The 115,343-nt window shown below is 34.8% G+C and carries 104 protein-coding genes, 1 tRNA gene and 1 pseudogene (2 of these 106 running past the window's edge); 62 read left to right on the top strand and 44 right to left on the bottom strand.

The annotated features are described in order from the left end of the window. Window positions 1–479: the 3' portion of a DUF2490 domain-containing protein gene (locus ACFFVB_RS10350; protein ID WP_382382662.1), read on the top strand. It extends 340 nt beyond the left edge of the window; 479 of the gene's 819 nt are visible here — the last part of the coding sequence; the start codon falls outside the window, past its left edge; its stop codon occupies window positions 477–479. A 6-nt stretch (window positions 480–485) separates the two neighbouring features. Here the strand turns inward: ACFFVB_RS10350 and ACFFVB_RS10355 are convergent, their stop codons facing one another. Next, the gene (locus ACFFVB_RS10355; protein ID WP_382382663.1) at window positions 486–1,391 is read right to left on the bottom strand and encodes a MerR family transcriptional regulator; all 906 of its coding nucleotides are present in this window, start codon (window positions 1,389–1,391) and stop codon (window positions 486–488) included. 149 nt (window positions 1,392–1,540) lie between these two features. On the opposite strand from ACFFVB_RS10355, the gene ACFFVB_RS10360 reads away from it, so the two are divergent. From ACFFVB_RS10360 to ACFFVB_RS10380, 5 genes are all read left to right on the top strand, one after another. Then, window positions 1,541–2,557 (top strand): fasciclin domain-containing protein, encoded by a 1,017-nt coding sequence (locus ACFFVB_RS10360; protein ID WP_382382664.1) that lies wholly within the window; start codon window positions 1,541–1,543, stop codon window positions 2,555–2,557. Between the two features lie 112 nt (window positions 2,558–2,669). Then, window positions 2,670–4,139 carry a bifunctional phytoene desaturase/3,4-desaturase gene (crtID, locus tag ACFFVB_RS10365; RefSeq protein WP_382382665.1) on the top strand — a complete coding sequence of 490 codons (1,470 nt, stop codon included), beginning with the start codon at window positions 2,670–2,672 and terminating at the stop codon, window positions 4,137–4,139. After that, window positions 4,136–4,972, top strand: a complete 837-nt coding sequence (locus tag ACFFVB_RS10370; RefSeq protein ID WP_382382667.1) for a phytoene/squalene synthase family protein — start codon at window positions 4,136–4,138, stop codon at window positions 4,970–4,972. Before crtID ends, ACFFVB_RS10370 begins: the two co-directional genes overlap by 4 nt. Window positions 4,973–5,027: 55 nt before the next feature. Further along, window positions 5,028–5,423, top strand: coding sequence for a hypothetical protein (locus ACFFVB_RS10375; RefSeq protein WP_382382668.1), 396 nt, complete (start codon window positions 5,028–5,030; stop codon window positions 5,421–5,423). Window positions 5,424–5,425: 2 nt separating this feature from the next. Continuing rightward, window positions 5,426–5,884: a sterol desaturase family protein gene (locus tag ACFFVB_RS10380; protein ID WP_382382788.1), complete on the top strand. Its 459-nt coding sequence runs from the start codon at window positions 5,426–5,428 to the stop codon at window positions 5,882–5,884. A gap of 120 nt (window positions 5,885–6,004) precedes the next feature. On the opposite strand, the gene ACFFVB_RS10385 is transcribed toward ACFFVB_RS10380, so the two are convergent. From ACFFVB_RS10385 to purH, 12 genes are all read right to left on the bottom strand, one after another. After that, window positions 6,005–7,282, bottom strand: a complete 1,278-nt coding sequence (locus ACFFVB_RS10385; RefSeq protein ID WP_382382669.1) for a cryptochrome/photolyase family protein — start codon at window positions 7,280–7,282, stop codon at window positions 6,005–6,007. 27 nt (window positions 7,283–7,309) lie between these two features. Then, on the bottom strand, window positions 7,310–8,725 hold the full coding sequence (locus ACFFVB_RS10390; RefSeq protein ID WP_382382670.1) for an SDR family oxidoreductase: 1,416 nt from the start codon (window positions 8,723–8,725) through the stop codon (window positions 7,310–7,312). Window positions 8,726–8,844: 119 nt separating this feature from the next. Beyond that, entirely contained in the window at window positions 8,845–9,468 is a 624-nt protein-coding gene (locus tag ACFFVB_RS10395; protein WP_382382671.1) for a hypothetical protein, read from the bottom strand. A 111-nt stretch (window positions 9,469–9,579) separates the two neighbouring features. After that, window positions 9,580–9,951: a VOC family protein gene (locus ACFFVB_RS10400; protein WP_382382672.1), complete on the bottom strand. Its 372-nt coding sequence runs from the start codon at window positions 9,949–9,951 to the stop codon at window positions 9,580–9,582. Window positions 9,952–9,992: 41 nt separating this feature from the next. Continuing rightward, complete coding sequence (locus tag ACFFVB_RS10405) at window positions 9,993–10,985, bottom strand: 2-hydroxyacid dehydrogenase (RefSeq protein ID WP_382382673.1); 993 nt, start codon at window positions 10,983–10,985, stop codon at window positions 9,993–9,995. 19 nt (window positions 10,986–11,004) lie between these two features. Next, window positions 11,005–12,426 (bottom strand): M20/M25/M40 family metallo-hydrolase, encoded by a 1,422-nt coding sequence (locus tag ACFFVB_RS10410; protein WP_382382674.1) that lies wholly within the window; start codon window positions 12,424–12,426, stop codon window positions 11,005–11,007. A 137-nt stretch (window positions 12,427–12,563) separates the two neighbouring features. Then, window positions 12,564–13,841: a rod shape-determining protein RodA gene (gene rodA, locus ACFFVB_RS10415; RefSeq protein WP_382382675.1), complete on the bottom strand. Its 1,278-nt coding sequence runs from the start codon at window positions 13,839–13,841 to the stop codon at window positions 12,564–12,566. 2 nt (window positions 13,842–13,843) lie between these two features. After that, window positions 13,844–15,766 carry a penicillin-binding protein 2 gene (gene mrdA / locus ACFFVB_RS10420; RefSeq protein ID WP_382382677.1) on the bottom strand — a complete coding sequence of 641 codons (1,923 nt, stop codon included), beginning with the start codon at window positions 15,764–15,766 and terminating at the stop codon, window positions 13,844–13,846. Continuing rightward, window positions 15,763–16,269 carry a rod shape-determining protein MreD gene (locus ACFFVB_RS10425; RefSeq protein ID WP_382382678.1) on the bottom strand — a complete coding sequence of 169 codons (507 nt, stop codon included), beginning with the start codon at window positions 16,267–16,269 and terminating at the stop codon, window positions 15,763–15,765. The genes mrdA and ACFFVB_RS10425 overlap by 4 nt, the downstream gene beginning before the upstream one ends. Further along, entirely contained in the window at window positions 16,259–17,083 is an 825-nt protein-coding gene (mreC, locus tag ACFFVB_RS10430) for a rod shape-determining protein MreC (RefSeq protein WP_382382679.1), read from the bottom strand. Before mreC ends, ACFFVB_RS10425 begins: the two co-directional genes overlap by 11 nt. Window positions 17,084–17,092: 9 nt before the next feature. Beyond that, entirely contained in the window at window positions 17,093–18,121 is a 1,029-nt protein-coding gene (locus tag ACFFVB_RS10435; protein ID WP_382382681.1) for a rod shape-determining protein, read from the bottom strand. 58 nt (window positions 18,122–18,179) lie between these two features. Next, on the bottom strand, window positions 18,180–19,712 hold the full coding sequence (purH, locus tag ACFFVB_RS10440) for a bifunctional phosphoribosylaminoimidazolecarboxamide formyltransferase/IMP cyclohydrolase (RefSeq protein ID WP_382382682.1): 1,533 nt from the start codon (window positions 19,710–19,712) through the stop codon (window positions 18,180–18,182). A 152-nt stretch (window positions 19,713–19,864) separates the two neighbouring features. On the opposite strand from purH, the gene ACFFVB_RS10445 reads away from it, so the two are divergent. Next, window positions 19,865–21,115 (top strand): ABC transporter permease, encoded by a 1,251-nt coding sequence (locus tag ACFFVB_RS10445; protein WP_382382684.1) that lies wholly within the window; start codon window positions 19,865–19,867, stop codon window positions 21,113–21,115. Between the two features lie 146 nt (window positions 21,116–21,261). Here ACFFVB_RS10445 and ACFFVB_RS10450 read toward each other — a convergent pair whose 3' ends face one another. Then, window positions 21,262–21,720 carry an XrtF-associated fRMsr-like GAF protein gene (locus ACFFVB_RS10450; protein WP_382382685.1) on the bottom strand — a complete coding sequence of 153 codons (459 nt, stop codon included), beginning with the start codon at window positions 21,718–21,720 and terminating at the stop codon, window positions 21,262–21,264. An 87-nt stretch (window positions 21,721–21,807) separates the two neighbouring features. Here ACFFVB_RS10450 and xrtF point away from each other — a divergent pair, with 87 nt between their 5' ends. Then, window positions 21,808–22,374, top strand: a complete 567-nt coding sequence (xrtF, locus tag ACFFVB_RS10455) for an exosortase family protein XrtF (RefSeq protein WP_382382686.1) — start codon at window positions 21,808–21,810, stop codon at window positions 22,372–22,374. After that, window positions 22,352–22,789 (top strand): exosortase F system-associated membrane protein, encoded by a 438-nt coding sequence (locus ACFFVB_RS10460; protein ID WP_382382688.1) that lies wholly within the window; start codon window positions 22,352–22,354, stop codon window positions 22,787–22,789. Before xrtF ends, ACFFVB_RS10460 begins: the two co-directional genes overlap by 23 nt. 69 nt (window positions 22,790–22,858) lie before the next feature. Here ACFFVB_RS10460 and groL read toward each other — a convergent pair whose 3' ends face one another. The 7 genes from groL to miaB form a co-directional block, all read right to left on the bottom strand. Then, the gene (gene groL / locus ACFFVB_RS10465) at window positions 22,859–24,487 is read right to left on the bottom strand and encodes a chaperonin GroEL (RefSeq protein ID WP_382382689.1); all 1,629 of its coding nucleotides are present in this window, start codon (window positions 24,485–24,487) and stop codon (window positions 22,859–22,861) included. A gap of 117 nt (window positions 24,488–24,604) precedes the next feature. Then, on the bottom strand, window positions 24,605–24,883 hold the full coding sequence (locus tag ACFFVB_RS10470) for a co-chaperone GroES (protein ID WP_382382690.1): 279 nt from the start codon (window positions 24,881–24,883) through the stop codon (window positions 24,605–24,607). 150 nt (window positions 24,884–25,033) lie between these two features. Then, window positions 25,034–25,387 (bottom strand): preprotein translocase subunit SecG, encoded by a 354-nt coding sequence (gene secG, locus ACFFVB_RS10475; protein WP_382382691.1) that lies wholly within the window; start codon window positions 25,385–25,387, stop codon window positions 25,034–25,036. Beyond that, window positions 25,387–26,427: a DUF8458 domain-containing protein gene (locus ACFFVB_RS10480; protein ID WP_382382692.1), complete on the bottom strand. Its 1,041-nt coding sequence runs from the start codon at window positions 26,425–26,427 to the stop codon at window positions 25,387–25,389. The genes secG and ACFFVB_RS10480 overlap by 1 nt, the downstream gene beginning before the upstream one ends. Before the next feature lie 2 nt (window positions 26,428–26,429). Further along, window positions 26,430–26,936, bottom strand: coding sequence for an LptE family protein (locus ACFFVB_RS10485; protein WP_382382693.1), 507 nt, complete (start codon window positions 26,934–26,936; stop codon window positions 26,430–26,432). Between the two features lie 3 nt (window positions 26,937–26,939). Continuing rightward, window positions 26,940–28,208 carry a sigma 54-interacting transcriptional regulator gene (locus ACFFVB_RS10490; RefSeq protein ID WP_382382695.1) on the bottom strand — a complete coding sequence of 423 codons (1,269 nt, stop codon included), beginning with the start codon at window positions 28,206–28,208 and terminating at the stop codon, window positions 26,940–26,942. A 53-nt stretch (window positions 28,209–28,261) separates the two neighbouring features. Continuing rightward, complete coding sequence (gene miaB / locus ACFFVB_RS10495) at window positions 28,262–29,704, bottom strand: tRNA (N6-isopentenyl adenosine(37)-C2)-methylthiotransferase MiaB (RefSeq protein ID WP_382382696.1); 1,443 nt, start codon at window positions 29,702–29,704, stop codon at window positions 28,262–28,264. A gap of 140 nt (window positions 29,705–29,844) precedes the next feature. Here miaB and ACFFVB_RS10500 point away from each other — a divergent pair, with 140 nt between their 5' ends. From ACFFVB_RS10500 to ACFFVB_RS10535, 8 genes are all read left to right on the top strand, one after another. Further along, window positions 29,845–30,609 (top strand): hypothetical protein, encoded by a 765-nt coding sequence (locus tag ACFFVB_RS10500; RefSeq protein WP_382382697.1) that lies wholly within the window; start codon window positions 29,845–29,847, stop codon window positions 30,607–30,609. A 139-nt stretch (window positions 30,610–30,748) separates the two neighbouring features. Next, window positions 30,749–33,292: a type I DNA topoisomerase gene (gene topA, locus ACFFVB_RS10505; RefSeq protein WP_382382698.1), complete on the top strand. Its 2,544-nt coding sequence runs from the start codon at window positions 30,749–30,751 to the stop codon at window positions 33,290–33,292. Between the two features lie 3 nt (window positions 33,293–33,295). Then, a complete protein-coding gene (locus ACFFVB_RS10510; protein WP_382382700.1) occupies window positions 33,296–34,465 on the top strand; it encodes a formimidoylglutamase in 1,170 nt (389 codons plus the stop codon). A gap of 166 nt (window positions 34,466–34,631) precedes the next feature. Further along, on the top strand, window positions 34,632–35,990 hold the full coding sequence (porK, locus tag ACFFVB_RS10515; RefSeq protein WP_382382702.1) for a T9SS ring complex lipoprotein PorK/GldK: 1,359 nt from the start codon (window positions 34,632–34,634) through the stop codon (window positions 35,988–35,990). 66 nt (window positions 35,991–36,056) lie between these two features. Continuing rightward, a complete protein-coding gene (porL, locus tag ACFFVB_RS10520; RefSeq protein WP_382382703.1) occupies window positions 36,057–36,710 on the top strand; it encodes a type IX secretion system motor protein PorL/GldL in 654 nt (217 codons plus the stop codon). Window positions 36,711–36,764: 54 nt separating this feature from the next. Continuing rightward, window positions 36,765–38,327: a type IX secretion system motor protein PorM/GldM gene (porM, locus tag ACFFVB_RS10525; RefSeq protein ID WP_382382705.1), complete on the top strand. Its 1,563-nt coding sequence runs from the start codon at window positions 36,765–36,767 to the stop codon at window positions 38,325–38,327. Between the two features lie 53 nt (window positions 38,328–38,380). Further along, window positions 38,381–39,271: a type IX secretion system ring subunit PorN/GldN gene (gene porN / locus ACFFVB_RS10530; protein WP_382382707.1), complete on the top strand. Its 891-nt coding sequence runs from the start codon at window positions 38,381–38,383 to the stop codon at window positions 39,269–39,271. Window positions 39,272–39,359: 88 nt separating this feature from the next. Then, window positions 39,360–40,424 carry an NAD(P)/FAD-dependent oxidoreductase gene (locus tag ACFFVB_RS10535; RefSeq protein ID WP_382382708.1) on the top strand — a complete coding sequence of 355 codons (1,065 nt, stop codon included), beginning with the start codon at window positions 39,360–39,362 and terminating at the stop codon, window positions 40,422–40,424. On the opposite strand, the gene ACFFVB_RS10540 is transcribed toward ACFFVB_RS10535, so the two are convergent. Then, window positions 40,414–40,797: a DUF983 domain-containing protein gene (locus tag ACFFVB_RS10540; RefSeq protein ID WP_382382710.1), complete on the bottom strand. Its 384-nt coding sequence runs from the start codon at window positions 40,795–40,797 to the stop codon at window positions 40,414–40,416. The genes ACFFVB_RS10535 and ACFFVB_RS10540 overlap by 11 nt on opposite strands. 86 nt (window positions 40,798–40,883) lie before the next feature. On the opposite strand from ACFFVB_RS10540, the gene ACFFVB_RS10545 reads away from it, so the two are divergent. The 16 genes from ACFFVB_RS10545 to ACFFVB_RS10620 all read left to right on the top strand — a co-directional run bounded on the left by ACFFVB_RS10545 (window position 40,884) and on the right by ACFFVB_RS10620 (window position 59,143). Continuing rightward, entirely contained in the window at window positions 40,884–42,794 is a 1,911-nt protein-coding gene (locus tag ACFFVB_RS10545; protein ID WP_382382711.1) for an ABC-F family ATP-binding cassette domain-containing protein, read from the top strand. A 78-nt stretch (window positions 42,795–42,872) separates the two neighbouring features. Next, entirely contained in the window at window positions 42,873–43,691 is an 819-nt protein-coding gene (locus ACFFVB_RS10550; RefSeq protein WP_382382712.1) for a leucine-rich repeat domain-containing protein, read from the top strand. A 29-nt stretch (window positions 43,692–43,720) separates the two neighbouring features. Next, the gene (locus ACFFVB_RS10555; protein ID WP_382382714.1) at window positions 43,721–43,897 is read left to right on the top strand and encodes a CPXCG motif-containing cysteine-rich protein; all 177 of its coding nucleotides are present in this window, start codon (window positions 43,721–43,723) and stop codon (window positions 43,895–43,897) included. Between the two features lie 126 nt (window positions 43,898–44,023). Further along, window positions 44,024–44,096 (top strand) — tRNA-Met (locus ACFFVB_RS10560). A 226-nt stretch (window positions 44,097–44,322) separates the two neighbouring features. Then, complete coding sequence (locus ACFFVB_RS10565; RefSeq protein ID WP_376891300.1) at window positions 44,323–44,718, top strand: hypothetical protein; 396 nt, start codon at window positions 44,323–44,325, stop codon at window positions 44,716–44,718. Window positions 44,719–44,836: 118 nt separating this feature from the next. Continuing rightward, entirely contained in the window at window positions 44,837–49,252 is a 4,416-nt protein-coding gene (locus ACFFVB_RS10570; protein ID WP_027126749.1) for a CusA/CzcA family heavy metal efflux RND transporter, read from the top strand. A 16-nt stretch (window positions 49,253–49,268) separates the two neighbouring features. Further along, the gene (locus ACFFVB_RS10575; protein ID WP_027126748.1) at window positions 49,269–50,528 is read left to right on the top strand and encodes an efflux RND transporter periplasmic adaptor subunit; all 1,260 of its coding nucleotides are present in this window, start codon (window positions 49,269–49,271) and stop codon (window positions 50,526–50,528) included. Between the two features lie 108 nt (window positions 50,529–50,636). After that, the gene (locus ACFFVB_RS10580; protein WP_027126747.1) at window positions 50,637–50,975 is read left to right on the top strand and encodes a P-II family nitrogen regulator; all 339 of its coding nucleotides are present in this window, start codon (window positions 50,637–50,639) and stop codon (window positions 50,973–50,975) included. 15 nt (window positions 50,976–50,990) lie between these two features. Continuing rightward, a complete protein-coding gene (locus ACFFVB_RS10585) occupies window positions 50,991–51,413 on the top strand; it encodes a Fur family transcriptional regulator (RefSeq protein ID WP_027126746.1) in 423 nt (140 codons plus the stop codon). Between the two features lie 44 nt (window positions 51,414–51,457). Then, window positions 51,458–51,820 carry a SpoIIAA family protein gene (locus ACFFVB_RS10590; protein WP_027126745.1) on the top strand — a complete coding sequence of 121 codons (363 nt, stop codon included), beginning with the start codon at window positions 51,458–51,460 and terminating at the stop codon, window positions 51,818–51,820. Further along, window positions 51,817–54,345, top strand: a complete 2,529-nt coding sequence (locus ACFFVB_RS10595; protein ID WP_027126744.1) for a heavy metal translocating P-type ATPase — start codon at window positions 51,817–51,819, stop codon at window positions 54,343–54,345. Before ACFFVB_RS10590 ends, ACFFVB_RS10595 begins: the two co-directional genes overlap by 4 nt. 37 nt (window positions 54,346–54,382) lie before the next feature. Beyond that, complete coding sequence (locus ACFFVB_RS10600; protein WP_092132089.1) at window positions 54,383–54,817, top strand: Fur family transcriptional regulator; 435 nt, start codon at window positions 54,383–54,385, stop codon at window positions 54,815–54,817. An 84-nt stretch (window positions 54,818–54,901) separates the two neighbouring features. Then, complete coding sequence (locus ACFFVB_RS10605; protein ID WP_092132091.1) at window positions 54,902–56,218, top strand: APC family permease; 1,317 nt, start codon at window positions 54,902–54,904, stop codon at window positions 56,216–56,218. A gap of 9 nt (window positions 56,219–56,227) precedes the next feature. After that, window positions 56,228–56,404: a DUF2188 domain-containing protein gene (locus ACFFVB_RS10610; protein WP_166643315.1), complete on the top strand. Its 177-nt coding sequence runs from the start codon at window positions 56,228–56,230 to the stop codon at window positions 56,402–56,404. Window positions 56,405–56,812: 408 nt separating this feature from the next. Beyond that, window positions 56,813–57,169, top strand: a complete 357-nt coding sequence (locus ACFFVB_RS10615) for a SpoIIAA family protein (RefSeq protein WP_026451360.1) — start codon at window positions 56,813–56,815, stop codon at window positions 57,167–57,169. A 9-nt stretch (window positions 57,170–57,178) separates the two neighbouring features. Beyond that, complete coding sequence (locus ACFFVB_RS10620; protein WP_026451359.1) at window positions 57,179–59,143, top strand: heavy metal translocating P-type ATPase; 1,965 nt, start codon at window positions 57,179–57,181, stop codon at window positions 59,141–59,143. Between the two features lie 460 nt (window positions 59,144–59,603). On the opposite strand, the pseudogene ACFFVB_RS10625 reads toward ACFFVB_RS10620, so the two are convergent. Continuing rightward, window positions 59,604–60,185 (bottom strand): annotated as a pseudogene (locus ACFFVB_RS10625) (DUF4238 domain-containing protein); the annotation flags it as partial. Between the two features lie 19 nt (window positions 60,186–60,204). After that, the gene (locus tag ACFFVB_RS10630) at window positions 60,205–60,657 is read right to left on the bottom strand and encodes a DUF4238 domain-containing protein (protein ID WP_382382716.1); all 453 of its coding nucleotides are present in this window, start codon (window positions 60,655–60,657) and stop codon (window positions 60,205–60,207) included. Window positions 60,658–61,781: 1,124 nt separating this feature from the next. On the opposite strand from ACFFVB_RS10630, the gene ACFFVB_RS10635 reads away from it, so the two are divergent. The 12 genes from ACFFVB_RS10635 to ACFFVB_RS10690 all read left to right on the top strand — a co-directional run bounded on the left by ACFFVB_RS10635 (window position 61,782) and on the right by ACFFVB_RS10690 (window position 74,999). Next, window positions 61,782–62,126 carry a single-stranded DNA-binding protein gene (locus tag ACFFVB_RS10635; protein WP_026451357.1) on the top strand — a complete coding sequence of 115 codons (345 nt, stop codon included), beginning with the start codon at window positions 61,782–61,784 and terminating at the stop codon, window positions 62,124–62,126. Window positions 62,127–62,211: 85 nt separating this feature from the next. After that, window positions 62,212–62,592, top strand: coding sequence for a DUF6876 family protein (locus ACFFVB_RS10640; protein WP_026451356.1), 381 nt, complete (start codon window positions 62,212–62,214; stop codon window positions 62,590–62,592). Window positions 62,593–62,603: 11 nt separating this feature from the next. Then, a complete protein-coding gene (locus ACFFVB_RS10645; protein WP_026451355.1) occupies window positions 62,604–62,801 on the top strand; it encodes a hypothetical protein in 198 nt (65 codons plus the stop codon). 432 nt (window positions 62,802–63,233) lie between these two features. Next, window positions 63,234–63,614, top strand: coding sequence for a BfmA/BtgA family mobilization protein (locus tag ACFFVB_RS10650; protein WP_382382717.1), 381 nt, complete (start codon window positions 63,234–63,236; stop codon window positions 63,612–63,614). 11 nt (window positions 63,615–63,625) lie between these two features. Next, window positions 63,626–64,657, top strand: a complete 1,032-nt coding sequence (gene mobB / locus ACFFVB_RS10655) for a MobB family relaxase (RefSeq protein WP_382382718.1) — start codon at window positions 63,626–63,628, stop codon at window positions 64,655–64,657. 5 nt (window positions 64,658–64,662) lie between these two features. Further along, window positions 64,663–66,243, top strand: a complete 1,581-nt coding sequence (locus tag ACFFVB_RS10660) for a type IV secretory system conjugative DNA transfer family protein (RefSeq protein ID WP_382382720.1) — start codon at window positions 64,663–64,665, stop codon at window positions 66,241–66,243. 113 nt (window positions 66,244–66,356) lie between these two features. Then, window positions 66,357–66,557: a helix-turn-helix domain-containing protein gene (locus ACFFVB_RS10665; RefSeq protein WP_034260975.1), complete on the top strand. Its 201-nt coding sequence runs from the start codon at window positions 66,357–66,359 to the stop codon at window positions 66,555–66,557. After that, window positions 66,554–68,590 (top strand): DNA methyltransferase, encoded by a 2,037-nt coding sequence (locus ACFFVB_RS10670; RefSeq protein WP_034260977.1) that lies wholly within the window; start codon window positions 66,554–66,556, stop codon window positions 68,588–68,590. Before ACFFVB_RS10665 ends, ACFFVB_RS10670 begins: the two co-directional genes overlap by 4 nt. A gap of 2 nt (window positions 68,591–68,592) precedes the next feature. After that, complete coding sequence (locus ACFFVB_RS10675; protein WP_034260979.1) at window positions 68,593–71,160, top strand: DEAD/DEAH box helicase family protein; 2,568 nt, start codon at window positions 68,593–68,595, stop codon at window positions 71,158–71,160. A gap of 176 nt (window positions 71,161–71,336) precedes the next feature. After that, window positions 71,337–73,349, top strand: coding sequence for a PHP domain-containing protein (locus ACFFVB_RS10680; RefSeq protein WP_382382723.1), 2,013 nt, complete (start codon window positions 71,337–71,339; stop codon window positions 73,347–73,349). Next, window positions 73,330–73,626 carry a hypothetical protein gene (locus ACFFVB_RS10685; RefSeq protein ID WP_034260983.1) on the top strand — a complete coding sequence of 99 codons (297 nt, stop codon included), beginning with the start codon at window positions 73,330–73,332 and terminating at the stop codon, window positions 73,624–73,626. Before ACFFVB_RS10680 ends, ACFFVB_RS10685 begins: the two co-directional genes overlap by 20 nt. Window positions 73,627–73,628: 2 nt before the next feature. After that, window positions 73,629–74,999, top strand: a complete 1,371-nt coding sequence (locus ACFFVB_RS10690; protein ID WP_034260985.1) for an RNA-binding domain-containing protein — start codon at window positions 73,629–73,631, stop codon at window positions 74,997–74,999. 8 nt (window positions 75,000–75,007) lie between these two features. Here the strand turns inward: ACFFVB_RS10690 and ACFFVB_RS10695 are convergent, their stop codons facing one another. The 8 genes from ACFFVB_RS10695 to ACFFVB_RS10730 all read right to left on the bottom strand — a co-directional run bounded on the left by ACFFVB_RS10695 (window position 75,008) and on the right by ACFFVB_RS10730 (window position 82,151). Further along, complete coding sequence (locus ACFFVB_RS10695) at window positions 75,008–75,379, bottom strand: hypothetical protein (RefSeq protein WP_034260987.1); 372 nt, start codon at window positions 75,377–75,379, stop codon at window positions 75,008–75,010. A 7-nt stretch (window positions 75,380–75,386) separates the two neighbouring features. Next, complete coding sequence (locus tag ACFFVB_RS10700; RefSeq protein ID WP_133759030.1) at window positions 75,387–76,217, bottom strand: DUF4138 domain-containing protein; 831 nt, start codon at window positions 76,215–76,217, stop codon at window positions 75,387–75,389. Beyond that, the gene (gene traM / locus ACFFVB_RS10705) at window positions 76,214–77,143 is read right to left on the bottom strand and encodes a conjugative transposon protein TraM (protein ID WP_382382726.1); all 930 of its coding nucleotides are present in this window, start codon (window positions 77,141–77,143) and stop codon (window positions 76,214–76,216) included. Before traM ends, ACFFVB_RS10700 begins: the two co-directional genes overlap by 4 nt. Then, the gene (locus ACFFVB_RS10710) at window positions 77,133–77,747 is read right to left on the bottom strand and encodes a conjugal transfer protein TraK (RefSeq protein WP_092132436.1); all 615 of its coding nucleotides are present in this window, start codon (window positions 77,745–77,747) and stop codon (window positions 77,133–77,135) included. The genes traM and ACFFVB_RS10710 overlap by 11 nt, the downstream gene beginning before the upstream one ends. 11 nt (window positions 77,748–77,758) lie before the next feature. Next, the gene (locus ACFFVB_RS10715) at window positions 77,759–78,601 is read right to left on the bottom strand and encodes a hypothetical protein (protein WP_092132131.1); all 843 of its coding nucleotides are present in this window, start codon (window positions 78,599–78,601) and stop codon (window positions 77,759–77,761) included. 2 nt (window positions 78,602–78,603) lie between these two features. After that, entirely contained in the window at window positions 78,604–79,185 is a 582-nt protein-coding gene (locus tag ACFFVB_RS10720; RefSeq protein WP_116769712.1) for a conjugal transfer protein, read from the bottom strand. A gap of 4 nt (window positions 79,186–79,189) precedes the next feature. Further along, window positions 79,190–81,592 carry a TraG family conjugative transposon ATPase gene (locus ACFFVB_RS10725; protein WP_133759029.1) on the bottom strand — a complete coding sequence of 801 codons (2,403 nt, stop codon included), beginning with the start codon at window positions 81,590–81,592 and terminating at the stop codon, window positions 79,190–79,192. A 271-nt stretch (window positions 81,593–81,863) separates the two neighbouring features. Next, window positions 81,864–82,151: a hypothetical protein gene (locus ACFFVB_RS10730; RefSeq protein WP_026813281.1), complete on the bottom strand. Its 288-nt coding sequence runs from the start codon at window positions 82,149–82,151 to the stop codon at window positions 81,864–81,866. Window positions 82,152–82,340: 189 nt separating this feature from the next. Between ACFFVB_RS10730 and ACFFVB_RS10735 the strand changes: the two genes are divergently transcribed. After that, window positions 82,341–83,000, top strand: coding sequence for an N-acetylmuramoyl-L-alanine amidase family protein (locus tag ACFFVB_RS10735; protein WP_382382729.1), 660 nt, complete (start codon window positions 82,341–82,343; stop codon window positions 82,998–83,000). Window positions 83,001–83,067: 67 nt separating this feature from the next. Here the strand turns inward: ACFFVB_RS10735 and ACFFVB_RS10740 are convergent, their stop codons facing one another. The 10 genes from ACFFVB_RS10740 to ACFFVB_RS10785 form a co-directional block, all read right to left on the bottom strand. After that, on the bottom strand, window positions 83,068–83,529 hold the full coding sequence (locus ACFFVB_RS10740; RefSeq protein WP_382382731.1) for a Mov34/MPN/PAD-1 family protein: 462 nt from the start codon (window positions 83,527–83,529) through the stop codon (window positions 83,068–83,070). Further along, window positions 83,526–85,322, bottom strand: a complete 1,797-nt coding sequence (locus tag ACFFVB_RS10745) for an E2/UBC family protein (RefSeq protein ID WP_382382733.1) — start codon at window positions 85,320–85,322, stop codon at window positions 83,526–83,528. The genes ACFFVB_RS10740 and ACFFVB_RS10745 overlap by 4 nt, the downstream gene beginning before the upstream one ends. Next, window positions 85,322–86,320 (bottom strand): CBASS cGAMP synthase, encoded by a 999-nt coding sequence (locus ACFFVB_RS10750; RefSeq protein WP_382382735.1) that lies wholly within the window; start codon window positions 86,318–86,320, stop codon window positions 85,322–85,324. Before ACFFVB_RS10750 ends, ACFFVB_RS10745 begins: the two co-directional genes overlap by 1 nt. A gap of 1 nt (window position 86,321) precedes the next feature. After that, window positions 86,322–86,975, bottom strand: coding sequence for a Cap15 family cyclic dinucleotide receptor domain-containing protein (locus tag ACFFVB_RS10755; protein WP_382382737.1), 654 nt, complete (start codon window positions 86,973–86,975; stop codon window positions 86,322–86,324). Between the two features lie 137 nt (window positions 86,976–87,112). Beyond that, window positions 87,113–87,775, bottom strand: a complete 663-nt coding sequence (locus tag ACFFVB_RS10760) for an ATPase (protein ID WP_382382739.1) — start codon at window positions 87,773–87,775, stop codon at window positions 87,113–87,115. Next, a complete protein-coding gene (locus ACFFVB_RS10765) occupies window positions 87,759–88,511 on the bottom strand; it encodes a hypothetical protein (RefSeq protein ID WP_382382741.1) in 753 nt (250 codons plus the stop codon). The genes ACFFVB_RS10760 and ACFFVB_RS10765 overlap by 17 nt, the downstream gene beginning before the upstream one ends. A 3-nt stretch (window positions 88,512–88,514) precedes the next feature. Beyond that, window positions 88,515–88,799: a helix-turn-helix domain-containing protein gene (locus tag ACFFVB_RS10770; RefSeq protein ID WP_047550478.1), complete on the bottom strand. Its 285-nt coding sequence runs from the start codon at window positions 88,797–88,799 to the stop codon at window positions 88,515–88,517. A gap of 300 nt (window positions 88,800–89,099) precedes the next feature. Next, entirely contained in the window at window positions 89,100–89,936 is an 837-nt protein-coding gene (locus ACFFVB_RS10775) for an RteC domain-containing protein (RefSeq protein WP_382382743.1), read from the bottom strand. Between the two features lie 273 nt (window positions 89,937–90,209). Continuing rightward, entirely contained in the window at window positions 90,210–91,127 is a 918-nt protein-coding gene (locus tag ACFFVB_RS10780; protein ID WP_275617362.1) for a LuxR C-terminal-related transcriptional regulator, read from the bottom strand. Between the two features lie 8 nt (window positions 91,128–91,135). Continuing rightward, on the bottom strand, window positions 91,136–91,621 hold the full coding sequence (locus ACFFVB_RS10785; RefSeq protein WP_382382745.1) for an asparaginase domain-containing protein: 486 nt from the start codon (window positions 91,619–91,621) through the stop codon (window positions 91,136–91,138). Window positions 91,622–91,949: 328 nt separating this feature from the next. Here ACFFVB_RS10785 and ACFFVB_RS10790 point away from each other — a divergent pair, with 328 nt between their 5' ends. From ACFFVB_RS10790 to ACFFVB_RS10850, 13 genes are all read left to right on the top strand, one after another. Next, on the top strand, window positions 91,950–92,618 hold the full coding sequence (locus ACFFVB_RS10790) for a response regulator transcription factor (RefSeq protein WP_382382747.1): 669 nt from the start codon (window positions 91,950–91,952) through the stop codon (window positions 92,616–92,618). A gap of 35 nt (window positions 92,619–92,653) precedes the next feature. Continuing rightward, the gene (locus ACFFVB_RS10795) at window positions 92,654–93,988 is read left to right on the top strand and encodes a sensor histidine kinase (protein ID WP_382382749.1); all 1,335 of its coding nucleotides are present in this window, start codon (window positions 92,654–92,656) and stop codon (window positions 93,986–93,988) included. A 269-nt stretch (window positions 93,989–94,257) separates the two neighbouring features. After that, a complete protein-coding gene (locus tag ACFFVB_RS10800) occupies window positions 94,258–98,595 on the top strand; it encodes a CusA/CzcA family heavy metal efflux RND transporter (RefSeq protein ID WP_151674516.1) in 4,338 nt (1,445 codons plus the stop codon). A gap of 2 nt (window positions 98,596–98,597) precedes the next feature. After that, on the top strand, window positions 98,598–99,764 hold the full coding sequence (locus tag ACFFVB_RS10805) for an efflux RND transporter periplasmic adaptor subunit (RefSeq protein ID WP_008610834.1): 1,167 nt from the start codon (window positions 98,598–98,600) through the stop codon (window positions 99,762–99,764). Then, window positions 99,765–100,481, top strand: a complete 717-nt coding sequence (locus tag ACFFVB_RS10810) for a VIT1/CCC1 transporter family protein (protein ID WP_151674515.1) — start codon at window positions 99,765–99,767, stop codon at window positions 100,479–100,481. A gap of 15 nt (window positions 100,482–100,496) precedes the next feature. Further along, window positions 100,497–100,994 (top strand): hypothetical protein, encoded by a 498-nt coding sequence (locus ACFFVB_RS10815; RefSeq protein ID WP_151674514.1) that lies wholly within the window; start codon window positions 100,497–100,499, stop codon window positions 100,992–100,994. Continuing rightward, window positions 100,984–101,577: an HD domain-containing protein gene (locus ACFFVB_RS10820; RefSeq protein ID WP_382382752.1), complete on the top strand. Its 594-nt coding sequence runs from the start codon at window positions 100,984–100,986 to the stop codon at window positions 101,575–101,577. Before ACFFVB_RS10815 ends, ACFFVB_RS10820 begins: the two co-directional genes overlap by 11 nt. Continuing rightward, the gene (locus ACFFVB_RS10825) at window positions 101,570–102,262 is read left to right on the top strand and encodes a Crp/Fnr family transcriptional regulator (protein ID WP_092132189.1); all 693 of its coding nucleotides are present in this window, start codon (window positions 101,570–101,572) and stop codon (window positions 102,260–102,262) included. The genes ACFFVB_RS10820 and ACFFVB_RS10825 overlap by 8 nt, the downstream gene beginning before the upstream one ends. 74 nt (window positions 102,263–102,336) lie before the next feature. Further along, window positions 102,337–102,777: a thioredoxin family protein gene (locus tag ACFFVB_RS10830; protein WP_092132191.1), complete on the top strand. Its 441-nt coding sequence runs from the start codon at window positions 102,337–102,339 to the stop codon at window positions 102,775–102,777. An 85-nt stretch (window positions 102,778–102,862) separates the two neighbouring features. Further along, window positions 102,863–103,759, top strand: a complete 897-nt coding sequence (locus tag ACFFVB_RS10835) for an FAD:protein FMN transferase (protein WP_245705854.1) — start codon at window positions 102,863–102,865, stop codon at window positions 103,757–103,759. An 11-nt stretch (window positions 103,760–103,770) separates the two neighbouring features. Beyond that, window positions 103,771–103,968 (top strand): DUF4266 domain-containing protein, encoded by a 198-nt coding sequence (locus tag ACFFVB_RS10840; RefSeq protein WP_373865839.1) that lies wholly within the window; start codon window positions 103,771–103,773, stop codon window positions 103,966–103,968. A 115-nt stretch (window positions 103,969–104,083) separates the two neighbouring features. Next, on the top strand, window positions 104,084–105,379 hold the full coding sequence (locus ACFFVB_RS10845) for a DUF3570 domain-containing protein (RefSeq protein WP_092132440.1): 1,296 nt from the start codon (window positions 104,084–104,086) through the stop codon (window positions 105,377–105,379). Between the two features lie 100 nt (window positions 105,380–105,479). After that, on the top strand, window positions 105,480–107,393 hold the full coding sequence (locus ACFFVB_RS10850; protein WP_446685093.1) for a protein-disulfide reductase DsbD family protein: 1,914 nt from the start codon (window positions 105,480–105,482) through the stop codon (window positions 107,391–107,393). A 117-nt stretch (window positions 107,394–107,510) separates the two neighbouring features. On the opposite strand, the gene ACFFVB_RS10855 is transcribed toward ACFFVB_RS10850, so the two are convergent. Continuing rightward, window positions 107,511–108,842, bottom strand: a complete 1,332-nt coding sequence (locus ACFFVB_RS10855) for a tyrosine-type recombinase/integrase (RefSeq protein WP_382382756.1) — start codon at window positions 108,840–108,842, stop codon at window positions 107,511–107,513. 1,082 nt (window positions 108,843–109,924) lie between these two features. Between ACFFVB_RS10855 and ACFFVB_RS10860 the strand changes: the two genes are divergently transcribed. Together ACFFVB_RS10860 and ACFFVB_RS10865 are read left to right on the top strand one after the other, a co-directional pair. After that, window positions 109,925–111,526, top strand: a complete 1,602-nt coding sequence (locus ACFFVB_RS10860; RefSeq protein WP_382382758.1) for an MFS transporter — start codon at window positions 109,925–109,927, stop codon at window positions 111,524–111,526. A 25-nt stretch (window positions 111,527–111,551) separates the two neighbouring features. Then, window positions 111,552–113,987: a glycoside hydrolase family 94 protein gene (locus ACFFVB_RS10865; RefSeq protein WP_382382760.1), complete on the top strand. Its 2,436-nt coding sequence runs from the start codon at window positions 111,552–111,554 to the stop codon at window positions 113,985–113,987. Window positions 113,988–114,040: 53 nt separating this feature from the next. Here ACFFVB_RS10865 and ACFFVB_RS10870 read toward each other — a convergent pair whose 3' ends face one another. Continuing rightward, a complete protein-coding gene (locus tag ACFFVB_RS10870; RefSeq protein ID WP_382382761.1) occupies window positions 114,041–114,913 on the bottom strand; it encodes an AraC family transcriptional regulator in 873 nt (290 codons plus the stop codon). Window positions 114,914–115,086: 173 nt separating this feature from the next. Between ACFFVB_RS10870 and ACFFVB_RS10875 the strand changes: the two genes are divergently transcribed. Continuing rightward, window positions 115,087–115,343, top strand: partial view of a SusC/RagA family TonB-linked outer membrane protein gene (locus ACFFVB_RS10875; protein WP_382382762.1) — the 5' portion only. It continues 2,752 nt past the right edge of the window; 257 of the gene's 3,009 nt are visible here — the first part of the coding sequence; its start codon is at window positions 115,087–115,089; the stop codon falls past the right edge of the window.

Consider the following 115,343-nt stretch of genomic DNA (forward strand, 5'->3'; position numbering starts at 1 on the left):
TTGGGACGGCCTTGTTTTTTTTAACTACAGAAGAAAGTGAAGATTATGGTTCTTTCGAAATCAGACCTTTTCAAGGGTATCAATTTGCAGTAAATGTAAGTCCTAGGGTTGTTTTTAAACAGTTATTTAGGTTTGAAGAGCGCTTTGTGTTCTCTAATAAGCCTGAGAATCAGTTTTTTGGTATGCGTTTTAGGTATCAAGTACAAGCCGTTTTTAATTTAGAAGGGATACTATTTGGAGAAGGTGAAGGTTTTTATATACCGGTTGCTTTAGAAGGATTCTTTAATATGGTGAGTACCTCCCAATTTAATGACATAATTCGTGTAACTCCCGGATTAGGATATCAATTTAATCCCGATTTTAAAATAGAAGGTAGTTTAGCTTATCACTACACGAATGAGGGTATTAGTGAAGTAGATAAATTAACGCGAACTAATGACATTGTTTTCCGGTTCAGAATTATTAAAACATTCAAATAGAAACATCTAATTTAAAGTATTATCTACTAAATGCTTAGCTTCAATTGCTTTTAAAAGCGGAATAAATTCATCAGGCTTAAATAAATAATGGATGTCTTCCGATATTAATTTTAAATCTTCAGGGTTTTCAATATAGCCGGATACAATAACTGGCACTTCTAATTCTTCAGTTAAGCCCTTAAGTCTAGATTCTACAGATTTCTTGGTATGCGTAGTAAACATGGTTACCAAAACATTGGGATGTGTAATATCTACAACCATTTTAATGTTTTCATTAGGTACATTTTGTCCTAAATAATAGGCGCGCCAACCAATGTTTTGGGCGATATACGACGCTAGTAATAATCCCAATTCATGATTTTCATTTTCAGGTAAAAACAACAGTACTCTTGGGGCGTTAGGTAATGGTTTTGGTAATAATTCTATGGCCGAAAATATTTTTTGTCTAATTAAATTAGAAATAAAATGCTCTTGTGCGGGCATCACTTTATTTGCTCCCCAAAGTACACCTACTTGGGCTAAAAATGGATAAATAAGTCCTGTAACTGTAGAGATTAAGCCGGTTCTAAGGATTTCAGCATTTATGGTCGCATCAAACTCATCTTCGTTTAAAGTAATCATGCTTAATATTAAAGCACTTACTTCATCTTCTGAAGAACCTATCAATACTATTTTAGATACTTCTTCGTGAATTTCATTTTCAGACATCTTATCAATCTTCGATATTCTGAAACCATTCCGAGTTAAAATACTGATATTCAATAATTTTTTTAATTGTTCATCACTATAGTATCTAATATTTGTATCCGTCCGTTGCGGTTCTAAAAAGTTGTATCGACTTTCCCATTTCCTTAAAGTATGCGATTTAATGCCCGTTAAAGACACTATTTGCGCCATAGTGTAATTACTCATGTCTAAGTATTATTTAAGCAAAGTTAAACAAATAATACACTTAATAGTAGTTTTGTTAAAATACATTTGTCTAATTAATTTTAAATTTAGTTGGACAAACAAAATATAATATATAGATTTGTATAACTTAAACAACAAAAAACATAGACATGAAAACAAATTTAAAATACCTAATAGCTTTTTTTAGCTTATTCATTATTGTTGCTTGTGATAACGACGACGATAATAACGACGTAATGATGGAGGACCGTAACATTGTAGAAATGGCACAAGACACTCCAGAACTTAGTAATTTAGTTTCTGCATTAATTTTAGCCGATTCAGGAACAGATAGTAATTTAGTATCTACATTAAGTGGAAATGGACCTTTTACCGTATTTGCACCAACAAATCAAGCTTTTGTCGATTTGCTAACGCAATTAGATGGCTTTAATAGTTTATCTGATTTTGATACAGAAGAAGGAAAAGCGATGTTAACAACAATATTACAATACCATGTTGTTGCAGGAGCAGCAGTAACATCAGATCAGCTTTCAGATAATCAAGAAGTAACAACTGTTCAGGGAGAAACAGTGATGGTAGATTTGTCTAATGGAGTCCGTTTAGAAGACGCTACAGAGAATGCAGCTACAGTAACTACTGCAGATATTGAAGCTTCAAACGGAGTTATTCATATTATAGACAAGATTTTACTTCCTCAAGCTATTGTAGATATGCTTAATGCGCAAACTTTAGTAGAAATTGTTGTAGGTAATGATAGTTTATCTATTTTGGAAGCAGCAGTTATTAAAACAAATCTAGTAGAAACTTTAAATAGTGAAGGTCCTTTTACTGTATTTGCACCAACAAACGATGCTTTTGTAGCCTTACTAGATGTTTTGGGAGATGACTATAATAGTTTAGACGATTTTGATACCGCAGACGAAATTGAATTATTGAAAAATATCTTATTATATCACGTAGTCCCAACAGAAATCTATGCAGCAGACTTGTCTGAAACTTCTGTAGAAACTGCTTTCGCTGGAAATAATTTAAAAGTGGTGGCATCAGGAGATACGTTTGTTATTCAGGATGCGACTGGAGGGAATTCAAATATTGTTGCAGCAGATGTTTTAGCATCTAATGGTGTAGCTCACGTTATAGATCGTGTGCTTTTACCTAACTAATTAAAAATTAATTTATTAAATTACATTATATTAAAAATCCATAGGTTGGTTAGTAGTTAATCTGGCGGCGGTACTTTTGCCGTTGTCAGATTATTTTAAGGTTAAAATTAAAATGAAGAAGAAAAAAACAATAATAATGGGTTCTGGATTTTCGTCCTTATCAGCAAGCTGTTATTTAGCACAAGCTGGTTTCGATGTTACCATACTCGAAAAAAACGATACCATAGGTGGTCGTGCAAGACAGTTTAAAAAGGATGGTTTTGTATTCGATATTGGTCCGACGTTTTATTGGATGCCCGACGTTTTTGAATCTTTTTTTAATGATTTTAAAACATCTACAACCGATTTTTATGCCTTACAGAAATTAAATCCCGCTTACAAAGTCTATTTTAATAAAGACGAATCTATTGCGATTGAAGATAATTTGGAAAAAATTAAATCTACGTTCGAAAATATAGAACCTAATAGCGGTAAAGCCCTTCAAAAATTTATAAAAAAATCTGAAGACAACTATAATATTGCCATTAAAGACTTGGTATATAATCCAGGAGAAAGTGTATTCGAGATTGTAAATTGGGAAACCATTACAAAATCTGGAGCTTTTTTAAAGACGATAAAAAATCAGGTGGCAGGTTATGTTAAAAATAAGTCACTTCAAAAAATATTAGAATTTCCTGTGTTATTTTTAGGTGCTAAACCAAGTAACACGCCATCGTTTTACAATTTTATGAATTATGCTGATTTCGAGCTTGGTACTTGGCATCCTATGGGTGGTATGTACGAGGTTGTTAAAGGTATAGAGAAATTGGCACTGAGTTTAGGTGTGAAATTCGAAACCAACAGATCTGTAACGTCTATTAATTTAGAAGGCAAACAGGTTAAAAGTGTCTCTACAGCACAACAAGAATATGCTTGTGATGTCTTGCTAAGTGGTGCCGATTACCACCATACCGAAACATTACTTCCCGATGCTTTTAAACAGTATTCGGAATTATATTGGGATAAGAAAACGTTCGCCCCTTCAGCATTATTATTTTTTGTAGCCTTCGATAAGCCTATTGAAAAAGTAACACATCATACGTTATTTTTCGATACAGATTTCGAAGCGCATGCCGAAACTATTTACGATACAAAAACATGGCCAGAAAAACCGTTGTTTTATGCAAGTTTTCCGAGTAAAACAGATGCTGTAGCAGCTCCAGAAGGTAAAGAAGCTGGAATATTTTTAATGCCTATTGCTCCAGATTTAGAGGATACGCCAGAAATTAGAGCAAAGTACTTCGATAAGCTTATGACGCGCCTGGAAGATACCATTGGTAGTGAAGTGAGATCACATATATTATTTAAGGAATCGTATTGTGTAAACGATTTTAAGGACGATTATAATTCGTACAAGGGTAATGCATATGGATTAGCAAATACATTGATGCAAACCCATATTTTACGTCCAAAATTAAAGAGTAAAAAAGTAGATAACTTATATTTCTGCGGACAATTAACTGTGCCTGGGCCGGGTGTTCCGCCTTCCTTAATCTCGGGTAAAATTGTAAGCGAATTAATTTCAAAATATTCTAAATCATGAAAGCACTTTTCGATACCTCTAGTTTAAAATGTAGTAAAATAGTTACTAAAGAATACAGTACTTCGTTTTCTTGGGGTATTCAATTATTTGCGCCTTCAATCAGACCACATATTTATGCGATTTATGGTTTTGTACGCTATGCAGACGAAATTGTAGATTCTTTTGAAGGGTATGAGCAAGAAGAATTATTTCATGAGTTTGTTGCCGACTATCATAAATCTTTAAAACGTAAAATAAGTTTAAATCCGATTATTAATGCGTTTCAAGAGGTGGTTAGAAATTATAATTTGGAAACGTATGTCGAAGATTTCTTAAAGCGCATGGAATGCGACCTAAAGGTTACCGAATATGATACCGATGAGGCCTACAAGAATTATATTTATGGTTCTGCAGATGTTGTTGGGTTAATGTGTTTACGCGTGTTTGTTAATAACGATGAAGCTCAATTTAATGCCTTAAAAGATTCTGCTAAATATTTAGGTTCTGCGTTTCAAAAAGTGAATTTTTTAAGAGATATAAAAGACGATACAGAGGTTCTTGGGCGTTCATACTTTCCGAATGTAAATAAAAACGGATTGACTAATTTGGCTAAAGAAGATATTATCAAAGATATCGAGTCAGATTTCGATGAAGCTTACAAAGGTATCGTACAATTGCCTATGGAAAGCCGACTAGGTGTGTACTTAGCCTATAAATATTATTTAAAATTACTTCATAAATTAAAACGATTAGATTCAAAAATTTTATTATATGAGCGAATTCGTATTTCAAATCCGCTAAAATTGGTTATTTTAACCAAAGCATATATAAGATATAAACTCAATGTTATTTAAAACTCTATTTGTAATACTCTTTTTAACTGTGAATCCTCAAAGCAACTGTAGCGACATGCCCGAAGTTAGGGCAGATTTTCATGCAATCCTCACGGAAGATGAACTCATGGCGTTTATAGAAGACATGGATAATGTAAACTGCGAATTTAAATTACCGTATTTGGCTTCGGCCATTATGAGGCAAGCTGAGTTTACCAATTGGCCATTTAGAAAATTAAATCATTTTAAAGAAGGCAGAGAGGTTTTAGAAGACTTTATTAGGGCTAATCCAAATAACATAGAAGGACGTTATATACGATTGCTTTGTCAGCTTAACGCGCCTAGTTTTTTAAATTATGATAATATTGATGAAGATCGCGCGTTTGTAAATAAGAATATAGAAACGGCTAACTTAACAGCAGATTATAAAAAGATTATGTTGTTTAATATTAAAAAACATACAAATAAATAATGATGCAGATTGTAATATATATCGGTGTTACATTGGCCACATTTTTAGTCATGGAAGGTATTACGTGGTTAACGCATAAATATATTATGCATGGCTTTTTATGGTATTTACATGCAGACCATCATCATCCAAAATACCCGCATGTCTTCGAGAAGAATGATATATTCTTTGTCATTTTTGCAATTCCTAGTATTGCATTACTGTATTTTGGGATTAACCCAGAATTGAATGTTTTGTTTTTTATTGGTTTAGGAATTATGTTCTACGGAATGGCTTATTTTTTGGTACATGATGTATTAATTCATCAACGTTTTAAATGGTTTAGTAAAACCAAAAACAAATATTTAATCGGATTAAGAAAAGCACATAAAGTACACCATAAGCACCTAGGTAAAGAAGAAGGAGAATGTTTTGGAATGTTGAATGTCCCTAAAAAATACCACGAACAGTATAAGAAATAAATGAAGCCTTCTCTTATTTACTAATGGTATTCAATTATTATTCTTAGCAGAAAAGTATCTATCTATCGCTTCTTATGTTTTAAATATTGATGGTTTCTAGTGTATCGAAACTAAAAGAAATTAATTTCGGATTCCAACTTTATAGGTTTCCAAGGCACGTACTCTAGCTTCTTTATGTTCTACTATGGGGTTGGGATAATCATCCGTTCCAAATTCAGGAATCCAAGTTTTTACATACTCTAAATTTTTATCAAATTTTTCCAACTGTGTGATCGGATTGAAAATTCTAAAATATGGAGCGGCATCACAACCTGTTCCTGCAGACCATTGCCAGTTTCCGTTATTAGAGGCTAATTCGTAATCTAATAAATGCTTTGCGAAATACGCTTCTCCCCACGTCCAATGAATTAATAAATGTTTGCATAAAAATGCGGCAGTAACCATACGAACGCGATTATGCATGTATCCCGTTTTGTTTAATTGGCGCATACCTGCATCTACCATTGGGTAGCCCGTTTTTCCTTCGCACCACAACTTAAATTCTTCTTCATTATTTCGCCACGCGATGTCATCGTATTTTTCTCTAAAATTATGATGTATTACTTTAGGGAAATGAAACAAAATTTGAGTGAAAAACTCACGCCAAATCAACTCGCTTAAAAATGTACTGTCTTCAGGTTTTAATTTAGAAATTATTTCACGGATACTTATGGTTCCAAAACGTAAATGTGGACCTAAATAACTACCAATATCTTTATTCGGGAAATCTCTAAACTTTGCATATTCGCCTATTTGTGCTAAATTAAATGGTTTTACTTTTTTAGAAGACGATTTAAATCCGATGGATTCTAAACTAGGAAATTCAAATTTATTTTGATGTAAATTTTCAAATAATGGTTCTTCAAGAATAGAAACACCTTTATAATGTTCCAACCATTTGTTTTTAAAAGGCGTATAAACCGTATACGGGTTTCCATCTTGTTTTAAAACTTCGTGTGGTTCAAAAATTACTTGATCTTTAAATTGATGAAATTCAATGTTATTTTTAGCTAAAAAGGCTTCAACTTCCGTATCTCGTGTGGTGGCGTAAGATTCGTAATCTGTATTTGTATATACCGAATCGATAGTGTAATCTTTAATCAACTGTTTCCAAATGTCTAAGGGTGTACCTTTTAAGCATAAAACAGACGACTTGAATGTGTCTAACTCTTTATTAATTTCTTCCAGCGTATTATGAATGAATTGAACACGTGCATCTTCAGCATCTAACTCATTTAAAATGTTCTCATCAAAAATAAAAATAGGAAGGACATTTGTATTACTTTTTAAAGCTTCAAAAAGTCCTGTGTTATCTGTTAATCTTAAGTCGCGTCGAAACCAAAATATGGTATGTTTCATAAAGTAAATCCGTTGTAAAAGTTGTATTTATGCTGTAATATTTTTAAGCATATTTTTAAAAATAAATCCGTGAAAAGGCAATACGCTATACCAATATAATCGTCCAGATAATCCAACAGGCCTAAAGGTTGCCGTTTGGATTAAGGTATTGTCTTTAATTTTAAATTCTAACCAAGCATCTCCAGGAAGTTTCATTTCGGCAATTAATAATAATCGGCCCTCTTCTTTATTGGCATATAGTACACGCCAAAAGTCTAGTGCATCTCCAGGAAATAAAGCGTCTATATGCGTACGCCCGCGACGTAAGCCTACACCACCATAAAGTTTATCGACAAAGCCTCTTAATTTCCATAATCCATTGCCATAATACCAACCTGTTTCTCCACCAATGCGCCAAATACGTTCTATACATTCGGCCCTATTATTAAACGTTTTCTCACGTTTGTCTATAAAACATCCATGTGTGGGAACTTGTATAAAATCGGACATGTTAATATTCATGGTCCCACTACTTAAAGCATCTTTCCAACTGGAAATAATTTCGTTGGTTTCAATCTTTTTAAACGCTTTACTTAATGCTTCTTTATAAGATACAGGTGTGATCTCTAGAATATCGTTAATGCGATTATCTCTGCAAATTACTTCAACCTTCATACTATTAACAAGTGCAATGGCAAGCTTATAAGATGTTGATGTTACAAAATATAACCAATAAGACGATAGGCGAGGCGTCATAACAGGAACAATATATATGCGGCGTTTTAGTCCGCGTGCTTTCGCAAATTGTAAAAGCATCTCTTTATATGTCAAGACATCTGGTCCGCCAATGTCAAAATTTTCTCCAAAAGTTTCTTTGTTGTTTAAAGCTTTGCATAGAAATGAAATGACGTCTGTAATACCAATCGGTTGGCATTTTGTATTCAACCATCGTGGTGTAATCATTACAGGAAGTTTTTCTACTAAATCTCTAATAATTTCGAAGGATGCGCTTCCCGAACCAATAATTATTCCGGCTCTTAACGTAGTTAGAAAATATGTTCCTTTATTTAGTTCGTGCTCTACAGTTTGTCTCGAATTAAGATGTTCAGACAATTTATCGCCATTAACAATTCCGCTTAAATAAATAACTTGTTGGGCATTCGTTTTATTAATAGCTTCTCTAAAGTATATAGCAGATTGCTTTTCTAAGTCTTGATAATCGCTAGATGCAGACATAGAATGCACCAAATAGTATGCGGCTTCTATATCTGTCGGAATGTTTTTTAAGCTCTTTTCATCTAAAAGATCAATGGTAATGACGCTTATAGAATGGGCAAGTGATTCTGGCGGATTAAATCGTTCAGGATCGCGAACTCCACAGATTACATGATGTCCCTGAGAGATTAAAACGGGTAATAAACGTTTTCCAATATAACCGGTAGCACCTGTTAAAAGTATTTTCATAGAGCGGAGTGAAATAAAAGTAATTGACTTAACTAGTCAAAATTAGAGTTCTATAAAGATAAGAGAAAACAAACGTTTTTTTAACTGTAATCCTTTGGAAATTTACTCCATTCAAAAGGTTAGAATCTTTTGGTTAGCTTAGAGAATAGTTGGGTTTGAGACGTATTATTATCTAGCGTAGGATCTGTCATGGTTCTCACTCCAGTTTCTAAAAGATATCCATTAACTTCAGATTTTATACCAGTACCAAATTCCGATTGCATAAAAAACGGATTTAGACGTAAGTTGTCATTATCAATTCCTGGATTCTGATTCAATGGTGCGCTTAAATGTTGTGTATAAATATAAGGCTGTACATAATCTGAAATGGCATAAGAAATTTCTCCACGGTAATACATGTGAATGTTTGGTGGTAAAGGACTAAAAAACGATTGTTGTTCTACTACGCCACCTTCAGCAGTTAATTGTAAATCGGCAAAGGGTTCTAATGTGAACGCATTGCTGAAAACTTTATAATGGCCTAAAGCATAATATTCTTGTGCCTTCGTTTCCTGAGAATACGTTAAATAATTCAAAGGGTTAACAGTTGAAACTCCTGTAGTAATATCGTAGCCTTGTTTTTTGTCTGATTTTTCTTCCGTGTTTTGAGCTATTAAAGCTGAAGAAAAGCATATGCAAATTAAACATAAGGGTAATAAACTGTGATTTTTAAGATGGCCTGTAGAAATATAATTTTGCTTCATATGTGCTCTGTTCAGTTGAAAATTTACATGCTACAATTTAGTAAACTGAATTGACTTAAATACTTGATTCGTAATATTTAACACGGTTTTAATGCAGCGCAAAATAGAAATCTAAAGATGCTGGTCGATAAGTATAGGATTACCATCGGGATCCATAATAATTATATTTCCAGGACCTTTAGTCGTTTCATCGACTTCAGAAGATAATGTGATTCCTTTAGATTTAAGTTCTTTTTGAATGTCTCTAACATCAATAAATTTATCGACAGTTTTAGCATCTTGATCCCAACCCGGATTAAAGGTTAAAATGTTTTTATCGAACATACCTTGGAACAAACCAATTAAGGTTTGGTCGTTTTTCATAACGAGGTATTTTTTCTCGATATCTCCGCCAAAAACGGTAAACCCTAAGGTTTCATAAAATTGTTTTGAAATGTGTATGTCTTCTACATTTAAACTTATGGAAAAGGCTCCTAATGACATGATATTTTGTTTTAAAATTAGTAAAAAATGTATGCTTGTAATTAATTGATAACGACTTCATTTGCAGATTCGACCCCGTTTTCAAAGTCTGTTAAATTTTTCATGGTCACTTCTGCGATTTTATCTAAAGCCTCGTGTGTTAAGAATCCTTGATGAGATGTAATTAATACATTCGGGAAAGAGATTAATCGAGAGATAACATCATCCATAATAATGTTTTCAGATAGATCACGGAAAAATAGTTTTTCTTCTTGCTCGTAAACGTCAATTCCAAAATATTCTAAAGTTTGATTTTTTAAAGCTTCCACAGCTTCTTTAGTATCAATTAAAGCACCTCGGCTAGTATTAATTAACATGGCTCCTTTTTTCATTTTAGAAAAAGCCTCTTTACCAATTAAATGATGTGTGTCTTCTGTTAATGGGCAGTGTAGCGAAATAATATCCGATTTTTCTAGTAGCTCATTCATAGTAACATAAGTAACTCCTAAATCTTTTACGGCGTCGTTTGGATACAGATCGTAAGCAATAACGTTACAACCATATCCTTTCATTATTCTAATAAAATACTGACCAATTTTACCTGTACCAACAACACCAACTGTTTTACCATATAAATCGAATCCTGTGAGGCGTTCTAATGAAAAATTTCCTTCACGCACGCGGTTATAAGCCTTGTGTGTTTTTCTGTTTAAGGTTAAAATTAAGGCCGAAGCATGTTCTGCAACTGCCATAGGTGAGTAAGCAGGGACACGTAACACTTTAATATTAGCGGCTTTTGCTGCTTTTATGTCTACATTATTAAAGCCTGCACATCGCATGGCGATTAACTTCACACCGTACTCTGCTAACATCTTAATGGTGCGTTCGTGTAAATGGTCGTTTACAAAGGCACAAACAGCATCGCAACCCTGAGTTAATTTTACCGTTTTTGTATTTAAAGTACTTTCGTAAAATGTAAAGTCATGTGCGCTGTTACTGTGTTTTTCGAAAGAAGAAATATCGTAAGATTTGGTACTAAAAAAGGCTACTTTCATGAGATGAGATTTAAAATATTTATTGAATCAAACACCCTTCAATAAAATCGAAAAATGTTTGTTGTCCCTTGATTATGGTACCTCTAGGAATACGTTCGTTAGTGTTGTGAATACGCTCCAAATAATGACGTTCTAATTGAATAGGAGTAAAGCAGTATGAGTTAATACCTTTAGCTCTAAAGAAGCTCACATCGTTATAATTGGGAACAGAAACACTTAAAGAATGAGCGTGAGGATAATTCTTTTTTATGGCTTCCTTAATTTTGCTGAAAAACATAGTTGTATCGTCGGAAGCCTGAGTGATAGGCATCTGCTGAATCACTTCAACCATAATATTCTTATTCTTTAATTGTTTTTTTATTTTGGCAAGGAATTCTTCGTTGGTCTGGCTAGGTAATAACCTGCAGTCTAACAAGGCTGTGACCTCGTTTGGGATAACATTAATCACTTCATTATTACTATCTAAACCAGTTAAAGTAATAGAATTTGAAAATAAAGAAAACAACTCAGGTTTTTTTCTAAGTTGCGGTACAAGTAAGGCTTTAAAAAGTCTCGGGTGTTTTAGAGCCAGTGCCGGAGCACCCTTTTCTAACTGTCCCAATTGCTTTAAAATATTAATGTTTATGTCGTTGTAAACGACCTCTTGTTTCTTCTCTATAAGATTGTCTAAGGCTTCTATCATGCCTTTGTTGGCATAATTTATTGGCGTAATAGAACCATGGGCTGACGTTTTTATCTTTAACGATAATTTTAACCACAATGGTCGTTTGTGAGTAATAGAAATTCCAAATAAAACTTGTTCTGGATTGGATTTTAAAACGTCGTTAAACGCAGGTGGTCCTTCGCCAATAACGACTACTGGGTTTAGTGCTTTCAAGAAATTATCGACTACAAAGGTTGCGCCTCCAGGATTTTGTGTTTCTTCTCCAGATACCGCTAAGAAAGTAACATTATAAGGCATTTGTTTATCGCCATATTTCTGGTAAAGTTCTATTAAGCTAAATAAATGCATGATGCCATTTCCTTTATTGTCAAAAGCGCCACGTCCCCAAATTTCAGTATCTGTAATTGCGCCTGAAAATGGAGGATATTCCCACTTCGTAACATCTCCGGCAGGAACAACATCTATATGATTTAGTAAAATAATATTGGGTAAACCACTACTTAAAGGATAAATGGATGCGGAGAAATTATAATTTCCATCGGTATTACCCATGTCTTTAATGTGTAATCCGTTTAGTTTACAGAGTCCTTTTATCCAATCTCCAGCTTCTTTTTCATGACCACTTACCGATTCAAATTGAAGATATTCACTTAGAGCCTGTTCAATATTTAAATTGCCATGTTCTGATTTTATAGTAAATTCTGTAGTCGAATTCTGACTATGAATTTGGAATGAAAAACAGATAAATAAGATTAGAAATTTAAAGTTGCTGGTCATAATAGCGTATTTGAAAAACAAAATTACAAACGAAGTTATGTATAAAATTAGTCTTTTGTCTGTAATCCGCAATTATATTTTTGTCTTTTTTAGACAGGATGACGATTCGCTTATAGAAACTTAATACCTGGTATTAGTTACCATTCGTTAATCCTATTCGAGTCTAATTTTATAAAGATAAATAATAGAATAGTAAATCCCCAAAGTCCCGATCCGCCGTAACTAAAGAATGGAAGTGGGATACCAATAGTAGGGATAAGCCCCATAACCATCCCAATATTAATCATAAAATGGAGGAACATAATAGAAGCTACCGAGTACCCGTAGACTCTACTAAATTGTGATTTTTGTAATTCTGCGAGGTGAAGCACGCGCAACATTAATAAGACAAATAAAATGACCACCATGCAACTACCAACAAAGCCCCATTCTTCTCCTACGGTACTAAAAATATAATCGGTATGTTGCTCAGGGACAAACTTTCCTGTGGTTCGTGTACCTTCCATAAAACCGCGTCCTGTAAAACCACCAGAACTAATAGCTTTTTCAGATTCGTATAAATTGTAAAGAATGTCACGGCGCATTTCGGCTAACTTATCTGTGTCATTTTCTAATCTAAGCCATAAACTTATTCTGTCTTTTTGATGAGGTTGCAGGACGTTATCGTAAAAGAAATGTACCCCTACAGACATCATAACTGCTGCTAATGAAATGAGAATAGGTTGTAATATAATTGGCTTTTTCTTGCTTAAAAAAAATTGTATGAATATGATAATGGCAGCTAATACAGACGTAATTACCGGTCCGAATTTTAATGATAATATGGATATAAATACAACACTAACTGCAAGGGTTAAGTAAATTTGAGGAAGGCCTTCTCTATATAATACAAAGAAAAAGGCACCATATACAATAGTACTTCCCGCGTCGTTCTGTAAAAGAATTAAAAACGCAGGTATAAATATAATTATAGCCGTTTTTATCTGATCTGGAAAGCGTTTAATATCTGTTTGTAAGTCACTCACGTATTTGGCAACAGCAAGTGCTGTGGCTGCTTTAGCGAATTCACTTGGTTGAAAGGTCATACCTCCAATTCCATACCATGATTGTGCTCCATTTACATTTTTTCCGAAAATGAAGAGACCAACTAGGGATAACATAGATATTACGTAAAGCACACTGGCAAATCGTTCGTAGAACTTGGCTTCAATGGCTAAAATAATAATGATTAACCCTATGGTTAAACCAATAAACATAAGTTGTTTGCCGAATGGTTGGGAAAAATCGAAATAATCTATAGTATCTCCTACATGAGAAGCCGAGACAATATTTACCCAGCCGAAACCCACAAGCATCATGAAAATAATAATGGTGGTCCAGTCGAAAGAAAAATGTCTATTAGTTTCTCTAATCATAACTAGGGTTTATCTGGTAGTAAATGGTCATGGTTTTTTAAATCGCGTTCAACAGTTTCTAAAGTTGAACCTCTATTTATATTGAATGGTTGGCCTGAATATGGTTTATCATATTCATGCTCTAGACTATGAGTCAGAATCCAATCTTCCATGTCGGTTCTTGTGATTGAACCACGTAAATATTTTTCGACCATTAAACTTGCTATTCGACCTGCAAATCTGCTTCCCCAATAGCCATTTTCTACAAAAACAGCAATCGCAATTTTAGGATTGTCTTTTGGTGCAAAAGCAACAAAAATAGAGTGGTCTGTTAATTGAGTTTTTACCCCATCAATTTTTGTAAAGTTTTCTGCTGTACCTGTTTTTCCACATATTTCTATGCCTTTTACTTGTAAACTAGCCGCTGTACCTTTGTTATATACATCGAACATGCCTTGTACTACGGGATCAAAATTCTTTTTGTCTATTGTTGTATGTCTAGGTGTTGTAAAATGGGCATCTATTTCTTGTCCTTCAATAGATTTTATAATGTGTGGCGTGTAAAAATAACCACGATTTGCTATGGCAGCAACCATATTTGCTAACTGAATTGGAGTGGCTTCAATTTCACCCTGACCAATTGCATTAGATAATGTAAAAGTGGTTCTCCATCTGTTTTTTCCATACCATTTGTCGTAGAAATCACCACTTGGGATTCGACCTGGACTACCAATTTTAAGGTCGTAACCTAAGTAATCTCCTAGTCCAAAACTAGTTACGTGTTTGTTCCAAACATTCATTCCTTCGTAAGGCGTGTCGTATTTTTCAATAATTCTGCGGTATACATTAGCAAAATAGGAATTACATGATTCGTAAATCCCCATATTCATGGCTAATGGACTTGGGTGACCGTGGCAACCCATTTTTCTATTTCCGTAGCTATAACCGTGATTACACGTAAATTTCTCTTCTGTGTTTACCACACCTTCTTGCAAACCAATAAGTGCGTTTAGTACTTTAAAAGGAGAACCTGGAGGATATTGTGCTAATAAACCTCTGTCGTATAAAGGTTTTGCTATAGAATCTCTATATAGTTTTGTGAAATTTTGAGAACGCTTTCTTCCAACCAAAGAGTTAGGGTCGTAAGTTGGAGCAGAAATCATGGTTAAAATTTCTCCAGTACTTGGTTCTATGGCGATAATTCCACCGTGTTTATGTTCCATTAATTGTTCACCATAGGCTTGTAAGGTGGCGTCAATGGTGATTTTTATGTCTTTTCCAGGGTCAGGTAATGTGTCAAATTTCCCATCTTTGTAAGGCCCAATGTTTTTGTTGAATCGGTTTTTCTGAATAAATTTTATTCCTTTTTTTCCTTTTAGTTCATCTTCATAAGACAATTCAATTCCTTGCTTCCCAATTAAATCACCCATTTTGTAATAGGGATGTTTTTTGATGATGGCATTATTTACTTCACCAATATCTCCTAAAACATTTGCACCAATCGATGCTTCATAATGACGAAGAGATCTTTTTTGAATGTAGAAGCCTTCAAATTTTCTCATTTTTTCTTGAAGTACTGCATAGTCTTCTTTAGATAAATGTGAGACAAAAACAGAAGGTAATCGTGGCGAATAGTGATATGCTTTTTTGTATGTTTTAATGAATTTTTCTTTGTCTATTTTTAATAGATTACAAAATTCGATAGTATCTAATTCTTTAACTTCTCGAGGAATAACCATGACATCGTAAGACGATTGGTTCGATACTAAAAGCACACCGTTTCTGTCGTAAACAAAACCTCGTTTAGGATAATCGTAAACTTTACGTATAGCATTATCGTCGTATAAATTATTTGCCGGCGAACTATAAATTTGAAGATAGAATAACCGAGAAATAAATACGAGTCCAACCGTAATTATGGTAAAAAATAATAAAAATTGCCTCATTTAGTACGTTTGCTGAAAATAATAGTAACTATAATACACAGAAGAATGGTAAAGATACTAGAAAATAACGTCTTTTGGAGTGTTAAAAGTATTTCAGAAAAGTTAAAAACTTCTAAAAGAAAAAGGATTAAATGATGAATAGCCGTTAGGATACTTATATACATGAGTTTAGAGCCAAACTCGACATTGTTGAATTTTATGGTTTGGTGTTCGTAAACAGTTCCAAAGGACCATTTTAAAACAATAGGGCGTAAGTAGGCAATCGTAACACAGGCTGCAGCATTAATACCTCCTGAATCTGAAAAAATATCGACTAAAATACCAAGCAAAAAACTAAGTAATAGAAATACAATACGGTCGTTTTTTATAGGGTAAAGTATAATGAATAAGATGTAGATATACGGATTTATATACCCTAAAAAATTAATATGATTTAGGATAACGACCTGTATAAATACAAGTAAAATAAACTTAAAAATTTGAGATATAACGCTACTGTTCATTTGATAGATTTAGTATGTTATTAATCTCTGGAGCATCCAAATGTTCGATAATGTAAGCGTGTTCAATATTCGTCATATCGTTAAACAGGGTTACATTTATTTCAAAATTATTCTCTGCAGCGTCTAGGTTATAGCTTTCTATTATTCCTACTTGAATGCCTTTAGGAAAGATTACAGAACGTCCCGATGTTACAATGGTATCACCAATTTTAATAGGCGCAATTTTAGGAATATCGATAAGTTGAACTGTTCTAGGCGATTTTCCATCCCAGGTTAAAGTCCCGAAATGATTTGTTTTTTTTAACTGTGCACTAATTTTACTTTTCGAATTTAAAATAGAAATAACCGTAGCATAATTGTTACTTGTTTTATCTATAATTCCAAGAATTCCTTTAGGCGTAATTAGTCCAAAATCTTGCTGCACGCTGTCGTTAAGTCCTTTGTCTATTAATAAAATGTTTGTAGTCGCCGAATAACTGTTTTTAATGACACGGACTGGTCTAAATAAATAAGTCCCGTCAAAACTTGTGGTATCTACAAAGTCTTCATCTACAGATAAGTGATGATTTTGAAGCCGATTTCGGAGCCTTGCATTTTCTTCAGATAAATTTTCATTTTGCGTTTTTAAATCAAAATATTGATTTACATTATTTAAACGCGTATAAATCCCGCCACTTAAAAAATTAGCAGAATTTATAAATTTACTTTTATGATAGGAATGCGTTTGTATTGTAAAAAATACAGACAATGAAAACAGCAGCAAATACAACAAAAAGTTTTTGTTACGTATTATAAAATTTAAAATTTGCTGCATGCTTCAAAGCTATTTTATCAAGACGCTCTTAAACTTTGGTAAGTTTTTTAGCGTAATTCCAGTACCACGAACAACGGCACGTAATGGATCTTCTGCAATATAAACCGGTAAGTCTGTTTTCTGAGACAGACGTTTGTCTAAACCGCGTAGCATAGATCCTCCACCTGCTAAGTAGATCCCTGTATTATAAATATCGGCAGCTAATTCTGGTGGTGTTTGTGATAAGGTTTCCATTACAGCATCTTCAATTCTAAGAATAGATTTGTCTAATGCTTTGGCAATTTCGCGATACGAAATTTGTACTTGTTTTGGTTTACCGGTAAGTAAATCACGCCCTTGAACACTCATGTCGTCTGGCGGAATTTCTAAATCTTCGGTAGCAGCACCAATTTGTATTTTAATTTTTTCTGCAGTACGCTCTCCAACATATAAGTTGTGCTGTGTACGCATGTAATATATAATGTCGTTTGTAAAGACATCTCCAGCAATTTTTACCGATTTGTCACAAACAATACCTCCTAAAGCAATTACTGCAATTTCGGTAGTACCACCACCTATATCTACAATCATGTTACCTTTAGGTTGCATAATATCTACACCAATACCTATGGCCGCAGCCATAGGTTCGTGTATTAAATAAACTTCTTTTCCATTCACACGCTCACAAGATTCTTTTACTGCTCGCATTTCTACTTCGGTAATACCAGAAGGAATACAAACGACCATGCGAAGCGCTGGTGTAAACATTTTTTTCTTTAAAGCAGGAATGTTTTTAATAAACAAACTTATCATTTGTTCGGACGCATCAAAATCTGCAATTACACCATCTTTAAGCGGGCGAATTGTTTTTATGTTTTCGTGTGTCTTTCCTTGCATCATACTGGCTTCTTTACCAACGGCAATGATTTTACCGCTAACGCGATCACGAGCAACTATTGAAGGACTATCCACTACAACTTTATCGTTATGGATTATAAGTGTATTGGCTGTTCCTAAGTCAATAGCTATTTCTTCTGTAAGGAAGTCAAAAAATCCCATGCGTTATATGTCTTTTTTTGCTTTAGTTAAAAAATTGTGTGTCGTAAAAGTAATGAAATTAATGTTTGAAATGACGTGTACCTGTAAATACCATAGATACATCGTTTCCATTACAATAATCGATACTTAATTGATCTTTAATAGAACCACCTGGCTGAATTACAGCGGTAATTCCTGCGTTTTTTGCAATCTCTACACAATCAGGGAAAGGGAAAAAAGCATCACTTGCCATAACCGCACCTTTTAAATCGAAATTAAAAGATTGCGCTTTGTGAATGGCTTGGTTAAGCGCATCTACACGGCTTGTTTGTCCTGTTCCACTAGCACATAATTGACCACCTTTAACTAATACGATAGTGTTAGATTTAGTGTGCTTACATATTTTCGAAGCAAAGATTAAATCATTTAACTCGCTATCTGTTGGATTATTGTTTGTTGCCTTAGATAAATCTTCTAAACGATCTGTAATATTATTTGTGTCTTGAACTAAAACACCGTTAAGACAAGATCTTACACTTGTTTTTGGCATTTCGATATCGTGAAGAATTAAAAGGATTCTGTTTTTCTTACCTTTTAACACTTCTAAAGCTTCAGCACTAAATGAAGGAGCGATAACAACTTCACAGAATAATGTGTGAATATCTTTCGCAGTATCTAAATCTATTTCTTTATTAGATATTAAAACACCACCAAAAGCAGAAACAGGATCTCCTGCAAGAGCATCTGTATACGCTTGACTCAAGGTATCGCGCTGTGCAACACCACAAGCATTATTATGTTTTAAAATGGCAAACGTAGGTTTGTCACCTTTAAATTCATTAATTAAATTCACAGCAGCATCAACATCCAAAAGGTTATTGTAGCTTAATTCTTTACCGTGAAGTTTTGTGAAAATATCATCAAATTTTCCGAAGAAAAATCCTTTTTGGTGTGGATTTTCTCCATAACGTAACACATGACCGTTTTGTTCGCTAATTTTTAATACTGTTTCTTCGTTGTTTTGGTTGAAGTAATTAAAAATAGCAGAATCGTAATGAGACGATATGTTGAAAGATTTTCTAGCGAAATCTTTTCTTTGCTCTAAAGAAAGTGTTCCGTTTTGTTCAGAAATAAGTTCTAAAAACGAAGCATATTCATTTACAGAAGACACACAAACGACATCTTTATAATTTTTTGCAGCAGCACGAATTAATGAAATTCCACCGATATCAATTTTCTCAATTATATCTTGTTCACTAGCACCAGAAGCAACAGTATCTTCAAACGGATATAAATCAACAATAACTAAATCTATTTGAGGGATTTCAAATTCTGCTAATTCAGCGACATCCTGCGCATTATCTTGACGGTTTAAAATTCCACCAAATACTTTTGGATGTAATGTTTTTACACGTCCTCCTAAAATAGAAGGGTAAGATGTTACGCCCTCTACAGGAACAACGTCTATTCCTAAATCATTTATAAAAGCCTGTGTACCACCAGTTGAATACATGGTTACACCTAACTCGTTTAACTTTTTGATTATAGGTTCTAAACCATCTTTGCTAAAAACTGAAATTAATGCAGATTTGATTGTTTTCTCGTTACTCATTAGTGTTGTGTTATATTAATGCGCAAAAGTACGGATTTACATTAAAAAATATATAGTTTGTTTACTGTTTTGTTTTTATTTTTTTTGTAACAAATCTATAATTAAAACGTCCTATCTTTAAAATCTCAAATTTTTAATAAAAGCACTTCTAAATGATCTTGTATTTCAGACTTTTTAAAGAAAGTTTTGCGTTTGCTATAAATGCTTTACGTAATAATAAATTAAGAACATTCTTGTCTCTGTTAGGTGTGACTATTGGGATATTCTCGATTATTGCGGTCTTGGCTGCAGTCGATTCTTTAGATCAAAGTATTAAAAGTCAGTTGTCAGGTTTAGATAAAAACACGATTTACTTAACTAAATTTTCTTTTGGGCCTACAGAAGTACCAAGATGGCAACGCGATAATTATCCGCAAACTGAAAATTCTGATTACGAATTTGTGAATCGAAATATTCCAAATATTAAATCGAGTGCTTATATTATTTTCGGAAATTCTGAAACCATAAAATACCAAGATAATACCATTAGTAATGTAAATGTAGCACCAGGGTCTTATGGTATTTACGATATCGAAGATTTAAAAATAGGTAAAGGTCGGTTTTATACCGAATCGGAATCGTCTACGGGTGCACCCGTTATTGTATTAGGAGCAGAGTTGTCTGATAATATATTTGATAACGAAGAACCTATCGGTAAACAAATACGGATTTACGGACGAAAAGTAACGGTTATCGGTGTGATTAAAAAGGTAGGGGCGTCGTTATTTGATTCTCCTGACGAAAAAGCCTATTTACCATCTAATTTCGTTAGACAATTTACTAACGGTGGTTCCGATGGTATTCCTGGAGCAGTAGTAATTAAGCCTGAAGCAGGAGTAGATATAGAAGCTTTTGAGCAAGTATTAAGACAACGATTTAGAGCGTATAGAGGATTAAAAGCCGATGAGCCTGATAATTTTTTCGTGAATAAATTGTCTGGAATGACCGATGCTATAGATAATATTATTGGTGTTATGAATTTGGCGGGTTGGATTATTAGCGGATTCTCTCTGCTTGTTGGTGGATTTGGAATCGCGAATATTATGTTTGTTAGTGTAAAGGAGCGTACCAATCTTATCGGAATACAGAAATCTTTAGGTGCAAAGAACCGATTTATTTTATTTCAGTTTTTATTTGAAGCTATTATTCTTGCAGTAATAGGTGGATTAATTGGTCTAACCTTTGTGTGGATTGTAGCCTTAATAGCGACTCAGGTTGTCGATGATTTTGAATTTATATTATCTTTTTGGAATATGTTTCTAGGTTTCTCACTATCAACATTAATAGGACTTATTTCGGGAGTGTTGCCAGCAATTTCTGCATCTAAATTAGATCCTGTTGAAGCCATAAGAACAGGGATGTAGTATTTTGGGTATTAGGTTTTGGGTTCTCCTTATCTCGAAGGTGTAACAATAAAAAAATGGAAATTGAAATCGATATAACAAAAAAAATCTCGACGTCTTTCTTTTATGAATGAGTTCGAGATTTTTTTATGAAATATTTTAAGCTATTATTCTATTATTTTAGCGACTTCTGCGCAAACAAACTCTAAGAAGCGTTCGTCTTCATCTGTAAAAGGATTTGGTGTGTTAGAGTCGATATCTATCTGACCAACATTCTCTCCGTTTACAAAAAGTGGTACAACAATTTCTGCTTTCACAGTAATGCTACAGGCAATATAATTGTCTTGTGCAGCCACATCTGGAACTACAAAATTTTCGTTGCTAACAGCTACTTGTCCGCAAATACCTTTTCCAAAGGGAATAATTGTATGGTCGGTAGGTGCGCCTACGTAAGGTCCTAATTTGAGTTCGTTTTTATCACCATTTTTAAAATAGAAACCCACCCAATTATAATAGTCAACATGTTTTTCTAAAATTTCGCAAACAGCTAATAAACGCTCGTCTACAGTTTTTTCAGTATTAGAAAGTATAGTTTCAACTTGCGGTTTTAAAGATGATAAAGACATAGTTTTATTTTTTTGTAAAAGTATTTAAAATACGTCGATTTTGGAACTTCATTTTTATAAATTTAACACCATAAATATTTAAACCCATTGCTAAACTTATTTAAAACATATAAACTTGTAATTCGATTTATTCTGACGTTTTTGGTCTCATATTTTGTGATGTCTCTGGGGTATAAATTGTATTTAGATTATTCTAAAACAACCACTTTTCAACCCGATTACATTACATATTATGTAGCAAAACAATCTCAAGAATTTTTAAGTGTGATTGGTTACAATGCTAAAATTGAATTGCATGAAGGAGAAGCCTGGGTAAGACTCTTCTTTAATGGTGATTATATAGTGAGGATTATTGAAGGATGTAATGCTATAAGTGTAATTATTCTTTTTGTTGCTTTTATAGTGTCTTTTGCCTCTACTTTAAAGAATACGTTGTTATTTATTGCGGCAGGCAGTGTAATTATTTATATCGCTAACGTCTTAAGAATCGGTTTGTTAACCATAGGTTTGTATTATTATCCGAATTTAGAACATATACTACACGGGGTTGTGTTTCCACTAATTATTTACGGTATGGTGTTTATGTTGTGGGTTATTTGGATGAACTATTTTGTTAAACGAAAAAAAAATCATGCACCAGCTAAAGCGCTATAGTTTCATCCTTATACTGATTCTTGGTTTGGTGTTAATTCGGGCTTTTGAAGCCGATTTGTTTTACGATCCATTCTTAGAATTCTTTAAAAATGATTATTTGTATCTAAACACTCCTGTTTTTGATACCGTTAAATTAATAGCATTTACTACTTTAAGATATGGTTTAAATACAGTACTGTCGTTAGGTATTATTTATGTTGTTTTTAAAGATCGGGAAATCTTAACGTTTTCTGCTATGCTGTATGCTGTCGCTTATGCCATTTTAATACTCGTATTTTTATACCTGATTATTAATGCAAAGCAAAATGATTATTTCATTTTGTTTAATATCCGTCGTTTCTTAATTCAGCCCATATTACTGTTGTTATTGCTTCCCGCTTTTTATTACCAGAAGCAAATTAAAAAAGATATATAGAGAATTTACGCCATAAAAAAAACCGAAGTCCTAAGACTTCGGTTTTAATTTTATTAGATGTTTTTTATATTACATCATACCTGGCATACCACCACCCATTGGAGGCATAGCAGCAGAGTCTTCTTTAATATCGATTAATGCACACTCAGTAGTAAGAATCATTCCTGCAACCGATGCAGCATTTTCTAATGCGATACGAGTTACTTTTTTAGGATCGATAATACCAGCAGCAAGCATATCTACATATGTTTCAGACTTAGCGTCGTAACCAAAGTTTCCTGTTCCTTCTAAAACTTTAGAAACAACAACACTTCCTTCTCCACCAGCATTTTCAACAATAGTTCTTAAAGGTGCTTCGATAGCACGAGCTACAATTTGTACACCTGTACTTTCGTCAGGATTATCTGTAGCTAAGTTTTCTAAGATTGCTTTTGCTCTAACTAAAGCAACACCTCCACCAGCAACGATACCTTCTTCTACAGCAGCTCTTGTTGCATGTAAAGCATCATCTACACGGTCTTTTTTCTCTTTCATTTCAACTTCACTTGCAGCACCAACATATAGTACAGCTACACCACCTGCTAATTTAGCAAGACGTTCTTGAAGTTTTTCTTTATCGTAATCACTTGTTGTAGATTCGATTTGAGATTTAATTTGATTCACACGATTTTTAATCATGTCTTTATCTCCTGCACCATTTACAAGTGTAGTATTGTCTTTATCAATCGTGATACGTTCAGCAGTACCTAACATATCGATAGTTGTGTTTTCTAAAGTAAATCCTCTTTCTTCAGAAATAACAGTACCACCTGTTAAGATTGCGATATCTTCTAACATTGCTTTACGTCTGTCACCAAATCCTGGCGCTTTAACAGCAGCAATTTTAAGAGAACCACGTAATTTATTCACGACTAAAGTTGCAAGCGCTTCACCGTCTACATCTTCAGCAATAATTAATAAAGGCTTACCTGATTGGGCAACTGGCTCAAGTACTGGTAATAAATCCTTCATTGTAGATACCTTTTTATCGTATAATAAGATATAAGGATTGTCTAAATCAGTGATCATTTTTTCGCTGTCTGTAACGAAGTAAGGCGATAAATACCCTCTGTCAAACTGCATACCTTCAACAACATCTACATATGTATCTGTTCCTTTAGCTTCTTCTACAGTGATTACACCTTCTTTACCAACTTTTCCAAATGCTAATGCGATTAAATCACCAATAACATCATCATTGTTAGCCGAAATAGCAGCAACTTGTTTGATTTTATCTGAAGAATCTCCAACTTCTTGAGTCTGTTTTGCAAGGTCTGCAACGATAGCTTCTACAGCTTTATCGATACCACGTTTTAAATCCATTGGATTTGCACCTGCAGCAACATTTTTAAGTCCTTCTTTTACTATAGCTTGAGCTAAAACAGTAGCGGTAGTTGTACCATCTCCTGCAAGATCGTTGGTCTTAGACGCAACTTCTTTTACCATTTGCGCTCCCATGTTTTCAAGCGCATTTTCTAATTCGATTTCTTTAGCTACAGAAACACCATCTTTAGTTACTATAGGACCTCCGAAAGAACGTCCGATAATTACGTTACGACCTTTTGGTCCTAATGTTACTTTTACTGCATTTGCTAAAGCATCTACACCACGTTTTAAACCGTCGCGTGCTTCAATATCAAATTTAATATCTTTTGCCATTTTTATAATATTTTGCTGTAAGCATTAGGCCTTAGTCTATATGCTTTGGGCTTTAGTGCTTACTTTTAATTTTGTTGTGAATTTTTTTGGATTTCCGTATTATCGAAAAGGTAAAAATTAGATAATTGCCATGATGTCTTCTTCACGCATCATTAAGTAATCTGTTCCTTCTAATTTTAATTCAGAACCAGAATACTTTCCGTAAAGTACGGTATCTCCGATTTTTACAGTAAGGGGTTCATCTTTTTTACCTGTACCAACAGCAACAACGGTACCTTTGTGTTGTTTTTCTTGAGCAGAATCTGGAATAAATAATCCTGAAGCTGTTTGAGTTTCCGCAGGAAGTGGTTCTACAAGAACGCGATCTGCAAGTGGTCTGATGCTAACTTTACTCATTTTATTATATCTTTTAATTAGTTTATACTTTATGGGTAATTACCATTCGAAAATTGTGCCAATTGCAAGGGTATGACAAACTTTCAGTAATAAAAAATGCCAACTGTATAAGTTGGCATTTTAATATTATAATATATGAGTTGTTTTTGTTTACTCAGCAGCGTCTTCTGTTGGATCAACAGGTAAAGTTGCTGGTGCCGCAGGAGCAGTAGGTAATGGTTGAGACATAGATTCTGTGTCTAAAGCTTTAGATTCTAAAGTTCCTGTTCCTCTGTTTATTGCAACATTAGATAGTAAAATTAAAACTAACATTAACCCTGCTAATGTCCATGTACTTTTATCTAAAAAGTCGGTAGTTTTCTTTACACCACCAATTTGTTGAGAACCGCCTCCTCCAAAAGAAGAAGATAATCCACCTCCCTTAGGGTTTTGAACCATAATTACAACGATTAATAAAAATGCTACTACAACGATTAGGACTAAAAATATTGTAAACGTACTCATTAGGATTTCTTATTTTGTTCTTGTATTTGTTTTATTGCTTTAATTCGGTCAGCAAAGAAACCACTTTTTTCTGGATATTTCAAACTTAATATATTATAAGATTGAATTGCCTTTTTATAGTTTTTTTGTTCGACATAAATTCTAGCTAAAGTTTCCGTCATTAATGCTTCTGGTTGCAAGAAATGAGAATCGGCTAAATTTAATGGTGCTCCGGAAGATTTTTTAGGATCAATTTTCGGATTTGTGGAAATAAATTTATCAATTAATGCAAACTTTTTGGCTTGTTCAGGCGAAGGCATTTTTTCAATTTCCGGCTCTGGCTGTGTCACCTCACGTTTTATTTCGCTCGCTTCCTGTTTTGGTGAAGAAGATTCAGACTCTGTTCGGTTTACCGGAGTAAACGTAGTAAGTTTTAACCACTCGTTAAAGGAGTGCGTTTCATTATTATTGAAATCTAATGGTTTTCCTAGTTCTAATACCGTTTCGGGAGTCGATTTTTGGTCTTCCTTCTCCGTCTTTTCTTCCGCTTCTGTGTGATCTTTTAGATTGTTCTTTTTTATAGAATCTTCATTTGTAGCTTCAATAGCTTTTGAAGGTTCTTCTGTAAAATGAACAAGTTTTGCGGGTGTAATTTTTGGTTGAAACAATTCAGGGTCAAGAACACCCTCCGTTTCATCGATATGTTGTGTAAGCACATCGTCTATAGATGTTTTTTTATTTACAGAAATATCTTCAACATCGACCTCAATATCGTTTAAATGAGATGTGTTTTGTTTTATAAAATGAGAAATCTCATTTTGTACAAATGCTTTAGAAGTAATAAAGTCGAATAAAATACTGCGATCTGTGGTGTAGGCTGCAGTCGTTTTTAATTCTTGATTATAGGTAATGCTTTCCTTCTTCTTTAGTGCTTTTAAAAATAAGGCACGCGCAGGCTGAAAGTATGGAAACTCATTTAAAATAGTTTTCAAATCTTCTGCTTGTTCCGACTGTAAAGCTTCCGGATATTGTAGAATATGTGTAAAATCGGTACTTTTCATTGTTACCATTGCGCTAAAGACGCATTAAAAATATCTTGAGTTAAACGTTCGAAAATTTCATCGATAGCGGTTACTTTTTGTGTCCCGATTAATTGAGATGTTCCAGCATAATCATAAAAGAATGAAAAGCGTTTCTCGAACTCAGACTCTTCGTCTTGCTTATTGTAAAAACGGACGTTAACCGAAATGGTTAATCGGTTTTGTGCGGCCGTATTATCGGCTGTTGCTGTGGTTGGAGAAATTCTATATTCTGTAATTTCACCTTCATAAACCAAATCGCCATTAGACTTTACAAGTGATAAGTTTGTTTGATTTAAAAGTAAATCGGTTAAAGCATTTGTAAAATCTAAATCTAAACCAGGCTCTATTAAAGTAGAATTATTCTGGAAATAATTAACTTGAAATGTTTTTGTATTCGGATTTACCTTAGCTCCAGTAAAAGAATAAACTCCACAAGCAGTTGCGCTAATGGAAATTAAAAACAAAAGAAAGTAGTGTTTTAAAGCCATAATCTATAAGTCGTACTGTTTTATTTTTCTGTATAATGTGCGTTCGCTAATACCTAATTCGGAAGCCGCTAATTTACGTTTTCCTTGGTGACGTTCCAACGATTTTTTTATCAATTCTAATTCTTTGTCTTGTAAAGATAGTGTTTCTTCTTCTTGGATTTCTTCAGCAAAATGGTATTTGTCTAACGCGTTTAAATTGTTGTCTACCAAAGCTGTAGCGCTTTGTTCTGCAATTGAAAGAATTTCTAAATCGTCTTCAGCTTCGTCATATTCAGCATCCGATTCATTACCGTATATTTTCTGTATTAGCCCTTCGTTGTTCTTTTGTACATCTTTATCGTTACCGTGTTTCATTAACTCGGCAGTTAATTTTTTAAGATCACTTAAATCCGCCTTCATATCGAACAATACTTTATAAAGTATTTCGCGTTCGCTGCTGAAGTCGGATTCCGATTTGGTATTCGAAATTACAGCAGGTAAATTCGAAGTGGCATTCGGTAAGTAGCCACGTATCGTATCTCCAGTTATGGTTCTGTTTTCTTCTAGAACTGAAATTTGTTCTGCTACGTTTCTTAACTGTCGAATGTTACCATTCCATCGAAATTTTAATAATTCTAGTGTCGCTTCATCGGTTAATTTAATAGTAGGCATTTTATATTTTAAAGCGAAATCGCTTGCAAATTTTCTAAATAATAAATGAATATCTTCTGTACGGTCTCGTAATGGTGGCAGGTTGATCTCTACAGTACTTAATCTATAGTATAAATCTTCTCTAAATTTCCCTTTTTTTATAGCTTCAAACATATTTACGTTTGTCGCCGCAACTATACGCACATTTGTTTTTTGAACTTGACTCGATCCTACTTTTAAAAATTCTCCATTTTCTAATACTCGTAATAAACGTACTTGAGTGGTAAGAGGTAATTCGCCAACTTCATCTAAGAAAATCGTTCCGTTATCGGCGACTTCAAAATAACCAGAACGCGTTTGCGTTGCGCCTGTAAATGCCCCTTTTTCATGTCCGAAAAGTTCACTGTCTATGGTGCCTTCAGGAATAGCACCACAGTTTACTGCAATATATTTACCGTGTTTTCTATGAGAAAGCTGATGAATAATTTTAGGAATACTTTCTTTTCCAACCCCACTTTCTCCAGTAACCAAAACAGATATATCTGTAGGAGAAACTTGTATCGCTTTTTCTATAGCGCGATTAAGTTTTTGGTTGTTACCAATAATTCCGAAACGTTGTTTTATAGCTTGAACTGATTCCATATGGTAATTAAGTTTTTGGTCTTAGTTTTTAGTTAATTATTAAAGTGTCGTAATTATATGTTTGAAAGCGCAATGGCTTCTCCTATTAATGTTGCACTAGTGCAATCTAAGATCTTAACGGTCACAAAATCTCCAATTTTAAAATCTCCTTTAGGAAAAACGGCTACAATATTTTGAGATGTTCTTCCAGACCATTGCTGATCTGATTTTTTAGATTCTCTTTCAATTAGAACTTCTACCACCGAATTTACATAAGCTTTGGTGCGGAATTCACTGTGTTTACGCTGTAGTTGTACCACATCGTCTAGTCGTTTTTTCTTAACTTCTAAAGGAATATCATCTTCCATTTTACGTTCTGCCATTGTTCCGGGACGTTCAGAATAATAGAACATAAATCCGAAATTATACTTTACAAATTCCATAAGACTTAAGGTGTCTTGGTGGTCTTGTTCTGTTTCTGTCGGGAAGCCGGTAATGATATCCTGGCTAATAGAACAATCTGGTAGTATACGACGAATATTGTTTATTAAATCGAAATACTCTTCGCGTGTATGTAAACGATTCATCTCTTTAAGAATACGATTACTTCCACTTTGAACAGGTAAATGAATATGATTACAAATGTTTTTAAATTTCGCCATCGTCTCAATAACATCAAGGGTTAAATCTTGAGGATTAGATGTTGAAAAACGGATCCGCATTTTAGGTTGTTCCTTAGCACATATTTCTAGAAGTTTTGCAAAGTTAACAGCTGTTGCTATTTGCATGTCTGTTGCCTTGTCGAAATCTTTCTTAAGTCCGCCACCATACCATAAGTAACTATCTACATTCTGACCTAAAAGTGTGATCTCTTTAAATCCGCGACTCCATAAATCATTAATTTCTTCTAATATACTTTGTGGTTCTCGACTACGTTCACGACCACGAGTAAATGGTACAACACAGAATGTACACATGTTGTCGCAACCTCTGGTAATCGATACAAAAGCTGTTACGCCATTACTATTTAACCGCACAGGAGAAATGTCTCCATAAGTCTCTTCTTTAGAAAGAATAACATTTATCGCATCGCGACCATCTTCAACTTCTGCGAGAAGATTTGGTAAATCTTTGTAGGCATCAGGGCCAACCACAAGGTCTACAATCTTTTCTTCTTCGAGGAATTTACTTTTAAGACGTTCGGCCATACAGCCTAAAACGCCAACTTTCATTCCTGGATTAATACGTTTTATGGCATTATATTTTTCTAAACGCTTACGAATTGTTTGTTCTGCTTTGTCACGAATAGAGCAGGTGTTTACTAAAACTAAATCGGCGTCTTCTAAATTTTGAGTGGTGTTATAGCCTTCGTTATGTAATATTGAAGCTACTATTTCACTATCGCTAAAATTCATAGCGCAGCCATAGCTTTCTATAAAAAGTTTGCGTGAATTTTCTTTTTTTTGTTCTAATACAAGGGATTCTCCCTGTTTACTTTCGTCAATTGTCTTCTCCATAAGTCTCCTGAAAATAATTATCAGTCAATAAGTTTGCAAATATACAATTATAATCATGTTTATGACAAAGTGGCAGTTTAATTTTTCTTGTATTTGTGTTAAAATATACTTCCTTTATCCCAAAATTAAAAAGAGTACATATGTTTTTATCAGAATTTGGGCAAAAAGTAAATCAAGCGAAAACTTTAGATTTCGGAGCTATATTTAGTCAATCTATAGAGCTTTTTAAGAAAGTATGGCTACAAGGATTAATTACAATCTTGATATCTATTGCAGCAATTCTTCCTTTATATTGTATCGTATATATTCCTTTATTAATGATAGGTGTAGATCCTGATATAATCGGTCAAAATGAAGAATTAAATGTGTCTTTCTTAATTCTTATCGGTTTATTCTTTATTGCTTTTGCAATTGTAGCCTCGTCTTTTGGTATTGCTTTAATGTCTGCATTCTATAGAATTTGTAAACAAAAAGATTTGGGAGAGTCTGTTAAAGATGATTATTTCTATTATTTTAAAAAGGCGTATTTCTTGAAATTGATGAAGTTATCTATAGTGGGTATCGCGATTAGTGTATTGGCTAGTTTGTTATTTCTGTTACCTTTATTTTATGTCATGGTGCCTATCTCTTTTTTAACTGTCATTTTTGCTTTTAACCCAGAGGCAAGAGTTACGGATATTGTCAAGGCAAGTTTTAAATTAGGAAATAAGAAATGGTTAATTACGTTTGGATTAATGCTTGTCTGCGGGTTCCTAGCTGAAATAGTAGGTATGATGTTGTGTTTTGTTGGATTATTCGCTACGGTTTCGTTTGCGTACTTACCTTTATATATAATTTATAAAGAAGTAATTGGCTTTGAGAATTCTGAAGAAGAAGAAAGCGTTTTTATTGAAACAACTATATAATTCATAAAAAATTAATAATTAAGCTGAGTATTTTTAGGTTAAAAATCGGTGATTTTCAACCATTCATCGTACTGAATACTGATAAAATTAGGATGATGTGTCTTTTTTGCCATACATTTGCAGCACCAAAAAAATAAAAATGGCGAAGAATTTAGTAATAGTGGAGTCTCCTGCAAAGGCGAAAACGATCGAAAAATTTTTAGGTAAAGATTATAAAGTAGAATCTAGTTTTGGTCATATTGCCGATCTGCCTTCCAAGGAGTTAGGAGTAGATGTAGAAGGTGATTTTAGTCCGAAATACGAAGTATCTAGCGATAAGAAAGCAGTTGTTAAAAAACTTAGAGATTTATCTAAGAAAGCCGAGATGGTTTGGTTAGCAAGTGATGAGGATCGCGAGGGTGAAGCTATTGCTTGGCATTTAGCCGAGACTTTAAAACTAGATAAAAGCAAAACAAAACGTATCGTTTTTCACGAGATTACGAAAACCGCTATTCAAAAAGCGATTGAGAATCCGCGTGGTATAGATTATAATTTAGTCGATGCACAACAAGCCCGTCGCGTATTAGATAGAATTGTAGGTTACGAATTATCTCCAGTATTATGGCGTAAAGTAAAAGGTGGTTTATCTGCCGGCCGTGTACAATCGGTTTCTGTAAGATTAATTGTTGAACGTGAACGCGAAATTCAGGAATTTACAGCAGAAGCGTCTTATAGAATTGATGCAGAATTTTCTAATGAAGCCGGACAAACTTTTAAAGCGAAGTTGCCAAAATCGTTTGCTTCAAAAGAAGCCGCTTTTAAATTTTTAGAAAGCAATGTTTCAGCAGATTTTAAAGTTGCCGATTTAGAGAAAAAACCTGCTAAAAAATCACCAGCAGCACCATTTACAACATCAACACTTCAACAAGAAGCAGCACGTAAATTATATTTTTCAGTAAGTAAAACCATGACCATGGCGCAACGTTTATACGAAGCCGGTTTAATTACTTATATGAGAACAGATAGTGTAAATTTATCTGACGAAGCAAGAAAAGGAGCGAAAGCTGAAATTGAAAATGCTTACGGGATTAAATACGCTAAAGAACGCAAACATAAAGGGAAAGCCAAAGGTGCTCAAGAAGCGCATGAGGCCATCCGTCCTACAGATTTTGCATTACATTCTGTAGATATTGACCGCGACCAAGCCCGTTTATACGAATTGATTTGGAAACGTGCAATTGCATCACAAATGAGTGAAGCGTTGTTAGAGCGCACAAACGTTAAAATTTCTGCTTCAACACATAAAGAAATATTTTCAGCAAACGGAGAAGTTATTACTTTCGATGGATTTTTAAAAGTCTATTTAGAAGGTAACGACGACGAAGATTCTGAACAAGAAGGCATGTTACCTGCGATGAAGGTAAACGAAACACTTCTTAATGAATTTATAACTGCTACCGAACGTTATACAAGACCACCTTACAGATATACTGAAGCTTCTTTAGTTAAGAAATTAGAGGAATTAGGTATTGGTCGTCCGTCTACATACGCACCAACAATTTCTACGATTCAAAATAGAAATTATGTTGAAAAAGGTATGGTTGAAGGTGTAGAACGCGAGTATACACAAATTACTTTAAAAGCAGGATCGGTAAAAGATAAGCTACTAACAGAAAAAGTAGGATCGGATAAAGGAAAATTAGTGCCTACCGATATTGGAATGATTGTAACCGACTTTTTGGTCAATCATTTTGAAAGTATTTTAGATTACAATTTTACAGCGAAAGTAGAAGAAGATTTCGATGATATTGCTGAAGGAAAAGAGAACTGGATTAAACTTATGAAAGAGTTTTATTCTAAATTTCACCCTCAAGTTGTCGATGTTCAAGAAAATGCAGAACGTGAATCTGGCGAGCGTATTTTAGGAACAGATCCTAAAACAGGGCGTCAAGTTAGCGTGCGTTTGGGGAAATTCGGACCAATGGCTCAAATAGGAGCAGCAGAAGAAGAAGATAAAATTTTCGCAAGTTTATCTCCAGACCAGCAATTAAATACTATATCTTTTGAAGATGCTTTAGATTTATTCAAGTTACCAAAAGATCTAGGTGTTTACGAAGAACTTCCTGTTGTTGTAAATAACGGACGTTTCGGACCTTATGTTAAATTTGGAGAAGCTTATGTGTCGTTGCCTAAAGGTGTAGACGCGTTAAGTGTAGAGTTGGAAGATGCGATTGTTTTAATAAAAGAAAAGCAAGAAGCCGATGCTCCTATATATATGTACGACGATTTACCTGTACAAAAAGGAAAAGGACGTTTTGGGCCATTTATTAAATGGAACAATATGTTTATTAACGTAAACAAAAAATACGATTGGGATAATTTATCCGATGATGATATTGTAACGTTAATTGAAGAAAAAATCCAGAAAGAAATTGATAAAGTCATTCATAACTGGGAAGAAGAAGGTATTCGTGTAGAGAAGGCACGTTGGGGAAGACACAATGTTATTAAAGGTAAAATTAAAGTTGAACTAGATAAAACCGTAGACGCTACTAAAATTACTCTAGAAAAAGCAATGGCTTTAATAGAGGCTAAGACTCCAAAACGTAAAACAGCAGCGAAAAAGAAAGCTCCTGCAAAGAAAAAGGCCCCAGTAAAGAAAAAAGCTCCGGCCAAGAAAACAACTACAGCTAAAAAGAAATAATACATGCCCGACCTTAATTTTCTGGCTCCTGTACCCGAAGTTGTTTTGGCACATAACGAGTTATTGTCGCCACAAGCATTCGGACAAAAATTAAAAATACATTCTAAGCAAGACGGTATGCCTGACCTTCAAGGGGTGCATGTCGCTATAATTGGTGTTTTAGAAAATAGAAATGCCGTTAATTATATTGGCGAAGATTTCAATTTAAACGAAATCCGTAATGCTTTATATAAGTTGTATCCTGGAAGCTGGAGTACAACTATAGCAGATTTAGGAGATATATACAAAGGTGAAACTGTAGAAGACACCTATTATGCGTTGAAGGAAACAGTTTCAGAATTAGTGAAATTAAACATTATTCCTTTAGTTTTAGGCGGAAGTCAAGACCTAACTTACCCAATGTATCGCGCTTTCGATAATCTTATTCCTATGGTAAACATTGTGAATGTAGATAGTAAATTCGATTTAGGAGATTTAACGCAACCTATTAAGAGTGATAGTTTTGTGGGTAAAATTGTTTTAGAGGAACCTTATAATTTGTTTAACTATGCCGCCATCGGTTACCAAACCTATTTTAATTCGCAAGAACAAATAGATTTAATGGAAACCTTATATTTTGAGGCATACCGTTTAGGACAAGTGTCTAACGATATTACTTTGGTAGAGCCAGTTATGCGCGATGCCAATATCGTGACTGTAGATTTGGGATCTATGAAAGCTTCAGAAGTTAGTTTAAATCAAAAAGTGTCTCCGAATGGTTTAGATGGTAAAGAAATATGTGCGATTACAAGATATGCAGGTATTAGTAATAAAGTTAATGCTTTAGGTATTTTTGAATATAATCCTTCCCAAGACGATGATATTACATGTGGATTAATCTCCCAAATGATTTGGTATTTCGTAGAAGGTATAAATAATAGAGTAGATGATAGTGACTTTAAAGACGAGCATATCTATCAGAAGTTTATCACTTTAGTCGATTCAGAAGAACTTATTTTTTATAAAAGTATAAAGACTGGACGTTGGTGGATTGAGATTCCTTTTTTAAATGAAATCAATAATAAATTAAAGAGACACACGTTATTACCATGTATGCATCACGATTATTTAGATGCTTGTAATAACCAAATTCCGGAGAGATGGTATAAAGCATATCAGAAAAATTGCGTATAACGCATAATTAAATCAGATAAAATGTATTTATTATCGTTTAAACGCTTAGTTTTGCCGATAAAGCACCTATTTTTTCTTCAGAATAATTGCTTATTAAAAAATATATAAATATGTTTACACTTTTAAAATTTAGATTCCAATTAGAATCTAAAAGTTTGCTATAGATATGAGAAAAATTATTTTATTAACGGTCGTTTTAGCAGTAGTAATAGGTTGTAGTTCTGGCGACAAAGGTGAGCTTATTGGAGTTAGAGGTAAGAAATGGCACCCAGAAAAGCCTTATGGAATGGCACTTGTTCCAGGTGGCTCATTTATTATGGGTAAAGCAGACGATGATTTAGCAAATATTCAAGATGCACCGGCAAAAACAGTAACTGTTCGTGCCTTTTACATGGACGAAACCGAAATTACAAATAGTGAATACAGACAGTTTGTTGGCTGGGTTCGCGATTCTATTATTAGAACCAGACTTGCAATTTTAGCAGATGAAGTAGGAAGAACACCTGAAGATGGAGGTATTGGAGAATATGCTTTTACAGATGTCGACACTGCAAGTATGACGGTATATGAAAAATATATGCTAGATAATTATAGCGGTTTGGGACCAACAGGTAACGAAGGTAGAAAATTAAATAAGCGTGTAGATCTTATTTATGACGAAGCCGATTACCCTGATGAGTTTTATGCTGAAGTTATGGATACTATGCATATTCCTTTAGAGGAATCTTATAACGGTCAACGTACTTGGGATGTAAATAAATTTAAATTTCAATTTTCTTACTTAGATATTCAAAAGGCTGCGAAAGACAGAAATCTTAAACGTAGTGATGTCGTGATGCAAGAAGAAATTAGTGTATATCCAGATACTACAGCATGGATTAGAGATTTTGCTTATTCTTATAATGAGCCAATGCACAACGACTATTTTTGGCATGAGGCTTACGGAGAATATCCTGTGGTAGGCGTAAGTTGGAAACAAGCCAATGCTTTTTGTCAGTGGAGAACCTTATATAAGAATGCACATCAAAAAAGTATAAGCAGACAGCATGTAAACTCTTTTAGATTACCATCTGAAGCGGAGTGGGAATATGCTGCACGTGGTGGTTTACAAGCGGCAACATATCCTTGGGGAGGTCCTTACACAAAAGATGATAGAGGTTGCTTTTTAGCAAACTTTAAGCCTTTAAGAGGAGATTATGCAGCAGATCAAGCATTGTATACTGTTGAAGCAAAATCTTACGAGCCTAACGATTATAATTTATATAATATGGCTGGAAATGTCGCAGAGTGGGTAAATTCTTCTTACGACCCAGCATCTTACGAATATTCATCTACTATTAATCCAAGTGTAAACGATAATACTAACCAACGTAAAGTGGTTAGAGGAGGTTCTTGGAAGGATGTTGCCTATTTCTTACAAGTAAGTTCAAGAGATTACGAATACGCAGATTCTGCAAGAAGTTATATTGGTTTTAGAACTGTTCAAGATTATATGGGAACGGATATTACTAGTAATCGTAGATAATTTAATACCAGAGAAAAAAAAGAATATTAATCAACCAACTAGGGGGTAACCCAAAATTTAAAAATTATGGCACAGTCAAAAGCAGGTAAAAGATTTATGAATATGGCCTACGGGCTTGGGGCATCAGTAGTAATTATTGGAGCTTTATTTAAGATTACACATATAGAATTTGGGCCATTTAATGGTAATAATTTATTAATTGTTGGATTAGTTGCAGAAGCTCTTATTTTCGCTATTTCTGCATTCGAACCAGTAGATAATGAATTAGATTGGTCTAAGGTATATCCTGAATTAGCAGGAGGAACACCAACTGTAAAAAGTAAAAAGGAATTAGCAGAACCAACTGATGCGGATGGTTTATTGTCTAAGAAATTAGATAGCTTATTAAAAGATGCTAAAATCGATGCTCAATTAATGACTAGTTTAGGTTCTAGTATTAGAAACTTTGAAGGCGCAGCAAAAGGTATTGGCCCAGCTGTAGATTCAATTGCTTCTACTCAAAAGTATGGTGAAGAAATGTCTATTGCAGCTTCGCAAATGGAATCATTAAACAGTTTGTATAAAGTTCAATTGGAGAGCGCTAGTCGTCAAGTTTCAATTAACAAAGAATCTGTTGAAAATGCTCAGAAATTAAAAGAACAAATGGAATCATTAGCGTCTAACTTATCATCTTTAAATGGTGTATATGGTGGAATGCTTACAGCAATGAATAAAAAATAATTTTTAATTAGAATATAAAGTTCTAGATACTAAAAACTTAAAACCTAATTAAAAATGGCAGGAGGAAAATTGTCTGCAAGACAGAAAATGATTAATTTGATGTATTTAATCTTCATCGCGATGCTAGCGTTGAATATGTCAAAAGAAGTACTATCGGCATTTGGATCGATGAATGAAAAACTGAGTGAAAACAATCAATCAGTTACAACTAGAAATCAAGCTTTATTAGTAGATTTAGCTACAAAAGCTGACGAGAACCCTGATAAATTTAGAGTGCTTAAGCAAAAAGCAGACGAAATGGGGAGTTTAAGTAGTGAATTTAATTCATACTTAGAAGATTTAAAAGGGAAAATGACTGCTAAGTTAGAAGACCCTACAGATTACGAAACCATGGATAAAGGAGATTTCTTAGATGAACATTTCTTTAAAGGTGATGGTTACAAACCAGAAGGGGAAGAATTTTTAAATCAGATAGCTAAATTTAGAAATGGAACTATCGAGATTTTAAAATCAGATAAGAATCTAGCTCCTATAGCTGCAGACGTGGAAAGAAAATTTAATACTTCTCCAGTAAAAAATAGAGATGGTATTGAACAAGATTGGTTAGATTACAACTACAAAGGATATCCTTTAGTGGCTTCTTTAACAAAAATCACGCAGTTACAAGCAGATTTAAAAAATACAGGTTCTGAAGTTTTAAATAGTATGTTATCGGGTAGTTTAAAAGCAGATGCTTCTATGACTAACTATACGACGTTGTTAGAAACTACCAAATCGGCTTACTTTAATGGAGAAACTTTTGACGGTAATATTGTATTAGGTCGTAAAGATGGATCTACAAAACCAAACAAAGTAGAATTAACTTTAGATGGTAGACCATTAACGAAAGATCAATATACCGTAGAAGATGGTAAAGTAAAATTAAAATTTGGAACAGGAAGCGCTGGAGAACATGTTATAGCGGGTAAATTAACCTTCTTACAAGATGGTGAGTCTGTAGAGGTTCCAGTAAAATCTACTTTTGCTACAATTCCAATGCCTAATTCTGCTACTATTTCTGCAGATAAAATGAATGTAGTATACCGTGGAGTATCAAACCCAATGACTATTTCTTTTGCAGGTATTGCAGACAATAAAGTAAATGCAAGCGCACCAGGTTTAAAGAAAGGTTCTGGAGTTGGAAAATACGTTATGAATCCTGGTTCGGGAAGAGAAGTTACTATTAAAGTTAATGGTACTTTACCAAACGGAAGTGGGGTGTCGGATAACGCAACATTCAGAATCAAAGATATTCCAAGTCCTACAGGAACAATTCGTGGTGAAGATGGTAATGTGTCAATGCAACGTAGTAACTTAGAAATTGCTACTATTGGAGCTAAATTGGATGATTTCGATTTCGATTTACCTTTACAAGTAACATCTTTCAAAATTAAAATTCCTGGACAACCAACAATAACAGTTGGTGGTACAAAACTTAATAGTAAAGCAAGTGCTGCTTTACGTAAAGCAAGACGTGGAGATGGTATTACAATTTTCGATATTAAAGCTCAAATTAGCGGTAATTCGTCATACAAATTAAAAAAAGTATCTCCGATCTTAGTAGAGCTGTCTAATTAAAATCGAAAGATTTAAATAGTAAAGGTTCGCAAAATATTTTAAATTTATAAACAATGACTTATAAACGTTTTTTATTAACTCTATGTTGTATTATGGTCGCTTCAGCATCTTTTGCTCAAATGAACATTTTAAATGCAAAAAGCCCTGAGGAAATTGGTCAGAGAACTAGTGCCCAAATTGCATTAGATAGCGATAGACCATTAGAATATGGTTATGTAGACGATCGCGATGTATTGTTTTCTAAAATGGTTTGGGAAAAAATTGTGTTGGACGAGCGTGTTAATTTTCCGCTGTATTATCCGGTAGATACCAATAACATTGGAAGTAATAGACGTTCTCTTTACGATGTTCTTTTAAGAAGTATTAAGGAAGGTAAGATTAAGAATATTTACGACGATTCTTATTTCACAACCAAAAGAACTTTAGGAGATATCCAAGATGCCTTAGCTTTAGTAGACACAACAGATGTTGGTTACGAGCAATATAACGCAGAAGGTACTGTAGATGAACAATATATTAGAAGACAGGAAATTTCGTCTTATGATATCTCTGAATACTGGATTAAAGGATTGTGGTATTTCGATAAGCGTCAATCTGAGTTAAAATACCGTTTATTAGGTATTGCTCCTGTTGCTCCGGATGTAAACTTTTTAGATGCTGAAACGCCTGAATTAATTCCATTATTTTGGATATTCTTCCCAGATGCTCGACAGGTTTTACATGAAGCAAAAGCGTTTAATAGTAACAATAGCGCGGTGCCATTTTCTTTCGATCTTATTCTAAACTCTAGACGTTTTAATGGATATATCTTTAAAGAAGAAAATGTTTTTGGAGACAGAGAAGTTAAAGAATATATTGCAGATAATGCTTTAATGCAGTTATTAGAATCTGATAGAATTAAAGAAAATATTAGAAATTTCGAATTAGATATGTGGTCATATTAATTTAGAAATAGCATAGTATAGAAAAAAGGCTCACAATTTGTGAGCCTTTTTTTATAAACCTAGTTTTTAATCATAGTATCTTTGCCTCATGATAGAAGTAGATTATTTAGTAGTAGGTTGTGGATTTGCAGGACTGTCTTTTATAGAAGAAGTTAAGGCACATAATAAATCTGTTTTAGTTTTCGATAACCAATCTCAGCAATCCTCTACGGTTGCAGGAGGGATGTATAATCCGGTTATCTTAAAACGTTTTACTGCAGTTTGGAAAAGTCAAGAACAGTTAAGATTGGCTTTACCATTTTATGAAAAATTAGAAGAAAAACTTAACATTACTGTAGATTATAAGCTTCCAGTGTATCGTCGTTTTGTATCCACAGAAGAACAAAATAATTGGTTTGCGGCTTCAGATAAATTAAATGTAGGCGAATTTATTTCAACCAAATTAATAAAGAACACCAATACGAATCTAGATGCAGATTTTGGTTTCGGAGAAGTGCTTCAAACTGGACGTGTAGATTCAGCACTTTTAATGTCTTCATATAGAGCTTATCTGAAGTTGAATGAGGAACTAGTAGAACGTTCATTTCAATACGACGATTTAATACCAACAGATACAGGTTTTACCTATCAAAACATAAATGTAAAGCATGTTGTTTTTGCTGAAGGCTTTGGTCTAAAACAAAATCCGTTTTTTAATTATTTACCTTTACAAGGTTCTAAAGGAGAATTGCTTATAATCCGTGCTCCCGAATTAAAAATGGATTTCCTGCTTAAGTCTAGTGTGTTTGTAATGCCTTTAGGTAACGACTTATATAAAGTAGGCGCAACTTACGAAAGGGACGATAAAACGAATAATACAACAGAAGCTGGGAAGAATCAATTGCTAAGTAAGTTAGAATCCTTTTTAAAATGTGATTTTGAAGTTGTAGATCAGGTCGCAGGTGTACGTCCTACAGTAAAAGATAGAAGGCCATTAATAGGTGCACATCCCGAACACAAGAATATGTATGTATTAAACGGTTTAGGTTCTCGAGGTGTCTTAACTGGTCCCTATGTTTCTAAACAACTTTATAGCGCTATCGAAAATGGAGGTGAATTGGATATTGAAATTGATATAAAACGCTATCAAGGCGATTATGCTCCTATTTCTTAACTAAGTCCTTAGTGTAGCTCATAAACATGTTTATCCAAATATTTCTGGACAAACGCATTATTATAGGCATAAAGGCTATTAAAGTGCAAACAATAGCAATAAAAGCGGTTATAAGTCCGGATCCCAAAAATAAGTGGCTAATTACAAAAGCGGCTACTGCAAAAGCAATACCTACGGCATAACTTACGTACATTGCGCCATAAAAGAAGGAAGGTTCAATCTTATATTTAGTATGACAGTGCGAACAATGTTCATGCATTTTTAAAGTGTCCTTAAGCACGTACGAATTTTTATTAACGTACATAGATTCTTGATGACATTTCGGGCAAGCACCCGTAAAAATACTATATAGTTTCGATCCTTTTGTAAACATTTTATTTAATGTATTTTTGCAATCAATTTTAAAATACAAACTTAAGATTTAATCGCTTAAAGTTTGGTAACATTAGTAACAATTCTATGCTTAACATTCATAATTTATCTATTTCATTTCAGGGTGAATATTTATTCGAAGAGATAACCTTTAAACTAGGTCAAGGGGACCGTGTTGGTTTAATTGGTAAAAATGGTGCCGGAAAATCGACCATGCTGAAAATTTTATCTAAAGATCTAGAACCCGATTCTGGTCAGATTTCTGCAGATAAAGATTTAAAAATCGGATTTTTACGACAAGATATAGATTTTGTTTTAGGACGTACCGTTTTAGAAGAAGCTTATCAGGCCTTCGTAGAAATCAAGATACTTGAGGGTAAAATGGAGTATATAAACGAGCAGTTTGTTACCCGTACAGATTACGAAAGTGAATCTTATCATCAATTAATGATCGATTTAAACGATTTACAGCACCAATACGAAATTCTTGGAGGATACAACTATCAGGGAAATACAGAACGTATCTTACAAGGTTTAGGATTTCAGCGTGAAGATTTTGAAAAACTAACAGACACATTTTCTGGAGGTTGGAGAATGCGTATCGAATTAGCAAAATTGTTACTTCAGAATAATGATATCCTGTTGCTCGATGAGCCAACAAACCACTTGGATATAGAATCTATTATCTGGTTAGAAGGATTTTTAAAAACGTATCCAGGTGCAGTAGCTATTGTATCCCACGATAAGATGTTTTTAGATAATGTTACCAATAGAACAATAGAAATTTCATTAGGTCGTATTTACGATTATCCAAAACCATATTCGCAGTTTTTAGTATTGCGTCAAGAGATTAGAGATCAGCAAATGGCATCTCAGAAGAATCAGCAAAAACAAATCGAGCAAACTGAAAAGCTAATTGAAAAATTCCGTGCCAAAGCGTCTAAAGCAACTATGGCACAGTCGCTTATAAAAAAGTTAGATAAGATAGATCGTATTGAAGTCGATGAAGATGACAATAGTGTGATGACTCTAAATTTTCCGGTATCAGTTACACCTGGAAAAGTTGTTGTAGAGGCTAATGATATTGTTAAAGAATATGGCGATAAGAAAGTGCTTCAAGGTGTTAGTTTACATATAGAACGTGATAGTAAAACTGCTTTCGTTGGACAAAACGGACAAGGAAAATCTACTTTAGCTAAAATTATAGTCGGTGAGTTAGAACATGGCGGACAGTTAAAACTAGGACATAATGTTCAAATAGGATATTTTGCTCAGAATCAAGCGGAGTATTTGGATGGGAATAAAACCGTTTTAGATACGATGATTGATGCTGCAAATGAAAAGAACAGAAGTAAAGTCCGAGATATCTTGGGATCCTTTTTGTTTCGAGGAGAAGAAGCCGATAAGTATGTACGCGTATTATCTGGAGGAGAAAGAAACCGTTTGGCATTAGCTAAGTTAATGCTTCAGCCATTTAATGTTTTGGTTATGGATGAGCCAACCAATCACTTAGATATAAAATCTAAAAATGTACTTAAAGACGCTTTAAAACGCTTTGAAGGAACGTTGTTACTTGTATCTCACGATCGTGATTTCCTTCAGAATCTAACAGATAAGGTGGTTGAATTTAAAGACCATAAGCTAAAGGAGTATTTAGGTGATGTAGATTTCTATCTAGAAGAACGTAATGTTCAAAATCTAAGAGAAGTTGAAAAGCGTAATGTGGTTAAAAATCAACCAAAAGAGAAATCTGCAACGTCTTATGAAGATCAGAAAAAATTAAAATCTCTTAATAATAAGTTGAGTAAAATAGAATCTCAAATTAGTGAATTAGAAAGAGAGATTAAAAAAACAGATTTAGACTTGGCTTCAAACTACGACGAATTGGCTAATAAACCAGGGTTTTTCGATAGTTATAAGAAGAAGAAAAAGAAATTAACGGTATTAATGTCGGATTGGGAAGATGTACAAATGGACCTTGAAACCTTAAAAAGTTAATAAATATTGCTCTTTATCGAAAAAAAGAGACTTTAAGCAGTTTTTTTATGTTAATTTGTGGCTCCCAACCACCGCGATATGAAAACATTACTACTTACTTGTATTTGCTTAATTTCTTCATTTTTTGTTAAAGCAGAGATTCCGCTTAGTGAAAAAAAAGCACTTGTTAATTTATACTATGCAACCAATGGTGAACATTGGAAAATACCATGGAATTTAAATGAACCTGTAGAAAAATGGCATGGTGTTACAATAAGTAACGATCATGTTATTGTACTTCATTTACCAAGTAATAATTTAATAGGCGAGTTGCCAGCAAGTATTAGTGAATTAAGATACCTAACAAGGCTTAATTTAGCTTCGAATAGGTTAGGTGGACCAATACCACGTTCTATAGGGCAGTTAAGAGATCTTAAAAGCTTAGAGTTATTTCTTAATGAATTTATCGGTTACTTACCTGCCGAAATAGGAAACTTGAAACAGTTACAATTTTTAAGTCTATATCATAATAAATTAAAAGGAAATGTACCATCCTCTTTTACGAAATTAGAAGACTTAGAAATGTTGCAATTGGGAAGGAACTATTTTACTGGATATTTCCCTAAGCAATTATGTAGTCTGCAAAACTTAGAACATTTAAGTTTACATGATAATGCTTTTGAAGGTGAATTACCTAACGAATTAGGTGATATGAATAATTTAGAAGAATTAATTATCACGAACAATAAATTTTCAGGGTATCTACCAAAGGCAATAGGGAACTTAAATAAGTTAACTACCCTAATGTTGAAAAAAAATAATTTCAATAAAGACTATTATTGTTTTACAGATCGCATGCCTGTAGGGTATCTGTCGATAGAAATTGAGAATGAATCTGTAATTACAGATCATAATTAGGATATTATTTAATTATTATACAATAAAGTATGTTTGAGCACTTCTTTACTTGTCCGTATTGCTGGGAAACGATTTCTATGTTGTTAGATACAGGTGTTTCTAAACAGCAATATATCGAAGATTGTGAGGTGTGTTGTAATCCGATCGAGATACAGGTATCTTTTTTAGAAGGTGAACTTTCAGATTTTCAAGCAACTACAAATTAGTTTAAATATTTTTTTAAAATATGCTTGGTATATCAAAAAAGGGTCGTATATTTGCAGTCCGAAACAACGAGATCAGTATTATGAGCTGAAAGTTAAAAGCTAAGTTTGGTGTTTTAGGATTTACATCGCGGGATAGAGCAGTAGGTAGCTCGTCGGGCTCATAACCCGAAGGTCACTGGTTCGAGTCCAGTTCCCGCTACTAGTAAAGAAAAGGCTTTGCAGAAATGTGAGGCCTTTTTTTATTTCCAATAGTACAGAATAAGTACAGAATATTCCTATTTTCAAAATTCAATTCTATTTATGCTCATTTGCCTTCTATTGATAATAAGTAGTATCAAATATCTAAATAGTGTTTGGATATAAAGGTGAACATTCTTTCTTTGCACAACCTGTGCATCCATTATTTTGTATCTTTGTCAAACTTTATGAAAATATTCGTTTCCATATCAATGTCAATTTTATTCTTTTTTCAGGGAATTAGCATTGATATGGACTTTTGTGGACCAATTAAAGAAATTTCAAGCATTATTACCCATTATCAAGACCATAAAGTTTATGGAGACTCTTTCCTTGAATATGTAGTTGAAGATTACATTGACAATGATGCAAAAAATGAAGGGCATCATAATAACCCAGATAAGGAGAATACACCAGTCCATTCCCATCATCAATGTTGTCACCCTTTAGTATTAATTATTGCGAACAACAATTCGGTTTTAACCAATCGACTAAAGTTTGAAGAGAAAAAACAGTTTAACTTACATAAAGTAAACTTCACTTCCAGATATCTGGAATCGCTTTTCCAACCCCCTAAAGTATAATTCAGTTTTTTTTAGGATAGCTATATCCTACCGTGATGCTTTTCAAAGTAAGTATCGCATCATAAACGCATTGCATTTCTTTGCATTGCGATGTTTAAACTGAATTAATACTTTTTCTATGATTAACAAAATCATTTCATTTTCCATTAATAACAAGTTTATTATTGGGCTCTTTATAGTGGCACTTGTAGGTACGGGCATTTGGTCTATGGCCACTATAAATCTGGGTTCTGTACCCGATATTACCAACAACCAAGTACAGGTTATTACAGTTGCCCCAAATTTAGGTACTGAAGACATTGAACAATTTGTTACTTATCCGGTAGAATTGGCAATGGCAAATCTACCAGACGTTATCGAGCTGCGTTCGGTGTCTCGTTTTGGATTGTCAGTTGTTACTATCGTATTTGAGGACGAGGCAGGCACATATCTTCCCCGGCAATTAGTGCAAGAGAAATTAACCGAAGTTGCCGGAGAAATCCCCGAAGGCTTCGGCACGCCATTTATGGCCCCAATTACCACAGGTTTGGGCGAAATCTACCAATACAGCCTAAAAGTAAAGGAAGGCTACGAAGATAAATACGATGCAATGGAGCTTCGTACCATCCAAGATTGGATTGTAAAACGCCAAATGGCATTAGTTCCAGGAGTCGTCGAGGTAAATGCTTTTGGAGGATTTGTGAAGCAATATGAAGTAGCCATAAACCCCAATAAGCTAAAAAGTTTCGGTATTACAATGAACCAGGTCTTTGAAGCCCTTAAAGTGAACAATGCCAATACTGGAGGTGCCTATATAGAAAAAAATAACCAAGCCAATTTTATCCGTGGCGAAGGCTTGGCCCGAAGTATCGCCGATTTGGAAAACACAGTTGTAACTACTCAAAACGGTAGTCCCGTTTTAATACGGGATGTCGCTGAAAAGGTTGGATATGGCAGCCAAGTACGCTATGGCGCTTTTACCCAAGATGGACACGAATCTGTGGGCGGACAAATTTTAATGCTGAAAGGCGAAAGCCCAGGCGACGTGATCGAAAATGTGGAAAAGCGTATTGTAGAAATTCAAAAATCCCTGCCGGAAGGCGTTTATATTGATGCTTTTTTAAGTCGAAGTGAACTTATTGAGGCAACCACAAGTACCGTTAAAACAAATCTAATAGAAGGTGCCCTTATTGTCATATTTGTTTTGGTCTTGCTTTTAGGAAGCTTCCGTGGTGGCTTGATAGCAGCGTCGATAATCCCTTTATGCCTATTATTTGCATTTATTTTGATGAAACAATTTGGCATTTGGGCAAATTTAATGTCCTTGGGTGCGATCGATTTTGGGATTATTGTAGATGGTGCGGTGATTATCGTGGAAGGAGCGGTTTTCCACATTCATCAACGGATGAAAAAATCCACAACCGCCATTAACCAAGCTGAAATGGATGAAATCGCCTATGACTCTTCAAGTAAAATGATGAATTCTGCCTTCTTCGGTCAACTAATTGTTCTTATAGTTTTTACACCTATTCTGTTTTTGACCGGTGTGGAAGGGAAAATGTTTCGACCAATGGCATTTACATTTGGTTTTGCCGTTTTAGGGGCAATTATTCTTTGCCTTACCTACGTACCAATGATGTCATCATTATTTTTAAAACCTGCTAAAAATCAAAATAGTTGGTTTGCCAAATTTGAAAACAAGATTGATAGGTTCAGTGATAAAATTATGGGGGTTCTGAATCGTATCTATCTGCCTATATTAAATTTTGCACTTCGCTTTCGGGCAGGTGTGGTTATAGGCGCGGTTGCCTTGCTTTTGATTGCAGGATTTATTTTTAGCAATATGGGAGCAGAATTTGTCCCTAAATTTGATGAAGGCGATATTGCATTTCAAGCATTGATAAAACCAGGGAGCAGTCTTTCAGAATCTATTGAGGCCTCAGAGAAACTTCAGAATTTAATCAATGAGTTTCCGGAAGTAAAAACAGTAGTTTCAAGGATTGGTGTGGCTGAAATACCAACAGACCCAATGCCTATGGATATTGCCGATAGTTATATTATTCTTGAAAAGGACAAGAGTAAATGGACATCCGCAGATAGTAAAGAAGAACTCATAGAAAAGATTCAAGAAAAAATTTCAGTAGTTCCCGGCGTAAATTTTGTGTTTACACAACCTGTAGAACTTCGTTTTAATGAATTGCTGACTGGTGTCCGTGAAGACGTGGCCATCAAATTGTACGGAGAAGATTTGGACGTTTTGGCAGACAAGATACAGGAAATCGCGGCAGTAATTAGGACCGTTCCCGGAGCGGCTGACATTAATGTGGAGGCTACAAGTGGTTTGCCACAAATGACGGTGGTATATAACCGTGCGAAAATGGCACAATACGGTGTAACCGTTGATAAGCTGAATGATTATGTAAGTGCTTCATTTTCAGGAGAACAGGCAGGAGTCATTTTTGAAGGGGAAAAACGGTTCGATGTGGTCATTCGTTTGGCAGAGGAATATCGACAAGACATCAATAGCTTAAAAAACCTTTATATAGACCTGCCAAACGGTGCACAAGTACCATTAAAGGAGGTGGCAGATATCAGCTATAAACCCGGACCAATGCAGATTTCAAGAGACAATACCTCTCGTCGTACTTCCGTGGGCGTGAATGTTCGTGGGCGCGATGTAAAATCGATGGTCGAGGAAATTCAACAAAAATTGGAAACGGATGTTAAACTGCCACCAGGTTATTTTGTAACCTACGGCGGATCATTTGAAAACCTACAACGAGCATCAGACCGATTGATGATTGTAGTCCCAATCGTTCTATTAACAATATTTGTTCTGCTTTACTTTGCTTTGAATTCAGTTACACAAGCCTTGATGATCTATATGGCAGTGCCTTTGGCGGCCATTGGTGGCGTTTTCGTTTTGTTGATTCGTGGAATGCCTTTCAGTATTTCCGCGGGAGTCGGATTTATCGTGCTCTTCGGAGTTGCCGTATTAAACGGACTCATACTCATAAATAAGTTCAATGAATTAAAAGACAGTGGAATGACAGATTTAAAAAAACGTATATATGAAGCTACGCACGAACGTTTACGTCCAATTTTATTAACAGCCATTACAACAATTATGGGCTTTATCCCAATGGCGATTTCTACCTCTGGTGGTGCCGAAGTACAGCGGCCCTTGGCGACAGTAGTCATTGGAGGAATGCTTACGGCAACATTTCTGACCTTGGTGGTTATTCCTATTCTTTATTATTGGCTTGAATCGAGAAAGGAACGAAACAATAACGATGGAGGTGTAAGCTATGTCAACAAATCAACGAACATTGTAACCGTATTATTGATGGTTGGCGGTTTGATGGCTTCTGGAACTGCTTTTGCCCAAGACACCAATCAAAATGGAACAATGCCAAAAACCTTGACTGTAGATGAGGCCATTGCTATGGCAAAACAGAATTATCCATCGCTTAAGGAAAGTCAGGCATTTATTGAACGGGAAAAGGCACTAAAGGGAACGAGTTTTGACCTTGGTAGCACACAAGTTTTCACGGGCAAAGAAGAATATGGCAATAATCTTCCTGGAGTGCAAACAACCGTTGGCGTGCAACAGGGCAATATCGATTTGCTTTCAGGATTTTCAAAATCGAAGTTTTATAAAGAGCGCATTGCCTTGGGAGAAAAGTTTTATGTGGCCAGTGAACAACAGTTGGTGCGCAATGTGATGCAAGCCTATGACCAAATTAATTATTACAAGGCACAGTTGCGTTTTGCAGACCAATTGGACAGTATTTATGCCAATTTTAAGTCCGCTGCCCAACTTCGGTATGACACTGGAGAAACAGGCAAGTTGGAATTTATTTCAGCCTCTTCCGAATTTCAACAGATTCAAGTGTTGAGGCAACAAGCTTTTGATGATATTGAAATTGCCAAACGTGCCTTAAAACAATATTTGGGAACGGATGAAACCATCGAGACGGTAGATGGTTTTTACGAGCCATTGGATTTTATGGCGACATTGGATTCAACTTCGGTTGCCAATAACCCAATGTTGCAATATGCCTTGCAAAATGCCGAAGTAAGTAAAGCAAATGTGGGCGTTGAAAAATCGCAATTCCTACCGAAATTCAGTTTATCATATGGCAGGCAGGTTGTGGATGATGTTTCAGGGTTTAATACCTATCAGGCAGGTATTAGTATTCCGTTATGGTTTTTTCCGCAGAAGTCAAGGGTTAAGGCAGCCAAGGCAGACGCAATGGTAGCAGAGAATCAATATTTGGAGCAAAAAGCGGTTACAGAAAGTCGTGTTTCACAATTGACCAAATCACTCGAAAAAACAAAGAAGATTTTGCAATATTACGAAGAAGGCGCACTATTGTTGGCAGAAGAACAAATTACCACAGCGCAGTTGGCTTCTAAAGAAGGCGAAATAGATTACGTCAATTATATCACCATTCTTAATAGTGCCATCCGTATTAAACAAAACCATTTACAATACATCAATCAGTATAACCAGCAGACCATTGATATGCAATATCAATTGGGCAATTTATAACCTTAAAAAAAGAGAAATGAAGAATATACTATTAGTTAGTACCGTATTATTTACACTTATGTTTATGAGTTGTAATGATGCCCAAAAATCTGAACTTGGACATAATGAAGCCGAAGGTGTATCAAAGACCAATGAAGTTGGAGAAGATGCACACGGCGAAGAAGGCCACGTTGAAGGAGAGGAAGAAGGTGGTCACAGCGAGGAAGAAGGCGTTGTAGAACTTACAAAGCAACAAGCTGAAACCATCGGTTTGGAAATGAAATCTTTGGAGGAACGGAATTTAGGGAACAACATTAAGGTAACAGGTACGCTGGAACTTTTCCCACAGGATAAGGCGAATATCAGTCCGTTTGTTGGTGGAAATGTGAGTTCCATAAAAGTAATACCTGGAGATAATGTAAGTAAAGGACAGGTATTGGCATATATAGAACACCCAGATATCATTGCAATGCAACAGGAATATCAGGAAAAAAATGACGAACTGGTCTTTTTGAAACAGGATTTTGAGCGCAAGCAGACTCTTTATGACAAAGGTGTTTCTTCTGGAAAGGAATTTCAGATGGCGCAGTCAAAATTTCGTTCCACAACATCCAGCGTCAATGGTTTGCGGTCCCAATTGAGACTGTTGGGCATTAATCCGGACAAAGTGGCTGAAGGCCAAATATATTCCGCTGTTCCCATTACCACACCCATAAGTGGCTATGTGGATGAAGTAATGATTAGCCTTGGCGATTACGTGGCGCAACAATCCAAAATGTTCTCAATAAGCGATAATTCAAAGATTTATGTCAACTTCAAAATATATGAGAAGGACATAAAGCAAATCAAGAAAGGACAACAGATATATTTTTCTACGGCCTCTCGTCCAGATGAACTGCTTAAAGCAACCGTTCGGTCTGTGGGTAAAACATTTAACACCGACCCAAAAGCTTTGGAAGTTCTGGCAGATATTGAAAACGAGGATAAAAACCTATTGCCGGGTATGTACGTGGAAGGGCGAATAGTGCAAGGTGAGAAAAAAGGTTTCGCCGTACCGGAAGCCGCCGTTATAAAAGAAGGCGAGCAATCCTTTATTTTTATTCTGGATGAAGATGGAGAAATGGAAGCGAACAAAATGAAATTTAAAATGATACCCGTAACGGTTGGTATTACTGATTTAGGCTTTGTTGAAGTCAATCTGCCTGCCGAAGTTTCAAAGGACGCCAAAGTTGTCATAAACGGAGCTTATAATCTCTCTTCGGAAATGGTTAAAGGCGAACTGGAACACGGACATTAATTCAATAATAATCAAAGATTTTGATTCCGGGTTTGTTTATCGTCTTAATTAGTTAGTTAAAAATTAGAAAACAGGCTCGGTTCAAAATTGATTTAAAATATTCATAATATGAAGGAAATAAAAGCATTTATAAAACCGAACCGAATCCAAAGAGTCATTGAAGCACTATCAGATAATGGATTTAAAAGTATGACCCTTTCACAAGCAGAAGGAACTGGCGCCTTTAAGTCAAAAGGTGCAAGACCGTCGTTGGATTTTCACGTGACAGATAGTCCAGTGGTTAAGTTGGAACTGGTCTGCCAAAATGAGGAAGCCCAAGTGGCCATTGAAACAATTATAGCCAACGCCAAAACCGACGGACCTGGAGATGGTATTATTTATATCGCAAATATAGAAGATGCCTTTCAGATTAAATCTGGAGATTCCTTAAAACGGTACGACCTATAAAACACTTTGTTGCAAATGGAAAAAATAGTCCAACTACTTGAAAGCAAAGGGATACGACCTACGGCTATGCGCCTAATGACTTATAAACGTTTGGTGGAATTAAAGGTAGCCATCAGTCTTGGCGATTTGGAAAAGGATTTTAAGGTCAGTGAAAGAAGCACCCTATTTAGGACTATGAAAGCGTTTGAAGAAAAAGGTATTGTGCATCAAATTGAGGATGGGACAGGTGTTATAAAATACGCCCTTTGCGAAGAAAATTGTGAGTGCGAGGTCGGCAACGACCTTCATTTACACTTTCATTGCAACAATTGTAATGAAACTGTCTGTTTAACAGAGCATAAAATCCCTCATATCAACTTACCTGATGGCTATATTACCGAGGATATCAACTTGGTGGTAAAGGGCATTTGCGAAAAATGCAGCGACAATCTGGATTAAACGTTTGGTTTTTAAATTCAATTATCATTTATAAATAGTGAGCAATGATAACAATCTATAAAAAAGAGGCTACTGTATATATGGTGGCAGAGAATAAGCTGGATGCCAAGGATTATGAAAACTTGATACCGGTCTTAACAGAACATATAACTGCATATCAGGAAGTTTCCTGGTACATTGAAATGCAAAATTTTGAAGGCTGGACGGTAAGTGCCTATTGGAAGGGCATTGAATTAAATCTTCCGAATGAAACGCATTTAAAGCGTGTTGCTTTAGTGGGTAGCGTTAAATGGCAGGAGCAATTTACCGAGGCATTGCTTCCTTTTTCAGAAGCTCATATAAAATTTTATAAGCCAGAAGAAAAAGACGATGCCAAAGAATGGATAAAAAAAAATAGTAAAAAATGAAAAAAATACAACTAAAAATTCCAGTTATCCTTCCGCAAGTTCCAAACGAAAAAGATACTTGTGTTGAGCGGCTTATAAAAGAATTACAGGCTAAAGAGGGCATCGAAAAAGTACACGTTGCCGATACAAAGGAAGATGACACACCACAGCTCTGTTTTCATTATGACCCCGATATCATTTCTATAGACCGCATTCAATCCCTCGCCGAACGGACTGGTGCTGAAATTACCGAAAAATACGGGCATTTGCTCATTGAGGTTAAAGGAATCAGACATACAAGACAGGCACGTTCCATAGAGAAAAGTCTTTTGGCAATCAATGGGGTTTTGGAGGCTTCCGTTTCGGCCTCTGGAATGGTGCGCCTTGAGTTTGATAAAAAGCAAACAAATTTTGATGAAATAAGTAAACAGATTGAAAAGGAAGACCTTCAGGTTAAGCGGAGTTCTTCAAACGAAAATAATTACACCGAAGCATCCAAAAAAAAACAGGAACGTTCAAAGAAGGAAGATACTAAAGAGCAAACTTCCACAGAGGGCCACGAGCACAAGGAGGGCGAGACCCACGAGGAAGGAGAAGAGCACGCCCACGGTGGGGTTTTCGGTAAAAATACGGAGCTTATTTTTTCCATTATCTGTGGGGCACTTCTCGGGATAGGTTTCGGGCTTTCTTATGTGGAATCCATCCCGGATTGGGTCAGTCTTACTTTGTACATTGGCGCGTACTTTTTCGGTGGTTTCTTTACGGCCAAGGAAGCGGTTCAAACTGTGGCCAAGGGTGGTTTTGAAATTGATTTTTTAATGCTGGTCGCTGCCATTGGTGCCGCCATTCTGGGAGAATGGGCAGAAGGTGCACTGTTGTTGTTTTTATTTAGCCTTGGGCACGCCTTGGAACATTACGCAATGAACAAAGCAAGAAAAAGCATTGCCGCGCTTGCAGACCTTGCACCAAAAACAGCCTTGCTTAAAAAAGATGGTAAGACTGTAGAAGTTGGGATTGAGAAATTGAGTATTGGCGATATTATAGTGGTCAAGCCCAATAGTAAAATATCCGCAGATGGCGTCGTGGTCAACGGAAAAAGTAGTGTAAACCAAGCACCAATTACTGGGGAAAGTGTACCTGTGGACAAAATCCCTGTGGAAGATAAGGACAGAAACTATTCGGCAGACGATGATATCAAGGATGAAAACCGTGTGTTTGCTGGAACTATCAACGGTAATAGTATGTTGGAAATTAAGGTAATCAAAGAAGCCAAAGACTCTACCCTGTCCCGATTGGTTAAACTGGTCAACGAGGCGCAGACCCAAAAGTCCCCCACACAGCTGTTGACCGATAAGTTTGAAAAATACTTTGTGCCATCCGTACTGATATTGGTTGGTGTCTTGCTCTTTGCCTTTCTGGTCATTGATGAACCGTTTAGTGCCAGCTTTTACCGTGCAATGGCGGTATTGGTAGCTGCAAGTCCCTGTGCTCTGGCCATTTCAACACCAAGTGCCGTATTGAGCGGTGTGGCGCGAGCAGCGCGTGGTGGTGTACTCATTAAAGGTGGGAGACCGCTGGAAGATTTGGGCGAATTGACCGCTTTGGCTTTTGATAAAACAGGCACGCTTACCGAAGGCAAGCCCAAACTTACCGAAGTAGTACCATTGGGGGATATTGAAGAAAATGAACTGTTAAAGATAGCCGTTGCCGTTGAAAACTTGAGCGACCACCCTTTGGCCAAAGCCGTCGTAAGGGATGGGAAAGAGCGTCTGAAAGGTACTGATATTATCGATGCGTCAGATTTGGAAGCAGTTCTCGGAAAAGGTATCAAAGCTTCTTTGGGCAAGGATAAAATCTATATTGGAAACCTTGACTTGTACGAAGACCTCGATGAAGCAAAACCATCCGAAGATATATCGAATAAAGTAAAAGAACTTGAAGGTGGTGGAAATACTACGATGCTCATAAGAAGGAACAAAGAATATATAGGTATCATCGCCCTGATGGACACCCCACGGGAAGCGGCCAAGGAAACACTGAAAAAATTAAAGGAAATCGGTATCAAGCGGATGATAATGCTAACCGGGGATAATCAAAAGGTTGCCGATGCCGTTGCTAAAGAAATTGGGTTGACCGATGCCTGGGGAAGCCTGTTGCCAGAGGAAAAAGTAAATGCCATTAAAAAATTAAAAGAACAGGAATCCAAAGTCGCAATGGTAGGCGACGGTGTGAACGATGCCCCTGCAATGGCAAACAGCACCGTAGGTATCGCAATGGGTGCAGCGGGCAGTGATGTGGCCTTGGAAACTGCGGACATTGCCCTAATGGCTGATAAACTGGAAACACTGCCCTTTGCCATAGGTTTGAGCAGGAAGGCAAAGGCCATTATCAAGCAAAACCTTTGGGTCAGCCTCGGTATTGTGGCATTGCTTATCCCATCGACCATTATGGGTTGGGCCAATATTGGTATTGCAGTGGTCATCCACGAAGGCTCAACATTACTTGTGGTTTTTAATGCGTTAAGGCTTTTGGCTTATAAGAAATAAATTTAATAAAAAGGGTTGCTTTTGAATCAAGGTTAAAATGACCAAAACGGAAAAAATATTATCATATCACGGTATTCGCCCTACTAAAATGAGGTCGAAGATATACAAGTTCCTGAAAAGGAAACAAAGTGCCGTGTCCTTTTCCGATTTGAAAAAGGCTTTTGTTCAAAAGAGCGAAACCAATAAAACAGCAAACAGAACTACCTTTTATCGCAACCTCAAAATTTTTGAGGATAAAAGGCTAATTCATCAGATTAATGATGGGGTCGGAGTGGCAAAATATGCGATTTCTGATGAAAACGCCAAAGTTAAATATGGTATAGATTTACATATGCACTTTCATTGCACCGATTGTAGGAGAACAATCTGTTTACCGAATAAGATATCGGAAGAAAGCTTGCCAGACGATTATGAAGTGAGCGATGTGAATCTGGTATTAAAGGGAATATGTGAAAAATGCAGGCAAAAATAACAGGTGGGAGTTCCAGAACTCTGAACCCTTGCGCCCAATGGTCAGGTTCAGGTTTCTTCCACCTTCTCTAACTTAAAAAATATTATGGTAGAACTAAAAAAATCCTTGGGTACGCTTCGACTTACGTTTTATGGTGTTGGCACAATTGTGGGCGCAGGAATCTATACCGTGATTGGCGCGGCAGCTGGACAGGCAGGAACCGATATTTGGTTGAGCTTTATTTTTGCGGCAGTTGCAGCCAGTATTTCTGCAATGTCTTATGCAGAATTATCATCTACCTACCCCAATGCAGGCGCAGAATTTATATTTGTAAGGAAAGCATTTCCAAAAATCGACATTCCTTCCTTTCTTACGGGTTGGACCGTTGCCTTCCATAGTTCGGCAACAATTGCAGCCGTACTATTGGCATTTTCGGGATATTTCAATACCTTTTTTGAAGTACCGGGATTATTGATAAGCTATGGTGTACTGCTGCTGCTTGCCCTGATAAGTGTTACAGGAATCAAGAAATCATCTACTGCTAATATTATAATGGTCAGTATTCAATTGTTAGGTTTGCTCATTCTTATCTTTATAGGCCTTAAAGAAACAGGCCTGCCAAAAGCTGAAATTTTTCAAATCAACTCATTCTCTGGAACACTTGCGGCTACGGCAACTTTGTTTTTTGTCTATACTGGCTTTGAACATATGGCATCTTTGGGTTCAGAAGTTAAAAATCCAGGAAAAACAATTCCTCGTGCCTTTTTGCTGACAATGGTAATTACCACTATCTTTTATTTACTCATTTCTTTTACGGTACTTAACATAGCTGACCCTTTAGCTATTTCAAAGGTAGATTCGCCATTGTCCTTGGCAGCATCCAACCTTAATGCTTGGTTGCCTGTTGTCTTGGCTGTTGCTGCTCTCTTTGCCACGGCCAATGCAGCGTTTAGCGGTATTATTTCCATAAGCAGGTTGTTGTTCGGAATGGCAATCGTGGGCGAGCTTCCAAAATTTATGACCAAAGTAAATGCACAAAAAGTACCTTGGGTAACCACATTTGTGGTTATGGCTGCGGTGGGTTGTTTTTTGCTATTGGGCGATATTAAAATTGTAGCTGGGATGTCTTCTTTGGGTGCGCTACTTGTATATGTTGCCGTAAATATTGCACTTATAATTTTGCGTTTTAAAGAACCAAAACAGAACAGACCTTTTAGAGTGCCATTGTCCATCGGTAAAGTTCCAGTACTGCCCATTTTGGCCATATTGGTTAGCCTTACTCTAATTATTCAATATGATGGATTGGTTTACGCTGCCTTTGTAGGTGCGATAATAGTGGGAATAATACTCGATTATTTTTTGGATAAAAGACCGAAAAAAGACGTAGATGCTGAAAAAGAAAATGAATTGTTTAAACACTAATACATTTTTATGGACTGGACATTTGAAGAATTTAGAACAGAGCTTGACACCCTTAATCCAGCGGTACGAAAAAAGGCAATCGAAATTGCGAATGACTTAATAGAAAAGGAAGGTCTTTCACAAGATTTAGCCATCAAAAAAGCAATTGTTATGGCTGAAGAATGGTTTTATGATTTGGAAGGTTAATCTTTAAAATTTTGGACTCCTTTAATTTTAAAATAGATGATAAAAATTAAGAAATTATCAATTCCCATACTAGTAGGGTTCGCCATAGGTGTATTTATTATTCAACCCTTGGGAATCACTATTTTTAACTATGGAAATCAAGCTAATGAAATTAATTGGCTGCAATATTTGAAAAGTAATTTAGTCGAAATTTTGAATATAAACGGGAATCAAATTGTCGAGAATATTCTGTTTGGACTGTTAGGTGCAAGTGTTGCATTGATTTTTTATTTAGGTAAAATGGAAAAGAATATCGATAATAAGTGACAATTATATTTTAAAATTAAATAATCTGCGATATATGAAGTGGCCAATAAATGCACTTCCATAGCACTATATATTTCATTAAATTGATAAAAAAATAAAATTATGATACAGTTTGTAAATTCTAAAAACGAAAATTTAATTGCCGCAAAATTGGAAGGCAAAATATCTACAAGCGATGTAGAACTGATACATTCCCGAATTGATGAAATCCTGAACAGCAACCAGAAGGTTGATTTCTATTTTGAAATGCACGATTTCCACGGTTACGACCTGCAAGGTCTTTGGGCAGATATTAAAGTAGACAACTCCCATCTTTCCGATTATGGCAAAATGGCATTTGTGGGCGAAAGGAAATGGCAAGAATGGGCTGCCAAGGCAACCGATTTCTTTACCGGTTCAGAGGTAAGATATTTTGATTTAAAAGATAAGGAACAAGCCAAGCAATGGATAAATTTATAATAAAATAAAATGAGCAAGAAAAAACAAAATCTTCGTGATATCAATACCGAAGAACATAAAGGAGAACACGCACACGACGATGGCCACAACCATAGCGACCCGGAAAGTGTAGGAAAATTTAAAACCTATCTACCAGCAATTTTCAGTTTTGTGATGCTGATTATCGGTATCGCTATGGACTATTTTGATGTTGCATTTTTTAAGGATTGGGTACGTATCGTTTGGTATGTAATAGCATACCTTCCAGTAGGTTTTCCCGTGATAAAAGAAGGCTGGAACAGCATCATAAAAGGCGATTTCTTTACGGAATTTCTTTTGATGTCCATTGCTACCATTGGAGCATTCGCCATTGGCGAATATCCCGAAGGTGTGGCAGTAATGCTTTTTTACGCAGTGGGCGAATTGTTCCAAAACGCAGCGGTCAATCGAGCCAAAAGCAATATTAAAGCCTTGCTCGATGTAAGACCTAATGAAGCTTTGGTTTATCGAAACAACGATTACATTTCTGTAAATCCTGAAACCGTTGAAATTGGCGAAAAAGTACAGGTTCGTGTGGGCGAAAAAATTCCTTTGGATGGGGTGTTGCTATCAAAAAAAGGCTCGTTCAATACAGCAGCCTTGACAGGGGAAAGTAAACCTGATACTATTGCAAAAGGCGAAAAGGTGTTTGCCGGAAGTATCAATCTGGATGGTGTGATTGAAATTGAGACCACCAAAGAATTTAAGGACAGTTCCATTGCCCGAATTCTCGATATGGTGCAGAATGCAACAGCTCGTAAATCGAAAACCGAATTGTTCATTAGAAAGTTCGCAAGAATCTATACACCTATTGTTGTCTTTCTTGCGATTGGATTGACGTTTATACCCTACTTTTTTGTGGACGATTATATCTTTAGCGATTGGTTATACAGAGCCTTAATTTTTCTTGTGATTTCTTGTCCTTGTGCTTTGGTTATTTCTATTCCTTTAGGTTATTTCGGAGGATTGGGAGCAGCTTCAAAAAATGGCATTCTGTTTAAAGGAGCATCGTATTTGGATGAAATGACAAAGGTTAATACCGTTGTTATGGACAAAACCGGAACCGTGACCAAAGGTGTGTTCAAAATCAAGGAAATAAAAGCCATTGATTGGAATGAGCCTGAATTTATGAAATACCTAATGGCGATGGAAGAACAATCTACCCATCCCATTGCCAAGGCAATTATGGAATATAAAGCCGATGGCGAAGATTTTCAAGCTTCCGAAGTAACTGAAATAGCAGGAAAAGGTCTAAAGGGAACAGTAAACGGTAAAACCGTATTGGTAGGTAACAAACCATTGATGACGTCAAACAACATCGAAGTTCCATCTGAAACCGACAACATAGTAGAATCTATCGTGATGGTTTCCATTGAGGGCAAATTTGCTGGTTATGTAATTATTGCAGACGAGTTGAAGGATGATGCTCACGAAGCCATCAAACAAATCCGTGAATCAGGAATTACCAAAATAATAATGCTTTCGGGCGATAAGGATTCTATTACGCAACAAGTCGCAAAAGAAATGGGTGTAGATTGGGCAAAAGGGGGTTTGCTTCCAGAAGATAAATTGAAAGAAGTCGAAAAGCTGATGTCCGAAAACAACAACAAAGTAGCTTTTATTGGAGATGGCATCAATGATGCACCCGTATTGGCGGTTAGCGATGTAGGTATTGCAATGGGTGGATTGGGTAGTGATGTGGCAATAGAAACTGCAGACGTTATCATCCAAACAGACCAACCGAGCAAAATTGCAAAGGCTATAAAAATTGGTAAATCCACACGTCGCATCGTTTGGCAGAACATTATTTTAGCATTCGGAGTAAAAGCAGTTGTTTTAGTATTGGGTGCAGGAGGTCTGGCAACGATGTGGGAGGCGGTTTTCGCAGATGTGGGCGTGGCTTTATTGGCAATATTGAATGCCGTAAGGTTACAGAAGATGGAATGGAAGAAATAGATATATAAATAAAACAATAGTATATGTCAGAAAATCGAAGGAAAAGACGTCTGAAAGAGAAAAGTAAAGTACAAACTGAAAAAACTGTCATTTCTAAAAGGGATAAAATAATATGGATTGGTGTTATAATCATATTTGTATTGTTTGTTTTGTTTATTTTATTCCTGCTTTTCTTGAAATACTTTATAACTATTTAGATACAAAGCTATTATAGAGGGTTATTTAGAAATAACTAAAAAGGATGTATCAAAAACAAAGAAAAAAAAGAAATAAGAAAGTTGGTAAATCCAATAATCAAATCACAAGGAAAGATAAGTTCAATGGTATTCTTGCAATATTATTTGTGATAATATCCGCGTTGTTATTGTACTATTTTGTGGTAAAAGGGAATATTCATAAACATTAACTGTTGTATAGACTATAATGTTCATAATGTTCGTTCGTAATGAAACAAGATAATCTATTGCTCTCTATTTCGAATACGCTCATCCCTAAATTCAGCATAATAGCCCGACATTTTATACGATTTGGCGTGCTGTGTTTGCTTAACAAAGGATAGGGTCAGTTTAATCATATAAGGCGTTTGATGATGTTGTACAATCACCGATTCAGCATCATCCTCACTTTGTATGGGGTCAAAATGTTTTACTTCCAGTTTCTTTTGTTCTTTATAAATATTCGATTCTTTGACCCATTGTTCAAGCTGAAAATCAGTTACATTATCCGTAGAATAAATAGATTTATTAGCATACAAACAAGTTAAAATATTTAAATACTCAATATCTTTTTCATTCATAGGAATGTTACTGAATTGTTTTTTATTTCCAATTTTATAGACTTTTGGGTCATACATTATAAGTAGCAAATCTGGTGCTAATGGGTAAAAAATCTGTAATCCCTTACTTGCCATTCCATTGTGTCCGAAGGGAAATTTTCTTGATTCCAAAAACTGATTATATTTCGAAATAGGATTGTCGCTTGTTATCAATTCATTTGAAGTAGTATTTCGAATCAGCTTGATTTGCATATCCATCATCATAGGTAGACTATTAAGAAGTAAGTCAAGTTTTTTTTTCTATTGCATCTTCGTATGCAAAAAAATGAGTATCATAATCAAAATTTTTAAATTGAGGTTCGAGCTTCATTGCCGTTTTCATAATTGTATCTATCATATGATTAAAATCTTCAACATTCGACTTGGTGCGATACGCTTGAAGAAGGATAAATAGCCAAATAAGATAATAATTATCAGATTTATCCTTTGGCAACTCTTTTGTTTGAACCACCCTATTTAGAATTAATGAGCTCTGATTTTCAATAGTCCCAAACCATTCTTCCCTTTCCAAATCCTTGCCATAGAAATAATCTTCTTGGGCTTGTCCTTCCAAATTTGCTTTATGGATGATTCTACCTGTATCCTTTAGACAGAGCTTAATTATTTTCGTGGAATCATTTAAACTAAAGTATCGTAAATAAAATTTCGGGACATAGTGTTGTTTTTTCTTATTGGCCATTATGAAAAAATTATTTAGATTGTAAAAATAAGAATGACAAATTTTAAGAAAGACAAAAAGCTAATTCATTTTATAGATTTTGTTTACATAAGCCATTGCAACCCATTCCCCTGCATTCCGTAAAAAACTCCATTACGGTAAATGCGCTTCATTAAAAAAATCTTGGACAAAACTCCAAAGATTCCGATTTACATTACGTTAATCCCGAAAAAAATCGGGAAACACTTCATTCCAAATCTCCATCTTTGAAGTTCAGTCCGCTTTAAACCCTACTGCATTAGGACAATCCATTTTCATAATCCGTTCAGCACATTCCCCTACATTCCGCGAAAAGCTTCATTTCAGGAAAAGAGCTTCCCTGTAAAGGTCTTGGACAAAACTCCAAAGATTCCAATTCCATTCCACTTGACCACTTCCTGAAAAAAAAGGGAAGCGGACAAACTCTATTCCATCTCCATTTTCGAAGTTAAGTCCGCTTTAAATCCTGCAAAGAATCATATACAGCTTTTAAATCCCGTTCAGCACATTCCCCTGCATTCCGCGAAAAGCTACATTGCGGGAAAAGAGCTTCACTGCAAATATCTTGGACACAATACCCAATTTCTACTTTCCATTCCGCTAACCCGGTCCGTCCCGATAGCTATCGGGACTGGAACGGGACACTTCATTCCCAATCCGAAATTGTGAACGGAGTCCGCCAAATCGGAATTCCATTTAATCATTTGGTGCCACTTCCTATGTTTTCGTACTTCACAAAAGTCTTTAAACCTCCATCCGCACCCTCGCCGTTATACCCTTTTATTGCCAGCAAAATACCAACATTTGGAAGTTGAACGGACTGCATAAACCGCTACGCTGCGCTTCACTTTTTATAAGTCCTTATCAATTCCAAATATTGAAAATGTATCAGCAACAAAAAAAGGTAACAGCGAGGGCGCTATGGGAAGTAAATCTAAAATGAATCTTATGAAATCTTACAAAAACATCAAAAAGGAAGCGGCACCGAAAAAAACAAAAAAGGAAAACGCTCAAGATATAATAAGTAAATCACTTCAAAAAAATATAACAATAAACTGTCTGAATAGTTCAGATAGCAATTTTAATTAATTCTTAAATATTTTATTATGAGCACTTTAAAAAATCACGTACAGTTAATCGGAAACGTTGGACAAGAGCCAACCATTACAAACCTTGAAAGCGGTAAAAAAGTAGCCCGTTTTTCACTCGCAACAAACGAATATTACAAGGATGCCAAAGGCAAAAAGCAAACAGAAACCAATTGGCATACGGTTGTAGCTTGGGGCAAGACTGCAGAAATCGTTGAGAAATTTGTCGAAAAAGGCAAAGAAGTTGGAATATCGGGAAAACTAAAAACTCGAAGCTATACAACTGATGATAACGAACAACGCTATGTAACGGAAGTTGTAGCCGATGAAATCCTATTACTCGGAAGCAAAAACGACAAGTAATCATAAAAATCCAAGAGGGCACAGATACCAGTTTTCAATTAGTTCGTGCCCTCTTTTAATTATTCACTTATAAAATAAATGAACAATGAAAGCACAAGTTAACGAAATCAAAGAAGGATTGCAACATTTTCACGGAACGGAAATGTTTTATCAAATCCCATTATTAAGAACACGTTTTACGGACGGACTAAAATATCTTGCTAATGTGGCAGATTGTTTTTGGCTCATTACGGACACTTCTGTAATTGCAAAAAGTCTAATGAACCGAAGTGAGTTTATCACAATAGACTTTAAAAGATTATCCGAAGATGAACAGGATTATACAGGATACGAAGCTGAAATTATATACACCGATGGCAATGATATTGTTTTAGAAAAGCACGGGTATAGAGTGACTGATTTTCCACTCGATGAATTGCGGTTATTTTTTGTAAATAATACGCTGATGTTGCCAAGTGAATATTAATATCTAAAGCTATGGTATATCTCAATTTTACGGATCTGAGCGAAGAAGCTCAAAACCGGCTTTTAGAAGATTCTAAAAAGGATGTGAAACGAAAATTTGGCGATAGTATTCGGCAATACGTAAGAGAAAATTATACCTGTTTTGAAACGATGGTAGAGGAGGAAGCATTACGAAATTTATATTCCTATACTTTCATATTCAACATCTAATTTTCTAAACTTAATAATTAAAGCACCTCTAAATTTTAGAGGTGTTTTTCTATGCAATTAATATATAGTCAAGAAAAAAACGTATCTTTATTGCGCTGAAATTCAGCATTCAAATTTAAGTAGGGTTATCCACTTTTCGACTTTCGCCGATAACCGTACACATCGAAAAATAACATATCGGAAAATCATTTTCCCTGAAAATGGCAATCGGCTTTTTAGCCGGATTGTATGGATTTTTGTCACGCTTGCGCGTGACGAAAAGGAATAGCAAGAGGGTAACACGCTGCGCGATGTTTCGGATTCCTTTTCGTTTTCAAATTGCTGATTACCAGCGATTTGAACATATTTTAATTTCCTAACAATCAGCGATTTGCGACAAATGGGCTGTGAATGCCCATTTTTAGGGAAGATTTTGCGACAAATCGGCGAAATATGGACTCATTTATTGGAATTAGATTTAAAAAGGAAACTGCAAAACGTTTCCAGAATTTCTCACGCACTTACTTCAAATCGCACACCGAGGCAATGGCTACGATGCTCGATTTTTTCTTCTACAACGAAATTTCGCCAAAAGAAAAACTAGGACCGACAGGGCGAACTATCGAAGCAAAACTTCTCAAAAGAATAAATGCCGTTATCGCCATAATGCGAGATGTAGAAAAGACACAAACCAAACCCACGGTGGCGATGATTCAATCCCTTTTTGAAATGGAAGAACCTGCAAAAAAACCTTTGATTGTTGAAAAGAAATATGCCGAAGAAAAGAAGGAAGTCCGCTTTCGCGAAAAGCAGAATCCGAATAATCAGCTATAAATATTTGAACTATGTATATCACAATCACAGCTCAAAAAATGGGCGGTAATTATAGCCAAAGTTCAGCGGATTTTGTAGGCTATTTAGAGAAAGAAAATGAAGGTTTAGAACAACCAGATATAGAACACTTTTTCAACCAATATGGCGACGAGATTTCAGCTGAAGAAGTGGTCAAAGAAATTGATGGAAACACGGCAAAATTGAAAAAGAAAGAGCCCAAGTTTTATTCGATTACAGTCAGCCCATCAAAGTATGAATTACGAAAACTTCAGAACAATAGTCAAGATTTAAAAACTTACACTCGTGAGCTGATGAAAGATTATGTTGCCAGTTTCAATCGTGAAATCAATGGACGACCTATATCAATAGACGACATAAAATACTACGCCAAAATTGAGCATCAAAGAACTTTCAAGGGGACGGACTTTCAGATAAAAGAGAACCAACCTTTCGCCACAAAAATACTTCAGCTCAAAACGGATATCCGAAATGTTCAAGAAGGACGAGCTGAAGGGAATATCAAGAAAATGGAAAAGGAAATTGCCAAATTAGAACGACAAGCACCACATCAACAAAACGGAAAACGAATTGTCCAGGGAATGGCGAAAGATGGAAACCAAAGTCATATCCATATTATCGTGAGCAGAAAGGATGCCTCAAATTCTGTAAGTCTTTCGCCAGGAAGTAAACACAAAGCTTCTGAAGTTGAAATGCACGGAAAAAAAGTAAAACGAGGTTTTGATAGAGATGCATTTTTCGCGAAAGCGGAAAAAACTTTTGATAAGACGTTTGGATATAAGCGCAATTACGCAGAGACCTACAAAGCTAAAAAGACCTTTGTAAAGAATCCAAACCTATATTTTTCCGCTTTGATGAAATTACCTGCCAATGAAAAAGCATTGGCTTTTAAAATGATAAGCAAATCAGGATTGCCCATAGTGCCGAGTATTCCAGTAAGTCAGGCACAAATAGCACTTCGGGTCTTTAAGCGATTGAGACGTGGCGCAGAAGTGGCCATAAAATCAAGTTCAATAGGAATCTAACGAGTATGCAGATAGACAATCTCATAATGACACTTTCAATTATTGGTCTGGCCAGTATGGTTTTCTATGCAACGTTTCGGATATCAAAATATGCGTTTCTTTTAAATAGCATACTGCTTTTAGTTCTCGTGTTCTATTTGTCCGAAGGAAATGAATTGATATCTATATTGCTCTATTTGGTTTGTCCGCTAATGCTAATTAATACAGGACTTTATGTTTTTTTACATAAAACCGAAAGCCCAAAAAATGGCGATAGCAAATACCAAGTTAATTTTGCCACCACCAAAGGAAATTTCAAATTAGACAATATTAAACGTGGTGCATCCATCATCGGTTCTGCGGGAAGTGGTAAGACCGAAAGCGTGGTTTATGGATTTTTAAAGCATTTTAAAAAAGAAGGTTTTTGCGGAATAATTCACGACTATAAAGATTTTGAATTGACAGAAATGGCATATCCGCTTTTCAAGGATAGTGATATCCCATTTAGGGTCATTTCCTTTGATAAAATCATCCACAGGGTAAATCCTATTGCGCCACGTTATTTAGAGAACGAGGAAAGCGTAAATGAGGTGTCAAGGGTGTTAATCGAAAACCTTTTAGAGCAAAGAGAAAGCGGAACAACTGGCACGACAAAATTCTTCAACGATGCTGCGGAAGGTTTGATTGGTGGATTGATTTGGAAATTAAAAACGGAATATCCAAAATACTGTACGTTACCCCATTTGATAGCTGTTTATCAATTTCTCGATACTAAAAGTTTGATTCAGTTTCTGGAAACCAACACCACCTCAAGGGCAATGGCAGATGCATTTATAAGTGGCAAGGATTCTGAAAGACAGACTGCTGGTGTTAAAAGCACCTTGGCAAATGCGCTGAAACGAATTAGTACACAGCGCATTTTTATGGCATTGTCCGCAGACGAAGTGCCATTGAATATCAATAGCGAGGAAAATCCAGCGGTAATTTCGATAGTCAACAACCCAAAATTTGAAACGTCCTATTCGCCAGTAATAGCTACAATTATACACACCATTACAAAGCAAATGAGCGTTCGGAATTCTAAACCGTCGTTCTTGCTGATGGAAGAAGCACCGACCATTCGTTTGTTGAATATGCATCGTATTCCAGCTACATTGAGAAGCTATAATATCTCTACAATTTACGTGATGCAGGATAAAATTCAAAACGATATGATGTATGGCGATAAAGCGAGCAAAGCTATTTTAAGCAATCTTTCCTACCAGTTTTTCGGAAAGGTAAATGACCCGGACACCGCAAAATATTACGAACGCTTTTTTGAAATCATTAAAGACCCAACCAAGAGTATCAGTCGGGGACATAACCTCGATTTTGACACAAGAGTTACTACAGGCGAAAAAGAAATCCCAAAGATTCGGGCGGACGTATTTTTCAGATTGAAACAGGGCGAGTTTATCACGTATGCTGATGGTAGAGATAAGAAGGTGCAGTTTAAGTTAGCAGATATTCAAAGGGAACTTCCTAATGAAACTAATCCGTTTTCTAAAGCTGATTTAGAAGCTAATTTTGAACGGGTTTATGATGAGGCGCGGTCTATATTTAAGTAAAACAATTCGCGCCTTGCCAATTATATATTATTCATATGATAATTTTAATACTCATTTAGTGAGTATATTGAAAATGTTCTTTACTTTAGTGAACTGAATTAAAAAAATTCAAAATGAACCGAATAAAAGAGGTTTTGGAACAGAAAGGAATAAAACAAATCTGGTTGGCAGAACAATTGGGAAAGAGTTACAATATGGTGCACTCTTATGCTCAAAACAAAAGACAACCGAGTTTAGAAGACCTGTACAAAATTGCAGAAATTTTAAATGTGCAAGTCAAAGAATTACTAATTGAAAGAACGACCAATAAATGAAACTATACGAAGCATTAGAAAAACAACTCAAAACCGAAAACAATTTTGTTTCCGACAATGGAGAATTAAAAAAATGGGTTGTAATCAGTAAAGCACAGAATTTTGATGTTGGACTTTTAGAATTATTGCTTGATAATAAAGAATTGAAAGAAAAATTCTTTTTGGATATAAAAGGAACTTTAGTTTTTGACCAAAACTTGTTTATCCAATTTTTAGAACAAAAAAATTATTCAAACGATAGTTACACGAAATACAGAATAAAAGTAGGTCTTACAATAGATGGTAAATTCCTAAAACAAAGAAACGAAGTTTCTTTAGTTTGGCCATTCAAGGATTGTATCTTGGAAGGTGGTCAAAGTAAAGAGGAAGATAAGCGAGAAGAAATCTTTTTTAATGAAATTCTAGCTCAAGATGAAATCACACAATTACTAGAACCAAAAATTTTAACTAACGCTAAAACCTTCAATGAAGAAGGCGAACATACTTTCAAAAGTTTTACGAGAAATGCTGAACTAAATAAAAAAAGAGAACTTCCAGAAAACACGATTACTGACAACCTCATAATTAAAGGCAATAATTTATTAGCTCTAAATACAATAGAGCAAGAATTTTCTGAAAGAATAAAGCTTATTTACATTGACCCACCTTACAATACTGGAAGTGATTCATTTAAATATAATGACTCTTTTACTCATTCTAGTTGGCTTACGTTTATGTACAATCGATTTAAGTCCGCAAAAAAACTGTTACATAAATCGGGTGTGATTTTTGTTCAAATCAATGACCATAATAAAACCAACCTAAAAATAATGATGGATGAAATTTTTGGTGTTGAAAATTTCATAAACCTTATTTCTGTTAGAACAAAATCACCATCTGGCTTTAAAACTGTGAATTTAGGACTATTTGAAACCGCAGAATATATATTAATGTATGGAGTTTCAAAAAATGATTTTAATTATAATTTACAATATGTGGATTCTGGATATGATACAAATTATACAGGCTACATTACCAATATAAAAGAACAGCCAGAAAAATGGATTATAGATGATATTAGAAAAATCATTTGTCGTGAAGAAGGAATTGACCCAGACACAACACATCATCCATATAGTAAAGTTCAAAAGAAAATAGGAGAAGGCGTATACATTCAAAAATTAAGTGATTTCGCATTAAAAAATTCAAATTCCGTTTTTCGTCTTACTGCTATTGGAGACGATGCTGGAAAAGATACTCTTGATATAAAAAAGAAGTCCAAAAAAAATAATGAAAAAGTATTTGAGGTTAAGAGAGAAAATAATGATTCTCGATTTTTATTAAACGGTCAAGAAATTGCTTTTTATTCGAAAAAAATTAAAAATATTGATGGTGTAGAAACACCTACTACTCTACTAACAAATATATGGACTGATATTGCTTATGAAGGAATTGCGTCAGAAGGTGGAGTTACCTTAAAAAAAGGGAAAAAACCCGAAAAATTATTGAGAAGAATTATCGAAATGTCAACCAATGAAAATGATATAGTTTTAGATTATCATTTAGGAAGCGGAACGACAGCTGGAGTTGCTCATAAATTAGGAAGACAGTATGTTGGAATTGAACAACTCGATTATGGCAAAAATGACAGCACAATCAGACTACAAAATGTTATTAATGGAGACCAATCAGGTATTTCAAAAGCTATTAATTGGAAAAGCGGAGGTTCATATACATATTTCGAGCTTAAAAAATATAATCAAAAATTCATAGAACAAATTGAAGAAGCAAAAGACAATAAAACCTTATTGCAGATTTGGGAACAAATGAAAGCTAAATCATTCCTCAATTACAATTTAGATATTCAGAAACAAGAAGAACATATTGATGAACTTAAAGAATTAGATTTAAAACAACAAAAAGAACATTTAATAGAGTTATTGGATAAAAATCAATTGTATGTAAACTTATCTTCAATTGATGATAAAGATTTTCAAGTTGATAAAAATGAGAGAACAGTAACCAAAGATTTTTACCAAATTAAAAAGGATTAAATATGGCATTTCTATATAACATATTCGATAATCCCTTTGCACGTAAGGCACTTGAACAAGTGAATGTTCCAAATTATATCACAGATAATTTAAAATATTCTATTAGACCATATCAAGAAGAATCCTTTAGAAGATACATCTATTCTGACATTGAGGATTTTGATGGTAAGCCTAACAAACCTTATCACCTTCTTTACAATATGGCAACAGGTAGTGGGAAAACATTAGTTATGGCTGGACTTATTCTATACCTATATGAAAAAGGTTATCGAAATTTCCTCTTCTTTGTAAATTCTAATAATATCATTAATAAAACAAAAGATAACTTCTTAAATCCTCAATCGTCTAAATATTTATTTGCGAATAAAATAGTAGTTAATAGTAAAGAGGTTTTTGTAAAAGAGGTTCAAAATTTTGACGAAGCTGACAACCAAAACATTAATATAAATTTTGTTTCAATTCAAAAGTTAACATCTGGTTTATTTACTAATGTCAAAGAAAACGGAATAAGCTTTGAAGATTTCGAAAACAGAAAAACAGTTCTTATTTCAGATGAAGCACATCATAATAATGCAGAAGTTTGGGGAGAAATAGTAGACAGAATTCATAAAACAAATTTTGAAAATATCCTTTTAGAATTTACAGCTACTTTAGATTATGATAGTCAAGCCATAGTTGAAAAATATCAAGACAAGGTCATTCATAAATACGACCTTGCACAGTTTAGAATTGATAAATACTCTAAAGAAATTAATTTAATAAGGTCTTTATATGATGAACGTGAACGAATAATCCAAGCATTGATATTGAACTTATATCGTCAAGAATTAGCAAATTCAAAAGGAATTAACTTAAAACCAGTAATTCTATTTAAAGCGAAAAAGACAATTAAAGAATCGGAGCAAAACAAAGTCAATTTTCATAAATTGATTGAGGGTTTTTCGGTTTCAATGGTTAAGAACATTCAAGAAACTTCAACTGTTCAAATCATTCAAAAAGCATTTTCATTTTTTGAATCCCAGAATATAACATTAAATGAAATTTCTAAAAGAATAAAATCAAACTTCAAAGAAGAAAATTGTTTAAGTGCTAATGAATCAAATTCTAAAGACAAAAAAAGCTTATTAGAAGGCAAAAAAAGTGATGAATTATTAAATACTTTAGAAAATGTAAACAATCCAATTAGAGCTGTTTTTGCAGTTCAAAAACTAAATGAAGGTTGGGATGTTTTAAATCTATTTGATATAGTTCGATTATATGAAGGTCAGAATACTGGTGGTTCAAATACTAAAATTGGGAAAACAACACTTTCGGAAGCTCAATTGATTGGTAGAGGTGCTAGGTATTTTCCTTTTACACTAGAGGAAGGACAAGATAAATATAAACGAAAGTATGATGATGACACTACAAATGATTTAAAGGCATTAGAAGAATTGTATTATCATACTAAAGAAGATAATCGATACATTTCTGAATTGAAAAAAGCTTTAGTAGAATCTGGAATTTATGAAGACGATGACAAACTGGAAACTAAACAACTAACTTTAAAGTTAGGATTTAAAGAAACAGATTTCTACAAAACAGGAAAAGTAATATTTAATAAGAAAGTACCAAAGAGCTATAACAATGTAAAATCTTTCTCTGATTTAGGTGTTTCAAAACGAAATTTCGCTTTCACTCTATCATCTGGTATTGGAGTAATGTCAATTGCTTTCGAAAAAGAAGAAAAAGAGAGTAAAACTGAAAAAATAGAGCAAAAAGACATCGCAATTTCTGCAATTCCAAAACACATAACAAGATATGCTCTTGCTCAAAATCCGTTTTATTATTTTTCAAATATTATAAGGTATTTTCCTAAAACTGAATCTCTATCTAATTTAATTGAAAACCCAAATTATTTAGGTGGTTTAGAAATTACCTTTAACGGCTCAAAAAAAAGACTATCAAAGATTTCTAATCGTGATTACTTGTTAGCAGTTCAAGGTTTATTACAAACTATTGAATCTGAAATTAAATCAAATCTTACGGAATATGAAGGCTCTGAATATTTCAACAAATATGTACACGAAGTATTTAAAGACAAAGAAATAAAAGTTTATAAAGATAGTGAACGAGCAGATGGTCAAGAAGGCTTGGTTGCTAATGAACCTTGGTATGTTTACAATGCAAATTATGGAACTAGTGAAGAAAAAGAGTTTGTGAAAATGTTCGCTAGACGTTTCGAAAATTTAGAAAAATCCTTTGAAAATATTTACTTGATTCGTAATGAAAGAGAAATCAAAATCATTGATAAAATGGGCAGAGCTTTTGAGCCAGATTTCGTTCTATTTTGTAAACAAAAAGCAGGGAATGAATTGACTTATCAAGTATTCATTGAGCCGAAAGGAAACCATTTGAAAGCTCACGATAAATGGAAAGAAGACTTCTTAAAAGAGATTAGAGAAGATAAAACGACAATAGAAATTGACTCTGATAAATATTTGATAACAGGCGTTCCATTTTATAATAACGAAAATGAAAATGAATTTAAGGAAACATTGGAAAATACATTAAATGAAGCCAATGCATAATGTCCAGGTAAGTTTCAAATTGAAGAAGTCATCGCACTTTATCTAAATGTTTAACTTGTCTCATTAGTTATAATAATAATTAAAAAACTTGTTAGTGATTAGCTAAAAGGGTAATCCTTGTGTTTGCATATGAAGCTAATAAAATACTCTTGACGGTAATTTAAAAATAGTAAGAATTGAAGAAAATAGACCTACACATTCACACCGTACAATCTATCAGCGATAGGAATTTCATTTTCCATTTAGAATCTTTAAAGGAATATGTAAACAAACTTGAAATTGATTGTATTGCCATTACCAATCACAACTTGTTCGATAAAACTCAGTTCGAACAAATTTGCCAAGCGCTCAATATAAAAATTTTCCCAGGGATAGAAATTGATTTAGAAGGTGGTCATTTACTTTTAATTTCAGAAAATGAAAATCTTGATGATTTCGCGCAAAAATGTCAAAAAGTCCAAAAACTCATTCCAACAAAAGATGATTCGATTAGCTACGAACAACTAACAGAAGTTTTTCTGAACTTAAAAGATTATCTGTTAATCCCACATTATGATAAAAAACCAAATATCAAACCTGAGACTTTAAAAAAATTAGGGAATAATATTTTTGCAGGCGAAGTAACAAGTTTAAGAAAGTTCAAAACCTGCATTAAAGAAGCCGATAAATTAACACCAGTAATATTTAGTGATTGTCGGTTCGTCGAAAATATGACATCATATCCAACCAAACAAACTTTCATTGATGTTGAAGAAAACACACTTAATGCTATTAAAGGTTGCTTATATGACAAAGCAAAAGTTTTTCTTTCTAAAGATGACGGAAACGACTTTTTTCAAGCAACCGATGATGGGATAATCTTATCAACAGGATTGAATGTTATCGTTGGCGGACGTTCTTCAGGGAAAACATATACACTTGATAAAATCTGTCAGAACTTTGATAATGTCAAATATTTACGACAGTTTTCTCTGCTTCAAAATGATAAAGAAAACTTCAAAAAATTAGTTACTACAAGACATAGTTTAATAACCGAAAACTATTTGAAGGAGTTTAAAGATGTTGTATTAGATGTAAATGATATCGACTTAAAATCCAATGAAGTTTCCCTCGAAAAATATTTGAGTTCTTTAAAGAAGTATGCTACTGAAAGTGATAGTTTAGACACGTTTTCCAAATGTAAATTATACAACGAAACAAAGTTTACATTGGACAGCTTAAATAACATTAAAAAATTGATTTCTGCAACTGAAACTTTGATAGAAGCCAATGAATATAAAACAATCGTCAACAAGCATATTAGCGATGAAATTTTGAAAAGCTTAATTGTTGACTTAATTGAAAAGCATAATGAGCTTTACCAAACTAACTTAAAAAAGGAATGGACAAATAGTCTAATTGAGACCATAAAAGAAAATTTGAGATTTCGCTCAACCACTACATCAATTGAAGAGGTTGATTTCTTACAAATTCAATTAGAGAAAATCAAAGTCCAGAAATTTAGGAATGTAGTAAAGAAAGTCCAAACCGAAAAGATAATAGACAGTAAGGAAATAAGGGGCTTTAAAGTCTTAGCAAAAACAAAAAAATATACTGGAGCAAGTCAATTAAAAAATAAAAGCAAAAGTAAATTAAGCTTTAGCGAGGCTTTCAACAATTATGATAATCCCTATGAGTTTTTAATTTCATTACAAAACATCGGAATTGAGGAAACTGAATATTATAAATACTTCGTGGCGATAGATTATAGAACTTTAAACAAACACGGTTACGAGGTTTCTGGTGGGGAGCGTTCTGAATTTAACCTGCTACACGAAATTAGTGATGCTTTAAAGCACGATTTGCTATTAATTGACGAACCTGAATCGTCATTTGATAATATTTTTCTTAAAAATGAAGTAAATGAGCTAATCAAACAAATTTCAACAGAAATTCCAGTAATTGTGGTAACACATAACAGTACGATAGGCGCGTCAATTAATCCGAATCATTTAGTTTTTACTCAAAAATTAGTCGATTCTGGTAATGTGGAATATAAGGTGTTTTTCGGACATCCGACAAGTAAGACATTGAAAAGTGTTGATGGAAAAATAATAAAAAATTTAGAGGTACTTCTAAACTGTCTCGAAGCAGGAGCGGAAGCATATAATCAAAGAAATACTGTAAGCTATGAAATACTTAAAGATTGAAGATAACAAGGCATTTTTTAGAAAGGATAAGACACAACCTGAAAATTGGAACGAAATTGATAAAATAGAAAAAGAGGATTTGATGAAGCTTTTAGATTTTGCGACAGAAGATGATTTTGAAATGGATGTTTATGACGAAGATGTTTTAGCCAATAAAGCACATCAAATAATTTATAAAAGCATTTACGAGAAGCTAAACATATTTCTGACTAACAAGGACAGATTTAAAGACCAAACCGAAAATGTTTACAAGGAAGCATTAGAAAAGTACCAATAAAAATGACCGAAACAAACCGCATAGAATATAAACGAGAATTGTCCGATGGACTCGAAAAAGAGGTCATTGCTTTCTTGAACTACCGTGAAGGTGGCATTATTCATATCGGCATCGATAAGGATGGAAATACTTACGGATTGGCAGATGCTGATGGCGACCAGTTAAAGATTAAGGATAGGTTAAAAAACAACATCCGCCCTTCCGCCCTTGGTCTGTTTGATATTGTGAGTGAGGAAAGGGACGGCAAGAACATTCTGAAAATCATAGTGGCCAGCGGTCCAGAAAAACCATATCATCTTAAAAAATACGGGATGAGCGAAAAGGGTTGTTTTATTCGCTTGGGTTCAGCGGCTGAACCGATGCCCCAAAAAATGATAGATGAGCTGTTTGCTAAACGTACCCGAAATTCCATCAGCAAGATTAAAGCAGGACGGCAGGATTTAGGCTTCGGACAGCTAAAAATTTACTACGAAGAATCTGGGTACACCCTTGGTAAAGCTTTTGCAAAGAACTTGGAACTACTTACGGAAGATGGTGCTTTTAATTATGCCGGCTATCTTTTGGCAGACAAAAATAACACTTCAATTAAAGTCGCCAAATATTCAGGCATAACCAGAACAGACTTAATAGAAAGCAACGAATATGGTCACGAATGTTTAGTTAAGGCTACTAAACAAGTGATAGATAAAATTGCGGTCGAGAACAGAACAACCACAAAAATCACATCAAAAGAAAGACAACAAGCCAACCTTTGGCATCCCATCGCCTTGCGAGAAGCCATCATTAATGCGTTTGTGCATAATGACTATACCAATGAGATTACCCCAAAGTTTGAGATTTTTACCGATAGAATCGAAATCACATCAGCTGGTGGTCTTCCGGAAGGATTGAGCAAGCAAGAATTTTTTGAAGGCTTTTCAGTTCCACGAAATAAGGAACTGATGCGAATTTTTAAAGATTTAGAACTGGTTGAACAATTAGGTTCTGGCATCCCTCGTATTTTAGAACACTATGGAAAAGAGAGTTTTAGTTTTTCCGATAACTTTCTTAGAATGACTTTTATTGCTAAAGAAGTTGCTGATGAATCTACTATTAGAGAAGATCGTCAAAAAGGTGGTGTAACAGGTGGTGCAATGGGTGGTGTAACAGGTGGTGCAATAGATGCTATAGATATACTTACTAAAAGACAAAAAGAAGTACTTAAACTAATTGCAACCAATACTACTATTACTTATACTGAAATAGCTGAAGCTTTAGGCATCAATGAATCCCCTGTGGGCAAACATATAAATGCGCTCAAAACCAAAGGGTTTATAAAACGCCACGGTGGCACACAAGGTTATTGGGAAATTAATCTCGAAAAAAATCAGTAAGTATCCTTTTAAAAAGGCGATTTATCCTTTGAGCCTCTCGCATCCGCCAACCATTTGCCATTTTGCTTAACCAGTTTAAAAAGACCCGGTGTCTTATCATAGGCTGTAGTATATTTTACCCAAGCCACGTCACCCATTATCGTATCCTGCAAAACTGTAAAGTTTGAATCATCCTTTACCGTCGCATTGAACATATTTATAGTATTCATATAATTAGAATATGCCTGTGGTGTTGAGTTGGCTTTTAAAGCTTCCTCATCTTTTTCATAAAAGCTTTCGATGACGATTTGGGCTGTGGCACTTGGTCCCGAAATTTTAGTATCAGAATCGGCACAAGACAGGAACAGCAGTACGAGCGAGAAAACGACAATTTTTTTCATAATATTCTTAATTTGGATTATTGATATATCTATGTGATATTTTCAGTTCAATGTTTCGTTCGCCATCCTTTTCATTCAATTCTAAAATCGCCCTACGGTCATTAGATAATGAAAATTTGGGCAATACATAAACGAAGCGCACAGTTTCACTTTCTGCAATTTTTGAAGGCAGATTGTGTTTGTACGTTGGTTCTTGATACAGGCGTTGCAACGATTTTCTTTTCCCTTTTTGTCTTGTTTCAATCGAAAGGTTTAAGAAATTCAAATCGTAATCCAAAGTAGAATTATTCTCAATCTGGATAACGAAGTAGAGTTCTTCCTTATCAAAAACAACATTTTCAACAGTCAAGACAATGCCTTGCGTTCGCTTCTTAATCCGACCGATACGCTGGTTTCTGTTAAGAAGATACGAGCAGAATTTTTGATAGTAATACGTTCTATTATCTACACGTTCTTCAGAAGATTCAGCAAGAATCGAATCGACCTTAATTGGTTTCTCATTTCCGATACTACTTGATAGCGGAATGAAATAATTGAGCTTAGATAGCTGTTTTTTATATCTTACAATATACGAAAAAATTGAACCATTTCTATTGACTACCAACAGATTACTTTCCTTCCCAGGCTTTGCCTGAAGAAGTCCAAAATACTGTTCTTTTTCACGATTGTAGGTAAATACAAAATTATCTGAACCGGTTATTCCTTGCCGAATAGGTTCAGGGAAGAATAATGCAACGTTTTTGGTGTCGTTGGCATATATGGTATCGAGAACTGTAGTTGTTTGCGCTTTCGCGAAAGCGGAAATCAGTATCGCAAATATTAAAATTGTTGCTCTCATAATTTAGGTTTTAGAATTAATTTATAATTATTCAATACCGTAACTTTTACGTTTCGGTTGTTACGTCTGAGTACTTTGGATATACCACCAACTTGTGGTACGGTAGGAATGTTGATATCGCCAATAATATCGTCCAAGACTTCGGTGGTGGCTTCTGCCCGAAAATTGTTCTGTACGTAAATACCTTCACTACCATCAGATAAATCAAAAGCTTTGAGTTTTGTAGGATGGTGCTTTATGTTTTCAATTTCAATGAGCGCACGATTAGGTTGAAAGCTTATAAAACCGAAAATAGGTGTGTTCTTTGGCATCAGCTTACCATTAATGGTAGCTGTTTTGGTAAGGCGCATTCGTAATCTGGTATTCGCTTTGACTATTTGGTCGCCATCTACTACTACGTAAACTGTTTCATCAGTATTACCGATGATTGAAAACTCGTTGGGTTTTGGCGATGCGGCAAAGAACAATTGATGTTCTAAGCCTAATTCTTTGGCTTCAATTTTTTGTTCTCTTTTTACTTCAGTAGAATCAATTTTTGATACCGCTTTGCGAACAGTTCTTTTCTGTCCTAAGTTTTGGTATCGTTTCGATGTATATTGAATTTTGCCAGCTTCATAGATGCTATCTACAATACGCTCTTTTTCGCGTTCTGGTAAATCTGGGTCGTAGAATCCCAAGGAATCAATGAGCTTTTCATCATAGATGCTGGGCGCGTTATTTTCACGAACTTTCTTTAAGTCATTTATAGCATCCAGTTTAGAGTCGTATTCTTTTTGGTTTTCCTCTAAATCAGGCACTAAGGTCTGTTTTAGGTTTTCAGTTTCAGTATCATCATCGCCTAATACCATTACAGAATAGGAAATCAGGAATATGAAAATCACAGCCAATACGGCAGCGAATACTATTTTATTCTTTTCAACTTTCATCGTTTAGTTTTTTTAAAGTGTTCTCGAAGTAATTTGTAATTAGAAGTCCGTGCGGATTGTTGGGAAAGTTTCGGTCAACCATAATCAGGTTTCCTGTTGAAACCAATTCGTAGGTGTCAATTATTGAACCTCTGTTAATTTCAAAAATGGTGGTGGTTGTAAAACTATATGAGCCATTATTTTCGTTTATCCTTGAGTCAATACTCAATACTTTTTGAACCAATGAATACTGAAGCAATCGGTTATAAACGCCATCAGCTTTCTTCTGACGGTAAAGATTGTCCACAGAACTATTTCCTAACCAAAGTGCTTTTTCCAAATTCCTTTCATAGTTACTGGCATCGATGTTATAGAAGTAGTTGTGGAACAGTTCTAAATGTGCCAGAGCTTCGACTCTAAAATTCTCTTTTTGAGTTACGAGCTTCAGCGGAATAATGCTACCATCTGTATTTATTGCAAATGCACTATTGAGCGCATTTTTATTAGTTGTAAATGCCATCCAAAGTGAAAAAGTGCTGGAAAGCATTGCAAAAATGACAACTGCCAGTACGATAAATCGATTCATTTTCAGGACGTTGTATATGTTTTTGTAAGGTGTTTTCATTTTCATTTGAATTAGCTGGTAAATAATCTAAGAGTAAAGGATGTAGCTCGTTTGTACAATTTGAATTTCAGGAAAACAATAAATGCAACAGAACCCAATTGAACAACAGGCGCAAAAAAACCTTGACCTGTATCGGTACCAAATAAGTTGACCCAAAAATTGGTGTTGATTTCCGTATAAATAGCGTTAACAAATACATTGACTAAAAAGAATGCCGGCACTAACATATATACAGCAGCATACAACTTGAAGAATGTATAAGCAAGTGAACGGAATTTTTCAAATACTGCAAGGCTAATGACCAAAGGGAAGAACGCTTGCATTATCCCCAAAAGGAAAAAACGCTCTGCCAAAAACAACGGATAAATGAATAGGTCAAGAATCCAAAGTATAGTGCTTAGAATAAATGCCAATATCTTAAACCCATACAATGGTGTTACTAAAGCTTCGTATAAAAGGGTCATTGCTGAGCTTGCAGCATCAAAAAGACTTACGTCTTCCTCTAAAGGAATGTCCTGCATTTGTAATGGTAATAACGCAGGTGCTGTGCCCCTATACTGCCCCTCGATGGCCACCAATATCCCATCAAAGAACCCTAACACCTGCGTTGAGAAAATTACTAATATGACAATGGCAAAATTCTTCATCAAGTCCCCTGGGCTCAATCCCCAAGTATAACCATCTTTATCCGCAACACCTTCGTTGTACTTTTTCAGGATGTTAACCAGAAAAAATAGGACAGCGAGCGTTTTCATTCCGGCAATAGTGTATTGCGAGAAGTTGCTGCTCTGTATGGTCTGGAACACCGCATCGATGTATTCCAACCCAATCCCTAAAAGTATAGTTGCGGTCATTTTTAGTAATCTGTTTCTCGGTTATTTACTTTATCCTGCATTTTTCTGAAAGAAATAATATCTCGATACCGTTTTGTTTTAGTGGTAATGGTAGAAACCATTTGTTTCGATTCTTGCTCTTTAACTTTGAGTATTTCGGCGCGTTCGGCATCGCTCATTTTTAGGTAATCGCTGGATAAAACTTCATCAATAAAATCTACCGTTTCTAATGAGTTTTGGACTATTGCATCGAATGATTCCATAACTCTTGAAACTTCATCGGGTTTGATGTAGGGCGAGTTTAAAATATCCTGTAAATCATTTTGCATTACATTGATAAGGCGCTGATTATTGTCTGCAATTTCTTGGACAGCGTTGAGTTGTTGAACTACGCTTGATACTTGCTCGATGGCTTCTTTAGCATCCTTTAGGAATTTTACAGACTTAATCATTTGAGCGGTCTGTTTACCTGATTCCAACAGTTGTTTTACCAAACTGATAAAATTGGTATTGTCATAAGTGGGCATTCCTTGGGCGGTAGCATTACCTGACATAAACAAGGTCAGAGCTACGGTCATTACTAAAATTTTGATTTTTGTCTTCATAATATTATGTTTTAGATGTGAATTGAATTATTGCTTTTTGCATATCGTTATACTCGTTGTAGAGCTTCATTATTTCTTCATTTTCCTGTCCATCGGTCAAGTAAGCTGCATATACTTCCTTCGGAACTTCGAGACGGAAAATGTTACTTTCCCTGCCAATCTTGATAAACATTTCGGTGTACTTGCGAGGTCCCGAAAGATTATTTTTGATGGACTTTAATTGGTTTAAATCGTGGCTTGATAGGTTGAGCCTTTTAACAAGTTCATCATAGCCTTTTTCATTGTTAAGGCTGTAAATGACCTGTGTGTTTTCGAGAATACTTGCTGAAGTCGAATTGTTGGGCAATTGATTTATGGACTGTAGAATAATCCCAATCGCACCGTTTTGTTTACGAATAGCTTGATAATAGAACTCGACGCTTTCCAATACGTTTTCAAACTTCAGTTGTTTGGCAAACTCATCGAAAAGGATAATGCCTTTTTCTGCCCTGTTTTTCCAAATCGTTCTTTGGATGGCTGACTTGATGAGCTTGAGCATCACAGACAGGATTTCCTTATTGTCCTTGACTTCATCCAGTTCAAAAACTATCAAACGTTTGTCTTCAATCTTATAGGTCTGGTCTTCGCTTACTTCAAATAGGAAACTATATAGACCATCGCCGACATATTCTGACATTACGTGCAAGAAGCTCGTAACATTGAAGTAGTCGGGATGGATTTTAAGAGTGTCAAGTAGATTTTCTTGGCTCTTTTCTATAAAACTGTAAAAACCATCCAGCGAGTGATTTTCTAAAATGCTATCATAATAATGCCGAAGTATCTTTTTAACCGATACAGATTGAGCTTTCGTAACTTTTAAATCTGAGGCAAAAAGTTCAAATAAGAAAACCGACAAGTCTTCCAATCGTTCGGGTGTAAGGTCATTTGTATCACTTATGTAAAATGGATTGATACCAAGGTTCTTTCCACTTTCATAGCGAAGCACCGTATATTTCTCAGGATAGAGTTTGGCGAATTTGGTGTATGAACCACCCAAGTCAATAATGACCAAACGAACGCCACTTTCAAAATATTGGCGTAGAATGTTATTGGCCAAAAAAGATTTTCCTTCGCCTGTTGGTGCAAAAATGGCGAAGTTTCGTGCCTTTATTCGTTTCTTATTTTCATCCCAAACATCTTTTAGAACAGGAATGTTATGCTCACGGTCATTAAATATGATTCCGGTGTTATCACTTTTGTAATTGGTGTTATTTATAAAGAGACAAAGCGCGTGTTTTAAATCGGTTACATATAAATCGTTGTTTGAGAAATTGGAAGAGAAACAGCAGTAACTATTAAGGATGTAATTCTTGCGTTCTTCGCCTCTTGGATAGTATGGTATGATATCCAATTCCTTAAATTCGGTCTTTATTTTTGAAGTTATTTTGTCGAGCTCTTTAGCTTCCTTTGCCCAATAGACAATATTCAAATGCCCACGGATGATTCGTGCATTATCATCGGCATTGATTTGGTCAAGAATGTGCTGGATTTTCCCTAAAACCACTTTATTCTGTGAACCGAAATTTGAACTTTTATTGAGTTCTTCAATCTTTTTATCCAGTAGCTTTCGCCACTTCTGTTTGTTATCCAAATACAAAATCTGGTTGACAATGTGGTTCTCATTAAGCGTAAGCCCTAAGCCATCAATAAACCCTTGATGAAACACAAAATCGTCAGAAGTGAATTTCTCATTGGTTTTGCTACTCTGTACACTTTCGCCAAAGCACAGTTCGCTATTGATGGCAAGGGCATCAAAATGGTTTTCGCCAATATTGACGCTTTTTTTGTCCAGTAAAATATCGGTATCATAGCCTTCATTAAAACCGTTGAAGTAACTGTTTGTCAGTTGCTGTATTTCTTCGGCTTTAAGCGAAACAAAATCCATCTTTCGGCTATTGTTGATGAAGGAAACCGAATCGCTTACCGAGTTGGCGAAACTCTTAATATTGTCATCCAGTTCCTGTACGATTCCCTTTGAAACTTTTCTGAAGGGATTGACATATTTAGGATTGTTTAGAGCCTTATTCTTGGTCAGGATGATGAACAAATAACAGCTGTGCTCGATATGCCCACGACCTTTAAAATGCTTGTGTGTAGCCTTTTCAAGAAAGGTTGTATTCGGAAGTTGTTCTGAAGTATATGATTTTTTGAGGTAGATATCCTGTTTATGAACCACAGTACCAACAGGCAAAGACTTTAATGCCTGAAACCAAGCACCGTGCATATCTTCAAAATCCTTTTCTGAAAGCGAATAGATTTCCGGTAAATTCCCTTTATAGCACAAGACTACGTTGCCATTATTGGCAAATACGATATTGTCCTGAATATCTACAATGGGTTGATATGCCGAAAGGTTAATCTTGTTCATAATCGAAGCCAGAGTTTCTTTTGTTACTAATGATTTGCGGAAATGCTTTTGCCATTTGGAATAGTTGCGGATTGTGGGCTATTCTTGTCAGCGCCACATATAGGGAAGCATTAAAGACCAGCACAACTATTATTATCCCAAAGCTGAAAGAGAATATGATGATGAGCAACGAAGCCAAAATGGAAACCATCATTAAGGCAAACAGGGAAATGGGCAGCCCAAAAATGGCTGCCCGTTTCCTAATGTTTTTATAGACCTCGAACCGTTTCATTTATACAACGATTCCTATTAGGTAAGTAAAGATTCCGACTACTGCACCTGCAATCAATACAAATACTAAAACTCGGGTAATCCCCTTTTTTAAATCTGCATTTTCCCCAAAAAAATGTCCTGCGTTGAACAGGAAACCTACAAGGAAGATTACACCGAGTAGTATTGGAAAAATAGTTCGGATAGTGTCGCCCACATCGTTAACTGAATCTTCAATGCCACCAATTTGAGCAAAAAGCGAAGTGGATAAGAGTGAAAGAAATGATGCTAAATAGAGTGATTTTTTCATAATAAAATTGTTTAGATTTTTATGTTGTTTTCGTTAGTAGAAATTTACATATATTTGAACATAAATAACTGAAAATCAAATATTTGTGAATAAAATATTATTTGATACAGTTTGAATTCGGTTACTATTATTTGACATCAAATTCTATGGGATTTTGAAGTGAAGTTGTTGATAACCCGAAAATTAAAAATGAAAAAAGTGCTTAAAAACGTCAGTTTTGTCTTTTTGCTTCTAAAAATGTGCATCGTTTTTGGACAAGAAATGAGTGCTCAAAAACGGATAATTATTGACGTTGGACACGGTGGAAAAGATGCTGGTGCAATTGGTATAAATAAAACTCAAGAAAAGGACATCGTATTGGATATTGCGAATGCCATTTTAAGGTTAAATAACGACTTGGAAAAGCCTTTGGATATTTATTTAACCAGGTATAGTGATACGCTCATTTCATTATCGGACAGGACCAGGTTGGCGAAAGCATTAAAAGCAGATTTATTTGTGTCTTTGCATTGCAATCATTCTGATAATCCGGATGCGAGAGGGATTGAAGTTTATGTGGCCAATGGCAAGGCAAAGTATTCTGAAGATTCGGTTTGGCTTGCTTTTCAACTGCAAGATGACCTAAATAAGAGTTTGGGCTTTGAGAGTAGAGGCGTGAAGTTTGCTAATTTTCAGGTGTTGCGAGAAACAATTAGATATTGCAGTTCTATTCTATTGGAATTGGGATTTTTAAGCAATGTAGATGAGAGTAATTATTTCCGAAGGCCTGAGGCTATGAAGTTTTTAGCTTTGGCGATTTGGAGAAATTTAATAAAAAATATTGGTAGTTATGAGAGAGTTGGGGATTGAGCTGGTAATGTGTTTGAAGGCTTTAGTGATAGTCATTTACAAAGAACTGCGTGATGGGATAAAAAGTCTATTCGGTTGAAAGGTGAAACTCAATAAGTTTCTTACCATCATAATATCCTACATAGTTTTTCTTCCTTCCAACAATTACCATAAATAGAAATGTCTCGTTAATTTTATTTTTTTTAAACTGACGTTTTATCATTTGAACGTCAGTTGTTGAAGGCGTTGGTAGGTCTTCTGGGTGAGTATGCCACTCACCAATGTATATGGTTTTACCCTGGCTCGCAATAAACTCGTAATCAATGAATATTTGGGCAGACCTTTTATCTCTTTGAAAATTGTATCTACTGCTTCGGTCAAATAATGTTGGGATTGACGCTTTTTCAATTACGACTGTATTTTCATCTGTACAACGCCCTAAAAGAATTCCACCTTTTTCAAATTTTTTCCCAGTTTGGGTGTAATGTTTGAAAATATTGATACAACTCTCTTCAAAAATTACATTTTTGTCGTCGTTTGAGTATGTCATATTTGATTGTGGATTAAAGTGTAGCTCTCAAATGAATTGCTTCTCAGCTTGATGTCTAGTTTATCAGCAATAGATAAGTCACCAATCCAAGAAAAGAATAAACTCTCAGCAGGTTTGTTTTCAATTATCTCAATGATTTTGGGATAGGTTGATGTCAAAAAGAGCGAGAGATGCGTAGACGAATATGGTGAGTAAGTCGTTTGGCAACCACTTTCTTTGAGTACAAACAAGTCTCTTTTCCTTTCAAACTCTTCGTGTTCAATAATAGCGAATTTGTATTTATAGATATCGTGGAACAAATCATTTAAGTGTGGAAGATTATCTGGATGAAAATATAGTAGTTGGCCCCCAATTAAATAGGGTTCAACCCAAAGTATAAAAGTTGGTTTTTCTAAATTACCGTCGGCAAGTTCTTTGATAAACCACTTTTCCAAATTTAGTTTGCCAAGACATAAGAATATAAAATCTTGCTGATTAAACCAATCCTTATTATTGTTATAATAATCAAAAACCGAAGTTTCAGAAATATGAATTTTTTGGCTCGGTAATTTCTGCTTTAGATTGTTTCTGACTGCAACCGCCTTGTTTTGATTTAAGTAATTGAAACCCAATAAGTGTCGCTTTATATTTTCAGAACTTAACTTATCATTATCTACTAATGTAAATTCAGGATTATTTAGGTTATTTAAGAGTCCTACTAAATTTGAACCTACGCTACCAATACCAGCTACAAGAAGTTTATAGTCCACTTGTTCTTGAGCATCAGATGCTGTTCTTTTTATCAACCTATTTTCTGTGAGGATTTCGGTGGCAAATCGTTTAACATATTTTGCGTGACCAGGTAAAGTTTTCTGAAAGGTCAGTCTAAAAGGCGTAAGTCCGTTTTTCCGAAAGCCTTTTATCTTAAAATCGACTTTTGGATAGTGCCATCCAAGAAAATAAGTTGTACCATTTAATACTTTCGAAAAAGCGACCAAACGCTCATTATTCTTATTGAAGTATTCTTTGAAACTTTTTTGCTTGTCTGGTGCAATAAGGTTAAGAGTATCGTAGCAAGTAAGCGAGAATGGTGGGTGCTCGACCCCTTTTATATTATCTATGTAGAAAACGTTGTATTCTTTGGGTGACTGACCAAGGTTTTCAAAATATTCTTCATATGGTGTAATTAAATCCTCTTCTTTATTGAAAAGAATACCAGATGAAACTTCTTCCTTTTTAGACAATTTTGTCGAATAAGTTAAAAGAGATAAAGAATCGAAACTTTCGGGCTTTTTGTCCACCAAACAATAAATGGTTTCACTTAAAAGCTTGTCTTTTGAATTACCAGATGTATTCCAATAAGCCAAAAATTCGTCATTAAAATCACCTTCATTCTTTCCTTTAATACCTTGGATTAAAGTCTCTTTCGCTTTTTTCAGTTGTTCCAGTACTATTCCCTTTGGATTATTTTCGTCTACAAGAACGAATTCGTCAAATACGCAAACGTCATTTGAAAAAAATGAAGTGTGCGGTATATGTCCAATCTTTTCGAAATCTCTTTTACTGTAAAATATCTTGGCTGGTTCTAATGGAAATTGTATTCCCAAGGCTACATACATAGTGAGTTCTTCAACAAGCCAAACGGATGCTTCATCATCATAAAGACCTGTTTCAATTTGCCAAACTTCACAAAATCGTTCACTTCCTAAAAAAGCTGCATTTCCAGTCTTAGATACTTTGCTTACTTCATCATCAAGAGAATTTTTCAGTTGGATGTAGGTATCAGACCTTATTTCTTTAAATACATCTGTCATTAAGCGCTCGTGGCATTTACATTGATTACAGCCGGTGCAGAATATGATTTTGCACTTTCGTCTTTTTCATCTTCAACATTTGCACAAGCAAATCTATCCCCAAGATATTTTTGCCATTTTTTACAACCTTCTTTTTTATTGTTGTGGTCGATGGCAGCGTTTCCTGCACTTATAAGTTTTGATAGCCTGTCCATAAAATGAGTTTCACTATATTTTTGCAATAGGTCTTCACCTTCTTTGGTGGTTGGTCGCTCACATTTAAACTCATTTTTCAATTCAGTTTCTATGGCTTCAAGTGTATCCCTGAAAGATATGTCATCCCTATCATTGGACACAAAATGGTTGGTAGCCAAAATAGTTAATACTAAACCGCTTGGCATTTTAGTGCTGTATGATTTGTTTTGTTTATCGCGCCAAGCTTTAAGGTATCTAACTAATCGTTTTAATTGGTCGTTTGCATCGCCATTAAACCATTTATAAAATTCTCTAGGGTCACTATCTATATATCCTTCTGATTTGTGAGCAAGTTGAGGAATAGTTTTTTCGCCATCAGATTCTTTTTCCTTAAAATAAATTGGAAGGTCGATGTTATGTCCATCGGCGTAAAGCACTCTTACGCAAGTATTTTTCTTTATTGCACCTTTTGAAGTATGGTCTTTTACCGCATCATATATCCAATTGTGATAGGTTGATGTAGATTTTCGATTATCCAGCTCATCTATGAAGTATACACCATCATCAAGGTCGTAAGGATAAAGAGTTTTTGTATTGTCATCTTCATCAGTTTCTATAGTAGGTATTGGATTGACAATAGTGTGCATCATATAAGAACCTTGGGCCGAATATTTTGGCTTGGTCTCGTTTTCTTTATTCTTGGTAAAATAGTCGGTAATCTTTTTTCTTAAAGCATCCCTGTTTTTTTTAAGTTCATTTTTCTTTGACGAATCTAGGGAAACGGTATTGTTAAACTCAATGAACTGTTCGTGATTATTTGCCATACTATATATGTTTTAGTTTTTTAGTTTGAAAGTCCACAGTCATAGTGCCGCCATTTCCTTTCGATAGACTGTTACTTGCGAAATACTTGCCTTCAAGTCTTCTTAATTGTCCGTCTTTTTTAAAGTTTAGGACATTAAAACCTTCTCGGATTGGAATTGTACTGTCACCATTCCCTAACTGTCTATAGTAGAACAAAAGTTGGAAAAGACCATTTTTCTTCTTCACAATTTCTTCAACAATGCTCTCGGATTTGGTTTGAGAACTTGAAATCTTTTTTCCATCTTCATCTACATTCCAAAAATAACAGTCCACTTGTAGGTCGGATGTAGTTTGAAATATTATGAGCTTACAATGCTTAAAGGACTCTTGGTTATTGTAGTTGAATTTCACTTTACCGGTATAGGTGCCACGGATAAGAGGTACTTTAATAATCCATTTCCATAGAAACGGTATCTTATGAAGGTTTTTATTTATAAGGCTGAACAGAAGACAGAGCAGTATGACTGAGGGATAAAATCTGTAGTATTCAATCTCGTAATTACCAAGAACTTGAATTATCCAGTTAATAAAAAGTTCTGAAAGTACATATAATGCAATGACCAACAGAATAAGTTTGGTCACTTGATAATATCTGAAATTAAAATCTGGCTTCACTAATTTGATTTTTTTGTAAATCAAGTCTCAATAAACATTCCAATTTTTAGAAAACATTAACAAATTGTGATTGCAACTATATTTCAGTTTTTAAGCTGACATAGTGTCATATTTTTGTTTGCCCCCTTTTTTTTAGTTCACTTCCTCTTATCCTCAGCCTTAGTGTCAAAAGCAATCAAATTAAACAATTCTCTCATTCGACTACGGACACGATTTCCATAGCGTTCTTCCAACTCTTCAGCATTTAGATTTGTTGTGGCGTGTGTTTTAATTTTATGTTTGGTTTGCAAATACAGCTCGTATCGAGATAAAAGCACTTCGCCCATCACATTAAGATCCTTCCCGTAGAACCTTCCAGCAGGTTCCACGCCCAAATCATCAAAGCAGTAGAATTTAGTATTGCCATATTCTTCAACAGTTTTAAAACCAAGATGGTTAAAACCGAAAGTTACATTTCGGCAGGGAATCATTTCGTAAGGTCGTTGCAATGGCACCAAATGACGCAGTAATTTCATTAAACTGGTCTTTCCGCATCCAACGGGTCCAGAAAGCAAAATGCCTTTGTCAATGTCAATACCGTAAGTCTCACAGTTGTCTTTATCTTTGATGAAGTAGGAACAAAGCTTCAGTAGAATATCCTTGTCCTCATCATAAATCCTGAACTTTTCGCCGAATAAAAGTTTGCCCTTGGCATTCAAGTAAATTAAAATTTTTGGAAAATCGTAGAGTACACTTTTGCCATCAAATTTTCCGAGCGAATATTCCACGCCACCTTCGGTAATTTTAGAGGGGTTGTCCATAATCTTTGTTTTTAGTGGTTCGTAAGTTGTCCTTGATTTGGGACACTTGTTTTTTGTTTGATTTGTTTTCCTCGTCGAATATTTCAGTTCTGTCCATCCAATTGATGGCTACAGCTCGCCAATCTCGAATTTCTTTTCCATCGCTTGTTTGCCAGTTACGAGTTTGGTAATGCTCAAAGAATTTTTTTGCTTCATCGGCATCAAAACCTTTTTCTTCAAAAAAAATAAAAACGGCCTGCCAGCCCTTTGGTTGTTTTATATTGTTTTCTTGTTTGATATTGTTTGTTTCAGATACCAATGCTTGTCCACCTATGGGACGGTGTAGGTTCACAACCTGTCCATTTTTGGGATGGTGGTGTCCCTCAAGCGGTACACCTCTGGGATGGTACTGTTCCGCAAGTTGTTCTAATATGGGATTGTACTGTCCCACAACTGGTTCATCACTTGTCCCAATAATGGCCATCTTAATTTTGCTGCCTTTGTATGGATTGTTAGAAGGAAAATAAGAGAGGTATTGCCACGAATCCAATTCCACGATACATCTATGGTAAGTGGACTTTGAACCTATCTTTGCACAACGCATTACATCTCGTCTGTTCACATAGAATTCATCCATAAAGCGGCAACTGTTCCATTCTTGGAACAGCGCCATATACAGGCTGATATGCGTTGGATTAAGGCGGTCATCAAAATAGAACTTCTCAAAAGCCGCATTAAGTAGCTTTATATAGTTCATCGCTTAAGAGTTTAGACCGTGGTGCACACGGTTGGCATCCATAACTTTTTGAATTTCCTCGGTGTCGTAATAAATGATACCACCAACTTTAGTGTATGGCAATGTGCCATTGATACGAAGGTTTTGCAATGTGCCAGGACTTACCTGAAGCAAATCCATAACCTCAGAAGATTTGAGGTATTTTTTGAGCTTTCCGCTGGCTTGTCTGGTCAATAATTGTTTGATGTCATCGAGCAATTCCATTTTGAATTCCCGAAGGTCGTCTGTGGTAATAATACTTGTCGGCATAATAGAACGGTTTTAATGGAAAGGGACTATCTGTGTTTGTGATTTTAAATGGTAGTCCCTGACCTGATTTGACTTTCGTTCTACAAATTTGGATAGGTTTATTGGATTTTATTCCCCAGTACGACCGTACTACGGTCATAATTTAACATATTGAAATTTGATGGGTTTTGTGGTGTTTTGAGAGTTCTGAATTGAAAATCGTGTGCTAAATCACATCAAATTATATGAAAGTGGCTTCCCAAATCAAAAGACGGTAGGTCAACCGTACTACGGTCTTTTTTTAAGAGAAAAATGTGCTTCTCATTCTTCGCTCTTATCCATTTCAATGAGTAACGATGTGGAAAGTTCATCGAGAAAAAGTGTCCTGCTATTCTTGCGGTTTTTGATGTCCTGATACGTTTTGTAGATGTCCTTAGGCTCAAAATCAAAAAGCTGTTGCAATTTTTTAGAAACCTGCATTATGCTTTGATTATTCTGTTTGCCCAATCCCTTTGAGCAGAGCGAATACACCAATTCTACGTAATCTGTATTTGAAAATGGCCAATGCATTTTTTCTATTGGTTTGTTACCATTTAGTTTCCCGTTCAATCCTTTCCGGATTTTGTATTTCTTTTCATCTAAATAAACCACAAACAAATCATATGCCTTGTATTTGCCAAGCAGCATATCCCTTGGTGTGCAAAACTCTGGGTCTTGAAAGTAGAATTTAGAGGTTGTGATATGAAACGTTTCGAGGTAATCTCTGGTATAATATTCCTTGTCAAAATGGGTAGCACCAGAATTTACATAGCGCCCAAAGTCAATATTATATAGGAAGAAACGATTTATTTTACTGATTTTCTTCTTAATCGATTTCAATTGGGCGTCCTTATCGCCCTTTGGAAGTTGAATCTCAAACGAATGGATTTCAGAAAAATAGATGAGTTTGATGAGAGGAACCTGCTTTGTCTTTTTGAAGAAATTAATTTCATCTTGAATTGTCTTAAATTTCGTCTCAATTATTTCTTTTTTATATGCACTCAGTAATTTACGGCACGCTTTTATTGAACGATAAGCTTGTTCTAAAATATTTGTATTCTGGATTTTAATTTCATCCAGATCCTTCAATAATGTTTTTGATAGTAGTTGCGAATTCATAAGCAGGAACTTTTAAGTTGTAAATCATAGAAATGGAATTTAATTGATAAGGTTGATTAAATGTCATCGTAGTCCTGCAAAACATTATAAATGAATGCCACGATTCATAAAATTTGTGGCTCATTGGTGTATTCTGTGGAACTCTCTGTAAGTTATCATTACTTAAAAGCTTCACAGGTAAAACGTACCGTATATAATTACGGAATAGTCCGTATTTTTCTACGGATATGCAGTGATATATTGAAAACATTGGATTTGTGAGACTGATAAAATTTACTTCTTTTTTTTTCTAAACCGTTTTAAAAACTCACGCCTATTCCTTACACCTGTTTTTTTAAAGATATTGGAAGCGTGTTTTGATACTGTACTTTCTGCAATGAATAGATCCTTGGCAATATTTCTATAGCTCAAATCACCTAGAATTGACAAGGCAACCTCGATTTCTCTTCTAGTCAAATCCTCATAAATAATTTTTTGCTCTATTGATTCGTTTCTCTTCTTTTTCTTTAGAGCAAAGACCTCGTACATTCTATTGTTGTTCTCAATGAAATATAAATATCTCTCAATTTCTATGGCAGTAATAGCATAAAAGGCAATATTCATTACTGTGAAAGTTAGCCATTGAAAATCGCCAATAACAGTACAAATAGGAAGTAAAGCAATACTTGTTACACTTATTACTGAAAGTTTGTTTCTTCTTAATATAAATGCATTTGGGTTGCTGGGATTCGAGATACGACGGTAGAAAATAAACAGAAAAATAAAAGCAATAACAGATATAGGTATGGTAAAAAGAAAGCGAGCAGACTTAAGGGAATCCGTTAAAAAATATGGAATGAGAAACAGTACTATAAAACTCACGCTTGCCAGTATAGCAAGATTTCTAATGGATGAATTAAATTTTAAAACAACAACATCGTATTCTTTATAGAGGTAGTAAACGATATAAACACATAATGCTATTGCAACACCATACGTGATGATATATTGTAAAATGAAAGGGCCTGGAAAATTATTAATCGGTAGGAAACCACCTGTAGTATTGTAGGCAATAAACAACAATCCAAGATAGAGAAAACGGCTTAGACTACTGCGCGGATATTTTCTTGAAAAGTAGAGTGTAAGCAATACAATGAACGTATCTATTAAAAGATAGAAGAAAGTTGTCCAATGTATTGAAGTGCCAAACATTAACGTGATTATTCATTGTGCTCAAATTTGTTGGTTTCTAAATTTTTGGAAACATTGTTCCAAAGAAATATTTGTCCGTTCATAGCAATATAAACGTTTGGTTTTAGAAATTGTAATGAGCTGATTGCATACCCTAAATTAAAAGGTGCATCTGTGTTTGCAGACGACCCTAAAATGATAGACCCGACCAAAACAATTGTCTTTTTCAAGTTGAGTTTTCCTATATATTTTGCAGTATCTTCCATTGTGAAAGTACCGTGGGTTATCAATATTTTACTTGCATTGGTTTCTTCTATCTTACGTACAAGCTGTTCCCTGTCATCGTCTTTTATAGCTCGACTGTCCTTTTTAAATACACTCTCAATAGTATATTCAAAATCTACATTAGCACTTTCAAGAAAATCTGCAATAGATACATTTGTTTTATTGATTGCCTTATCGCCTACGTAATCTAGTCCTTCAATAGTTCCGCCTGTAGTTAATATCGTAATCATTCAAATGGTGTTTATTATTGTTAATAGAAACATATCCGCTTTGTAAAGTTAGTGTAAGTTTTTTACTGTTAATCGATTGTTGATTATCTTAAGCAAGTCTTAAGAATCTGCTAATCAAACGCTAAGACTAAGAATTAATTTTTGTGTGTATTAAATCAAAATTGATAACAACACCTTAGTAGAAAATATCAAAATAAATAAGAGTCTCAAAAACTACATTTTAAAGAGTGTAGCAAAATTGCGTGGAAAGGATTTACAATAACTAATCTTAAGCAAATCTTAAGAAAAAGTAAATACAGACTTAATAAAAAATCGTAAATTTTGCGCGATGAGAATTTTAATAGTTGAAGATGAATCAGGTATATTCAATTTCCTCAAGCAAGGCTTGGAGGAAGAGAGTTATGCTGTGGACATTGCCGAAGAAGGCAAAAAAGGGCTTGAAATGGCACTTTCAGGAGAATACGATTTATTGTTGTTAGATTGGATGGTGCCAGGCATAAGTGGTATTGAAGTTTGTCGCCAATTCCGAAAGGAATTTCAAGAAACACCCGTTATTTTTTTAACTGCAAAAGATACCTTGGACGAGACCATTTTCGGGCTTCAAACTGGTGCTAACGATTATATAAAAAAGCCTTTTCATTTTGAAGAACTTCTAGAACGCATTAAAGTACAACTACGCCCAAAATCTGGAGAACATTCCGTCTTTAAACTAGGAAATATCACGCTCAATACGTCGACCTACCAAGTACATAAAGAAGATGAAGAAATAAGTTTGACACAAAAAGAATTTGCATTGCTTGAGCATTTATTACGGAACAAAGGAATGGTATGTAGAAGGTCTCGAATTATTGAAAGCGTCTGGGATATCCACTTTGATTACAATACTGGTGTTATCGATGTATTTATCAACGCACTTCGTAAAAAGCTAAAATTGGGAAAGGACGAAAATTATATTCAAACAGTTAGAGGTGTAGGTTACATTGCGAAGGAATTATGAATTTGAGCTTTAAAAATAGGATAGCCTTACATTATATGATTGCCTCAGCAATTATAATGGCGGTAGCCTTTACAGCGGTTTATTTTGTAGTCAAAGGTGTGGTGTATCAAAATATCGACAATGACCTCTCTTTTGAAGCAGAAAAACATACCGAAGAAATAAAAGTCGTCGGAGACAGCATCAAAATAAAAAACAAAAAAGAGTGGGAAGAACGCGAGCATAGAGAGGTTCAGGTAAACCCTGTTTTTATTCAGATTTTAGATAAGAATGGGACTTTTATGGATAAATCCCCAAACCTAAAAGAAAACGAGCTTGACTACAATGAAAAAGCAAATTTTGGCGGAAGCTATAATGAAATTCTCAATAGCAAACCCATCAGGCAAATCCAATTACCAATTGAAGAAAATGGTAAAATAAAAGGCTTTATTGTCGCTGCAATGTCGCTGGAAGCCTCACAAATGGTACTGCTTAATCTCAGAAATATTTTACTGCTTGTCTATTTATTGCTTTTGGCGAGTCTCTATTTTATTTCCAAGTTCATAGCGGGCAGAAGTATTATTCCAGTCAAAAATGTAACAGAAACAACTAACAGAATTACACGCAACAACTTAAACGAGCGTGTAGCATTACCTCAGAATAAAGACGAATTGTTTGACTTGTCTGCTGGCATCAATGACCTGTTGCAGCGTATTGAGAATGCGATGGAACGAGAACGTCAATTCACATCGGACGCCTCTCACGAATTGCGTACACCCTTAGCAACCCTAAAAGGCACTTTAGAAGTATTAATTCGTAAGCCAAGAGAACGCGCAGAATATGAAGACAAAATAAAATTTAGTCTTACAGAAATTGACCGTATGACTGCTACACTAGAGCAGCTTTTATTATTGGCAAGATTAGACACCAGTTCAAAGACAACAGACGACTCTTCAATGCCTTTAGCAACAATTATCGACGAAATTCTTTCAAGACATAAAAACAAAATATCAGAAAAGAAGCTTTCTATCAGTTTTAAAAATGATATTGAAAATGAAACTTTGGTACCTCAATATTTTTCAAATCTAATCCTTGAAAATATTATTGGGAATGCAGTAAAATATGCTAAAAACGCGACCAAGGTTTATATTTCAATAACACAATCAGATTATAAAATAATCTGTAAAATTCAAGATGAAGGCATAGGCATTAAAAAAGAAGATTTAATCAACTTGTTTAATAATTTCTTCAGGTCAGAAGCGCTCAATCACAAAAATATTTCTGGTAATGGCTTAGGGCTTTCCATAGCCAAAAAAGCTGCCGATGCAATAAATGCTGAAATATTTGTTGAGAGTGAATTTGGTGCTGGAACTAAGTTTACTATTATCTTTTAAGCCAATCTTAAGTTTTAGAAAAGCCAACCTTAATATTTCAAGACTACATTTATATTATAATTATTACATCTATTATAGAAAAGGAAGATAGGTTCCCCTATAGCTTTTGGTTGGTGTTTATTGGTTAATTGTTGCAAAGGCCTTGAGAACTCTCAAGGCTTTTGTTTTTAGCTTTATTAGTAATCTTAAGCCAATCTTAAGAAACGGTTTAGGTGCTACTTAGATAGTACGTCTACATTTGGTTATTATTTCAATAAACCACCAAAAAAATGTTAGAACGTATTATTCAGTACAGTATTCATCACAAACTTATTGTGCTATTATTTACTGCAGGAATCGTTGGATTCGGCTTGTATTCCCTTTCCAATATACCTATTGGAGCAGTTCCAGATGTGACCAATAATCAAGTTCAGGTTATTACCACCTCAAGAACCTTATCGACCGAAGATGTTGAGAAATTTTTAACCTACCCAGTAGAGTTAGAAATGGCAAACTTACCTGGAGTAACAGAAATTCGTTCTATTTCTAAATTTGGATTATCAGTAGTTACTGTAGTTTTTGATGATGAAATGGGTACGTACCTACCGCGTCAACTTATTGCTGAGAAAATAAAAAGTGCCGAAGAAAAAATACCAGCTGGTTTTGGTAAACCTTTTATGGGGCCAGTCTCTACCGGTTTGGGAGAAATTTATCAATATGTAATTGATGTAGACCCTAAATACAAGGACCAATATTCCTTATCAGATGTTCGTACCATCCAAGATTGGGTAGTAAAACGTCAGCTTTCTGGAATACCAGGAGTTGTAGAAGTAAATACTTGGGGAGGCTACTTAAAGACGTATGAAGTAGCGGTTAATCCAGAACGTCTACGTTCAATGGATGTTTCTATTTTCGATGTTTTTAATGCGCTTGAAAAAAACAATAGCGTTGCCGGAGGTGGTTATATTGAAAAAATTAATGAAAGTTACTTTATAAGAGGTGAAGGCTTAGTGTCTTCAATAGAAGACATTCAAGACATTGTTGTAACAAATAAAGGTGATGTTCCTGTCTATGTTAGAGATGTGGCCAATGTAGGCTTTGGTCACGCTAACCGTTTTGGTGCTATCACAGGAAACGGAGAAGGCGAAAAAGTTTTAGGTCAAGTAATGATGCTTAAAGATGCCAATTCTAATGCTGTAATCGAGGCAGTAAAACAACGTGTGGCAGAAATACAATCCTCATTACCTAAAGGAATTTCAATCAACCCATTTTTAGAGCGTAGCGAACTTATTGCCAAAACGACCTTCACAATTGCCGAAAACCTGATTTTAGGATGTTTAATCGTGATTTTTGTAGTGGTTTTACTTTTAGGAAACCTGCGTTCTGGTTTAGTAGTGGCTTCTGTAATTCCATTATGTTTATTGTTTGCGCTTTCGTTAATGTACATTTTTGGGGTCGATGCAAACTTGATGAGTTTGGGTGCGATCGACTTCGGTATTATAATAGACGGTGCTGTAATTATAGTCGAATTTATCGCCTTTAAAATCACAAGTCAACGAGCTAAATTATTAGCGCTTCCAAAAGAAGAACGACAAGGGTTAATTGATACCATTACCTATCAAGGTGCTTCAAAAATGATGAACTCTGCGGTATTTGGGCAATTAATTATCATCATCGTTTTTATACCTATTCTGTCTTTAGTTAATGTAGAAGGAAAAATGTTCCGTCCTATGGCATTGGTATTCTGTTTTGCGCTTATAGGTGCAATGCTGTTATGCTTTACCTACATTCCAGTAATGGCTTCATTGTTTATTAAACCTTCTAATACAGAAAAGAAAACCATATCATCAAGACTTATTACATTTTTAGAAAACAAATACCGACCTACCATTACTTGGGCATTGCGTAAAAAGACATTGGTATTAAGTATGGCTGTAGGATTGTTAGTCTTTACAGGATTTCTATTTACAAGAATGGGTGGCGAGTTTGTACCTACTTTAGATGAAGGTGACTTTGTGATTCAACCCGTTCTAAAAACAGGAATGTCATTAAGTAAAACGATTGAAGCCACTACCAAAATAGAAAAAATACTAAAACAGTTCCCTGAAGTAGAACAAGTGGTAAGTAGAATTGGAGCTGCCGAAGTGCCAACAGATCCAATGTCTATGGAAGAAAGTGATGTTATCATAAAATTGAAACCTAAAGGTGAATGGACTTCTGCTGAGTCTAAAGACGAATTAGCAGATAAATTTAAAGAAGCATTATCCAATGAAATTGCTGGTGTAGATTTTGAATTTACACAACCTATTGAAATGCGATTTAATGAATTGATTACAGGAGTAAGAGCAGATTTAGCTATCAAGGTTTTTGGAGAAGATTTAGATGTGCTTTATAGAAAAGCATTAGAAATAGAAAAGGCTATTCAAAATGTGGAAGGAGCAGCTGATATTTCTGTAGAGAAAACAGCTGGTTTACCACAAATGTCTGTAAAATATGACCGCCAGAAAATAGCTAAATATGGATTAAACATTGAAGACTTAAATAAAGTGGTAACAATGGGATTTGCAGGAATGCCTGCAGGAACTGTTTTTGAAGGCGAAAAACAATTTGATTTAGTATTGCGTTTTGATGCTGCTCACAGAAAAGATATTGAAAACTTAGAAACCGCATCGGTTACATTAACTAATGGTACTAAATTACCGCTTAGCGAATTTGCGAACATAAGCTACACCAAAGGACCAGCTAAAATTTCACGTGATAACACCAAGCGTCGTATCGTAGTAGGTGTCAATGTTAGAAACCGAGATTTAGAATCTGTTGTAAAAGATGTGCAAGTAATCATTGAAAGAGATGTTAAGATTCCAACTGGATATTCTATAAGCTATGGAGGTCAATTTGAAAATTTAAGAACTGCATCAGCACGGTTAAAAGTAGCGGTACCCATTGCGCTAATATTAATTTTTGTGCTGTTATACTTCGCTTTCGATTCTGTAAAAGAGGCGTTAATGATTTATAGCGCCATTCCATTATCTGCAATAGGTGGCGTTATGCTTCTGTATATCAGAGACCTTCCTTTCAGCATTTCGGCAGGCGTTGGGTTTATTGCACTTTTCGGTATTGCAGTATTAAATGGTATTGTGTTGATTGAAGAGTTTAAAGAACTAAAAGCACACGGTGTCAGCAATATTAATAAGCGAATTTTAATGGGAACAAAAAACAGATTGCGTCCAGTATTATTAACTGCAGCAGCAGCAGCTTTAGGATTTTTACCTATGGCAATATCAACTTCCGCTGGCGCCGAAGTACAAAGACCATTAGCAACAGTAGTTGTAGGTGGATTAATAACTGCAACCGTTTTAACTTTAGTTGTACTGCCTATTTTATATGCAATGTTCGACAGAAAAGGACATCATCCTAAAATAAAAACAAAAGTGAATTTTAAGGCTCTAAGCATTATGCTTTTATTGTTTTTACCATTCTTTGGTAAGGCACAACAAAACCCAGTAAATGTTGAGCAGACTGTAAAAATGGCTATTGAAAATAATAATGGATTGCAAGCTTACGCGAAAAAGATTAATCAATCAGAACAGTTGGTAGGAAGTGCTTTTAATTTGGACAAAACACAAGTTTACTATAGCTATGACCAAAATAACATTGCCGAAAATGGTTTGCCATTAAAGGTGTTAGGCATTAGTCAATCACTTCAATTCCTAACAGTATATGGCGCACAGCGCAAAGTAGAAAAACAAAAAGTAGCATTAATAACGCAGCAGTATCGTCTAAATGAAAGAATATTGACTAAAGAGGTTAATTCAGCCTATTATAATGTAGTCTATAGCAATAATCTTGTGAGGCAATATGTCTATTTAGATAGCTTATATGGTCAATTTGCAAGAGCTGCTAAAAAGAGATACGATGTAGGGGAAACTAATTTATTAGAAAAACTAACGGCTGAAACCAAGCAAAAAGAAATCGCTATCGCACTTTCTCAAGCACGCGAAGACGTTTCTAAAGCCTACACAATGTTAAATCAATGGGTACAGACCGATTCAACAATTACGGTTTCAGAAGATGTGTTACCAAGACTGGAATTAAAAGAATTCAGTCTAACAGATCATCCTGGACTAATGTATTATAATTCAGCAGAAAACTTAGCTAAATCTTCTCTTTCATTAGAGCGACAAAAGATTTTACCTGATTTACAATTATCAGTATTTCAAGGCACAAACAATGGTGTAGCTGCAAGAAATTATAATGGATTTCAAGTAGGTATTGCAGTACCATTATGGTTTGGAGCACATAAATCAAAAATCAATGCAGCTAAGACAGAAACATTGATTATTGCTAATGAATTTGAAAACTATAAAATTCAATTACAATCAAAATACGACGCCTTGCTTTCTGATTTAAAAAAGTTTCAAGAAACAGTTGATTATTATCAAAGTACAGGAAGAGATCTTTCTAAGCAATTAACAACAACAGCTTCAAAAGCGTTTCAAAATGGCGAGATAGATTTTTTACAATATGTGCAGCTTTTAGAGAGTTCAAAAAACATTGAAATCAATTATTTACAGAACTTAAACAAGTACAACAATACCGTTTTAGAGTTAAACTATTTAACCAATTAAAAATGAAAAATCCACACAACAATTCATCAAATTCAATTTTTTTCAAAAGCCTTTTATTGGTCGCAATAATGGCTTTAGCTTCTTGTAACTCAAATGAAAAAACTGAAGCTGCAAATACAGCCGAAACTGAAACAACTGAAGATACCGACATCATTACAATTACAGAAAATCAGTTTTCTGCAGGAAATATGGAAGTTGGAAAAGTAACCACGCAGCCTTTTAACACCATTGTAAAAGCCAATGGTATGTTTGCTGTGCCACCAGAAAACCAAGCAGATGTAAGTGCTTATTTTGCAGGCTATGTAAAAAACATCAGCCTGTTACCAGGCGACCCTGTTAAAAAAGGACAGACCTTATTCACGATTGAAAATCCTGAATACGTGCAAGTACAACAAGATTTCTTAGAAGCCAAAGGACGTTTGAGCTACTTAAAATCAGATTATGAGCGCCAAAAGGAGTTGATGGCAGATAACGTAACCTCAAAAAAGAATTTTCTAAAAGCAGAATCGGAATATACTGTAACCATGGCGCAATATCAATCCCTTAAAAAGAAGTTGAGCTTAATGAACATTAATCCGAATACATTATCGGGAGAGAATATTCGTTCAGTCATTAGCGTACTATCGCCATTATCGGGTTATGCAACAACCATTAATGCTACTAAAGGAATGTACTTAAATCCTTCGGATGTTGCTGTAACCGTTACTAATACTGATGATTTACACATTGAACTAAAGATTTTCGAAAAAGACCTTCCAATGGTAAAAGAAGGACAATTTATTAATGTACGACTACAAAATGATATGAATAAAGTGTATCAAGGCAAAGTGCATTTAGTAAATAAAGCGATAAATGCCCAAGACAGAACCGTCGCCATTCACGGCGATTTGGTAAACGAAAGTGATGTAAAACTATTTGCACCTGGAATGTATATAGAAGGAGAAATATTAACTACCACTTCAGAACATCCTGCGTTACCAGTAGAAGCAGTTGCGAATATTGATAATGACTACTTTGTTTTGGTTAAAGAAAACGGTACAACTTTTAAAAGGGTGTTAGTCAAAGTGGGTGCTGCTAATAATGGCTTTATTCAAATAATTAACGCCAATGATTTTAAACCAGATACAGAATTTTTGACCAAAGGGACATTTAATCTAATAACAGAATAGATGGAAGATAAAGAACAAGGATTAGACAATTATTTAGATAGCCATTTCATCCACAGAAGTAATTGGTTAAGAGCAGCGGTACTTGGCGCAAATGACGGTATTTTATCAACAGCAAGTCTCGCCATAGGTGTTGCAGCTGCAAGTGCGACACGAGAGCCTATTATTTTGGCAACATTAGCAGGTCTTGTTGCTGGTGCTTTGTCAATGGCAGCAGGAGAATACGTTTCCGTGAGTTCACAAACCGATGTGGAAAAGGCAGACATTGAACGCGAAAAACAAGAATTAAGCGAAATGCCCGAAATTGAATTACAACGCCTTGCAGAAATTTATGAAAAAAGAGGTTTGAAAAAAGAAACAGCTTTAACCGTAGCTAAAGAATTAACAGAACACGATGCTTTGGGTGCACACATTAGAGATGAATTGGGAATAAATGAAATTAGCCAAGCCAAACCTATTCAAGCGGCTTTTGCATCTGGGGCGGCATTTACCGTAGGTGGATTACTTCCTTTTTTGGTAACACTTTTTCTGCCTTTAAATAGTATGGAATATTCTCTTTATGGTTTTGCACTTTTCTTCTTGATAATTCTGGGAGCACTAGCTGCTAAAACAGGCGGTTCAAGTATCGTTAAAGCCATTGCTCGTATCACGTTTTGGGGAACAGTTGCAATGGGTCTAACTGCATTGGTCGGTTACTTGTTCAATGTAAATATGGTTTAAACAAAAAAATAAATTATGAACGACGCACATTTTCATTTAGTAGTCAATCATTTGCCTATTGTGGGCGTATTGATTGGTTTTTTAGTGTTGTTAGCAGGTTTAATTATGAAAAAACCGCAAATCAAAAATACAGCATTAGGTATTTTTATTTTTTCTGCATTAACAGCTATTGCAGCTTTTTTAACAGGTGAAGGTGCTGAAGAAATCGTTGAGAATTTACCTGGAATTAGCGAGACATTAATTCATAAACACGAAGAGCACGCGGAGCTGTTTTTGACAATGCTGTTAATTTTAGGAGGAGTTTCGATAACCACTTTGTTTTTGGAGTATAAAAAGTTGCCATTTTCAAAGTATGGCTTTGTTGTGATTTTACTGCTTTCCGTTACCTCAATAGGTATTTCTAAATATGTAGGAACAAGTGGTGGCGAAATCACTCATATCGAAATTAGAAGTGATGCAAATGTAATTCAGTTAGATTCTCATAATAAAGAAAATGACCACGATGACGATTGAAAATGTTTCTAAATTTTGTTCTGGTTTACTTACAAGTTCTAAATGCAAAGAGCTGCCATTTCACAATCTTGAGCATACAAAAGAAGTTGTTCAAAATGTAAAGTACTTATGTGCAGCAATGGATATCAATTTGGTAGAAACAGATTTGTTAATTATTGCAGCTTGGTTTCACGACACAGGATTTTCTAAAACATACAAAGACCACGAAGCCGAAAGTATCATAATTGCTAAAAAGTTTCTTTCCAGCTTAGGAATGGAAAGCGATAGCATTAACAGAATCTGTAATTGCATTGAAGCCACTAAAATGCCTCAAAGTCCAACAGATAGATTATCTGAAATTCTGTGCGATGCAGACATTTTTCATATAAGTAGCTCGCATTTCTTTTACAGAAAATTATTGCTTCGTAGAGAATGGGAGTTATTCTGTGATATTAAAACAACAAATAAAGAATGGCATTTATTGAATCTCAAATTTTTAAAAGAGCATCACTTTAGAAGTGATTATGGAAAGCAAACTTTAGAAATCGGCAAGCAGGAAAATCTTCATAAAGTTGAAAACATTTTAAACTATTTTAATGAATAATAATTTTCCATACTCAAAATACAATTTTAATAATCAAGATTTATTATCTGGGTTAACAACAGCTGAATGCGAGAGACTCACAGCTAATAAAGAAATACTGAACTTTAAGGCAGGCACGCAGATATTTAAAGAAGGTACAGAGCCTAAAGGTATTTATAGAGTACTATCAGGAAAAGTAAAGAAATATACTGCTACCAATTTTGGTACAGATCATATATTTTATATCTGTGGAGAAAACGAATATCTTGGGTATCACGCTATTCTAAGTGAAGAAGAGTATCCAGACTCTGCAACTGCATTATTAGATTGTGAAGTAGCATTTATTCCTAAAAATGATTTTTTAAACGTAGTAAGTACATCTCACCTATTATCGCAACGTTTGCTAAAGAATTTAAGCCACGAATTTGGAGTTTTTCTAAATGCAACTAAAATATTAGCACGTTACACGGTTAGAGAACGCACGGCAATAAATCTATTGATTTTACAAAGAAAATTCAGCGTTAAAGAGAGTCTTAAAGAAATTGAAATGAATAGAGATGATCTCGCGAGTATGGTGGGTACTGCTAAAGAGTCCTTGGTACGAATGTTGAAAGATTTTAAAGAAGAAAAGCTTATTTCTACTAAGGGTAGAATCATTTTTATTGAAGACCTTGAAGGGCTTGTAAAAGCAAGTAATTATAAATAAAATTGATAAATGTCAATGTAAGAATAAATAGCTTTTAACGTTAAACTAAATACCTTTACAGATTATAAATTATTATGAAAAAAAACATTTTTACATTACTTGTGCTACTATTAACTATTAGCGGAGTAACCGCTCAAGAATGGCATACGGATTTTGCAAAAGCAAAGAAAACAGCAACCGAAGAAAATAAACCTATAATTCTTGTTTTTCAAGGATCAGACTGGTGTGCGCCTTGTATAAAATTAGATCGTGAAATTTGGAGCACAGAAGCTTTTAAAAAGTACGCAACAAAAAACTATGTAATGCTTCAAGCAGACTTCCCAAGAAAAAAGAAAAACGCATTGAGTGAATCTCAAACTGCAGCAAATGCAAAATTGGCAGAGGCCTATAACAAAAATGGGATTTTTCCTTTCGTAGTTATACTTGACGCTAACGGAAAAGTATTAGGAGAAACGAGTTATAAAAAGACGACGCCAGAAGCGTACATTGAGGAACTAAACACTTTTACCAAGTAATTTGAAGAATCTAATCAATTTATCATTATTGTTCTTTTCAGTTGTCTGTATAGCGCAACAGCCATACAAACGTACACTCAAACTAATGGGTAGTCGTTTTGACATAACCGTAGTTGCAGAAAATGAAAGTATAGGAAATAAGTATATCGATACTGCTGTAGCCGAAATTACAAGAATAGAAAAACTGATTTCTTCTTGGGATACCAATTCTCAAACATCAGAAATTAATAGAAATGCTGGTATCAAAGCTGTAAAAGTAGATTCAGAATTGTTTCAATTAATTGAAAGAGCAATAGGTATTTCAAAATTGACAGATGGCGCTTTTGACATTAGCTATGCATCTATGGATCGCATTTGGAAATTTGATGGTAGTATGACAGAGATGCCTTCCGAAGAAAAAATAAAAGAATCTGTTGCTAAAGTTGGCTTTAAGAACATCATCTTAGATAAAGAAAATAGTACAGTCTTTCTCAAGTTAGAAGGAATGAAAATAGGCTTTGGAGCTATCGGAAAAGGATATGCGGCAGACAAAGCTAAGTCTTTGTTAATCTCTAAAGGAGTATCATCAGGCATTATAAACGCCTCTGGAGATATGAATACTTGGGGAAAACAACCTAGTGGTAAAGAATGGAAAGTAGCCATCACAAATCCAATGGATAAGGATAAGGTATTTGCGCTATTGCCTATTACAAATGGTGCTGTTGTGACCTCTGGTAATTACGAGAAGTTTGTAAAATTTAATGGAACACGCTATTCCCACATTATTGATCCTAGAACAGGATATCCATCTAGCGGAATTATAAGTGTAACAGTTTTTGCGCCCAAAGCAGAACTTGCCGACGCACTCGCTACGTCTGTATTTGTTATGGGTAAAGATGTAGGATTGAGCAGAATAAATCAGATGCCAAAGATAGAATGTATCATCATTGATGATAAAGGAAATATCTTCAAATCAGACAACATAAAAATAGACAAAATATGATAAAGAGATTAATGATAGCGGCAGTAATAGCTACCTGTTTAAGTAGTTGTGTAGTCGTAAAAGAATACGAAAAAGTAAATATCAATGATCCAGATATGGCGTTGTCTGAAAAGAAGTGTGATCGTAATGTAACCACAGCACATTCCTATCGCGAAGCAGCGGTAGGTGCAAATGGAGGAAAAACTGGAGGAGGCTGCGGCTGTAATTAACTGAATTCCTTTTTTAAGAAGCAATCGGCACTTAAAAATGTGAATTGAAGTTATTCCGCTATATAGCGGAATCTAATTAATACAACAAAACAATTTGAAAAAATTAATTTTAGTAATGTGTGTATTCGCTTTCGCGAAAGCGTACTCACAAACAGCACAAGACTCGACTAAAGTCTATAAAAAAAGAGTACTTGAATCTGTAGAAGTGGATTTCTTATCAAGTTATTACACGCAAGATGGAGATAATGCTGCCGTAAGTGGCGGTATTGGTACTGAAGAGTTGACAGACGTTACAGGTACATTTGTGGTTTCCATTCCATTAAATGATGACGATGTATTAACGATAGATGCAGGAGTTTCTGCATACACCTCTGCTTCTTCAAGTAATGTTGGACCTTTTGACGGTGGTGGACAGGCAGATCCTTTTCAAGCTTCATCAGGTGCGTCAAGCAGCGATTTATGGGCAAACCTAACAGGAAGTTACAGTCACAGCTCAGACGACAGAAATGATATCTGGTCAGCTAAACTATCTGTGTCTTCAGAATATGATTATTTTTCTGTAGGTGTAGGAGGTAGTTATACTAAGCTCTTCAATGAGAAAAATACCGAACTAAGTGTGAACGGTAATGTGTATATAGATACCTGGAATGCTATCTACCCTACAGAGTTAAGGCCTTTTGGCGAAGGAGGAAATGGTTTAAGTAACAGATTATTTACTCAAAACACGATTACTGGAAATACAAATTACGCACCGATTTTTACTGAGTTTGCAGATGAAGGGCGTAATTCATATTCTCTAGGTTTTGGATTCTCTCAAATTCTTCACAAGAATGTTCAAGGGTCTTTAGCACTTGATTTTGTTCAGCAGCAAGGTTTATTGTCAACACCATTCCAGCGAGTATATTTTGGAGATGTTGCAGACTCTTTTATTGAGAATTTTCAACTAGCAGATGCTATTGAACGCTTACCAGATTCTCGATTTAAAGTGGCAGCAGGTGGTCGCTTAAACTGGTATCTCAATGAAACCTTTACAGTACGTACTTTTTACCGCTATTATTATGATGATTGGGGAATTACATCGCATACCGCAAGTATAGAAGTGCCTATTAAGATAACAGATAAGTTTACGCTTTATCCTTCGTACCGATTCTATAATCAAACCGCAGCAGATTACTTTAGGCCTTATGAAGAAGCATTATCCACAGATGAGTTTTACACTTCAGATTATGACTTATCTGAGTACAGTGCAAATCAATTTGGCTTTGGAGTTTCTTACACAGACATTTTTGCGAAAGCGCACATCTGGAAATTGGGCTTAAAAAGTATAGACCTTAAATTCTATCAGTACGATAGAGATACAACGTTTAGCTCTAGCATCATTACCGCTGGATTTAAATTTGTGATGGACTAATTCAAAACCTCTTATTAAACTAATCTTGTTCTACTTTAACAGTAGGACAAGACCTTTACAGACTAATATAAAAAATTTAATTGTAGCTTTTGTCCTTTTTTTGAGCGGAATAAGCACGGCTCAACAAGGCGTTATAGATCCTGTAACCTGGGAATCTACTATTACTAAAATTTCAGACTCCGAGTACGATGTAATACTCACAGGATCAATTGATGACAAGTGGCACGTTTTTTCTCAATTTACAAGTGAAGATGGCTCATTGCCGTCTGTTCTTAGCTTTGAGCAATCAGAAGGCAACTATGAGCTACTGGGCAAAACAAAAGAGAGTGAAACTTTAAAAGCATACAATGATGTTTTTGAAGTAGAAGAAACTTATTTTCTTAAAAAAGCTCAGTTTACACAACGTATTAAAGTCTTAAATAAAGATATAAAGCAAATAACTATAAACTTAGACTATCAGGTTTGTAAAGAAGTTTGCATTAATAAAGAAGAGCAGTTTGTAATTAATCTTGATGGTAGTAAAGCAACGCTTGACAATGTGGTTTTAGATGAAAAAAGCAAAACACTTTCTAATAGCTTACTACTCGATTTAAAACATAAAGAACGCTTATTATCAGACTCAGAAGAGCTTACCTCAGACGGGAATTTGTGGAAGATTTTTGTTCTTGGTTTCTTGGGAGGTCTTGTTGCGTTACTTACACCTTGTGTATTCCCGATGATACCGCTTACAGTTTCATTTTTTACAAAGCAGTCAGGGAATAAAGCAAAAGGGGTTAGAAACGCCATTCTATATGGAGCCTTTATTGTTATTATTTATGTAATGCTTAGTATTCCTTTCCACTTTTTAGACTCTGTAGATCCAGAGATTTTAAATACCATTTCGACTAACATCTGGTTGAATGTTATCTTCTTTGTGATTTTTATATTCTTTGCTTTTTCATTCTTTGGCTATTATGAGTTAACACTGCCTAATTCTTGGTCTAATAAAATGGATTCTGCTTCCAGTACTGGAGGGCTTATCGGTATATTTTTTATGGCCGTTACATTGGCACTAGTTTCATTTTCTTGTACTGGTCCTATATTAGGTTCTTTGTTAGCAGGATCACTTACAAGTGAAGGAGGCGCATTTCAATTAACAGCAGGAATGACAGGATTTGGAGTAGCACTTGCACTGCCTTTTGCTTTATTTGCGCTCTTTCCTAATCTTTTAAAATCCCTGCCAAAGTCAGGTGGATGGCTAACAACTGTAAAGGTGTTATTAGGTTTCGTAGAGCTTGCATTAGCATTTAAATTTTTATCAAACGCAGATTTAGTGGCGCATTGGGGATTATTAAAACGAGAGGTTTTTATTGGTATCTGGATGCTTATATTCTTGCTAATGGCTTTATACTTTTTTGGAGTCATAAGATTCCCTCACGATGGTAAAAAGAAGTTTAGTTTCCCAAAAGTTTCGTTTGCAGTTTTAGTGGTAGCCTTTGTTATTTATCTTGGTACAGGACTTACTAAAAATTCACATCTTAAATTATTAGCAGGCTTTCCACCACCGACCTTTTATAGCCTTTACGAGCAAGAATCAGATTGTCCGTTAGGATTAGACTGCTTTAAAGATTTTGATGAAGGTATCGCTTTCGCGAAAGCAAACAACAAACCCATATTATTAGACTTTACTGGTTGGGCTTGTGTAAACTGTCGAAAGATGGAAGAAAATGTGTGGAGTGATCCAAAAGTATATCAGATTTTAAAAGATGAATACGTACTTATATCCTTGTACATAGATGATAGGAAAGAATTGCCAAAAGAAGCTCAATTTAGAATGAAGCTCAATGAAAATCATTTAAAAGATATAGAAACCATTGGAGACAAATGGTCAACGTTTCAATACCTAAATTTTCAAACTGCATCGCAACCATTTTATGTAACAATGACCTCTGACTTAGAAATTTTAAACGAAGCGAAACAGTATGCTGGGATTGATGAGTATTATGAGTGGTTAAAGGTTGGTGTTAGGAAGTAGAATTTTGTTTGCTTTTGTTATTTTAAGTTGTGCTATAATTATTTATCTATCACGTTTTTTATCAAATGCATAGGTTATGGTTTCGACATAAAATTATTTGTCGATAAAAACTATCACTCAAAAGTTAATAACACTATCCAATGCATCATCTGCATCCCTATGGATGAAGTTGGCCTGATAATTTATGGTGGTTTTCAAATCACTATGTCTGTATAGCTTTTGAAGCATTAAAGGGTGGATAGAATCCCCGGCAATATTACCAAAACTATGTCTTGCAATATGGTTTGATAGATTTTTTTCAATCTCGCACATCGTTGCAATTCGCTTTAAATATTTATTGAACAGTTTAGTGGCGTTTCTTGTTTTTTTAAAAATTTCTTCTTCATTCGAAACATTTACCTCTTTAAGAAATGGGAAGACATATCCATTATTATGATGTCTCTCTTTTTTATAAAAATTTAGAATTTCAGAAGCTTTATCAGGAATTTTAAGACTAACTGGTTTTTCATTTTTGTCCATAGTGTAGAGTAATCTGCTGTCTTTGAAGTCAGACCACCTCAATTTAACGGCATCTGATATTCTAATACCTGCAAAATAGAAAGCTGTAAGCCATACATTTTTAGTATGCCATATTGAGGTATATGGTTCTAATCTTAAAAGCTCTATCTGTTCAACTTCAGAGACAGTCAAACCTATTTTATGACTGTTCCCAATGCGTATTTTTTCTTTTTCCCCACCGAAAGGGTAGAATTTAGCATCAACTATTCCATCCTTTATAGCTTTATTAAATAGGGTGCGAATAAAAATAAGTTGATTTGTGATAGTACGAGATTTTTGATTAAGATATACGGAACAAAAATCTTTGTATTTGTCCAAGAATGATTCTGTTATATCTTGAAACTTTAAAGACTTATTCTTCTTAAAATACGTAACGGAATCCATAAATGAATGCTCGCCTTTACGCCCTTTACTGACACGCTGCTTTCTGCGTTCAAATATACCCTTTACGGCTAAATCTTTTTCTAATGAAATATTCAAGTTTAAAAACTCTTCCAAGTTATAAAGAATGGATAATTCAGATTTCGCAACTGAAAATACCTCACGTTCATATTTACGTTTGACTCTATCTGCGGCAAAAACAAAAAATGATTTAGAGCCACCAGCACCATTTAATTTTTGCTTAACCTGTTTCGGTGTGATATTTTCTTTTGAATCAAAATAAATGTCATTTGTTTCGGTAAGTTTTTTTAAGAGAAAATTGTTAAGCTTTTTTGCATTAGGGTGCGTTCTTTTTACCCTTCCTGTGTTTTTGTCCCAATCTTTTTCAAGAACATATTGTCCTAACCATTTATAGTTGGTTTTGTAATTTTCACTAATACGTATAGCAAGAGGGATAGTGTTATCCTTTCTCATCATATTCTTTCGCAAAACTATCTTAATACTTGCCATAATCTTTTACCTTTGATTACAAAGATAATAAAAATATAAAAATGTTAGTACAGAATAAGTACAGAATAGTTTGATTTTGATTGTATGTAAATTACATCAATAATTATGTAAAGTGATGTATTTCATATATTTTAATATATTCTGATACATTTTAAAACACATTACCTTTAAGCTCATAACCCGAAGGTCACTGGTTCGAGTCCAGTTCCCGCTACTAAGTTTACAAGGCTTCACAGAAATGTGAGGCCTTTTTTTATGACTTTTATACAACATAGGTACAGTGTTTTACTTTTTGTGTACTGTTATCTACTATTGATTATTACCAAAACAAACCACAGAGTGTATATTGATCCAACTCAAGTCTCATTGGTTTTAAATTTTTGTACACATAATTATGTAAGCTTGTCTATATATTCCAGTGTTATTAATTTAGGAAAAGAGGGTTATAGACTCATATACAAGTGGTGAAAGAATTATGTCTATAGTTATTGCAACTTATAGTTCGTTTCTATGAATGGAACACCTGTTCTATTAAATAAAGTTTGTGCTTTAACTTTTAAATACAGTGCTCTAATAATGGTTCATGACTGTCATGCGATTGATTATATAATGAAAACATGATGTGGAGCTCTCCAGCATCATATGTTAATGGATTCGAGTAGTAATTACTTTTAATATTTAAATCTAAATAATCAAGAGCTTCCAAAAAGGATAATATGAGATCTTCTTCTTCTTCTTCTTCTTCTTCTTCTTTTCTGAGTTATTAATACGAAAATTCATCTAACAGAGGTTTTAAAGGCATAATTATAATGATATGGGCAGACTACAGCCTTAAGGAGCATCTAATTCTATACGATTAACCTTAATGCCCTTAAATCTTATTTTTCGCGGGAATAATGTAAATAAGCAGCAGTAAGTATGTAACATATGTTTAATTCATCCTTATCTTTTTGTTTTATAAAAACGAAGAATACGTTATTCTAAAATGCATTGTTGAAATAATTGAATGTATAAATGACAATAAAAGCTCAATTAATTCTTTAAGGACTTTCTAATTTTGAAAAAACAAAAATCACATGTTGTTGAAAAATACCAAAATATCAATTTCAGAGAAAATAGGTTATGCTTTAGGTGATGGGGCTGCAAATATTGCTTGGAGAGGTGTTGCTACTTTTTTATTCATATTTTATACAGATGTGTTTGGTTTAAGTCCAGTAACAGTAGGTGTCTTGTTTTTGGTAGCACGTTTTAGCGATGGGATTAGCGATGTCTTAATGGGAATTATAGGGGATAGAACAACATCTAAATATGGTAAATTTCGTTCTTGGATTTTATGGACAGCCATTCCACTGGGTGTCATTTTATCGCTATTATTTACAACTCCCGATTTAAGCGATTCTGGTAAAATAGCATATGCATATATTACTTATATACTTTTTACATTAATATATACAGCCAATAATATTCCTTATGGCGCGCTTATGGCGGTTATGACAGGCGATGATAAAGAGCGGACATCTTTAGGGTCTTATAGAATGGTAGGGGCTTTTGCTGGAGGTATGTTTGTACAAGGTGCACTCTTATTTTTAGTTATTTATTTTGGAAATGTAAATCCAGATATCATACTTAATAAAATAGAAGATAAAACGTTTCGTGTTTCGGTATCTGTTCCTCGCAGTGTAGAAAACGTAAATATTAAAACTGAAAATGGTATTGCGATGTTCTCTTGGGCAGATGGCCCTCAAAAAGTGCAAGACTCTATAGCATCTGTTAAAAAAAGTTTTTCAGTCGAAGCTAATAAAAATTACGAATTTATTGTAACGGGAGAAAACGATTTAACAGCAGAATCTTTTTCAATTATAGACCAAAAACGAGGGTATAGTAATTCTATATACTTCATGTCTGTATTCTTAACCTTGTTTATGTTTATCACCTTCTACACAACTAAAGAAAGAGTTCACCCTCCCAAGGCACAAAAAAATAATTTAAAACAAGACTTTAAAAATTTACTTAAAAATAAGCCATGGTTAATTTTATTAGGAGTTGGGCTTCTATTCAATATTTATAATTCCATAAAACAGGGTATTGTCATTATTTATTTTTCACATTATTTGAATAATCAAATACTAGCAGCTTCATTCTTAATCGGACTCATGTTTGCTTCTATTGCAGGCGCTATGATTACTGCGCCTTTAGGAAAACGATTTGGAAAAAAGAGTGTATTTATTACGGCCTTACTGTTTTCTGGAGGGGTTAACGCTTTACTGTTTTTTTGCGGACCAGGAGATATAGAAATTATTTTCTTTTTAGGGATGCTCTCCGAATTAGCATCGGCCATTTTTGCCACATTATTTTTTGTTATGCTGGCAGATGTTGCTGATTATTCTGAGTTTAAAAACACGAGACGTGCTACTGGACTTATATATTCGGCAGGATCGTTTGCAACCAAATTTGGAGGTGGTATCGCAGGAGCCATTATCGGTTTTGTTCTAGGTGCTTTTAATTACAATGGGCAAGATGCTGTGTCTATTCAAGGCGCAATACCAGGTATTATTATGTTAATGAGTTGGATTCCATTAATCATCGCTTTAATCGCTGCGGGTTTGATGTTGTTATACCCATTAACACAAGCTAAAATTAACGAGATCACTCTAGAATTACAGTCAAGAAGACTGAAGGAGTAAACTATTAAAATTAAATTTTCACTATATGAAATACGGACATTTTGATGATGAAAACAGAGAATATGTAATTACAAATCCAAAAACACCTTACCCATGGATTAATTACCTCGGAAATGAAGATTTCTTCTCTTTAACATCAAACACTGCAGGTGGCTATACTTTTTATAAGGATGCCAAATTTAGAAGATTAACACGTTATAGATATAATAATGTCCCTATTGATGATGGTGGTAAATATTTTTATATAAAAGACGAAGATACGACTTGGTGTCCAGGATGGAAACCGGTAAAAACCGAGTTAGATAGTTACGAATGCCGACACGGTATGAGTTATACTAAATTTAAAAGTTCTAAGAATGGTGTTCAAGCAGAAGTGCTTCAGTTTATACCACTCGGTTTTTGGGGTGAAATTCAAAAAGTAAGTATTAAGAACACCTCTTCAAAAGTAAAAAAGCTGAAATTATTCTCTTTCATTGAATGGTGCTTATGGAATGCCGAAGATGATATGACAAACTTTCAACGAAACTTTAATACAGGTGAAGTAGAAATTGAAGACGCCGTAATTTACCATAAAACGGAGTTTAAAGAACGACGAAACCACTATGCATTTTATTCGGTGAATTCAAAAATTAATGGTTTTGATACCGATAGAGAATCATTTTTAGGATTATATAATGGTTTTGATGCTCCCGATGTGGTTGCAGAAGGGAGATCTAAAAATACGGAAGCTCACGGTTGGTCTCCGGTGGCTTCTCATTACATAGAAGTAGAACTTCAACCTAACGAAGAGAAGGACTATGTTTTTATGCTCGGTTATGTTGAAGTTGAAGAAGATAATAAATGGGAAAGCAAATCTGTAATCAATAAAAAGCCTGCAAAGGACATGATTGCAAAATTTGATACGGTTGATAAAGTAACAACTGCATTTAATGAACTAAGTGCCTATTGGGATAATTTATTAGGGAAAATTAATATTCAATCTGGTGAACAAAAGCTAGATAGAATGGTTAATATCTGGAACCAATACCAATGTATGGTGACGTTTAATATGTCACGTTCTGCTTCGTTTTTTGAGTCGGGAATTGGTCGTGGTATGGGGTTTAGAGACTCTAATCAGGATTTAATTGGCTTTGTACATCAAATTCCAGAGCGAGCCCGTGAACGTATAGTTGATATTGCTTCCACACAGTTTGAAGATGGTTCTTGTTATCACCAATATCAACCTCTAACAAAAAAAGGAAATGCCATTTTAGGAGGGAATTTTAATGACGATCCGCTATGGCTAATCCTTTCAACTACGGAATATATTAAAGAAACAGGCGATTTTTCTTTGTTAGATGAGCTCGTGCCTTTTGATAATGATATGTCAAGAGCAAAACCACATTTCGATCATTTAAAAGCCTCTTTTTATCATGTGGTTAATAATTTAGGACCACATAACTTACCATTAATAGGAAGAGCCGATTGGAATGATTGTTTGAATTTAAACTGTTTTTCTAAAGATCCTAATGAATCGTTTCAAACCACAGGAAACAAAAAAGATGGAAAGGCAGAAAGTTTAATGATAGCAGGTCTTTTTGTAGTCTATGGAAAAGAATATGTGAAATTATGTCATCAAATAGGTAAAACTACGGAAGCTGATAACGCACAAATTCATATAGATAATATGATTGAAGCTGTGAAAAAAGACGGTTGGGATGGCGATTGGTATTTGCGTGCCTATGATTATTATGGGAATAAAGTAGGAACACATGAGAATGAGGAAGGTAAAATTTTTATAGAATCGCAAGGTTGGTGTACCATGGCCGAAATTGGTAAGGAAGACGGTCTGGTTGAAAAATCTTTAAATGCTGTAAAAGAACATTTAGATTCAGATTATGGTATTGTTTTAAATAGTCCTGCATTTTCAAAATATTATATTGAATATGGTGAAATATCGACTTATCCAAAAGGATATAAAGAAAACGGAGGGGTGTTTTGCCACAATAATCCGTGGATAATGATTGGTGAAACCATGATAGGTCGTGGTGACGAAGCGTATGATTACTACTCTAAAATAGCACCTAGTTTTTTAGAAGATATTTCAGAATTACATAAAGTCGAGCCTTATGTGTATTGCCAAATGATTGCTGGTAAAGAAGCTTTTAAACCCGGTGAAGCTAAAAACTCTTGGTTGTCTGGTACAGCATCTTGGAATTTTTATGCCATAACACAATATATTTTGGGTATAAAACCCGATTATAATGGACTTTCAATAAACCCATGTATTCCAAAAAAATGGGATGGTTTTAAAATGAAAAGAGTGTTTAGAGGAGTTACTTATAATATAGAAGTTACAAATCCGGATCATGTAAGTAAAGGCATAAAACAAATTCTAGTAAATGGTAATGTTATAAACACATCCATTATTCCAATCCAAGAAGAAGGGCAAAACCACCGTATAACAGTAGTTATGGGTTAAAATTGTTTATTCTTATTGTTTTAAAGCTTCGATACTATGTATTGAAGCTTTTTTTATAGAAGTCTTTTTGTACCTATAAATTCATTTCGAAATTCTTTAGGCGTACATTTTTTTGCTTTTTTAAATAATCTGTTAAAGTTGGCAATATTGTTAAATCCACATTTAAAACTTATTTCTCCAATACTTTGGTCTGTTTCTAAAAGCCATCTACTAGCAAAACTAATTCTAGTATCATTAATGTAAGAAATAAACGTTTTTCCAGTTCTCTTTTTTATAAATCTATTGAATGAAACGGGACTCATATTTACCAATTCAGAGATTTCTGCTAACGTAATTGTTCTACTAAAATTTTGTTGAATGTATTCGTAAACCTTTTTAATTTTATCGCTATTATGAAAATCAATATGTTCTGTACAAGAATTAGATAGTAATCTTTGTTCTTCAGACTTAGCCAATTCATCTAATATAGAAATAAACTCTAAATAATATCTAATACCAATTATTTTTGGAAGCGTCATTAGCCTTGGCATAATGTTCACTGTGGTTTCTCTTGAAAATAAGATACCATGTTTAGATCTATTAAACATATCTTTTATAGGCTTAAAAATTTTACGAGATAAGGTTTTTTCATTCAACAAATCATCATGAATGTGCATTGTGATTTCGTAAATTTCTTTGCATTTACATTCATGCAGCTCCCAACCGTGCACGATATTGGGACCTACGAGTACTAATTCTAAATCGTCAATGTTTTCTACACTATCTCCAATAATTCTTCTAACGCCCTTTCCTCTATAAATAAAATTTAGTTCGTATTCTGGATGAAAATGTATAGGGAAATCAAAATCATCCTTTATTCTTTCTTCTACCAAAAAACTATCCTCGGGTATTAATCTGGTAATTTCTCTGTGCGCATTTTTAATCATATTGATTTATTTTTAATATATGCGTAATAAATATATTAATAGATGTAATAAATATACTAATAAATGATAATTTAATATTAACAACTATTTAACAAGTGATGTAGCTTTGTGAAGGGTCATACCTATTCTAAATATACAAAATGTATTATTAACACTAACTAAACTAAATATTTATGAAAATTCTAATTTTAAGAAATATTTTTTTTCTTTTCTTTTTTTCTTTCTGCACCTATGTGCAAGCGCAAAAAATTACAGGAACAGTATCTGATGTAAATGGGCCATTGCCAGGTGCATCAATTCTTGTAATGGGAACGAACAATGGTACAACCACAGATTTTGATGGTAAATTTACCTTAGAGGAATTAGCTACTGACGCTATACTTAAAGTCAGTTATGTCGGTTACACAGCAAAAGAAGTGATGGTAAATAA

This window comes from Formosa undariae, from assembly GCF_042427615.1.
GTDB classification, from domain to species: domain Bacteria; phylum Bacteroidota; class Bacteroidia; order Flavobacteriales; family Flavobacteriaceae; genus Formosa; species Formosa undariae.

Bases quoted from the DNA above. Each gene is read 5' to 3' on its own strand.
- ACFFVB_RS10395 (WP_382382671.1), bottom strand. From the start codon at position 9,468: ATGAAGCAAAATTATATTTCTACAGGCCATCTTAAAAATCACAGTTTA.
- ACFFVB_RS10615 (WP_026451360.1), top strand. From the start codon at position 56,813: ATGATACAGTTTGTAAATTCTAAAAACGAAAATTTAATTGCCGCAAAA.
- rodA (WP_382382675.1), bottom strand. From the start codon at position 13,841: ATGATTAGAGAAACTAATAGACATTTTTCTTTCGACTGGACCACCATT.
- ACFFVB_RS10645 (WP_026451355.1), top strand. From the start codon at position 62,604: ATGGTATATCTCAATTTTACGGATCTGAGCGAAGAAGCTCAAAACCGG.
- ACFFVB_RS10540 (WP_382382710.1), bottom strand. From the start codon at position 40,797: ATGTTTACAAAAGGATCGAAACTATATAGTATTTTTACGGGTGCTTGC.
- ACFFVB_RS10585 (WP_027126746.1), top strand. From the start codon at position 50,991: ATGGAAAAAATAGTCCAACTACTTGAAAGCAAAGGGATACGACCTACG.
- ACFFVB_RS10675 (WP_034260979.1), top strand. From the start codon at position 68,593: ATGGCATTTCTATATAACATATTCGATAATCCCTTTGCACGTAAGGCA.
- mobB (WP_382382718.1), top strand. From the start codon at position 63,626: ATGTATATCACAATCACAGCTCAAAAAATGGGCGGTAATTATAGCCAA.
- topA (WP_382382698.1), top strand. From the start codon at position 30,749: ATGGCGAAGAATTTAGTAATAGTGGAGTCTCCTGCAAAGGCGAAAACG.
- traM (WP_382382726.1), bottom strand. From the start codon at position 77,143: ATGAAAGTTGAAAAGAATAAAATAGTATTCGCTGCCGTATTGGCTGTG.
- ACFFVB_RS10410 (WP_382382674.1), bottom strand. From the start codon at position 12,426: ATGACCAGCAACTTTAAATTTCTAATCTTATTTATCTGTTTTTCATTC.
- ACFFVB_RS10685 (WP_034260983.1), top strand. From the start codon at position 73,330: ATGAAATACTTAAAGATTGAAGATAACAAGGCATTTTTTAGAAAGGAT.
- porK (WP_382382702.1), top strand. From the start codon at position 34,632: ATGAGAAAAATTATTTTATTAACGGTCGTTTTAGCAGTAGTAATAGGT.
- porL (WP_382382703.1), top strand. From the start codon at position 36,057: ATGGCACAGTCAAAAGCAGGTAAAAGATTTATGAATATGGCCTACGGG.
- ACFFVB_RS10695 (WP_034260987.1), bottom strand. From the start codon at position 75,379: ATGAAAAAAATTGTCGTTTTCTCGCTCGTACTGCTGTTCCTGTCTTGT.
- ACFFVB_RS10510 (WP_382382700.1), top strand. From the start codon at position 33,296: ATGCCCGACCTTAATTTTCTGGCTCCTGTACCCGAAGTTGTTTTGGCA.
- ACFFVB_RS10660 (WP_382382720.1), top strand. From the start codon at position 64,663: ATGCAGATAGACAATCTCATAATGACACTTTCAATTATTGGTCTGGCC.
- ACFFVB_RS10795 (WP_382382749.1), top strand. From the start codon at position 92,654: ATGATTGCCTCAGCAATTATAATGGCGGTAGCCTTTACAGCGGTTTAT.
- ACFFVB_RS10790 (WP_382382747.1), top strand. From the start codon at position 91,950: ATGAGAATTTTAATAGTTGAAGATGAATCAGGTATATTCAATTTCCTC.
- ACFFVB_RS10390 (WP_382382670.1), bottom strand. From the start codon at position 8,725: ATGAAAATACTTTTAACAGGTGCTACCGGTTATATTGGAAAACGTTTA.
- ACFFVB_RS10845 (WP_092132440.1), top strand. From the start codon at position 104,084: ATGTGTGTATTCGCTTTCGCGAAAGCGTACTCACAAACAGCACAAGAC.
- ACFFVB_RS10765 (WP_382382741.1), bottom strand. From the start codon at position 88,511: ATGAACTATATAAAGCTACTTAATGCGGCTTTTGAGAAGTTCTATTTT.
- ACFFVB_RS10380 (WP_382382788.1), top strand. From the start codon at position 5,426: ATGCAGATTGTAATATATATCGGTGTTACATTGGCCACATTTTTAGTC.
- mrdA (WP_382382677.1), bottom strand. From the start codon at position 15,766: ATGAGGCAATTTTTATTATTTTTTACCATAATTACGGTTGGACTCGTA.
- ACFFVB_RS10620 (WP_026451359.1), top strand. From the start codon at position 57,179: ATGAGCAAGAAAAAACAAAATCTTCGTGATATCAATACCGAAGAACAT.
- ACFFVB_RS10700 (WP_133759030.1), bottom strand. From the start codon at position 76,217: ATGAGAGCAACAATTTTAATATTTGCGATACTGATTTCCGCTTTCGCG.
- ACFFVB_RS10805 (WP_008610834.1), top strand. From the start codon at position 98,598: ATGAAAAATCCACACAACAATTCATCAAATTCAATTTTTTTCAAAAGC.
- ACFFVB_RS10405 (WP_382382673.1), bottom strand. From the start codon at position 10,985: ATGAAAGTAGCCTTTTTTAGTACCAAATCTTACGATATTTCTTCTTTC.
- ACFFVB_RS10840 (WP_373865839.1), top strand. From the start codon at position 103,771: ATGATAGCGGCAGTAATAGCTACCTGTTTAAGTAGTTGTGTAGTCGTA.
- mreC (WP_382382679.1), bottom strand. From the start codon at position 17,083: ATGCAGCAAATTTTAAATTTTATAATACGTAACAAAAACTTTTTGTTG.
- ACFFVB_RS10355 (WP_382382663.1), bottom strand. From the start codon at position 1,391: ATGAGTAATTACACTATGGCGCAAATAGTGTCTTTAACGGGCATTAAA.
- ACFFVB_RS10770 (WP_047550478.1), bottom strand. From the start codon at position 88,799: ATGCCGACAAGTATTATTACCACAGACGACCTTCGGGAATTCAAAATG.
- ACFFVB_RS10810 (WP_151674515.1), top strand. From the start codon at position 99,765: ATGGAAGATAAAGAACAAGGATTAGACAATTATTTAGATAGCCATTTC.
- porM (WP_382382705.1), top strand. From the start codon at position 36,765: ATGGCAGGAGGAAAATTGTCTGCAAGACAGAAAATGATTAATTTGATG.
- ACFFVB_RS10385 (WP_382382669.1), bottom strand. From the start codon at position 7,282: ATGAAACATACCATATTTTGGTTTCGACGCGACTTAAGATTAACAGAT.
- ACFFVB_RS10460 (WP_382382688.1), top strand. From the start codon at position 22,352: ATGCACCAGCTAAAGCGCTATAGTTTCATCCTTATACTGATTCTTGGT.
- ACFFVB_RS10650 (WP_382382717.1), top strand. From the start codon at position 63,234: ATGGACTCATTTATTGGAATTAGATTTAAAAAGGAAACTGCAAAACGT.
- ACFFVB_RS10570 (WP_027126749.1), top strand. From the start codon at position 44,837: ATGATTAACAAAATCATTTCATTTTCCATTAATAACAAGTTTATTATT.
- ACFFVB_RS10635 (WP_026451357.1), top strand. From the start codon at position 61,782: ATGAGCACTTTAAAAAATCACGTACAGTTAATCGGAAACGTTGGACAA.
- ACFFVB_RS10575 (WP_027126748.1), top strand. From the start codon at position 49,269: ATGAAGAATATACTATTAGTTAGTACCGTATTATTTACACTTATGTTT.
- ACFFVB_RS10565 (WP_376891300.1), top strand. From the start codon at position 44,323: ATGAAAATATTCGTTTCCATATCAATGTCAATTTTATTCTTTTTTCAG.
- ACFFVB_RS10735 (WP_382382729.1), top strand. From the start codon at position 82,341: ATGAAAAAAGTGCTTAAAAACGTCAGTTTTGTCTTTTTGCTTCTAAAA.
- ACFFVB_RS10600 (WP_092132089.1), top strand. From the start codon at position 54,383: ATGACCAAAACGGAAAAAATATTATCATATCACGGTATTCGCCCTACT.
- ACFFVB_RS10815 (WP_151674514.1), top strand. From the start codon at position 100,497: ATGAACGACGCACATTTTCATTTAGTAGTCAATCATTTGCCTATTGTG.
- ACFFVB_RS10595 (WP_027126744.1), top strand. From the start codon at position 51,817: ATGAAAAAAATACAACTAAAAATTCCAGTTATCCTTCCGCAAGTTCCA.
- ACFFVB_RS10780 (WP_275617362.1), bottom strand. From the start codon at position 91,127: ATGTTTGGCACTTCAATACATTGGACAACTTTCTTCTATCTTTTAATA.
- ACFFVB_RS10485 (WP_382382693.1), bottom strand. From the start codon at position 26,936: ATGGCTTTAAAACACTACTTTCTTTTGTTTTTAATTTCCATTAGCGCA.
- ACFFVB_RS10870 (WP_382382761.1), bottom strand. From the start codon at position 114,913: ATGATTAAAAATGCGCACAGAGAAATTACCAGATTAATACCCGAGGAT.
- ACFFVB_RS10500 (WP_382382697.1), top strand. From the start codon at position 29,845: ATGTTTTTATCAGAATTTGGGCAAAAAGTAAATCAAGCGAAAACTTTA.
- crtID (WP_382382665.1), top strand. From the start codon at position 2,670: ATGAAGAAGAAAAAAACAATAATAATGGGTTCTGGATTTTCGTCCTTA.
- ACFFVB_RS10710 (WP_092132436.1), bottom strand. From the start codon at position 77,747: ATGAAAACACCTTACAAAAACATATACAACGTCCTGAAAATGAATCGA.
- ACFFVB_RS10360 (WP_382382664.1), top strand. From the start codon at position 1,541: ATGAAAACAAATTTAAAATACCTAATAGCTTTTTTTAGCTTATTCATT.
- ACFFVB_RS10745 (WP_382382733.1), bottom strand. From the start codon at position 85,322: ATGACAGATGTATTTAAAGAAATAAGGTCTGATACCTACATCCAACTG.
- ACFFVB_RS10665 (WP_034260975.1), top strand. From the start codon at position 66,357: ATGAACCGAATAAAAGAGGTTTTGGAACAGAAAGGAATAAAACAAATC.
- ACFFVB_RS10865 (WP_382382760.1), top strand. From the start codon at position 111,552: ATGAAATACGGACATTTTGATGATGAAAACAGAGAATATGTAATTACA.
- ACFFVB_RS10800 (WP_151674516.1), top strand. From the start codon at position 94,258: ATGTTAGAACGTATTATTCAGTACAGTATTCATCACAAACTTATTGTG.
- ACFFVB_RS10610 (WP_166643315.1), top strand. From the start codon at position 56,228: ATGGACTGGACATTTGAAGAATTTAGAACAGAGCTTGACACCCTTAAT.
- ACFFVB_RS10730 (WP_026813281.1), bottom strand. From the start codon at position 82,151: ATGAAAAAATCACTCTATTTAGCATCATTTCTTTCACTCTTATCCACT.
- ACFFVB_RS10760 (WP_382382739.1), bottom strand. From the start codon at position 87,775: ATGGACAACCCCTCTAAAATTACCGAAGGTGGCGTGGAATATTCGCTC.
- ACFFVB_RS10400 (WP_382382672.1), bottom strand. From the start codon at position 9,951: ATGTCATTAGGAGCCTTTTCCATAAGTTTAAATGTAGAAGACATACAC.
- ACFFVB_RS10830 (WP_092132191.1), top strand. From the start codon at position 102,337: ATGAAAAAAAACATTTTTACATTACTTGTGCTACTATTAACTATTAGC.
- ACFFVB_RS10535 (WP_382382708.1), top strand. From the start codon at position 39,360: ATGATAGAAGTAGATTATTTAGTAGTAGGTTGTGGATTTGCAGGACTG.
- ACFFVB_RS10725 (WP_133759029.1), bottom strand. From the start codon at position 81,592: ATGAACAAGATTAACCTTTCGGCATATCAACCCATTGTAGATATTCAG.
- ACFFVB_RS10375 (WP_382382668.1), top strand. From the start codon at position 5,028: ATGCCCGAAGTTAGGGCAGATTTTCATGCAATCCTCACGGAAGATGAA.
- ACFFVB_RS10545 (WP_382382711.1), top strand. From the start codon at position 40,884: ATGCTTAACATTCATAATTTATCTATTTCATTTCAGGGTGAATATTTA.
- ACFFVB_RS10605 (WP_092132091.1), top strand. From the start codon at position 54,902: ATGGTAGAACTAAAAAAATCCTTGGGTACGCTTCGACTTACGTTTTAT.
- ACFFVB_RS10855 (WP_382382756.1), bottom strand. From the start codon at position 108,842: ATGGCAAGTATTAAGATAGTTTTGCGAAAGAATATGATGAGAAAGGAT.
- ACFFVB_RS10785 (WP_382382745.1), bottom strand. From the start codon at position 91,621: ATGATTACGATATTAACTACAGGCGGAACTATTGAAGGACTAGATTAC.
- ACFFVB_RS10775 (WP_382382743.1), bottom strand. From the start codon at position 89,936: ATGAATTCGCAACTACTATCAAAAACATTATTGAAGGATCTGGATGAA.
- purH (WP_382382682.1), bottom strand. From the start codon at position 19,712: ATGAGTAACGAGAAAACAATCAAATCTGCATTAATTTCAGTTTTTAGC.
- ACFFVB_RS10470 (WP_382382690.1), bottom strand. From the start codon at position 24,883: ATGAGTAAAGTTAGCATCAGACCACTTGCAGATCGCGTTCTTGTAGAA.
- ACFFVB_RS10480 (WP_382382692.1), bottom strand. From the start codon at position 26,427: ATGAAAAGTACCGATTTTACACATATTCTACAATATCCGGAAGCTTTA.
- ACFFVB_RS10490 (WP_382382695.1), bottom strand. From the start codon at position 28,208: ATGGAATCAGTTCAAGCTATAAAACAACGTTTCGGAATTATTGGTAAC.
- ACFFVB_RS10630 (WP_382382716.1), bottom strand. From the start codon at position 60,657: ATGGCCAATAAGAAAAAACAACACTATGTCCCGAAATTTTATTTACGA.
- ACFFVB_RS10720 (WP_116769712.1), bottom strand. From the start codon at position 79,185: ATGAAGACAAAAATCAAAATTTTAGTAATGACCGTAGCTCTGACCTTG.
- ACFFVB_RS10715 (WP_092132131.1), bottom strand. From the start codon at position 78,601: ATGACCGCAACTATACTTTTAGGGATTGGGTTGGAATACATCGATGCG.
- ACFFVB_RS10550 (WP_382382712.1), top strand. From the start codon at position 42,873: ATGAAAACATTACTACTTACTTGTATTTGCTTAATTTCTTCATTTTTT.
- miaB (WP_382382696.1), bottom strand. From the start codon at position 29,704: ATGGAGAAGACAATTGACGAAAGTAAACAGGGAGAATCCCTTGTATTA.
- ACFFVB_RS10825 (WP_092132189.1), top strand. From the start codon at position 101,570: ATGAATAATAATTTTCCATACTCAAAATACAATTTTAATAATCAAGAT.
- groL (WP_382382689.1), bottom strand. From the start codon at position 24,487: ATGGCAAAAGATATTAAATTTGATATTGAAGCACGCGACGGTTTAAAA.
- ACFFVB_RS10640 (WP_026451356.1), top strand. From the start codon at position 62,212: ATGAAAGCACAAGTTAACGAAATCAAAGAAGGATTGCAACATTTTCAC.
- ACFFVB_RS10450 (WP_382382685.1), bottom strand. From the start codon at position 21,720: ATGTCTTTATCATCTTTAAAACCGCAAGTTGAAACTATACTTTCTAAT.
- ACFFVB_RS10435 (WP_382382681.1), bottom strand. From the start codon at position 18,121: ATGGGATTTTTTGACTTCCTTACAGAAGAAATAGCTATTGACTTAGGA.
- ACFFVB_RS10670 (WP_034260977.1), top strand. From the start codon at position 66,554: ATGAAACTATACGAAGCATTAGAAAAACAACTCAAAACCGAAAACAAT.
- ACFFVB_RS10690 (WP_034260985.1), top strand. From the start codon at position 73,629: ATGACCGAAACAAACCGCATAGAATATAAACGAGAATTGTCCGATGGA.
- ACFFVB_RS10820 (WP_382382752.1), top strand. From the start codon at position 100,984: ATGACGATTGAAAATGTTTCTAAATTTTGTTCTGGTTTACTTACAAGT.
- ACFFVB_RS10740 (WP_382382731.1), bottom strand. From the start codon at position 83,529: ATGACATACTCAAACGACGACAAAAATGTAATTTTTGAAGAGAGTTGT.
- ACFFVB_RS10750 (WP_382382735.1), bottom strand. From the start codon at position 86,320: ATGGCAAATAATCACGAACAGTTCATTGAGTTTAACAATACCGTTTCC.
- secG (WP_382382691.1), bottom strand. From the start codon at position 25,387: ATGAGTACGTTTACAATATTTTTAGTCCTAATCGTTGTAGTAGCATTT.
- ACFFVB_RS10425 (WP_382382678.1), bottom strand. From the start codon at position 16,269: ATGAACAGTAGCGTTATATCTCAAATTTTTAAGTTTATTTTACTTGTA.
- ACFFVB_RS10370 (WP_382382667.1), top strand. From the start codon at position 4,136: ATGAAAGCACTTTTCGATACCTCTAGTTTAAAATGTAGTAAAATAGTT.
- ACFFVB_RS10580 (WP_027126747.1), top strand. From the start codon at position 50,637: ATGAAGGAAATAAAAGCATTTATAAAACCGAACCGAATCCAAAGAGTC.
- ACFFVB_RS10590 (WP_027126745.1), top strand. From the start codon at position 51,458: ATGATAACAATCTATAAAAAAGAGGCTACTGTATATATGGTGGCAGAG.
- porN (WP_382382707.1), top strand. From the start codon at position 38,381: ATGACTTATAAACGTTTTTTATTAACTCTATGTTGTATTATGGTCGCT.
- ACFFVB_RS10555 (WP_382382714.1), top strand. From the start codon at position 43,721: ATGTTTGAGCACTTCTTTACTTGTCCGTATTGCTGGGAAACGATTTCT.
- ACFFVB_RS10445 (WP_382382684.1), top strand. From the start codon at position 19,865: ATGATCTTGTATTTCAGACTTTTTAAAGAAAGTTTTGCGTTTGCTATA.
- ACFFVB_RS10835 (WP_245705854.1), top strand. From the start codon at position 102,863: ATGGGTAGTCGTTTTGACATAACCGTAGTTGCAGAAAATGAAAGTATA.